Consider the following 115,343-nt stretch of genomic DNA (forward strand, 5'->3'; position numbering starts at 1 on the left):
TAAAAAAGGAGTAGCACCTAAGTCTTTAAATACTTGTCCTACTGACAACGGCCTCCAGGGAGTAAGTTTGGCTTTTCTTTTAATCAGTTATCGTCGATTGGATTTACTTAACAAATGGAGTAATGAAATTGAAGAAGCAGTTGATCTAAATGCGGGGCCCACATCTCCCTCTCACTCTAATGAGGGAGAGTCTGTAGGTTTGCAGTTATGCTTGAATAGAAGAATGGATTTATTTTCCAGGTTCGCTCAAAAAAACCCCAAAATCCTACAACTCGGTAAAACAGTTGCTAAAGGGTCTAATAAAGGTGTAAATATTGCCTATGCACTAGTTTGCCTGGGTCAATTCGACTTACTAAATCAACTTGTCAAGGATTCTGAGGGATTTATTGACTTAAATACTGAATATCATGGAAAAAAAGGAATGACTTTGGGCTGGATGTTGGCAGTTAGTTCACAAAAAGAGTTATTTCTCCATCTTTCCAAAAATCAAAAAGAAACCCTGAATTTAAACAAGGCACCTCTCTCTGGCCCAAATAAAGAAATTTCCCTTGCTTCATTACTCGCTGAATTGAAGATACTGGATCAATTTGCTGAGGAAACCACTCAACCTGTTTATTTAAATGCACTAACCATGGTAGGGAAAACATTATTACAATACCTCATAGCTAGCAGTCAATTTGAACTCATTGATACCATTATAGATACTTACCTGGAGCAGCCAAACGGTGGGGAACTGCTGATGGATGTTTTTAAAAAACATAGTGCATCAGACACCTCTTGTATTCGTCTTCATTTAGCGACGCGGTGCTACGAAAAGATTAAAGAATTATTAAACGAGAAAGAAGCATTGGGCAATCAATTAAATGCTGCTCTTCTAAGATATATTGATCCTTTTATAAAACACATACAAGCAATTTCACAAAACTTTCCTGATTATAAAGAAGCACAGTCGTTACAAGGTCATCTGTATTTAGTGTTAGCAAATGCTTATGAGGCGGATAACCGTATTAATTTACAGCCACTGCTTGCAGTCGATACACTTTATAGCAATGCACTGCAAGCATTTATGCGCGGAGAAAATAGCACCATGCTCGATCACCTATTTATGCAGCAGCAAGCCACAATTACCGCATTACGGGAGGAAAATAAGGAGCAGCAATCAACCATTGCGACATTGCGAAAGAGAAAAGAGGCCAATATGCAACAACATTTACCTACTGAGCAAACTTCTTTTTCTCTTCCCCCGTTTTCATTTTTTGACTCTATTTTTCAGTCTGCCAAAAGAAGAAGAGTAGAAGAAAATGAAACGTTTGAAAATCGACCCTGACCCCCTAAAGTAGCCCAGGGTGAAGTGGAATTTGGGTTGCGCTCTCTATTATCGCTCCACCCAGGCTATAGATAGTGCTTCATCAAGCCTGATGCGGGTCAAATGCATCTCTTACGGCATCTGCAAATAAATTACTGGCTAAAACCAGAATAAACATGAGAGCAAATGCCGACATCATCGGCCACCATACAATTGGCTCTCTAGCCAATTCTAAACGGGCGCCATTAATCATGTTGCCCCAGCTTATTGTCATGGGCGATACCCCCACCCCCACGTAAGAAAGTACCGCCTCAGCTAAAACAAGAAAACTAAAATCTAAAACCAGTGTGATAAGCACGATATGCATGACATTAGGCAATAAATGTTTTCGAATAATAGTTAAAGCATTGCTGCCTAAGGCTCGACCGGCTGTGACATAATCAATTTCTCTTAGTTTTAAAGTTTCTGCGCGCAGTAATCGGCACAAACTCGTCCAGCTCGTTACGCCAAGAATTAAACACAACGCCAATAAACGCGCGTCAGCGCTTTTAGCCAAGGTTGTAAACTGTTCAGGATGATTGGCAATGTAGGTTTGCATGGATAATACGGAGGCCGTAATTAATAAGACACCGGGAATTGAACTAAGCGTGGTATAGATATATTGAATAATATCATCTATTAAACCGCCAAAATAACCAGCACTGATACCGAAGATTAAAGCCAATGGCAACATAAAAAGTGTCGTTAAAATGCCTATCACAAGCCCCGTACGAATACTTTTCACGGTATAATAAAAGATATCCTGCCCAATTTTTCCAGTTCCCAAAATATGAAAATGGCGCGACAACCAATAGCTGGCAAATAGGATGAAGAAACAAATAAAGCTGGTAAGCAAAACACTCAAGCCGGATTTACCAGGTATTACTTGCCGTGTTTTTGTCAAAAACCATTGGCTTGCTATCATCATTAGCCAAAGTAAGCCGCTAAGAAATACAGCAACTAGTAATGCCTCAGCCAGAACTACAGAAATAACTTGATGCTTGTCCTGATTATTCTTTACTGTTTGCGACACATAATCCAAGCGAGGATAAATTTGTTTTAACCTATCATTGACCAAAACTGTTTCCACACTATAAAGATTCAGTGCCAGAGGGGCCGAATAAGTTTTCTCGTAGACAACTCCAAGTGGCGCCAGTATTTTGTCTAAAATAGAATCATTTTGACCTAATGGCACATTCCCATTACCAGAATGTAAATGAATTGAATCGAGTACCCCAATGATTAGAAAAAATAAAAGCACAACACCTGCGCTCATTGCCAATGGTTTGTTACCAATACGCTTAAATGCAACCCGAATGTGTTTTTTGCGTAAGCTAAACAGAGTGATGATCAAACTGACGAGCAATACAGCAAGAAAACATTTGTCGGTCCATAAGAGCTCCATGTTAGCTAAACCTCACCCGTGGGTCGACCAGCGTGTAGGAAATGTCAGTCAATACCAAACCAACGATATAAAGAACAGAGCCTAAAAATACCATTGCTCTTACAATAGCAAAATCCTGCTGTTGAATGGCATCTATAATATAACTTCCCAATCCCGGTACACCAAAAAAAGATTCCAAAACCAAACTTCCCATAAAGAGTGAGGGAATTAAAACCACAATTCCAGTGAGAATGGGTAACATGGCATTCTTGAGCACATGGCGAAACAATACCTTCGCTTCAGACAATCCCTTCGCTCTGGCAGTTTTTACGTAATCCCGATTCATCTCCTCTAAAAATAGGCTACGATACCAACGGGAACCTGCTCCCAAACCAGCAATGACCGCAACAAGCACTGGTAATATAATGAACTTAATACTGTCCAAACCACTGTCATAGCCAGAAATAGGTACTAACCGTAACACTTTACCAAAGAGATATTGTCCACCAATAATGTAAAACAAACTGGAAATAGACATGAGAATGATGCATAAAACCACACCGCTGATATCAAGATAGGTCGTACGAAAGAAGGCCATCGCCATGGCAAATATAATGTTTGCTATCATGCCTAAAATCAGCACGGGAAGGGCAATGGCAAGACTTGGCCACATCCTGTGAGAGATATCATAACTGATATCCCGACCTGCATCGGATACACCAAAATCAAAAGCAAACAATTTCAAGGATTTTTGAAAGAAAAGGGTTTGCGTAATTTTTTTCAGACTTGTTTCATCAACGTTATAAAATAAGGGTAAATCATAACCATGTTGTACCTTCCATTGTTGAATGACTTGAGGCTTTACGTGTTTTTCCCCAAGCTGCATACGTGCCATATCATCAGGAGAGTTAACCATAAAAAATAGCGCAAAAGTAATGATATTAATTCCTAATAAAATGGGAATTGCATAGAGGATTCGACGGAATAAATATTGAATCATAATATTCTCGGGACACTACGCCGTTCTTTTTTGTAATAGGCAAAAAGTAAAGGTAATAGTAACAAAATAACCATCAATACTAACAGACCGACCGGCCAAAGCACGGGCTTGTTCCATCGTTCACGCAACTGATTGCGTTGCTCTACATCAATGGCCATGTATTTTAACCCGCTGGTACCAATGGTATTGGGTTTGGTGGGAGAAACCCATTGCTGACTTAATATCAAACTTTGAGTATTGATTCCCCACGCCCAGGGCGCATCGTGTCTTACCATTCCTACCATAGTATCAATTATTTTTTGACGCTCAGCATCATTGCTGCGGTTTTTCATTAATTCAAATAACCTGTCAAAGCGCGGATTTTTATAATTCGCAGCATTTTCTCCATTGTGGCTGACTTTGCTATTGGGGCCATAAAGCATGAACAAAAAGTTTTCAGGATCAGGATAATCAGCATGCCATCCCCAGCTGAAAATTTGCGCATTCCCACTTCGCATTTTATCCTGAAATCGGTTGTATTGCGTTGCACGAATGTTTAAATCAATTCCTATGCTGGCAAATTGCTTACGCATCCAATCAAGCATCGCTTTATCGTCAGGCCCACCAGAAATAGGCGCATCATAGTGTAAAATGAGTGGCCGGTGGGTTTTTGGATCAATGCCATTAGGGTAGCCTGCTTCACGCATAAAACGTTTGGCATCTTCAATAGGACGGCGTTTGGGTTTATTCTCTTCCCAGAGATAAACATAGGGATTAATACCCTCCTTTCCTTCTTTATAACCAAAAATTCCGGGAGGAATCGGGCCTTGTGCCGCTTTACCACGACCATTATAAAAAATCGCAATGTATTCATCATAATTAACCGCAATAGAAATGGCTAAACGAAGTTTACGTGCCCTTTCGCTGGTTCCTCCTACCACGGAATCCAGCATATTAAATCCTAAGTAAAAAATAGTAGGATCCGTCGTTTGTACCAAACGTATTTTTTTCTTCCGCATCGCTGGCGTTAATGTAGGCTCACCTGCAGAATTAATTTGAATGGCCTGATCAAAGCTGTCGGCACTAATGCCGGATAAATCATAATAGCCTTGCAAAAATTTGTTCCATCGGGGAATGGATTCTTTTTCCAGAATAAACACCGCTTCATTAATTAGAGGAAGTTTCTCACCAGCATGTTGTAAAAAGCCTTCTTTTTCATCCGCTACAGAACCATGGGTGGGAAAAAAATCATCACGGAAATTGGGATTTCTGCTTAAAACCATGCGACGATTTGGATTATTTTCAGTAAGCATGAAAGGCCCAGTACCTATGGGATACCAATCAAAACTTAAATTTTTATCATCCATGCCGGGTTGGGAGTAAAATTTATCGGCCTCCCAAGGTATTGGCGCAAAAAAAGGCATCGCCAACCAAAACATAAATTGTGGATACAGATTGTTTATGGTGATTTCAAAAGTATAATCATCAATTTTATGAAGGCCTTTCATGGGATATTTTCTTAAATCCACAAAACCTCCTCGAGGTAAATGCTTACCAAAATCACGAAAACCTTCAATATGCTCACTCATTAACCCATAAATTGGAGAGTTAACGGAAGGACTTGCCAAGCGTTTGATTTGATAAAGATAATCATCTGCAATTAATTCACGCGTCCCCGTATGCTTAAAATCAGACAATTTGTTAATATCATGGTCTTCAAGATAATCGGCATCAAGATTAAAATATAAATGGTCTCCTTGCTGATTTTTAGCCAGCGCTGGATGAGGTTGAAAATAGATACCTGGTTTAATGTGAATGGTATAGACAGAAAAGGCAATATCCGCTGGATTGGGATTAAGTAAAGGTTGCCGGTTCTTATCAAGAAAGCGCACTTCAGGCATTGAGGTAGCGATTAAAGGTATCAATTTATAGGGTCTTATAAAATAGTCGTACTGTAAAAGGGGTTCATAGATCTGCGCAGTAAACTGGTATTCATTACTGGAGTACGACTTCGCAGGATCAAGTGTTTTCGGTTGTTCGGCAAAAGAGGAATAATAGATTTTTGCCAAAGCATCATCATCTGGATAAGGATTATTTAAAACCCAGTTACCGGCCCAAGAGAAGCCCGTACTTAGCAGTAAAATAACCATTATCCTTAATCTGCCAAGTACTTCCAAAGCAAAATTCCTGAAATTTAAAATCATTATGATGGAAGTCCGTGCCTTTTTAGTCAAGTGAGCAAAGCAAGAAATTCATCTTCATTCAGTACCCTAACACCCAACTCCAGCGCTTTATCCAGTTTAGAGCCCGCTTCCGTTCCTGCAATGACAAAGTCAGTTTTACGAGAAACACTGCCAGAAACCTTAGCCCCGACTGTTATAAGACGAGCCTTTGCCTCTTCTCGCCCCATGCTGTTCAACGTACCCGTAAGAACCAGCGTTTTACCAAAAAATGGATGCTGCTCATCAACAGGCTTATATTCTTCCTGAGGCCAATGCACTCCATAAGCCAATAGTTTATCAATAACCTCACCATTGTGAGTCTGCGCAAAAAAGTGCACCACATGGTGGGCGCAGACTGGCCCAATATCCTTCAACCCCATTAACTGTTCAACAGAAGCAGCCTTTAAGGAGTCAATATCCGGAAACGCCGTAGCCAGAACTCGCGCACTGACCTCACCTACTTCTCGTATACCTAGCGCGTATAAGAAGCGGGGAAACGTGGTATTTTTACTTTTTTCCAGGGCTTCGAGTAAATTCTCTGCGGATTTTTTACCCATTCGAGGAAGATTTGCCAGTGTTTCCAAATCTAAGGTATAGAGATCAGCAACATCTTTCACTAAATTTTCCTCAACCAGCAACTCGATAATTCCGGCCCCCAAACCATCAATAGCCATGGCTTTTCTTGAGGCAAAATGCCAAAGCATACGTTTTAGTTGAGCGCTGCAAAACAAGCCACCGGTACAGCGTGCAACCGCTTCACCTTCTTCACGGATAACATCTGCCCCACATACAGGACAATGAGCAGGTAAATGAATGAGGTGTGTTTCTGAGGGACGTCGTTCTACTACCACGGAAACCACCTCAGGGATTACATCGCCAGCACGACGGACAATAACCGTGTCACCAATACGTATATCCTTGCGCTGAATTTCATCCATATTATGCAGCGTGGCATTGCTAACGGTTACACCAGCCACGCTGATCGGTTTTAAACGGGCAACGGGTGTTAAGGCGCCCGTACGCCCCACTTGAAAGTCAACCGCTAACAGCTCTGTTATTTCCTCACTGGCGGGAAACTTATGAGCGCAGGCAAAACGAGGAGCACGCGCGACAAATCCTAGTTCACGCTGCAATTTGATACTGTCTATTTTATAAACCACGCCATCAATTTCATAAGGTAAATCCAGTCGACGCTTTAACATGGCATTGTAGTAGTCAAGGCACCCCTGCAAACCTGTTGCTTTCTGAGTTTCGCTGGATACTCTAAACCCCCAGCGCTTAAGCAGTTCGAGTTGAGCAAATTGACTATCTGGTAATTCAAAATTTTCACAGGCACCAATGCCATAGTAGTAAATAGCCAAGGGGCGAGAAGCCGTAATTGCCGCATTCAACTGCCGTAAACTTCCTGCAGCAGCATTACGTGGATTAGCAAAAACCTTCTCGCCAGTCATTCTGGCCTTTGCATTATAAGCTTCGAAACCAGCTTTCGGCATGTAGACCTCTCCTCGAATTTCAACCAAATCAGGGGGGGGTCTGCCAAAATTTTTAAGGGGACAGCAGCAATTGTTTTGATATTATTGGTGATGTTTTCACCCACTGCACCATCACCACGAGTGGCAGCATACGCTAAAAAGCCTTCTTTATAGGTTAAGTTAACTGCAAGACCATCAAGTTTCGGCTCACAGGTAAAAAGTAAATGGTTTACAGAAGCTTCCAATCTGTCAGCGACTCGTTTCATAAACGCTTGTAACTCTTCGGTGGTAAATACGTTTGCCAGAGACAACATCGGCTTGATGTGCACTACCTCTTCAAAAGCACCCGAAGGGCTAATACCTACGCGTTGTGTTGGTGAGTCAGGAGTAATGTATTGAGGAAACTCATTTTCAAGGCACTGCAACTCTTTAAAGCAGCGGTCATATTCGCTATCAGGAACTAAAGGAGCATCCAAAACATAGTAGTGATAATCATAAAGTCGAATGCGCTCTCGTAATTCACTAATTTCTTTTAAAATGCTATCTTGACTCATCAAGCAAATTCTCTGAATAAAAAGAGAAGTTTAGCATTTTCTCATTAATTGCAAATCCTAATTTTATTACTTCAGAAATAAAAAAATGATTTTAAGAAAAAACCCTTAAGGCAAGATCTACTAACAATAAAAGCTACCATTATTCTAAAAAAATAGGTAGCTTCCACGTCATTCTGAAAATAGCTGGCAGCCTCCACGTTATCCTGAAAATAACTGGTAGCTTCCACGTCATCTTGAAAATAACTGGCAACCTCCACGTCCTCTTGAAAATAACTGGTAGCTTCCACGTCATCTTGAAAATAACTGGCAACCTCCACGTCATCTTGAAAATAACTGGCAGCCTCCACGTCATCTTGAAAATAACTGGCAGCCTCCACGTTATCCTGAAAATAACTGGTAGCTTCCACGTCATCTTGAAAATAACTGGCAACCTCCACGTCATCTTGAAAATAACTGGCAGCCTCCACGTCATCTTGAAAATAACTGGCAGCCTCCACGTCATCCTGAAAGCGGCAGAGCCGCTTGAAGGATCTTAATCAAGAGGTATACTATTCTACACAGAACGCTAGTTCTCACCTACAGTCCATACCAAACAGGAAGTTATTATGTATACAGAGTCTTACGTTTATCTTTTAACCAATAAGCATCTCAACGTTTTATACACTCGCGTAACTAATAATTTAATACGCCGCATTTATGAGCATAGGAATAAGCTGGTACGAGGCTTTACTCAAAAGTACAATGTGGATCGCTTAGTCTACTATGAGGCTTGCGAAAATATCATTGTTGCTATTGCGAGAGAAAAACAGATTAAAGGATGGTCTCGAAAGAAGAAGGATGCCTTGATTAGTGTAGCTAATCCTCAATGGGAGGACTTGTATAGGTCATTATATTGAGTTGTGCCACTGTCAGGGATCCTTCAAGCAGCTGCGCTGCTTTCAGGATGACGTTCAGGACAGACTCCCCAAAACACGTCATTCTGAAAGCAGCACAGCTGCTTGAAGAATTACCTCAGGCACCAGGCTCCTCAAGCACGTCGTCCCGAAAGCAGCGCAGCTGCTTGAAGAATTACGTCAGGCACCAGGCTCCTCAAGCACGTCATTCTGAAAGCAGCACAGCTGCTTGAAGAATCACGTCAGGCAACAGGCTCTCCAAGAGGAGCTTCCGCCACCACTTGCCGGACAAAGCAAGTGTATGTTATAGATATTGCTTGGGTTTTAGACAAGGACAAAACAAATGGACTTACGACGTTTTCTTGCCTGCCTTTTTTTATTGATTGGTACTCTCCTTAGTTTCTCTTCTTTTGCTGAAAATATTGGTATTGCCTTCATCCACGGCACGAATGATCACCGTGAAGATGCTGATGGCGGGTATTGGAAAAGGGCTTTCATTGATGCTGTAGCCAATGCCTTACCTAACTATGAAAACCATATTGTAGTTGCTTGTGATTTTAGTCGTTACATGTGGCACGAGGATGCCGCAGGTTGTGTAACTAACCAACTGCTGAATTTCATTAAAAATAAACAAATCACCAAATTGATCATTTATACTCATTCAAACGGCTCCAATATTATGCGCTGGATTTTATCCAATCCCAGCTATGATGCTCGTTACGCAGCGATAGGTAAAAAAATAAACCAGATTATTGCCATCGCGCCATCAAGTGGTGGGACACCCTTAGCAGATTTGGTCATTGATGGCCAGAGTTTCGAGTCAAAAGTGGGTTGGTTATTGGGCTATAAAAATGATTCTGTTAAACAGCAGCGCATAGGTGATATGGCAATCTACAATGCTGAACTCTTGTTTGGCACAAGCGGTCGTCCCTCTATTCCTGTGCCCTTTCGTGTCATCATTGGTACAGATGTAACCGCCTCTCCTCTAGCAAAAGCTAGCTATTGCAATGGCTATCTCCTTAACACTGGATTGAAAATTACACAAATTTACCTTGATCATTGTTCAGATGGTTTTCTAAATTGTCGCTCACAGGCAGCAGCCGGAAAGATATGGTTTTATGATTGGCAAAAAACAAAAGATCAAACGCCTTTGAGTCACAACCAAAGCAGACACTCATGCTTCGGTTTTGAAAACATTATTCGTACAGACTTAATTGCTCAAGGAGCGTTGCAATGAAATCACCTCATTTAATTTTTTTGGCAACTACGACATGGTTTACGCCATTATTTGCAATCACTCTGCCTACTCAACCTGTTGTCCCTTATGAGTGCGCTCAATGCGAAAACTTATCTCACGAGGACTTAAATTCCAGTTGGGTCACTGAGGATGAGCCGTTAAGAGATAATGTGATGCATCAGCAAATCAGTCGACAATATCGAATTAAAGCCACAGCTCGGCAACTAAACGAAGGTATTACTATTCATACACAAGCACCTGGTGCTGTCATTCAAATAGCGAAGGTAAATGCCACATCCCCATCTCCTGTCAATTTTTACCTTAAGAGCAGCCAGGGCAAGCAATTTACTCTAGCGGAAGCATCACAGTTGTTTTCACAAAACGACGCACTAAAAAACACTGCACTGGCGGGACAATTACTTGCCTTGCAATTAAAACCAGAATTAGGCTCAGGAAGATTTATTTTAAGCAGCAATGGTCGCTTAAGTGAGAATGATGGTCCCTTCATTATTCATATTTACGACAGAAATGCTCCCACTTATTTAAGTGTAGAATCCGATAAAGCAAGGTATCATTATGGAGATAAATTAAACATAACCATCCACTTAAGTGACGATGAATTAAACTATCCTATTGATGAAATTAATGCTTCACTAATTAGTCCAGACGGAGAAATTACTAATATAAGCCTTGAACAAGTTGCTGATAATCTATATCAAGCGCAAGTGGATTTACAATCCAACAAAAACTCGCAAGGGGAAAATTGGTATATTACTGTTGAAACATCCACGCTTCTGGGTGAGCAAACGATTATTCGGCAGGCTCATACCGCGTTTTCCTATGTCATTCCTTCGGCCACAATTTACAAAATCAAACCAATACCGAATAAACCCTTGTCTTTTTCAGCCAAGGTGGAAGTAGCTACAGGTAGTCGCTATGCGATAGAGGCTGTTCTTTTTGGCAGTGACACTCAAGGGAAAATTCATCCAATTACCGCTGTACAGTCTGCAGCTTGGTTGTCTCCAGGCAAACATGCCATTAATTTTTCATTTGATTCTGAATTAAAAACTGATTATAAAGCGCCTTATTATTTGGGTTATCTTCATCTAATAGATTTTGGTCAGTTGAAGCCAGTGTATGAATATAATACACCCATTGAATTAACAACTTTAGGATAACATGGCGTTTCTTACTTCATTTTCACTTCTGGAGAGCATGGCCTTAGCGCTTGTTCTCCAGGTTTTTCTTGGACTTTGGATCCTTTGGCGTCAAGCAAAACAATGCACACTTTCGGAAGCTCAAGCTGAAAAAATTCAACAGGGATTTATAACCCAACTTCATCAGGTGCATCTCGATTTACAACAAACCTTCCAAACCAGTCAACATCACATTCATGAAAAAATAACTCAGGGTCAACTGGCAAGTCAGCAACTCATTAGCGAAATAGTCCAGCGTCAAATGGCGGATGTTCGTGAACAAATGAACCATAGCTTTAAGCAGCATGCCAGCGCTTTAACCTCCCATTTGCAATCGCTGACTGAAGAGATACGTAATCATTTACACAGCCTGACTCAACAAGTGAACCATAAACTTACCGAGGGATTTGAAAAAACCTCGTCTACCTTCACGGATGTAGTCAGACGGCTAACCATTATTGATGAAGCCCAGAAAAAAATTACTGAACTATCAACGCATGTGGTTAGCTTGCAAGATGTGCTAGTCGACAAGCGCGCTCGCGGAGCCTTTGGTGAAGTGCAGCTAGCGACTTTGATTGCTAATGTTTTGCCGAGCACCCATTATCGGATGCAACACACTCTAAGTAATCAAAAAAGAGCAGACTGTATTTTATTTTTACCAGATCCAACAGGTAATGTGGTCATTGATGCTAAATTTCCTCTGGAAACCTATCAAAAGTTGATGAACACTGATAATGCCTCCGCAGAAAGAAAATCACTGCAGCAACAATTCCGTCAAGATCTACAAAAACATATTAAGGACATCGCTGAGAAATACATTATTCCTAACGAAACAGCCGATGGTGCAGTAATGTTTATTCCGGCAGAAGCCATTTTTGCAGAAATTCATGCCAATTATCCTGAGATTGTAACGCTTTCCCAACGTTTAAAAGTGTGGCTAGTTTCCCCAAGCACATTAATGGCCGTATTAACCACTGCAAAGGCCGTGTTGAAAGATGATGAAACACGCAAACATGTTCATATTATTCAAAAACACTTACAAGCGCTGGCTGCTGACTTTCAACGCTTTGAAAAACGTATGGATAAATTATCCAAACATATTGACTTGGCGCATCAAGACGCGTCTGAGGTTAATACTTCCGCCAAAAAGATAACACAACGTTTTCATAAAATTGAAGCAGTGGATTTGGATTTACAGGAATTAGCAGGCGTTGTCCCATCCTTGGAAGAAAATTAATTACATTTCAACCATCATAAATTGCAATTATAACTGTATTAATTACTAGCTTTATTTTCTTTACTTCCTCTGATTATTCTCTTTATCATTAATCAATGTTCTACAATAATCATCAAGACTATCAATCAAGGATACCCTATGAAACAATTACCTCCAAATCAAGACTCTAAAAAAAGACTTTATCGTTCACGTCGCGACAAAATGATTGCAGGTGTGTGCGGTGGATTGGCTAATTATTTTAATATGGATCCCACAGTAATGAGATTAATTTTTATCCTACTTCTCTTACTTGGTGGCTCTGCTATTTTAGTGTATTTAATCATGTGGCTCGTGGTGCCCTTGGAGCCTGTGGTTGATTGAGAGACGTTAAAATTCTGCTGAGATCCTTCAAGCAGCTTCGCTGCTTTCAGGATGACGAGGTAAAAATGCCCAAAACGCCCAGCATGTCATCCTGAAAACGCCCAGCATGTCATCCTGAAAACGCCCAGCATGTCATCCTGAAAACGCCCAGCATGTCATCCTGAAAACGCCCAGCATGTCATCCTGAAAACGCCCAGCATGTCATCCTGAAAAACGCCCAGCACGTCATCCTGGAAACGCCCAGCACGTCATCCTGAAAAACGCCCAGCACGTCATCCTGAAAACGCCCAGCATGTCATCCTGAAAACGCCCAGCATGTCATCCTGAAAACGCCCAGCATGTCATCCTGGAAACGCCCAGCACGTCATCCTGAAAAACGCCCAGCACGTCATCCTGGAAACGCCCAGCACGTCATCCTGGAAACGGCCCAGCACGTCATCCTGGAAACGCCCAGCACGTCATCCTGGAAACGCCCAGCACGTCATCCTGAAAACTCCCAGCATGTCATCCTGGAAACGCCCAGCATGTCGTCCTGAAAACGCCCAGCATGTCGTCCTAAAAACGCCCAGCATGTCATCCTGAAAACGCCCAGCATGTCATCCTGAAAACGCCCAGCACGTCATCCTGGAAACGCCCAGCACGTCATCCTGAAAGCGACAGAGTCGCTTGAAGGATCTGCTGAATGTGGCACTAGAGTTTTTCTCTGTAAATTCTTGTCCAATATTTTGTCACAAAAAGGCTCAGACACTCAGATAAGCATTTGTTTACCCTTAATATGTAGAGCTTCTTTTTGTTGCCAGCTATGTTATTCTTAATAAAAAATCACTTGTTGGAATAAACCATGCGGTTATTGTGTAGTCTGCTTATTGCTATTGCCTGTTGTATAGTTACTCCCTCATTAATCGGTGGGGCAAGGGTAAAAATGATCTGCGATAATTCCACTACCTATATACCTGATTGTGATAAAATGAACTGTTGCGGCAACATGGGCGGCATTAATTATTGTGATACCTCCGCTGGTCGTTATGTCTGTTCGAATGGTTACTATTCCTCTTGCTATTGCACTCGACATGCTGTGATGGATTTACAAAAAATTCAAGGTTGCTGTCTGTGGCAAGGCGGCGTTTTGAAAGTGGATGATGCGACTGGTGTTATTGTCTGCAACAATGGCGGTATTTCTGAAATATGCAGCATACAAGCCCTAACGCAGCCAGTTTCCTTATGGTAAAGAATTAGCTTTTTATCATTATAATAAACAATGGTCTGGACAAGTGTGGTCACAGACCTCATAATTGCCCTTTTTAAAACCAGAGCCCATGACGCCACTTATAGAAATTAAACAACTTTATAAGTCTTATAATTCATCGCCAATTCTCGATAATGTCACTTTATCCGTTTTTAATGGAGAGTTTTTAACATTGCTGGGACCATCGGGCTGTGGCAAGACCACTTTATTACGATTGATATCCGGCTTTGAACAACCCACTGCGGGACATATCTATATCAATGGTCAATGTGTTAATGCCCTGCCCCCACAGAAGCGGGATGTCCATACCGTCTTTCAAAGTTATGCCCTCTTTCCTCATTTGTCAGTCTATGAAAACGTAGCGTTTGCTTTGCGTTGCAGAGGTGTTAACGAGAAAGAAATTAAAGTAAGGGTTCAAGAGTCCCTGCGTCTTGTGCAGCTGGGGCCATTCGCAGCTCGTAATATTAAACAATTGAGTGGTGGGCAACAGCAACGTGTGGCTATCGCGCGAGCTATTATTAACCGCCCACAAGTTTTATTGCTAGATGAGCCTCTAAGCTCTTTAGATTATCGCTTGCGCAAAGACATGCAGTCTGAGTTAAAGCAACTCCAAAAGACACTCAATATGACGTTTATCTTTGTCACTCATGATCAAGAAGAAGCGCTTTCCATGTCTGATCGTATCGTGATTTTTAATCATGGCCATATTGAACAAATTGGCACGCCCAGGGAGGTATATGAAACGCCTAAAAATATTTATGTGGCGCAGTTTATAGGTGAAACCAATATTTTTGATATTGAAGTGATAGAAGCCTCTGAACACAGCTTGCTAACTACCATTGAATCGATGCCTTTGCATTGTAAAAACACCAATAATTACAAACCAGGAGATAAATTGCATTTAATCGTTCGACCTGAGGATATTCGCGTCTGGAGTCTGTCAGAAGTCGAAGATACCAATGACATGATACCGGGTAAAATTATCGATATTATTTATAAAGGTTCGACAGTGGATTTAAAAGTTGAATTGGCTTCCGGTAAAATTATTAATGCTTCTGAGTTTTTTGATGAAGATGATGATAAATTAGAATACTCACCGAATGAAACCGTCTGGGTGCACTGGCTCACTGGCTGGGAAGTTTTATTGCCACGCTCTTAACTAGTTAAGCTGTTAAAGTGCAATCCCTTATACCATTAACGATGAATAGTAATGAAGACATTTATTTTTGAAAATTTTACTGCTCAATTAGCTCGGATACAGTCATGAAAGTTCGCTCACTTTCAATTTATTTCATCTATACTTGGCTAATTATTTTTTGCCTCGTACCGCTTAGTTTGGTATTAATAGCGAGTTTTCTATCCAAAGACAGTGTGCATTTGGTCTCCACACCCTTTACTTGGGACAACTACTCTACCTTGCTAACACCCACATTTATGAAAATTTTTTTTCGTTCTCTATGGATAGCATTATTAACTACCGGAGGATGTCTGCTGTTGGCCTATCCTTTTAGTTACTTGTTAGTCAAATCCAGGCATCAATCTTTATTATTGCTGTTAATTATTATTCCATTCTGGACAAGTTCATTGGTACGAACCTATTCTCTAATTGCCATTCTAAAGGCAAAAGGGGTACTAAATTCTATTTTGCTAAAACTGCACCTGATTGATAGCCCGCTTTCATTGCTCTATACCAACTTTGCCGTCATTACCGGCTTAATTTATAACTTGTTTCCTTTTATGGTATTACCAATTTTTACCAACATGGAGCGTTTTGACTTCAGGCTGATTGAAGCAGCAAAAGATTTAGGGGCGAGTAAACGTAATCTATTTTTTCGCGTTTTTTTACCGAATACGGCGAGCGGTATCGCTGCCGGCTGTCTATTGGTGCTGCTCCCTGCAATGACACTATTCTATATTCCTAATGTCTTAGGCGGTGCCCGCTCTATTTTGCTGGGCAATTTAATTCAAGATCAATTCCTTGTTTTAAGTAATTGGCCACAAGGCGCTGCAACCAGTGTCATTTTAACGACCCTTTTGTTATTTTTGTTAGTTCTATTTCGACGTCAAAATAAGGAGGATTTGCGGTGAAAACCTTTTCGCAAAAATTCTTTCTTTTTTGATTTATTCGCTGCTTTATTTGCCAATTTTGGTGCTCGTCGTTTATTCCGTCAATGATGCGAAATTTTCCCTACAGTGGCATGGTTTTTCAATGCGCTGGTATAACGAGCTTTTCCAAGATCGAGGCTTATGGACTTCGTTTGCCCACTCAGTCATTTTAGGCTTAAGCGCTTCAACCATTGCTACCACAATAGGCTTGCTTACCTGTGTAAACTTGTTTCTTTTTCGTAGCCACCACCAACGTTCACTAAATGCCTTGCTGCTGCTTTTAATCATTATTCCGGATCTGGTGTTAGGGGTGGCTCTCCTTATATTTTTCAACGCTAGCAATATTCCTTTGGGATTTTTTAGTTTGTTAATTGCCCACATTACCTTCTGTATACCTTTTGTTGTATTAACTATTAACAGTCGGATTCATACGTTAGATCCCAACGTCTATTTTAGTGCGCTTGACTTGGGGGCTTCACGCTTTGCCGCGCTAACCAAAATTTTATTACCCTTGCTATGGCCTGCCGTATTAAGTGCTTTTTTGCTGTGTTTTACCCTTTCTTTTGATGATGTCATTATTAGCTATTTTGTAGCAGGCCCTGATTTTAACATTTTGCCATTAACCATTTACTCCTTAGTACGGGCTGGAGTGACACCCGAATTGAATGCCTTATGCACTATTACCATTTTGGTATCCATGGTTTTGGTCATTATTTCACACCGTTTATCAGGTAAATCACCATGAATCGCATCCTTCTACTCTTCGCTTTATTGCTTGCTGCAACTTCGCTCTGGGCGCAGCGGGTTGTGAATGTCTACGTATGGGGAGGAGAAATCCCTAAGAAAGTTGTTCAGCAATTTGAGCAAGAGACAGGGATTCGCGTTAACTTCTCGGCCTATGACAGCAATGAAACGATGTATGCCAAGTTAAAGGCAAGTAGCAACAGTATTTATGATGTTATCCTGCCCTCTGCCTATTTTGTTGAGCGTATGCAAAAACAGGGGATGCTAACGCGTCTGGAAGCACAGAAACTGCCTAATTTAAGCAATTTGGCTGAAAATTTTACCAATACTGATTACGATCCGGGAAATCACTACAGCGTACCCATTATTTGGGGGGCTACCGGTATTTTTTATAATAAAAGCTATGTAACGAATCCACCAAAAACCTGGCAAGAACTTTGGCAAAGACGCTGGCGAAGACAGTTAATGTTATTGGATGACCCTCGTGAAATTTTTGCGATTGCGTTAATGAGTTTGGGCTTTGATCCCAACGATACCAACCCTGTTCATATTGATAAAGCATTCCATCATTTGCTACAACTCGTTCCCAATATAAAACTTTTTGCAAGTGATAGTATCCAGGCGATCATGATTGATGAAGATGCGATAGCTGGGTCTTCCTGGAATGGAGATGCGTTTAAAGCTCATGTAGAAAATAATAAAATTGCCTTTAATTATCCTCAAGATGGATTTGTCATCTGGGTTGATTGCCTTGCCATTCCCACTAATCCCCCGCATCTGGAGGAGGCTTATGAATTTATCAATTTTATTTTAAGACCCGATGTGGGTGTGAAAATTGCCCTCATAGAAGGCCATGCCATTACCAATGCAAAAAGCAAAGCACTTCTACCTGATTCCTTCAGTAAAAACCCTATCGTCTATCCTTCTCCAGATGTTTTAAACAGGGGCCATTTTCAACGCGATGTGGGCGAGGAAACACTGGCTCTTTATAGTCAATATTGGCAGCAATTGAAGTTAGCATTTTAACCACTTTATTCTACAATTAGATAATAATTGCTCCCAGGGGTACTCTGTATGCCTAAAGCTAAAGATTTCAAGGTAGCGGTTTTTATCTCAAAACACATTAAACCTGATCTTAGTGAATTATCGCAATACGCTCAGCTTTCAAATCCAACGACGTTGGAAAATAAAATGGTAATTGATATAAAACTCCTCAATAAACAAAGGAGCACTATAAAAAACTCCGATGCTATTTTGATCATGAGTGACTCCCATTTTGCGTTGGGAAATTTTGTAGACCAGCACCTAGAAGAATTTATGGATAAACCCAAACCCATCTTATTGGTCCTACCAGAGGATAATTCAAATTATGAAGAAATAAAAAATTTAGCAGAAAAGTTTAATAAAGTTTAATAAAGAAAAGGGGTTCAATATTCAGATAAGCTTTGCCTCCGATCAGAAAACAACATCACAATGGTTTATTAAGAACAAAATTAATTTTACACCTATTACTCTCAATTATAAGCAAACAGCAATAATAATTTTCATCTTTTCAAGGCATCTATTAATAATATCAAAAAAGAGGAATTTAAATTTTTACAACCAAAAAATTACGAGCTAACAGGCGACGAACTAAAGCGTCAAATTCTAAAGGATATTAAATTAGAAATTGAAGATACTTACGATAAGCAATCTTTCAGGGAGCTTTATGCCAAAATTAAAAATTCACCTGAGTATAGAATAATAACAACTGGCCAGGGTATGGCTACCAAAATTTTAGGGTTAGAAACTGACTCCCACAAAACCCTAATGACAATGATAAAAACCCGTGCAGAAGATTTTGGCATTGATAATCTTGATAAACAGATGGAGAGACCATTAGAGTCCCCTTCGTTAAAATAATTGCGGTGCACAGATAGCCGTCATTCTGAACCGCCTAGCCCCTCAGGGGCAAACATCAGGAAAGACTTACGTTAATCCGGAACGAAAATCTTCTGGCATCATGGAGATGTCTCACTCCGTTCGACATGACGTATGTCATGGGGAGCAAAGCGAAGAATCTCCAGAAAATGAAATGCGCAGGAGGTTCTTCATGCAGTTTATACCGCATTTCAGGATGATGACATCCGCTCCACTGTTGATGGTTCAAGCCCTTCATCCAAGTGCTCTAGCGTTTTAACAAAATCAATCAGCCGTTCTATTTCGTTTTTTTGAAGCGTGCCCTGTTCCAATTTAAATTGATAATGATTTAACGCCGCATAGGATTGCTGACAAAAGATTTTCATTTCCTCATCACTCGATGAATGGATATATAAATTACTTATCAAATCCAGCGCCTTAGCGATTAAATCGTTTATTTTTTGTCCTGGATGTGGGGAAAAAAACATAGAATTAGGTTGTACCCGAAGAGATTGATCATCTTTACAAGTCTTTTTTACTGGATCTCCTCTAAAATTAGTTTTATAAAAATTCAATAGTATTGTGTCATGATCATCACGCGTGTGAGAAATGAGTGGGCGATGAATAACTGTAGGTTTAATCGTGTTAGACTTGGTATCATATCCTTGGCGCGCCTAATAAGATATACATAAGCGTTATCACAAAATTCATGCAGACGTTTCATCGCTTCAGGCAGATTAGTGATGAATAACTTAATCATTGAAGTATCAAATGCACTTTGATTTCCTTTTTTAAAGCCTTCCATATCCCTTCCCTCAACAAATTTGTACACCAAGGGATTGGTATGAGCGTCCGGAAATTGGTTAAAACCGGTAGCTAGTAAACTTAACATCTCATGATAAGTGAAAATAAATCGCTGCTTATATTCGTTGGCTGCTAAAAATAGAGGGCTACTTTTTTCATCAAGACCTATAAAAATGACATTCCATCCTTGAGCAATTCCTTCTGGATGCTTTTCTAAATAATCGATATCTCCTTTAATATAAAAACCAGAGCCAACGTACTTTTCGGGCGTATTTTTCAAATTACCAATGTCAATATCCTTATTACTTTAGTGTCATGAAAAAATAAAGCGGTGTAAAGTCATACCAATCGCCAGTCCACAGACTACCCATGCTGCCAACTCGAAGACGATTTAAATTATGACTGTCATTGGATTTAGGTCCAAATATCATATCAAAGACCTTCTCTCCTTTTTTATCGCCATAAAGTAATTTAAAAAAATCCAGTAATGTTAATTAGTTTGCAATTTGTATCGATGCAGAACACTCTAATGAAGTGCGAGAAAATAATAACTCCATAAGCGTTTGTGAGGGATTAAAATTACCCTCCTGAATTACATAGGAATCATAAATATGTAGTCGAGCATAGACAGGCGTGTCTTTTTGACTACCATAAAAATCGACAGGTGCTAAACCTAGCATCGTTGTTAAAGAGCTACTTTCTTTCTTTGGAGTTAATAGTTGGTTAACAAAATGATAAGTATCCGTTCTATAAAAGACGCTTCCATTAAAAAAGGCATTACAGACCTTATGCATATTGAGAACATTTCTGAGTCGTAACCAATCCGCAATAAGTAGATCATCGATTTGAGAATGTTGTTGAAAATCTTCAACAATTTTTTGCTTAACTTATTTAAAATTATTTTTGTAAGTTGGAGTAATTCACTTACGGTACCTTGATAAATTAAGTTTGCTATCGGTCATTATAATTGAAAAATTTATAAAAAATTGTTCAATTATAAAACACAGTCCTGGCGAATAGGTATGGGCAGATTTACCTAGAGCAGCACACCCTGCTAAGTTGGCTTCTAGTCACAGACTTTACTGACTTTTATTTTTCTGAAACTCAAGGCCCTCGCCAAAACAGATTGCCATAAACAGTAAAAAGAAATAACCAGAACCGGAATAAAGAAGCAAGGAGTCTGATAGATTGCCTATCATAAATGGGATTAACATCGCAAAAGCAATCACCTTCATTTTATCCAGACGCAGGCAGGCCTGAAAAAGGCTAATAAAAAAGAATAGCAATGCCGCAATCCCTAATAAACCAAATTCGGCAGCAGTCAACCAGTACTGGCTGTGAGGCTCTGTTAATTTCCAACTCCAGAATGGAACGGGATTCTCTTTAGCAAAATAATAGGTAAAACTGCCAGTGCCATTGCCCGTTACAGGATGTCGATTAAATAACTGATGTGCATAATCATGAAACTGTAAACGTAATCCGATATCGGTATCTTTCTGGTTGTGCTGGTAACTTTGTATCTGCTGGATAACACCATCCACACGCCCTTTCATTACCGGACTTGCCAAATAACTGGAGATAAATATTGTTAAAACTAAACCTATTCCTGCTATTGCTTGACGCCAGGTGCATAACTGTAAGATTAGAATACCCATTAACAATAGGTAAATAACATAGCCTGTCCTGCCCCCGCTTACAAAAAGAACTTGATAACTAAAGAGTAATGCCAATAATACATAGCCTAGACGTGAAGGTCCTTGCTGCCAATAAGCAAATAGCCAAGCTAAATATGCAGCAAAAGCCACCATGAAACCCGTCATAATATGATTACGAAACACATGATCCGGATCAAAATGAAATGATTGCAAGAAGCCATGGTACTTCAACACAGATAATGAACAGGTAATGACTATGGCTAACAAGAATGCATGTAAGCCCAATTGTCTCGTTTTAGCGTTTTGAAATCCCGCCACCAGAAAAGGGAGATAAAGTAATTTACTGTATTTTTCAATCATAAATTTTTTATCACTAAGACTTGCAGGACTCCAAAAACAGGCAAGAAAGGCGATTAGAAACAGCAAAATAGCTGCTTTACCCCAGTGGGTTGTAAAAAGTGCCAAGGCATCCTTACATAAAGCGGGTGTGAATAATATTGCTGCTAAAGCGAGGGGTAAAAGAATACTTTTAGCAGTTGAACTCAAAGGTAAGACCAATAGTGTGGTCCCTAAAAGGATTGAAACCCAGGTCTGCATAGGAAATCTTTGCGAAAAGCTAAGTAAAGTTTCCATCTCAATTGTCTCTCACTATATTGGGTAGGTGATCCACTCTTGTATCACGATAAAGCTGCTTAATGCCGCGATAAAATGTGCCCTGGGCATTTAGAGCTGCCAATAAAAAGCCTGCCTTGCCATCCAAAAATCCTCGTTGTAAAAAATAGCAACGAAAAAACATCCAGAGAGTACCCAGAAGAATTTTTATAAAACCGGGCGAACGCTGCTGTTCGATGCGAATTTTGGCACTGTAAGAGGAGTATTTATTAACCTTATAAAGCGCATGACTGACATCTTGAAAAGAATGATGTTGAATTGCCAGTTTTAGGCGCCCTATTCTAGCAGTAGAGGGCAATATTATCTTCTCATGCACTATATCATCACTGTAGTGAGCGCCAGCGCGTTTGAAAAGTCGAATGTGTCTTTTAGGGCTAGATGAAAAACGGAGTAGCTTTCCGTAAAACTTCATGCAAATAGGAATACGATAAGCCTCTGCTTCATTGCCTTTTATTGCTTTTTTAATCGCCTCCCGTAATTCACTGCCTATTGATTCATCCGCATCCAGATTTAAAACCCAATCCCCCGTAGCGTAAGATAAAGCACGCTGTTTTTGAATGCCATAGCCTTGCCAATCGGTACAATAAACGTGATGTGTGAACTCTTTGGCAATAGCAACCGTGTTGTCAGTACTCCCTGAATCAAGCACAATTATTTCGTCTGCCCATTGTACTGATTCCAGACAACGCCTAATATTTGCTTCTTCATCCTTGGCAATAATGATGACACTTAGCATGTAATAACCAATTTAATATAATTTCGTTATTTTACCTCAGAACAACCCTCATGTCTGCAGCAGAAATGAGTGGCAATGACGTGGTAATCCTGCAAAACAGAGGGAGAAGAAAATAGTATTAAAATTTATAACTATGCTATAGTTTAGATACAAGGTGTAAACACTTATTTATATCCTGCCAAATATTGTAATCACATTATACCTTCTTAATGGCATCTATGATGCGCCTTTATCACTTTTTATCGAGAATTATAATGTTTAATTACACTGCAAGATTGTATTTTGATAACTCTGAAATAACAACCTGTTCTGGGAACAATTTGGAGTCTCTTTTTATCTGGATGTTAACCCAAGTTCAAGGAAAATTTGGGAACTTACATGGCCAAATTACTAATAACAAAACACAAGCAATAGAAAAAAAATTTAGAACCTGCTCTTATGATTAGTTGCTGTGAATAAATGCGCCCTAAGACGCATTTATTCACTTAACAGTTAGAATACCCCTTCGCGGTGATCATGGCTGTCAAAATGCAGTTTGCCATCTTTTACTTTTAAAGTCACATGCCCACCATTGGCCAATTTACCGAAAAGTAATTCATCCGCCAGTGGCTTTTTGACATTCTCTTGAATTAATCTTGCCATCGGACGAGCACCCATTGCTTTATCATAGCCGTGTTCAATCAGCCAATCGCGAGCTGCTTGATCAACTTTAAAGGTGACGCCTTTATTACTTAACTGCTCATCCAGTTCCATAATAAATTTATCGACCACCAAACCAATCGTTGTTGTATCCAACGGTGCAAAATTAATAATGGCATCCAGTCTGTTTCTAAATTCAGGACTGAATTGGCGTTTAAGAACTTCCAATCCATCATTGCTGTTATCTTGCAAGGCAAAGCCTATGGAGTTCCTGCTAATTTCACTCGCTCCTGCGTTAGAAGTCATAACCAAAATGACATGTCTAAAATCAGCCTGGCGTCCATTAGTATCAGTTAATGTGCCATGATCCATGATTTGCAGTAGCAAATTAAACACATCAGGGTGAGCTTTTTCAATTTCATCCAATAAAAGTACTGCATGAGGATTCTTAGTCACCGCCTCGGTTAATAAGCCTCCTTGATCATAGCCTACATAGCCTGGAGGAGCACCTATTAAACGGGATACTGTGTGTTTTTCCATGTATTCAGACATGTCAAAACGTAACAGTTCAATGCCTAATACATTGGCAAGCTGTTTGGTAACTTCTGTTTTACCCACTCCCGTAGGCCCTGCAAACAAGAAGCAGCCTACTGGTTTTTGTGGTTCTCGTAAACCAGAACGTGCAAGCTTGATAGCAGAAGCAAGGGCTGTAATTGCATCATCTTGGCCATAAACCAATAGTTTTAAGTCGCGCTCCAGGTTACGCAGCGTATCTTTATCCCTTGCTGATACTTTTTTAACAGGAATTCGTGCAATTTTAGCCACCACACTTTCGATTTCTGCCACACTAATAATTTTTTTACGTTTAGTCGCAGTTAACAGGTTTTGATAGGCACCAGCCTCATCGACCACATCAATGGCCTTATCTGGCAAAAAGCGATCATTAATATATTTTGCTGATAGCTCTGCTGCAGCCTTTAGAGAAGGAATGGAGAACTTAACCCCATGATGTTCTTCCAAACGCCCTTTCAAGCCTTTAAGAATCTCAAATGTTTCGTCAATGCTTGGCTCTTTAATATCAATTTTCTGGAAACGTCTAGCAAGCGCTCTGTCCTTTTCAAAAATACCACGGTACTCCTGGTAAGTCGTTGAGCCGATGCATTTCAATTCTCCATTGGCAAGCAATGGTTTAATAAGATTTGAAGCATCCATCACACCACCTGAAGCAGCCCCTGCCCCAATAATAGTATGAATTTCATCAATAAAAAGCACAGCACCATCTTGTTGAGACAGTTGTTTCAAAACTGCTTTTAAACGTTTTTCAAAATCACCACGATATTTGGTACCAGCTAATAGAGCACCCAAGTCAAGTGAGTACACGACACAATTATGAATGGCTTCTGGAACCTCTCCATCAACGATGCGTCGAGCCAGTCCTTCAGCAATGGCTGTTTTACCAACACCTGCTTCGCCTACAAGTAATGGATTGTTTTTACGGCGTCGGCATAAGACCTGTATAGTACGTTGAATTTCTTCATGACGACCGATTAATGGATCAATCTTACCAAGCCGCGCACGCTTGTTAAGATTCATACAATAACTCTCCAATGGTGATTCATTGACTTCACCACCCAGAGCCTCTTCATCCATTGAATTCATATTCTCCGTCATATCATTATGATATTTAGACACACCGTGCGAAATGTAATTAATAACATCCAGACGAGTAATATTCTCTCGACGCAAGAAATAGACAGCCTGACTTTCCTGTTCGCTAAAAATAGCGGCCAGCACGTTAGCCCCTGTCACTTCAGTCTTGCCTGCTGATTGCACATGAAACACAGCACGTTGTAAAACACGTTGGAACCCAAGGGTTGGCTGGGTCTCCCTATCTAGTTCATCTTCAGGAATTCTGGGAGTAGTTTCATCAATGAATTCAACCAAGTCCCGACGCAATGCATCTATATTTGCATCGCAAGCTTGTAACACATTGCCTGCAGCCGGATTATCAAGCAGCGATAATAATAAATGCTCAACAGTCATGAATTCATGACGCTTCTCCTTTGCTTCCTTAAAGGCCAGATTTAAGGTGAATTCAAGTTCTTTGTTTAACATTGCCGTTGCTCCTCTCTCCAGCCAACTACCAATTTATTCTGGTTCCATGGTACATAACAGAGGATGTTGATTACTTCTTGCATGATCATTAACCAAAGCAACCTTTGTTTCTGCTATGTCCCTTGTAAATACACCACAAATACCTTTCCCCACAATATGAACCTGTAACATCACCTGGGTTGCTACCTCTTCATTTAAATGGAAAAACCGCTTTAACACTTCTACTACAAATTCCATAGGCGTGTAATCGTCATTAAGCAGGATAACCTTATACTTTCTAGGCTGTTTAATCTCGGGTAAAACTTCTGATTCAGCCTTCTTTCGTTCAACTACTTCCTCTAAAGACCATCCACTCATAACATACACCCTTTATTAATTTTATAGACTTCTAAAGCATTTTTGGCCAGTAAAAATTGATTTAATTTCTTTAAAAAATTAAACCTTGCGATAATCAATAACAGCTTGATTAGATTGGACTCAAAATTAGCTTTTGTTACTGGTTACTTACAATCATCAGAGATCATCTAAAATTGCGATTGGGAAAATTAATAGTCTTATGTCCCGCAGCTTGTCCCTGAGAAATCCTCACAAATTATCCTGCTCTACGTACCGCGCGTTATGCGCGGGGTGTAGGCAGAAGTGTGATAAAAGGCAGGGACAAACCGCAGTACATCAGTATTTAGCAGGATCATAAAACGCTATGTCAATAGACCCTATGAAATGTCTTTAGGACACGCCATCACAAGACCATTTATTTTTAAAGTATAGCTTACATGTGCTTGATTATTTCTTCAGCAAAACCAGAACTACTAACGCAGGTTGCCCCCTCCATTAAACGCTCAAAGTCGTAGGTTACTGTTTTGGCTTCAATAGCACCCTCAACACCTTTAATAATATAGTCCGCAGCTTCAATCCAGCCTAAATGACGCAGCATCATTTCTGCCGATAAAATTAGCGAACCAGGGTTCACTTTATTTTGGCCTGCATATTTTGGAGCAGTACCATGAGTGGCTTCAAACACCGCCACTTTATCCCCTATGTTGGCACCAGGGGCAATACCAATTCCACCCACCTGGGCAGCAAGTGCATCAGAAACATAATCACCATTTAGATTTAGGGTAGCTATGACACTATAATCTTCAGGACGTAATAAAATTTGTTGCAGAAAAGCATCAGCAATAACGTCTTTGATAATGATGGGGCTTCCTGTTTTAGGATTAGTCAATTGCAGCCATGGACCGCCTTGATATTCTGTTGCCCCAAAGCTTTCTCGCGCTACTTCATAACCCCAGTCTTTAAAGGCACCCTCAGTAAATTTCATAATGTTTCCTTTATGTACCAGGGTGACTGAGTCGCGATCATTATCGATAGCATACTGAATAGCAGCTCTAACTAATCGTGTAGTACCTTGCTTGGAGACCGGTTTAACGCCTATACCGCAATGCTCTGGAAAACGGATTTTCTTAACACCCATTTCTTTTTGTAGAAAATCAATCACTTTCCTGGCATCTGCAGAATCCGCTTGCCACTCAATACCGGCATAAATGTCTTCAGAATTTTCACGGAAAATTACCATATCCGTCTTCCATGGTTCTTTTACAGGACTTGGAGTACCTGAAAAATAACGAACTGGGCGCAGACAGGTATAAAGATCGAGTTCTTGACGAATAGCGACGTTTAGAGAACGAATGCCCCCACCAACGGGTGTGGTCAGAGGACCTTTAATGGCTACAACATATTGTTTTAATGCTTCTAGTGTTTCATTAGGCAGCCATTGATCAGCACCATAAACCTTCGTTGCTTTCTCTCCAGCGTAGACCTCCATCCATAAAATTTTTCTTTCATTCCCATAGGCTTTTGCTACAGCAGCATCCACTACCTTAATCATAGGCGGAGTAACATCAACGCCAATGCCATCTCCTTCAATGAAAGGGATAATTGGAAACTCAGGAACGTTTAAAGACAAATCAGCAGAAACTGTAATGGCTTCTCCCTGAGCAGGAACGCGAATTTTTTCGAATGTCATAGGCAACTCCGTCGGATTGAAAGTTAGCTATCATAGCATGTGAAAACCCTTTGTCCCAAATGCGTTTCGCTGCATAATAAACCTTTTTCAATCTTTATAAAAACCGTGAGTGATATTTTATTATTTAACAAACCTTTCGGCGTCGTAAGCCAGTTTACAGGAGAAGAGCGCGATAAAACCCTGGCCGATTATATTCATCTACCCAATTTTTATGCTGCTGGCCGCTTGGATAAAAATAGCGAAGGCTTACTGTTATTAACAAACGATGGCAGGTTGCAACACCGGCTCACTGATCCAAAATTTCGTAAAGAGAAATATTATTGGGTGCAAGTGGAAGGTATTCCCCAGGACAAAGACCTTGCACCTCTTCGACAAGGTTTAGCAGTTAGGCAAATCCGGTATTTACCCGCAAAAGTCCGTATGATTAATGAGCCTGATCTATGGCAACGAGAGCCCCCTGTTCGTTTTCGCAAAAGCATTCCTACCAGCTGGTTAGAAATTATTTTGCAAGAAGGAAAGAATCACCAGATTCGTAAAATGACCGCCGCAATTGGCTTTCCAACGCTAAGACTTGTGCGCCATCGCATTGCCAACTGGTCTTTGGAAGATTTGCAACCTGGAGACTATAAAAGAATCTGTGTTGATTTTCGCGAATTAAAATAACAACAACCTAACCTATTTTAATTTTCCTTCTTTATTTACAGCGCTTAAGTCAACCAGGTTTCATTTAGAAATTAAAATCCCTTTGTCGTATATAAGTAGTTATAGTTAATGAAATTTATTCACTTCGGCTGATTGTAATTCTTCCTCTTCTACAAGAGGGAGGAGGTGTTCCTTTATAAAGCCAATCCGATGTGCCAATGAACCTTTACTATTTTGCAGGGGAATACAGCTTAATAGATGTAAGAGATCTTTAATATTATTGATCGCTTTATCTCGGCCTATTTCTTCAATTATTAGTGACAGCTCTACCACATGGTGTCGCCGCCAGTGGCCATGGAACAAGCGAGAAACGCTTAAATTTGATTTTGTATAATCGTCAAGAAGCGCTCTCGCTTTTGCGAGCGGATCAGTATGGCTCTCACATATTTTTGTATAAGACGCTGGATAAATAAAAGAGGGAGCCTCCTCTTGTATCTTTGCATCACTGTATACTTTTCCTCGTGCAACAATTGCTTGCACAGTTTTCGAAACGACTGTCCCTTGTTTTTCTAATTTGTCTTCTTTTGACTGATTTGCAAGAGAAGCTTTATTGACCGCATTTAAATGCTGTTTTACTACGCGTAACAGGTCTCGAAAGGTGGGCACAGGTGTTAATTGATATTTTTTTGCCTTTTCGCAACAATAATTAAAAGCCTTGACCAGCCTATTTACTGTAGACGCTTGCAGCCCTTTCTCTGCTAAAATAGCTTCCATTTCTTCCTCAGGATAAGAGACCATCGTCGCTTTAATCATACGGCGCGATAACGCATTCCCTGTTTGTAAACGTCCACCCATGCTTGCTGGATTTTGTGTTCCAATAATTAAAAAGCCAGGGTTTGCAGGACGTTTTCCTTCGGGTGTTTTTCCCATTAAAAGCGCATTTAAAAGACGCTCCATCATGGGAGAACTGTTTATCTCATCCACCACCACAACAGCACCTTCATCAAATGCCTTTAAGAAAAGATTTTTTTTATCCTCAAATTGCATGCTGACGGGCATGCGGTAAAATATTTTTTCTCGCGGTTTTTCTGCTTTAAAAGTAGGGTCAAACTGTACTTCCTGATAACCATTTTGAATTAAAACAGCAGTAACAAGTTCACTTTTGCCCGCACCAGGCTCGCCTTCAATAAGAAAGCCATTGATACCGCCATACTTTTGCGCCGCATTTTTTCCTTCTCTTCGTAACAAACGTAATTGCAATAACTCATTCAATTGTTGATAGATTGCCTGGCGTGATGCAGTGACTAAAAATGAAGATTTTTTATTAGCACTGACCGCTTCCAATGTCTGCTTTATGAAGGGTTCGTAAGGTTTAAACCGTTCTTCAAATTTACTTTGCTTTTCTTTAGGACATAAGGTTTGCCCTATTACATACGCGTAATGTTCCGCCAGTTCTGCTACCTCAAGTTCAGGGTGTTTTTTATGCGCTGTCAACACAAGCAGTGCCATCATCTGAAGCTCACGGGGCGAAATTAACACTTCGTCACGGGAATGCTTACAGAGATAGCTGTAAACGGAAAGAATTGGCTCGGCGATATCAAGAACTTCCAGTTCCAAATCAGTCTGAGTAAAAACTGGTTTAAGTATTTTTTCATAAATAAATTCTTGCGGCATAACCTCAAAAAGAACCGCATTGCCATGGCGTATAAAAAATTGGGATAATTGTCGCTCCCCACCATAATTTAAAGGATTACCCGCAAACACCACCTTGTGTTTGTCTGTTAAGGGGTAATAGGTTCCATCGATCAGAATGCCTGGAGGATTAGCAAATAATCCCTCAAATTCACTCCAGTCGCGATTTTCAATATTAGCCTCATCAATAAATATTATTTTTTCAAGGTCAGAGGGGTCGGTAGCCCAGGATAAAATTTGTGATTCACCCTGAAACAACTTTCGCTGTTCATTGCACAAGTGCTCTTCTACAAAGGTAGATTTTCCAACAGCAGTTAATCCTGTCAAAAAAGCATACGGTGCACGCTCGAGCACTTTATTTACCGCTTCAAGACGCTTCTGTATAAAGGCTTCAGCCTTTTCCTTACTTTGGTGGGGCTTAAAACTACCCAGCTTTATTTTATGATTCAAGCGATACATGCCTTCCCAGGCCCCGTCTGTGGACTGTTCAGGATGAATACAATGATAATCAAGTCTGGCTTTAAGTTGACTTAAAGGTTCCTTCTCCAATTGTTCTTTAGTCAACACGTCATCAATTACTTCTGGCGTTAAAAGCGCAACGGGTAATAGTTGCATATAGCGTTCCAGACACGCTTTTTTCTCTTTCACGCTTACTTCATGAGACATTGGCCTTAAATATTGAAAAGCCTGACAGTCGTCACTTACCATAACCAAATGACCCTGTGGCTGTTGCGATTTTTGTCTTTCAAGGAGCAGTGGTGCTAATGCGTCAGCCAATTCTTTTGAAAATTTTCCTTTTAAGATTACTTTCTTGTTATCGGACAGTGCCGTGAGCAGCGCCTGCCTCCTTTGTGTAAACTCAAAATGCAGAGTATCCTCATTTAATAACCCTTTCGTCGCTATCAACAAATCAGCAGATTGACACTCGCTGATATCAATAACTTGCCAATCGCCTTCCCGATTCAATTGGTCCACGCTACTGTCAACATCTGTACTTTGAATAATCGAGGTGTGGGCAACATGGCCCGTCCATAACTTGGGCTCTTCAATGACTTCAGGAGAAAGATTGTCAGATAATTGTTGCGGTATAGTTATCCCTGGTGCCTTATGACAAATAATTTTAACCTGATGTTTTCGGCAGGTGGTTAAAAATAACGCCCATTCATCTTCTGACAGGTTTGAGGTTAAATTAATTTCTAGAATTTTTCCGGTATTCGATTCTAAAATACCTGGAAAAAGCTCGAGCGTTTTAGCGTGGTTGTCACAATAGTATTGGGTAAAAAACTGATTCAATTGAGTGGGATTCAACACTATAGCATCTGGTTTAATGTCTCGCTCGAAATAAATACCAGTTCTTAAAGTCTCCCAATCATAACCTTCACTTTTAACCAGTCTTAAAGTCGGAGGAATGGCTATACAACGCCCTGCATGATTGATTTTGCCGTGTAATTTTGCATGTTGCCAAAAACGAACAAATTTTTCATCTTCCCAAGGAGCGTTTTGCAGCTCAATGACTTTGCCTGAGGCCAATGCAGCAACAAGCTCTCCTTCTTCAAAATAAAGATTATCTTTCTGAAGAACCCACCGTCCCAAAAGCCTTTCTTCCCAATCTGCTAGATGATAAAGATTTATCGTTACTACCTCACTATCGCTTGTCTTTTCAGGGACAACTAACTGAGGTGTAGCCTTGAGCAAGGACTGTGATTCCAATGGACAAGTTTCAACTTTGTCAAATCGCGAGTAAAAATCTTCACCACGATAAGCCGCTGGTTTAGTGGGATTGATTAAACCAACTACTTTGGTCGACTCTGGTAACAAGGTACCATCGGCCTTTCTGACATCATCCAATAAACTGTTAAAGCGAATGATGTCTGCTGCAGTAAAATTGGCATAGTTAACCAATAAAACAGGCGATTGATGCGGGTCTTGATGGGCATTAAGAAAATCATAAAGGGGGCCTCCTGGTCCTTTCTTCACGACACCTTTTAGTCCTTGCCGTTCAACAAATGCTGCTGAGCAAATTAAATCATTGGGAGAATCAATATAAAAAACAGGACGAGAACTATGCCTGGCGTAGGCCTGAAGAGAAAGTTGCAATGCTTCAAGAGAAGCGTCATCAGCAATTTCAATCAAATGTTTGCCAATCTCATTGCGTTGAAAAATATGCTGACAATAATGCGTCACAGAGGTAAACTGCGGCTTTCCCTTATTCCAGGTTTCAAGCTGTTTGATAAAAATTAATTCTTCTTCCGATTGCAATGTTGGCTTATAAGGGTCATGAAGCGCCAGGTTTGCCTCATAGCCCCCTAAATCGCAGGAATGCCAATGACCATTTACATTGACTTCAACATAGGCATGACACCCATTGGTAACAATCCGTACTGGAATTTCCGGATAATGCGCTTCAAGATAGGCTTTAAACGCAACACTACGATGGCGACACGCCCCACTTCTTTGGGTTAAAATATAGTGCAAATAGTCTTGTCCACTGGGCTCTTTGGTATCAATTTCAAGTGTTTCCTCGCCAAACTCTTGAAAATTTTGCACGATTTTTTTTAATTCATCAGGAAGTTGAGGTCGGACAGAAGGAACCTGCAATAAAAAATCAAGTTCTATTTTTTTATTTCCCTTAGTGGAACGAATGTAGTATTGGTTATCGCGTAATGAATACTGTATTTCAATGTCGTCACCAGAAGGATCAACATGAAAATGAGTCATGCGTTCTTGTGCTGATAGAGAAGAAATACTTTGCCATTCTTCCGTTAGTGTTAAGGCTTGTTTCCCGTAAAAACGGGACGCTTCAGGCTCCTTAGGTAATGTTTTTGCCAAAGAAAAAACATCATGAGAGCATTTCTCTATCTCAACAGGCTTCAGATCAAGATCCCCTGTCTTGTTTAGAATAAAGGCATTTTGTATCTTGCAAGGCGAGGAGGTGATCTCTAAATCGTTGAAAACATACTGACGGTACAAACTTACATCAGGTATAGGAAGCGATGAATCAACAGGATAAAAAATACGCTCAACATTATAATTGGGCTTGTTTAAGCCTTTACTTGTATCAGCATCAATAGCACAGCGAGCATTGGCCTGAGAATAATGGGTAGTACCTGCACTTTTCTCTGGTTTTAGTTGAGACTTTCTTAATACCGCTTCAGGTAAGGCGCCATGTTCTGCATACTGGCCTAACTTGCGAGTTCTTAACAACTCATCAAGAGCCCTATGTTCGTATAATGAGTAATCAATCTGTAATGATTTTAAATTAGGTGCAGCATTTACAAGTCTGATAATTTCATCGTGGGTAATATTGCCCTCACTAATAATAAGGGACTCAAGTGCAAAGAATTGACCTGAGTCAATTAAAAAAGACCAATCTGTATGAATGTCCCAGGCTTCTAATGATTTAAGAGATCCTGCCTTTGGCCAAATATCTGGCATTACATAAGGACCATTATTGAATAATTCTAATTTTTCCAAATAGGCAAGTTCTATGGGCCCTAAATCATGTGGGAGTTGCCGTATATCCAAAGATAATTCTTTAAGATTTGGCGCTTTTAAAAGAAGCTGGTTGAACTGTTCTCTGGTAAGTATAGCTTCCTGCAAATCAAGCGATTGAAGTTTGGGAAATACCGTCTGCTCATCCAACTTAAAATCTGCCTGGCAGTGAGATAACTTTAAGTGACGAAGATTAGAAGCAGTAGCCAGTAATTTAACAAGATTTTCTGTTGATATCTTGCAACTAGTTAAAGATAAGTCGATAAGATTCGGCAACTCCAGCTCAGGCGCTAAATTTTGCTCAATTACCATATCTCTAAGGGTTAACTGAGTTAAGTGCTTATTGAGTAACAAATAGTTTAAGCTTCCTTCGGATAAATCTACTTTAGTAAGGCTTAAATTTTGCAGATTGGATAACTCTACCTCATCAACTGAAAATGACGAGGTATTTAAAAGAGTAAGGGTGGTTATATTAGGCGCACTCAGCAGTAAATTTCTAATAGACTCACCATCAAGCGGAGAATTGTGTAGGGTAAGTTCTTTTAAGACGCTTAAATTACATTGAGCTATTTTTCCCTCCTGAAGCCCACGACACCCCCAAAGCTTTAAGTATTGAAGATTATTGGAAAGTGACAGAACGTGATTTAAATCATGTGCTGTTGACTTATCAGCAATTAAGAACACGGTCGATAGCTTTGTAATGTCTGTATTTTTTAATACAAAACCTTCATAAGCTATTTGTCCCTTCTCTTTAAAACCACTTAAACTAGCCTCTCGGGATAAAAGTAATTTTTCGTAAGCATATTGAAGCATCGCTTCAGGAAAATGCGCTTGTAATTCCTGGAGCATTTCAAGCGCTGAGTTTGAAAACTCATCAACTACAATAACTTGTATGGGCGGAGTTACATCTTTTAATGTTGCAATGACATTTAATAAACTCTCTTTATTAATTTGACTGAGACGAATTGCTTTCAGAGTTTCCTGATTATCTGGATATAACAGGGATTGCAATTGAAAATTATCCAGAATCAAAAAATTATTTTTATCAAAATGCTGTTGTTCAGCTCTTTTTAAAATTTGATGGATGCGATGAGGCAGTATTTGATAACTATTGGGCTTGATAAGCAAATTGTCTAAATCCTCTTGATTCAGAAGGACAATATTTCCTTGATGCCAAATATACAGCTCAAAGCCATCACTCATGAGCTCGTTAAGCTTTTTTATTACCTCTTGCAGTCTTTCCTCTGACCATTTGCTCATACTCCAATCAGCAAAAAGGAGCTGTTTCTTTTGCAATCGAGCAGATGATTGCGTTAGGCGCCAATAGGGCTGATTTCTAAGAAGACGATTCAAGTCAGGTTGCCCAATCGGTGCATAACTGTACTCAGTTGCTGTTTGTTGCGCAAGGTTGTAAAAGCTAATGGGATACTGCCGCTCTTTAAACATAATAAATCAAGACAATTTGTATAACTTATAAAATTTTAGATTATTTTATATATTTTATGTGTGTATTTAGATCAAAAATTACCAGTAGAACTATGAGCGTCAAACGTGACTATACTAATTAAAATGACTGTTAGAGGTCTCTTACTATGTTTATGGAAATCTCTATAAAGCGAAAGACAGACTTTCCCTTTAAGCTGATTAATAAAATCGAAAAACGCATTAAAAATCTAACCCAAGAATGTATTCTTAAGGAAGGAGTTGTTGTTCAGTTAAATTTTCAGGAAGATAATATAAGAGGTGAGGATGCTATAAAGGGTATTGATAATAAAGAAACATTGTTTCTTTTTGAAACTTGCTTGAATTCTATGCTCCGGCATCACAACCTCGAACTCAAGCATTTCCTGGAATTTAATACTAACTCACTACAACAATTGGATTCTTCAATGGTCAAATTATTACTTGGGGATCCTAACGTGGTTGAACTTCTATCCGATAATTGCTTTCAGCAATTACTTACTTTTAGTGAAGAAGTTGCCGAATTTGCTGTTCAGCAAAAACACCTTGGTGAACGTTTAAATCACTTAAACACCAATCAAAACCAACAGACTTTTCCCAGCTCCTGTGCTGCAAGAGCTATTTTATTAATGATGTACCATACTGGCCATATTAGTGAACAGGACTGTACCCCTGTCAAGGAATTTGAAATTTATAAATCAATCTGGACAACCCCTGGCGGAATCGCCGATCCAGCGAAGCTGATGTCCTTTCTGGAAAACCATAAACTCAATGTCATTAGCATTGTCCTCGAGGATCGTGCAGCCGAGACTTTAAAAAATGTTCAAGAAAAAGACCCTACGCTGGTTGCCCCTTATGGAATATTCAAAAATCGGAGTAAAAAGTTACAGAGTATTCCAACCTCAGAAAAATATACCTTCCCTGCTAACTCAACCGCGCTTGTGATGGTAAGTAGCAAGGATGTGTCAGGTGGTCATCTGGTTTTCTGTCGTTCTAATAAAGACGGAGAGATTACTATGGTTGATCCATCGTCTGGTGAGACCAGTACCCACAAAAATTTTCATGAATTTATGAAGAATAATGATAATCTGGGAGTGCATTTTCAATTTTCATGATAATGAATGAACTTAGTCTGTGTAGGTTGCTTGATCCCTCTATTGAAAATTATGCATGGCTTGTGTTGGGTCGAAAATGAACCCCACTTACGATTTTGTTTATATTAGTGACTATATACTGTTTTAGCTCTTAACGTGTCGTCAGCCAACAACCTTACCCAAGGCCACAAAATCATACTGATTGCAGCACTACCAACTGACATTAGGAAGTCCATGCGATAGCCTAAAAAAAGCTCCATAACCAAGATTAACATTTGATAAAGAAGGCAGAAAAAACCAATTAAAGCCATTTGTTGCCCCATGGAGAAAAAATAGAAACGGCGCGCCTTGTTACTGGCAAGCCAGGTAGTTACAGATAATGCAAAGGCATGCTCACCAAGCACTGTTGCCAATAACACATCCAGAATTAAGCCAATAATCAAAAGCGTGATCATATTGAAATAATTTGGCAGAAAAAACTGCAAATATAAAACCAGCATTAATATCCAGGGTGGTCTTAAGCCAGTGAGTGAATCTGGCAAGGGTAGAATAGTTAACGCAAGAGAGATAAGAACTGCAACCAATAAGCGTAAATATAAATTCATGCCGTCTCTCCCAGCACATTTAAACGCTCATTAATCTGAGCGGTTAATGCAGCTTGCTCTTTATCGGGCCAAATGAGCAAAACGAGTCGAGTTCTGTTTAATAAAGCGATAGGACTCACATTGACTTTTATAAACGCTTCGCCTGGAATATTTTTTACAGATTCAACACGACCAACAGGATAGCCTTCAGGGTATAGACGGCCCATGCCGGAAGTTACCAGTAAGTCTCCCTTACTAATCGATGAAGTTTTTGGCAAATTAATCAGGGACAGTTGACTCATATTATTTGTACCCACCAAAATAGCGCGTTCACCAGTGCGATTATTGCGTACGGGCACAGCACTTTTGGAATCTGAGATTAATAGAACGGTGCTGGTCATTGAACCAACATCGATAATCTGCCCCATTACCCCTTTGGCATCGAGAACAGGCTGGCCTACGTAAACACCATCACGTTTGCCTTTGTTTAGCACAACTAGCTGACGTGAACTACTAGTATCCACGGCAAGGATCTGTGCTGCCATTGCCTGCATTTTAGCCTTGGAAGAAGTTAACAACAGTTCTCTAAGCTGCGAATTTTCTTCTTTAATCACAATTAGCTTCTGCAACTCCGCTTCAAGTAGAGTCTGTTGGTAGCGCAGCTGCATATTTTCATTAATTAATGCTTTCTTTGCACTGACCAAGGACTGAACCCAACCGATAACTCGAACAGGATAATCAACTGCATATTGCAGAGGCGAAATAAGTAACGCAAAACCACTACGTACATTCTTCAAATAGCTGTAATGATAATCGGAGAACATGAGTAAAAAAGAAAAAGCGGAAGCAAACACGAAGCCAAACGCTTGGTGTTTGCCCTTTTTAGCAAAAATCCTGCTTTTAGGATTATTCTGTTGAGAGGAAATCACCACCACGAAGATCCATGGTTTCTAATGCCTTACCACCACCACGCGCTACGCAGGTTAAAGGATCTTCTGCAACCAGCACGGGCAGGCCTGTTTCTTCCATTAATAAAGTATCCATGTTCTTCAGTAGGGCACCACCACCTGTTAACACCATACCACGCTCTGCAATATCTGCAGCAAGTTCTGGTGGGGCTAATTCCAAAGCCGCCCTAACTGCACCAACAATTCCTGAAAGTGGCTCTTGCAATGCTTCAAGAATTTCGGCACTGGTTAAAGTAAAGCTACGGGGCACACCTTCCGCTAAATTTCTACCTCTAACTTCAATTTCAAAAAGATCACGACTGGGGAAAGCGGAACCAATTTCATGTTTAATACGTTCAGCAGTTGTTTCACCAATTAAGGTACCGTAGTTACGACGAACATAAGAAACAATAGCATCATCAAACTTATCACCACCAATACGTACAGATTGATGATAAACAATACCACTTAAGGAAATAATGGCTACTTCTGTAGTACCACCACCGATATCCACTACCATTGAACCACTGGCTTCTTCTACAGGCATTCCAGAACCCAAAGCTGCGGCCATGGGCTCCTCTATTAAAAATACTTCACGTGCTCCAGCACCCATCGCTGACTCGCGAATGGCACGCCGTTCAACCTGTGTTGAACCGCAAGGTACACAAACCAGTACCCGTGGACTTGGTCGCAAGAAGCGATTTTCATGAACTTTATGGATAAAGTGTTGCAGCATTTTTTCTGTAACAAAGAAATCAGCAATTACGCCATCTTTCATTGGTCGAATAGCGTTAATATTACCAGGTGTCCTACCCAGCATACGCTTGGCTTCAAGACCAACAGCAGCAACTCGTTTCTGACCTGATTCATTACGGAGAGCTACAACGGATGGTTCGTTTAAAACTATCCCTTTGTCCCTGACGTAAATTAATGTATTTGCCGTTCCCAAATCAATCGATAAATCATTGGAAAAAACACCCCGCAATTTCCTAAACATGTGCAACACTACCTCATTCTTTTTTTGGCAACACTTTACCTTATATTTGAATAAAAATCGACAGATCTTAATTAAGATTTTTTGACCTCGTTTAAGAAACTATTGAAGTGACTTTATAATTAGTCTTTTAAAGCAATTAGTGCAATCTTGTTATAGATGGAACTGAATTCCACGCATAAAGCGTGGAATGTAGACATTGTTTTGATAGCACGACTGATTTTTCAGCTGCAGAATAAATTTGCAAAAATAAAAAACAATTTTACCGATGATTTCATTTAAAATAATGGCGGTTAACTCCGCCACTATGCCATAAAATTGTTTTCAGAAAACCTAGTCAAGTGTAAAAACTTCTTGAAGCTGAGACAAATTGTTCTTTACAAATTGTTTTCCTAATCCTTTCACTTGAGACAATTCTTCAATTGTTTTAAAGCCATGATGTTCTTCACGATAACGAACAATGGATTCTGCACGTTTTTTGCCAATTCCTTTTACGGATTTTGCAAGTGTAGCCACATCAGCTTTATTTAAATTAATTTTACCTTGAGAAGTTTTTGTTTTTGTATAGGTAGGACTAACAGCTTCCATTTTGGCATGAAGAGGAAGAGAGACGATACAAAGTGATAATACAGCAGCAAATAAATTTGCTTTCATTACTATTCTCCTTAATTGTTGGACTAAAATGGGACTAGCATTTTCCAAAAAAACTTATCCCGCTTCCCTTCTTGCTTACCTGCAAGAAGGTGAGGAAGTATCGCAATATTTTGTTTAGCTGTCGAGTGTTATCTGTTTAGAATGTGAATATAGTACGTATGAAACGCAAGCTGTTAATTTTTCTACCATTTCCAAATGTAAAAATTCATTAGGTCCATGCGCATTGGAATGTGGACCCAAGACTCCTGTAATCATAAATTGAGCATCGGGAAATTTCTCTCCCAACATTCCCATAAAAGGAATAGTTCCTCCTTCTCCGATATAAGCCGCGGGTTTTTTATAGAATATCATGGAGGCATCATTAGCAGCCTCTTCCAACCACAGAGCCATTTTAGGAGCATTCCAGCCCACAGCACCATCCTGAATATGAAAAGCGACCTTCGCCTGATAAGGCGGCTCTTCCGTTAACACTCGCTGCAGGGCTGCAGCGGCTTTCTCCGGACAAACCAAAGGAGGAAGACGCATTGATAATTTTAGAGAGGTTTTTGGTCGCAGCACATTTCCGGCATCACTAATCAGAGGCAAACCTGTAGCACCAGTTACTGCGAGCGCAGGACGCCAGGTACGATTTAAAAGAAGCTGTTGCTTGTCTTTAGTAACAGGCTCTACTCCAGGATGGAAAGGTAAACTGGTATAGATTGTTTCGCCAAGAATTTCCGCACAGGCCGCTGCTTGCTGTATTCGCTCTGGCGGAATATCACAAAATAACTCCTTTAATTTAATTTCACCGCTTATTTCATCTTCAATACGACTTATTAATTGTTTCGCGACGCGAAAACTGTCAGCCACCATCCCGCTGGCATATCCTGAATGGATCCCTTCAGTCAGTAACTCAACGGATAACTCACCAATTACATTTCCACGCAAAGAGGTAGTCATCCACAGCTGCTCATAATTGCCTGCCCCGGAATCCAGACAAATCACCAGAGAAGGTTCACCAATTTTTTCTTTTAAGGCATCGATATAAAAAGGTAAATCATAGCTGCCACTCTCTTCGCAAGCTTCAATAATTAACACATAACGAGCATGAGGTAATCCCTGCTCTTGTAAAGCCCGTATGGCAGTCAGGGAAGCATAGGCTGCATAACCATCGTCGGCCCCCCCACGTCCATAAAGGCGACCCTCTTTAATGACAGGCTTCCAGGGATCCAGCCCTTCTTGCCATCCAGTCATCTCCGGTTGTTTGTCCAAATGCCCATAAAGCAATACGGTCTCATTCAGTTGTCCTGGAACTTCCATAAATAACAAAGGCGTTCGAGCAGGTAAACGCACAATTTCCAGGGTCATGCCAGTGGGTGAATGGGTTTTGCACCAATGGGCCACATGAGCAACAGCCTGTTCCATGAATCCATTTTCTTGCCACTGTTGATCAAAATGCGGTGATTTATTGGGAATCTTGATATAGTCACAAAGACTTGGAAGGATAGTTTCTTGCCACTGCCTACTTATATAGTCATACAATCTCTGGGGATTCAACATGCATCTGCTCCTTGATCAATGCAATAATTTTTAAGGCCGCTGACTCCACATGAAGCGCCTTAATCTTTGCAACTATTTCTTCTTTATGTTGATTAACGTCGTTAATAGCCATTAAAAGAGAGTGACTTGTTAATGCTTCTTCTTCAACAACGACACTAATTCCCTGCTCTTTAAAATAGTTTGCATTCTGTATTTGATCACCTCTGCTGACTTTGGCAGAGAGAGGTATTAAAACATGCGGTTTGCCTAAAGCAAGAATTTCACACAAAGCATTTGCCCCGGCACGTGAAATAACTAAATCACTGGCAGCAAATAAATCAGCCAGTTCTTCATTCGCATACTCAAACTGGCAATACCCTTCTTTGTTGAGTAAGGCATCATCAATTTTTCCTTTACCGCAGAGGTGAATAATTTGAAAATGCTCGCATATAGCCGATAAAGTTTCTCTTAGTGTGCGGTTTAATAACACCGAACCCAAACTTCCACCCATCACCAGAATACAAGGTTTTTCCGTAGTAAAACCGCAGAGAGATAACCCTTTCTTTTTAGAACCATTGAATAACTGCGAACGTATTGGCGTTCCAGTAACTTCAACCTTTTGTTGTTTCTTAAAATGTTTTTTTGCCGCTGCAAATGTAACGCATATTTTGTCAACAAAGGGAAAACTTAATCGATTGGCAAGCCCGGGAGTCATATCCGACTCATGAGCGATCACAGGAATTCGGTGTAACCAGGCTGCGACAACAACCGGAAATGCAACAAAACCGCCTTTTGAAAATACAATCTCCGTCTTTAACTTTCGCAGTAAGTAATAAGCTTGACCAATACCCCACAAGATTTTTAAAGGATCTGAAAAATTTTGCCAACTGAAGTAGCGCCTTAATTTACCACTACTTATTGCATGATAAGGAATGTCTAAAACACCTATCATATTCTTTTCTACACCCTCTTCCGAGCCAATGTAGTCAATTTGCCAATTATTTTTTTGTAGAATTTCAATTAATGCTAGGTTGGGTGTTACATGACCTGCTGTACCACCACCGGTAAACACTATTCGCGGACTCATTTAACTTCCCTAACCAATAAACTTAAATCGATTGCTCGAACTGATTTGGTGATGGAACCAACTGAAATATAGTCAACTCCTGTTGCAGCTACACTATTTATGTTAGTTAAATCAATTCCACCCGATGCCTCTAACTCACAACGCCCCTGATTCATTTCTACTGCTTCCACAAGCATAGCATTGCTAAAATTATCAAGCAAAATACGATCAGGTTCTGCTGTCAGCGCTTCCTCAAGCTCCTTCAAGGTTTCAACCTCAACTTCAATGAAAAAATCTTTATGCTTTTGCTTGGCCAGCGCAATTGCGTTGGCAATTGAACCACAAGATTTAATATGATTTTCTTTAATTAAAACGGCATCATATAGGCCCATACGATGATTAACGCCACCTGCACAGGCCACTGCATATTTTTGAGCCATGCGTAAACCCGGAAGGGTCTTGCGAGTATCCAATAATCGCGTCTTAGTACCCTTAAGCTGAAGTAAATAGTGATAGGTTTGAGTCGCTGTAGCCGATAAGGTTTGTAAGAAATTCAGCGCTGTTCGTTCAGCTGTTAAGATGGCAGCAGCTGACCCTGTCATCTTGCACAAGGTCGCTGGTTTGTCGAGCCACTCTCCTTCTCTCACCAACCAATGCACGTTTATATCAGGATTAATTTCGGTAAAAATAGCCTCAACCCAGGGGATACCACAAACCAACATTGGTTCTCGCGAAATAATCTCAACATCTGCTATTAAATGCGGCAATAACAGATCTGCACTAATATCCCCTGAGCCCACATCTTCGGCTAAAGCTCGCCTGACATCCTCCAACATTTGAGTTTCATTTATGATCATGTTTATCCCGATGATTTTTAGCATACCTTGATTTAAGTAATGGGGGAGCAAGAAATGTTGTTACAACAACCATTAAAATCACAGCGGCAAAAAGCTGATCAGAAATCACTCCAAGTGTACGACCAATTGACGCAAACACCAAACCAACTTCCCCTCGAGGTAACATGCCTATGCCAATTAATAAGCGATCATCTTTCTTACTACCACCCAAACCACTTATTAATTTACCTACAATGGCAGCGATTATAAGGCCCGCAGACATAAATAAAACAGACCAATCAGCAAAGGTTTCAAGTTTCACTTGAATACCAATTAAAATAAAAAATAAAGGAGCAAGGATTGATTCAAGCGGACCAACCAGACTTTTAATGCTACGAGACTCCTGATAGTGATCGCCGTTTTTAGACGTGAAAAATCCATCGTGAAGAATTAATCCGGCTGCAAAAGCTCCAATAATAGCTGCAAGATCAACCAAAGTAGCTAACCACGCCAAAATCATTACAAAAATAAATGAAGCAAGTAATTTTACTTCCCAGAACTCAAGGAAATGATCAAAGAAAGCAACTACTTTACGTAAAATAAATGGACCAACTGTTAATGCTACTGCGAAAAACATTAGGGCAGAAAGAACAATACGAACAACAACTGAGAAATCAACAGCATCATTGATTACCAATGAACTTACTATCGCTAAAATGATTAGTCCTAAAATGTCATCAATCATCGCTGCACCGAGAATAGTTCGCGCTTCCCGAGTTCGTAATTTTTTCATTTCTGCAAGCACACGCGCAGTGATGCCCACACTTGTTGCTGATAACGTTGCTGCTACAAACAAATCAACTTTATAGGAGGCAGTTGGGAGTATAATATGAGCAATGATAAAGCCTAAAAAAATAGGTGCCAAAACACCAAGCACTGCCACTTGAATTGACTCGCGACCCGTATGTTTTAACTCCTCCATCGAGCTTTCCAGACCCACCATAAATAACAAAAAAATAACACCGTAACGCGAGAAAACATCCAATACATAACCTATTTTTATCAAGTCAAGCCCCTGAGGACCAATTAGAGCATCCAAAATTTGTTGGGAATAGACAGGATTTCTGATGTTGGCTGCAACAGCTTGTGGCAGGGCCTCTCCTCTTAAAATGGATCCCATAATGTTAAAAATTTCAGGACCTTCCCGCAAAATTACCATTAAATCTGAACCCAAGTAATAACTGAGATTGCCTAATAGCACCCCCATTAACAATTCCCCAAGTACACCGGGTTGCCCCAAGCACCGCGCCAAATAACGACCGACCAGTGCAAAAAATAAAATCAGCGTCACCCACAGTAAAATGGGAGCAATTGGATCATGATGAGCATCTTTTTGCACGCTTGCATGCAATAAAGCAGGATATGATCCTGCGAATACCATCAACAGATAGAAATAACGCTTCATTTATGGCCCGCAAGGAAGAGGCAGGTTTCCAGCACCGAATCAGGATTAAGTGAGACACTATCAATCCCTTCTTTCATTAGCCATTGGGCAAAATCCTGATGATCAGAAGGACCTTGACCACAAATTCCCACATATTTTCCTGCTTTTTTGCAGGTAGAGATAGCCATATGCAATAAAGCCTTGACTGCGGGATCTCGTTCATCAAATTGTGAAGCCACCAACCCCGAGTCCCTATCCAGGCCAAGAGTCAGCTGGGTTAAATCATTGGAGCCAATAGAAAAGCCATCAAAATATTCCAGAAAATCACTGGCCAATAGCGCATTTGAAGGGAGTTCACACATCATGATAATACGTAAATCAGCCTTACCTCGTTCAAGACCATGCTTTTTTAGTACCTCAATGACCTCTTTTGCTTCAGTCACCGTTCTTACAAACGGAATCATCACTTCAACATTACTAAGACCCATGTCTTCACGAACCCGGCGAACGGCTTGGCATTCAAGTGCAAAACATTCGGCAAAATCAGCTGAGACGTAGCGTGAGGCACCACGAAAGCCAATCATGGGATTTTCTTCGTGTGGCTCATAAAGCTGCCCACCTGTTAAATTGGCATATTCATTAGATTTGAAATCAGAAAGCCTGACGATAACCGGTTTGGGGTAAAAAGCAGCTGCAATCGTGGCAATTCCCTCTTTTAGCCGCTCAACATAATATTCTACTGGAGAAGCATAAGCCGCTGTCTTCTCATCGATATACTCTTTCAGCTTTTTATCTTCAAGTTTGTCATAATCTAATAAGGCCTTTGGATGGATCCCTATAGTGTTTGAAATTAAAAATTCTAATCGTGCAAGCCCTACCCCAGCATTGGGAATCGACTGAAAAGCAAATGCACGTTCTGGATTCCCTACATTAAGCATCACTTTAAGCGGCAGTTCAGGCATGGTATCTACATCAAGGCTAACCTGTTCGAACGGGAGTAATCCTTGGTAAACATAGCCGGTATCGCCTTCGGCACAACTCACCGTTACTTCAGTCTCATCTTTTATAGTTTTGGTAGCATCACCGCACCCTACAACGGCGGGAATTCCCAATTCACGAGCAATAATAGCAGCATGACAAGTTCTACCACCACGATTGGTTACAATTGCCGAAGCACGCTTCATTATCGGTTCCCAATCGGGATCTGTCATATCAGAAATTAAAACATCACCTGGCTCAACACGATGCATTTCACTAATGTCGGTAATAATTTTTGCGCGGCCCTGCCCTATTTTTTGACCTATACTACGCCCTTCAGCAAGCACTTTCCCTTTGGCTTGCAAACTATAGCGCTCCAGCACCTGAGTATTTGCACGACTTTTTACAGTTTCTGGTCGAGCCTGGAGAATATACAACTTACCATCTTTACCATCCTTGGCCCATTCTATATCCATCGGACGCCCATAATGTTGCTCAATAATAAGGGCATGGCGGGCCAACTGTTCAATTTCTTCCGTTGTCAGGGAAAATAGACGGCGCAGTGAAGGTTCAACCTCCGTCGTGGTGACATTTTTATCAGCATCTGAACCCTCTGCATAAATCATTTTCATGGCTTTACTGCCTAGAATACGACGAATCACAGCAGGTTTCCCTGCTCGCAGGCTGGGCTTATGTACATAAAATTCATCAGGATTAACAGCACCCTGCACTACCATTTCTCCAAGTCCGTAAGAGGAAGTTATAAAAACCACCTCATTAAAACCTGATTCTGTATCCATAGTGAACATGACACCACTTACAGCCAAATCACTGCGAATCATTTGTTGAATACCCACCGACAAGGCAACATGATTGTGAGCAAAGCCGTGATGAACGCGATAGGCAATGGCACGATCATTAAATAAAGAGGCAAAAACTTGTTTAATGGCAGTAAAAATGGCGTCTATGCCACGCACATTAAGATAGGTTTCTTGTTGACCGGCAAACGAAGCATCGGGCAAATCTTCGGCAGTTGCTGAGGAGCGAACAGCAACACTAAAATCGTTATGGCCAATGCGTTTAATTAAATCATCGTAGGAGGCACGAACAGCCTTTTCAAATGCTTCGGAGAAAGGGGCAGCTAGTATCATCTGGCGAATTCGTTTGCCAACAGTCGTTAACGCTGTAATGTCTTCTGTATCCAATGAAGACAGCATGTCATAAATTTTTTGGTCCAGTTTGTTTTGACCGAGAAACTCACGAAAAGAATCAGCCGTAGTAGCAAATCCAGTGGGTACAAGAACACCAGCCGAAGATAGATGACCTATCATTTCTCCTAATGACGCATTTTTACCACCCACTTGCTCCAGATCACGCATGCCTAAATGCTTAAAATCGATTGTATGTACGCTGACTGCCATAACCCTATCCCCTACTCCTTAAAATGCCCATCATTCTACTTAAAATAGAGGATGATGTGAATGAAAGTATGTGAGAATACTATTGATAGGTATATCTGAGTACTATCGGAGTATAGACTACTGAAATTAGAACCTGTTATAAGATACCCTTACCGCATCTCTATTAGAGGATTAAGCTTGGCCTTTTTTGATTGCTTTGTTAACATAAAGCGCTTTTTTTGAAAAAGGATTCCGATTTATGTTGCGAACTCTCAACAAGGCCAGTGGCTATATTGCAGGCGCTATATTATATCCACTAAATTCGCTGTTTATTAATTGTCTTATAGCTACCGCAACAGTTTCAATAGCAATGTTGATTTTGATAGGTTTACCCATTCATCAGGCCTCAGTTGCTTATAATACAGCTACAGAAAGAAAATTTATTTCCGCCATCCTAGCAGGAGTTAACATAGCCGCCTTGGTACTCATAGCAGTGCCATTCATAACTGGTGTAACACTTGTCCTTGAAGGTTTTATAACTTTATATGATCTTGTTAAGAGTATGCGTTTGGGTGCAAAAGAAGGCTATGAAAATGGATTATTTAATCATGTCCTTAAGCAGGCATTCGGCCGAGTGCTTATCTTTAGCACGCTGTCACGCATACTTGCTGACACTTTGAAACCGAATGAATTAAGTACTAGAGAATTGGCATTACTGCAAGAGAACGTTGAAATTGAAAATACCGAGTACAATATCGTTGATGCGAACCAGTTATTAAGTGAAGAAGAACTTGATAGGGCAAAAACGATTCCAGAACTTAAGGAAATTGCCAAAGCCTATCAAGATTTACTTACGCGCTTAAAAAATCTTGATGAGGCCATTAAAAATAGACCACAGATTATAGCTCAGAATATCGGCCACTCTAAAGCTAATCTCGAGAGGCTTGCTATTTACGTTAAAGAGCAGCATGAGAGTGACTTTGAAGCTTTTTCTAAACGCGTCGATGAATTTCTTCTCCATCTAGACCTTTCCGACAGCAATTTTGCACGTCCAGGAGAGCAAGAGGATCTGAATTCCTTTGAGTTTAATTTGGTAAACCTTCTCATTGCTGAGACATCGTCTAAGGATTTGGAAAAAGCATACGCTTGGTTCAATTGTATTGAGCCTAGAAGGTTCAGCAAAATTGTAGAAATGATTAGAGCCAATCATCTTGATGAGGTTACCGATGAAATTCTGCTCTTACCTATTGAAAATCCTTCCTTGATAATAAAACTCTATCAAGCTGAATCTGGAAAATGGCGACCGATTCCCAATAGAACACAAATTATTGATTTAGCTCACCATGAAGCATGGCTCAAAGCGCATAACAGTCATCCTCTTACCAGAGAACCAATGAATGCCGCTATAAATCATGTGGTAAATGAGAAGGCATACGAAACAATTTATCGTATATTCCCTTATGAGGGTTTAAATAGCAGCTATGAGCTTAAGGCACTGATTGTACAGATTCGTAACTCACTCAGTGCCATAAGCAACCAATCCACAACACATTCTGATGTTCTTAAAACTACTTCAAAAAATAGGGAATCCACTTCTCATGGTTTTCCAGACGTCCTATATACCATGGCTAATCGATTTTTTGGTGCGTTTTCAACTTCAGTACCAGCCCCCGAGCCCACTACAGAACAGGAGCAAAATCTCAACAGAAATGATTCAGCAACCTGTTCTCAAAAATGGTATTAAATTATATTTAGTATCAGTTTTAATTCACATCTGGCGCTGCATCTAATATTATATGCGCTTTACGATTGTGACGATGTATACCATGAGCCTATCTCCTTTAAATGCTATTGGACCGATTGATGGTCGTTATTTAAAAAAGACGACTGTGCTGAGCCCCTATTTTAGTGAATTTGCCCTCACCTACTATCGACTCATGGTTGAGATTCGTTGGCTTGAGGCCCTGGCTGCCAATAAGGCCATCACTGAAGTGCCGCAATTAGACAATGCAGCAAAAGTTTATCTGGCGGAGATTTTAGTCAATTTTAATGAGGCTGAAGCAGAAAAGGTTAAGGAGTACGAGAAGAAAACCAATCACGATGTTAAGGCCGTTGAATATTATTTGCAGGAAAAACTGGAGCAATTCGAAAGCTTGCGAAAATATACTCCCTTTATCCATTTTGCCTGTACCTCAGAGGACATTAATAATTTGGCGTATGCCTTGATGGTGAAAGAAGCTATCGCTCAGGTCATTCAACCTACCCTGGCTGAAATTATGGGCAGTATTACCATGCTTGGAAAACAGCATGCTGACATCGCCATGTTATCGAGAACTCATGGGCAACCGGCAACGCCTACAACCGTAGGAAAAGAATTAGTTAATTTTGTCGCGCGATTAAAGCGACCACAACAACAACTGGCAGAAGTCCTCATTCCTGCCAAGTGCAACGGTGCTGTTGGTAATTATAATGCCCATATCGTGGCTTATCCGGATGTCAACTGGCGAAAACACTGTGCAAATTTTGTCAGTTCCCTGGGACTCTCCTTTAGTGCCTATACAACGCAGATTGAACCTCATGATGGGCTTGCGGAAGTCTCCCATATCATGATTCGTATTAATAACATTTTGCTGGATTATACCCGAGACATCTGGACCTACATTTCGTTAAACTATTTCAAGCAAAAAACCGTAGCGGATGAAGTTGGCTCATCCACCATGCCGCATAAGGTTAATCCAATCGATTTCGAAAATGCAGAGGGTAATCTTGGCTTGGCCAACGCTCTTTTCAATCATTTTGCCAATAAGCTTACCCAATCGCGACTGCAACGCGACTTATCTGACTCTACCGTGTTAAGAAATATAGGGGTCGCTTTTGCTTATACCCTGATTGCCTTTCAAGCGATTGCCAAAGGCAATGACAAACTTCAAATTAATAAAGCAGCTTTAAGAGCCGATTTGGATTCTAATTGGGAAGTCTTAGCCGAAGCTATTCAAACGGTAATGAGGCGCTATAATTTACCTAATGCCTATGAGCAATTAAAAAATTTAACTCGTGGACAGGGAATTGAGAAGGACAATTTAAAACAGTTTATTAAATCACTTGCCATTCCAGAAGATGTTAAAAAGCAATTACTGGATTTAACACCAGAAAAATACACCGGTTTGGCAGCGCAACTGGTAAAAGCATTTTCATGAGTCAATTATCACAACAGGGGCATGCGCTAGAGTTTGATGTTTTAGTATTAGGTACAGGATTGGCGGGACTCAACTACTGCCTTCAGTTACTAAAATTGCAGCCGCATGTAAAAATTGCCCTGATTAGCAAAGCTGAAAGTTCTGAATGCAATAGCCGTTATGCTCAAGGGGGGATTGCTGCCGCTGTGGCTAAGGGTGACTCCCTCGAATCTCATATTGCAGATACCTTGCGAGCAGGAGATGGTTTATGCTACCAGTCGGCTGTTGAATTTATCATTCGCCAAGCTCCTCAGGCCATTGAAGATTTAATTAACTATCAGGTTAATTTTACCCGCCAGTCTGATGGCGATTTTGCCCTCGCCCAGGAAGGTGGCCATTCCCATCGACGTATTTTTAATAGTGGCGACCAAACGGGCCTCACTGTAACGCAGGCTTTACTGGAAATTACTAAACAGCACCCTCAGATTCATTTTTTTGAGCATCATGTGGCTGTTAATCTGATTACTCATTATCACCCTCATCGGACTGATATTCAAGGCGAAGTACTTGGCGCTTATATTCTGGATTGCCAGCAAAATCGTATTCATACGTTTGCAGCACGCTGTGTGATTCTTGCCACCGGTGGGGCTGGTAAAACTTATCGTTACACCACAAATCCCATGATAGCAACCGGTGACGGCGTTGCAATGGCTTATCGCGCCGGTGCCCGTGTGGGCAATATGGAATTTTATCAATTTCATCCTACATTACTGCACCATCACTCACTCAATAATTTTTTAATTTCTGAGGCAGTGCGCGGTGAAGGGGCTTTATTAAAAAATCCAGAGACTCATGATCGGTTTATGAAACGTTACGCACCGGAGGCAATGGAGCTTGCCACTCGGGATGTGGTTGCCCGCTCTATTTTTAGTGAGATAGAACAGGGGCAGCATGGATTTGTTTATTTAGATATTACCCATCAACCTAAAGCATTTCTTAAAAAACGCTTTCCTCAAATCTATAATACCCTGCTATCAATTGGTATAGATATGAGCCAGGATATGATACCTGTTGTTCCTGCAGCACATTATCAATGTGGTGGCGTATTGACCGATGTTGATGGGCGTACTGATTTAAAGCGTTTGTATGCGATTGGAGAAGTTGCCTTTACCGGCTTGCATGGGGCAAATCGATTAGCCAGTAATTCCTTGTTAGAAGCGCTGGTAATGGCCAGCAATGCAGCCCGATGCACCCTGAAAGATATTACAACCCCATCTAAAACAACGGACAACATTGCCGACTGGAGTTCACCCGGTGAAGTGAATCCAAGACGAGCCAGTCAGATTAATGCCCATTGGCGAGGGCTTCGCGGAGAAATGACCTCCTATGCAGGCATCGTGCGCACTGAAGCAGGATTAGAAGATCTACTACAATTAATCATGAAACGTAAAAAAATTATTGAGGAATATTATTGGAAACATTGTATCACTCGTGATTTTATTGAACTACGTAATATCGTGCTCAATGCGGAATTGATTGTTCGGGCAGCACTGTCAAGAAGGGAATCCCGTGGGGGTCATTATCGCGAAGATTTTCCTCACAAAAATACCAAAGCCGAGGAAAGTATTGCCAGACTAACTTCGCCGCAAAATGCTTTTATTTAATTTGAGGTACCTGGATGTTTGAAAGCCATTCCACTTTTCAACCTGAAAAAACATTAATGCGCGTTACCAATGACATGACAATTTGTCAAAGTGATTATCCACTGGATTGGTATCAGGAAGACTTTATCCCTTATGCTGAGGAATATCTTGCTCTACCAGATCGCAAATTAACTACAGTTCTATCCTGGATGACACCTTATGTAAAAAAGGCACAAAATCATTTTGGTGATAAACTTCTCTTGCTCGCCCATTACTACATGGGTGGTGACATTGTACGACTGGTAGAACAATTCGGGGGACAAATTGGTGATTCTTATCAATTAGCACTGATGGCGGCTAATCACCCTGAGAAATCTGTCATTATTGAGTCGGCTGTCCATTTTATGGCGGAATCCATTGCTATTTTGGCCAACCCACATCAACAAGTTTACATTACCAATCCCAAGTCAGGGTGTACCATGGAAATTTTAGCCAAAGATTTTATGGTGGAGCCTGCTTTTTTAGATCTTAATGAACGATATGGTGCTGAAAATATCTTGCCAGTTTGCTACATGAATACCTCGGGCCGCGTCAAAGCCATGACTGGTGCTCAGGGAGGTGCAGTATGTACCAGTTCCAATGTTAAAAAAATATTCGAATGGGCTCGTCAACAACATAAAAAAATCCTATTTATTCCTGATCGCCATATGGGGGAAAACATTGCCTATTGGTTGGGCATTAAAAATCTTGCTTATTGGCCAGGCGGCACAGCCGGGGCTCAATATTCTCTACTTGCCCAAGATAACAAAACACTAGCACAGTTTGATGAGGCGGAGTTAATTTTATTTTCCAGCGAGTGTGCCGTTCATACACACTATCAGCCTTATATGTGTGAGTATTGGCATAATCTGGGATATACGACAGTCGTGCATCCTGAATGCCGCAATGAGGTCATTCGTGTTGCAGAGCATGCAGGTTCAACCGCTTTTATCTGGGATTATGTCGTCAATGATAGGGCTGGAAGTAAGAAATATGCCATTGGTACAGAAAATCATATGGTGGAAAACGTGAAGCAGCATTGTAAAGCTCTTGGCATTGACGTGGTCAATTTAGCCGAAGCACCTAAAAAAGATCATGAAAAAGGCATGGGATGCGGTTGTGCTACCATGTCACGTAATGATCCTCCCCATTTAGTGGCGTTACTCGATCTTTTGCGTCAGGGAAAAACTATGAGTTATAACGAGGTAAAAGCTGGCGATTTAGTCAATGAATTTACTGGCTCTCGTCAGCGTCTAAAGGAAAAAGATCAACAATGGGTTATTAAAAATGCAAAAAAAGCATTGGAAATGATGATAACAATTACTGAAAATCGCTTGTAAACCTACATGGATTAAATAGGAGTTTTGCCAATGGAAGATGAATATCATTCAATTTATGAAGTGCCAATAGAAACAATGGAGGGTGCTCGAGCTGACTTAAAACCTTACCAACATCAGGTCATGCTCATTGTGAATGTTGCCAGTCGCTGTGGTTTTACCCCGCAATATGCTGAATTGGAGGCACTGCAGAGAGATTATCAGCAAAGAGGATTTAGTGTCTTAGGATTTCCTTGCAATCAATTTTTTCATCAGGAGCCAGGCAGTCATCAGGAAATCAAAGCATTTGCAGACAGTTGTTATAACATTTCTTTTCCCTTATTTGCCAAAATTAATGTAAAAGGTCCAAAGCAGGCCCCTCTTTACGATTACCTTTCCAAAAACATTCAAAAAAAACCTTTGAAATTTGTCCCCTGGAATTTTACAAAATTTCTGGTGGATACTCAGGGAAATGTATTAAAGCAATATTTACCAATGGCTTCTTTTAAAAAAATCCGTCAGGATATTGAGGCTTTATTGCCCCAATAATCTATTGCAGAAAATTGTGACACCAGGCACAGTAATTCCTCTCTGGTGAGAATTTTCAAATATTTGATGAGCTTATAAAAGTTGATTTAATTTGGGATGTTAAGTTTCAGCTAAGATAAAGCTGCTATAATTTTTCATTATTAAAGCAGATAGGTTAATAAATATGCATTACTCGGATACTTATACCCTCCTCAAAAAAATGAAGAACAAACCACTTGCGGCTGATTTTAAGAAAAAACTAAAAGAGTTAGAAACACGGGCCAATAATCCCAGTTTTATTAATTACCTAAAAGAAAAACAACACGATCCACACCCAGATATTTTCGCGTTGCGTAAAAAGTATGATTTGATGCAGTTGCAAAAAGTAGTTGAAGGGATTGAGCATATAACAACAGCAATTCAAGAAGCTAGTAAGAATCCAGTCAATGCAGCTGATCGTAAAACTCTCAGTGAGATCCAAACGGTTCTAAAAGATATTAAAAAGACGGCTAGCAATCATAAATCGAATTATGACATTTATGTAAATTATGACCATTATTATGAATTGGCCAAAAAATTTGCCACGCACTATATTCCCTTTAATCAGTCTAATGATCCATTCAAAGGACCAGATTTTGCGGGCTATTGCTGGGGGCATACTCACCAATATGGAAAACTCGTATCAAAAGGGTTGCTTGACAATTTGTCGGAAGCCTCCAATAAGCAAGTCTATAGAGATTATAAACGGAATTGGACCATTACAGACATTCTTTTTAGACGAATAGGCTGGTATTTCCGTGTCAGTCTTGAACAGCAAATGCGCTCAGCGATTTGGAATGCTTTAAAAGATCTGGATGATAAATCCACGTTTAATTTTAATTTCCTTATTGGTAACGGTTTTCATTCCACCAGTTTGAGAATGGTAGGGAAGGGTATTGAGTATTATGAAAATAATTATGGTGTGGTCAAATTTGATACTCGTGAAGCGGCTGTTAATTTTATAACAGGCCATCTACTTCATGAAGCTGAAAACAGCACCCTCAATTTTATTACCGTTTACAAGCTTCCTTATTCAAATGATCCGAAGCAAGATATGTTTACCGACTTAACGATAGCCCAGGTGGCTAAAGAACAAAAGTCAGTTGAATCAGAAGAAACCGTTGGACATTCTCCTGAATTGAAGAGTGCAATTAAGGCTTTGCAGTCTTATACGGACACCTTGGAAAGGCAGAATGTGAAAGGAAAAATCAAAGCAAACGAACTTCAGCATTTAGTGAAGGAGTTGAACGCTTTGCCAGCGAATGCAGTTAAACAACGCGTGGATGGTATTCTTGCCACCAAAGAGCACAGCCTTATGCTAAACAGAGGGACAGGATTTCATTTCTTTGCCTCAGGTTTCAAAAGCCATAGTACTACAGAAAGTTTATTGCAAGAAATTTCAAGGGCCGCAGGTACCCCTTCCATAACCCTTGAGCTGAAATAAGTGTGTCGATGTGTTATCCTAAACTCACAGTAATGCCGCCCACAAAACTATGGTGAAATAGATTTGGATTATTGCCAAACTGCTTATAAAACTCTAAATCTATAGCTATTCTTGAGGTAAGCATATAAAGCAAACCATAGTCAACTACGGTAGCACTGGCTTCATGAGGGCCAGTTTTGGATAGACTATACAGTTCAGCATACAGATTAAGGTTTTCTGTAGGGCTATAGCTCACCAATATATCAGGTATAAACGAGGTATAACGCTCCCCTCCCGCAAGCGTTGAAGTAGTAACAGAGGCAACCTCAAGCATTCCTGTCAGGCTCCATTGCTCATTTAAGTTGTAAGTAACAATAGGAGTTAATGCTGTCCCCAAGTCTGCGCTGCCATAGGCAGCACTTCCACCTGGAGTAATTAAGAGGGCATTTCCTGTAATAATCCAGTTTTGACTATAAACCAATGCATGTTTTAGATTCAACTTGAAAGAACTATACCCTGATATAGTTGCTTCACCCCAATTATAGTTAGGGAGAATAAATCCAACTTCTGTATTTCCTGGTAAGCCTATACGAAATTCACCCTGAGGAGAGTTTTGTTGCCAGCCAGGCTGAAATGCCTCGTATTGATAACCTCCCTCTAAAAAAGCTGTTTTAAAAGGAAGCACACAAGGACTATAGGCTAAACCTCCTCGATTGGTTGCGGCTAAAACAAACGAGCCGGAGGTACAAGGATTGTCATTGCTCTGCGCGAAACTGTTTGTCAGACTTGCAAGCAGAATAAGTAAAACATTCGCTAAATTTCTTTGTAATTTTTTTGACATCCGTTTCACCTACTGCTCATTAATTTTCCAAAATAGCCTAAGTTGTTAATTTTTATTACGCAGTACGAAACTTCTCTTGGCCCATAGCATTAGCTGTTATAAAAAGACAATCATTAAATGACTGCGCACAAACAAATCCTCCTAATGTCTCAATCCAGTTGTAATCATTACGAGCGGGAATCTTAACATTAACTGGCCACCAAATTGAGTAGAATCCTGTTGAATTCTTATAAGTGCATACCACACCTCGACCTATGCCAGCAACCATAATATTCGCCCGGCTGAAGCGAGTTGTAGCATCAGCTTGAACGCGATTAGGAGAAAACGGATTCTCAATCCAGGGCTTTGGGATAATACCCCATTTCAGTGAGCTATTATCAGGATCAGGACAATTCGCCGCTTTGCAGTTCAAAGTAACTAGAAGAGCGATCGATACTAAAATTTTAGCCATTACTTTTTTCATGCTTTTACCCCTTTTTGAATTGATCTATAAAATTTTCCTCTTGTGCACTTAAACCAATAGTTTTCTGTATGCCGTATAATCGATATTTCCTAAATAATTTTAAACTTTCCCATTGTAACAAACCATTTCTTTGTTATAATGGCCGCCTATGCCGGGGTGGCGGAATTGGTAGACGCGCCGGATTCAAAATCCGGTGGTGGTGACACCGTGTGGGTTCGAGTCCCACCCTCGGTACCATTAGACGCATAATTTTACCTACAGTTAATCTCGCAAATCACGATACGCCCTAATATCATCCCATCGATATTAGCGATATCATATCTAATGAACTACTCTTACTGCTTCTCTTTTCGCAAAGTTAATTTCATTATCAAGTTTGGTTTGTTCTTTGATCATAAAGAGAAAGGGAACAAAACCTAAAGCAAGAACAAAAGATAATTGATACAATCCTATCCAGCCAAGCCACATTTGCAATATTGCAGCAAGCGGACCTGAAAAAATTCGCGGTAAAGTAGAAACAGCCACCAGAATTGAAAATTGGGTTCCAGTAAAAGACTTATTAACCAAACGCATAAATAAAGCTACCAACGCGGTTGACCCCAATCCCGCTGCAAAATTATCACAAACAACTGCTGTGGCAAATAACCCTAAATTCTTACCCACAATTGCTAATAAGATAAATAGAATATTAGTTGCCGCTTGCACTAAACCAAAGAGGAGCAAGGCATTAAAAAGCGAACAGCGCAACAGAATAACTCCTGCTGCTAACCCTCCCAAGAGAATAGAGCTAATGCCTATCATTTTATTAACATAACCAATGGTATCCAAAGAAAAACCAACTCCTTGGATTAAAAAAGGCATGACGATTCCACTTGTTGTAGCTGTAAAAGCTTCACCCAGCTTGTAGAATAAAATAAAAAATAGTAAAGGAATAATCCCGCGTCGAGTTAATAAATCCTTAACTGGTGCAATAAAGGCATTAACAAAGCTGGTATTGCCCGCCGTTTTTTGCGAAGGTTCTGCACTCCACAGCGTTGCAAAAATGCCAATGAACATGAAGCATCCTATAAGGCGGTAAGTAAATGCCCACCCCAGATGTTTGGCAATAACCAAAGCTAATCCTCCTGCAATAAGGAGAGCGAGACGATAGCCAAAAACAGCCATGGAGGCACCTAAACCATGCTCAACGGGAGATAAGTATTCCACACGATGTGCATCGATAGCCACATCCTGTGTGGCTGAAAAACATGCCAATAAAAAAGCTAAGACAGCCATTATTTCAGGAGAGGTTCGCGGTGATAACCAGGCAAGGGCATTAAAACCAATTAATAAACCCAGCTGCATAATTAACATCCAGCTTCTTCTTCTACCGATGGGTAAAAGTGAGTAGCGATCTAACAATGGCCCCCAGGCAATGCGATAAGCATAGGGTAAGCTAATCAAACTTAACATGCCTGTTGCTAATACAGACATGCCAACATCTGCATACCAGGCTTGCAAGGTCCCAGTAATTAAAGCAAGCGGTAGTCCTGAGGAAAATCCTAACAAAAAAATAATTAGCAATCGTTTATTCATAGAATACTCAGCTGTAAATGCTATTGATTAAATTCTTAATGTTACTTACTGAACCAATTTGAATAAGGATTAATTAAGCTAAATTTATGAAGGGTATGAAAAAATAGCAGAAACAAGCAAGATTAAGAATCCAAAGTGCTCCTGACCAGAGCCAGGAGCCTAACTCTTTAAGCGTCAGATTTTTTTACAGAAATTAAATGGATTTTGAAAATTAAAGTCTCATTTGGACCGATGGGGCCACCAACACTGCGGGGACCATAGGCCAAATCAGCGGGAACATAAACTTCCCAAGTTGAACCAGCAGGCATTAATTGTAAAGCCTCAGTCCATCCAGGAATAACCTGTGATACTTTGAAAGTTGCAGGTTTGCCAGTTCTGTCAGTGCTATCAAAAACCTGACCATCAATTAATTTACCCGTGTATTCAACAGTAACGGTATCTTCTTTAGAAGGTTTGGCACCATCTCCTTTCTGAAGAATCTTGTATTGTAAACCACTGGGTAGACTAACTACGCCATCTTTCGCTTTATTTTGATTTAAAAAGGCTTCACCTTTTGCTTTATTCTCTTCAGCTTTTTTATTGAATTCAGCATTACGTTTAGCCATTAAATCTTTTTGAAATTTATTCAATACATCTTTCATTTGCTGTTCAGTCAGCAGCAGTTGCCCACCAGTCATACCGTCTTGCAAACCTTTAGCCATCGCTGCCGGATTAATATCAATACCCTGCTTTTTAAAATTTTTACCTAAATCAGCACCAATACTGTAAGACAGCTTATCCATGTCACTATTTAATGATGTTGCAGGTGTGGCAGATGTTGCAGGTGTAGTAGTCGTTGTTGATGCATCAGCGGCAACAATTGCCGTTGACATTGTCAAACCTATGACAGCTGCAGCAACCAGTCTCATCTTCATAAACAATTCCCCTTTTGTCTTTTGGTTCAGAATAGAACGTGCAAAAATGCCCAATCATTCTGCCTAAAATTAATTAAAATTACTAGGGGCTGTTGATAATTCGTATTAAAACCCGCGCCACGTCCTTGTTGCGACCATGAATGTCTGGATAAACCACGGCACTCGACAAGAGAGCTCCAATTATCAACAGCCCCCGCGTAAATTCCCTTTAAGACTGGTAATTTTCAACTATTCTTTAGTATGAAGCCATATTTATATTGTTTACAGGCAAGTTTCCTTCTAAAATTGACATAATTTAAATCACTGAGTCCCTAAAATGAGTATTAGTTTGTTTGACTTGTTTTCCATAGGTATAGGCCCATCAAGTTCTCATACGGTTGGCCCCATGCTTGCAGCTAATGCTTTTTTGGATTTACTCATTAAAGAAAAAAAATTCGATGACACAGAACGTGTAAAAATTGAACTTTATGGCTCATTAGCACTGACTGGCAAAGGTCATGGTACTGATAAAGCAATTCTCAATGGTTTAGAAGGTAAAGCGCCTGAAACAGTTACTCCCGAAAGTATGGTTCCTCGAATGCAGGAAATCATTGCTTCGAAATCACTTTCTCTGGCGGGTGAGAAAGCTATTCCTTTTATAGAAAATACTGATTTTTTATTTTTGCAGAAGGAATTACTACCGAAGCATAGCAACGGTATGCGCTTTACAGCCTACGATAAAGCAGGCTCTACACTACTGGCACAAGTGTATTATTCAATAGGTGGTGGCTTCATTACAACAGAAGAAGCGTTTGACAATGCTGTAAGTGAAAATAGTCCTCCTCCCTACCCCTTTAAAACCGCTCGCCAACTCTTGGCGTTATGTCGCGAAAACAAGATGACTATTGCTGAATTAATGATGGCTAATGAATTAACATGGCGAACTACTGAACAAATTCACGCCGGTATTCTAGCCATTGCCAACGTCATGGATGAGTGTATTGAAAATGGTTGCAAACATTCGGGTAACTTGCCTGGAGGCTTAAATCTTAAACGAAGAGCGCCCGATTTATATAAAAAATTAATTGAACATAAAGGCATACCCAGTGTTTTTGAGCAATCTGACATTATGAACAAACTTAATTTATTCGCCATGGCAGTCAACGAAGAAAATGCCGCTGGCGGTCGCATTGTTACCGCACCGACCAACGGTGCTGCCGGTATTATTCCCGCTGTTCTTCGCTATTGTCAGGAAGCACATGATCGCTGGAATAAAGAAGATATTTATACTTATTTTTTAACCGCCGCCGCCATTGGCATTCTGTATAAAGAAGGTGCTTCGATTTCTGGTGCTGAAGTCGGTTGTCAGGGTGAGGTTGGTGTCGCATCCTCAATGGCTGCGGCAGGTCTTACCGCAGTATTGGGCGGAACAATCGATCAAATTGAAAACGCCGCTGAAATTGCAATGGAGCATCATTTAGGAATGACTTGTGATCCGGTATTGGGATTGGTGCAAATTCCCTGTATTGAGCGCAACGCCATGGGTGCAGTAAAGGCTGTGAATGCGTCTCGTATGGCTTTAATAGGTGATGGGCAACATCAAATTTCGCTGGATAAGGTAATTCGAACCATGAGAGAGACCGGTAAGGACATGCAAAGTATTTATAAAGAAACCTCCATGGGTGGATTAGCAGTTAACCATCCTGAGTGCTGATTTAGCCGGCATTACGCTCCGTAGGGCACTGGTTGTCACTAAAGTGTCAACCAGACTACAGCGACGGTTATGCTTTTTGCAATGCTCTCATTTTAAAAGAGCAGTAGTGATGCACGAGTAGCAAGACCACCACTAAAAACCACATCCCTAGTAGAACATCGATATAAGCCTTAAGAGGATTTGCGCTAAGATAGCCCATAGCAATGACAGCTATCGTAGCGCTGGACATATTGATAAAGCTCATCATTGCGGAACCATTCGCCTTATCATTAATCGCCGTTGAAGCCAGTATGGATCCACCGGAAAATAAGAGTCCTCCGAAAATATAAAAACTCATCGTGCTAGAAAAGAACCAACCTGGTGACGACGCGTGAAGCAGTAGCATTATTATAAGGCTGATGATGCCAGCTAAACTGCCAGTGAGTCCCATAACAACTACCTTTCCTGCTGAGAAATAATTTACCAGCCTCTTAGCCCATAATCCTCCTATTAACATCCCAAACATATTAAGAAGATTCCAATAGCCATAATCAATTATCCTGAGGTGTAAGACGTCATTGGCTATTTGCGGTCCTGCTGCAGAGAAACAATAGCCCATGGCCGAACAGAAACCGATGACCAGCGAAAATACAATTAATCTGCCAGAGGAAATGGCTTGATAATAATTGGTCAGTATGTTACGCCAGTGAATTGCCTGCGCCTTTGTTAAAGTTTCGCGAAACACACACGTCCCCCACAACATAATAATGCCATGCACCAGCAACACTAAAAAACAGAAAGACCATTGCCAATATTCAGCTAAAATACTGCCCAAAGCCACTGCCAAACCAATACCAATGGTGAAGGATAGAATACTATAAGCCATGGCCGTTGCTCGTTGCGATTCATGTAACCATTCATTGATAAGCATGTAGGTGCATGCTAAACCACTGGCAGCCCCTAAGGCGCTCACCAGGCGTCCAATAATTAACAACAGGAAACTGGATTGCTCCAATCCGAAAAGACAAAGCAAAAGACCAAAAAGATTAATGCTTAATCCGATGCGTAAAGCACCGAGCCGTCCCCAACGATTAGCTAAAGGACCATAAATGAGTTGTCCTATGACATAGCCTAACAGGAAAGCAGAAACTAACCATTCCACGTCTCCCTTGGCCAGACCAAACTGCAATTGGATTTGAGGCAATCCTGGTGTAATGATGGCTGCTGAAAAGGAAGCAATTGAAATGTAATTCAATAACCATGTGATGCGAAATTTAGAAATCATCATTACCTCATATCCACGCTTTAATGAGGTCATTTTAGTTTATGAAATTTATTTAATAAAGACAGAATTTTGTTAACAATAGTTAACAAATAGTTAATAATAAATTAGATAATCACTATTTCATAAGCAAGTTTTGCCTTGGTCTTGTAAAATTGATCGCTTACAGCATACCCTACTACACAGGCAAGCTGTTGATTAATATACACTAAAGGAATACGATTGCGCAGCCAGGGAGGAACTTGCCATTCCTGGAACAATTTTTTCAGTGTTTTGGTTTGACCATGCCAATTTAATGTTTCTCCACCCTGACGAAACCGTACTTCAATCGTACTTTTAGGTGGAACAGCTAATCCCTTGCTGGTGATATGGGCCTGCAGAGTACCTAAATCCGGCCCTAAATCCAGAGGCTCAGGAAAGGAAGTCCATGACACTGGCGAGAGAGGGCCACTTACCTCTCTTACGAGATACAAGGTATTTTGATAGCGTCTGACGCAATTATCCTCCCAGCTAACTTCGGGATTTGCATCGGGTTTCGCCTGAATGACTTCAGAGATTAATCGTTCAAAAGTTACTGTAGGTGGCAATTTCACTTGATTACCCTTTAGCCAAACTCGCAATACATTAGCTAATCGAGTCTGATTTAACGTAAAAAGGCTCTCAAGCGATAAGTGAGTCGATGTTTTCTCAAGGTCGGGGCAATCAATTTTAGCCAAATCATCAAGATTTTCTTGAGCTTGTCGACAATGCTTACTCGTACGCACAAGATTATTAACGACTTGTGGCCAGCGAGAAGCAAGTACAGGTATAACTTGATGCCTTAAAAAATTACGAGAAAAAGCTATATTTTCATTACTCTCATCATTAATCCACTGCAATTGATGAGCACTGGCATACTCTTCCAGAATAGCACGTGAAACAGATAAGAAGGGACGCAGCAACTCCCCTCGAGAAAATCTCTTTTTTGAGGACATACCCGCTAAACCATCAATGCCTGTTCCTCTTAAAAGGTGCAACAGCAGGGTCTCAGCCTGATCGTTTAAATGATGCCCAAGAATGAGGCAATCCTTGTTGTCGATTAAATTACTAAATACAGTATACCTTGCCCGTCGCGCAGCCTCTTCAATATTTGCGTCACGCTTAAAATCCACCTGCCTTACAATAAACGGTATGCCAAGCTTGCTACAAAATTCCTGACAATGCTGCTGCCATTGTTGTGCATTGGGGCTAAGACCATGATTGACATGCACTGCGGTAAGTTTTGATGAGAGTTGCGGATTGGTTGATAGCGAATGAAGAAGAACAGTGGAGTCCAAACCCCCACTGTAGCCAATAAACAGATGGTTATACCGTAGTAAACAATTTAAAAATGCGGTATCAAGTAGTCCCTTAGTCACATGCCCCCATTGCCATAAATTTCTCATACCGTTGTTGTAACAGATCAGTGAGCGGAAAAGTTTTTAGGGTGCGTAACTCCTCAATCAAGGCTTCTTTTAATCGCTTACACATTTCCTCAACATTACGGTGAGCACCCCCAAGAGGCTCAGGAATCACTTCATCGACCAATCCTGACGCCACAATCCGATCAGCAGTAATGCCCATTGCGCGCGCTGCTTCACTTGCCTTTGCAGCATCCTTCCAAAGAATGGAAGCACAACCTTCCGGTGAAATAACGGAATATATTCCATATTGAAGCATTAAAACTCTGTCTCCTACCCCAATAGCCAGAGCCCCACCTGAACCTGCCTCACCAGTTACCGTACAAATTACGATGGTTTTTAACTTGGCCATTTCCAATAGATTTCTTGCAATCGCCTCAGACTGATTGCGCTCTTCTGCCCCGATACCAGGATAAGCGCCAGCAGTATCAATAAAAGTAAAAATCGGCAATTGGAATTTTTCTGCCAGCTTCATTAATCGCAATGCTTTACGATATTCCTCAGGACGAGCCATTCCAAAATTTCGATACACTTTTTCTTTGGTTTTTTTGCCTTTTTGATGACCTAACACCATAACAGGCTCACCATTTAATCGAGCTAATCCACCGATAATAGCCGGCGCAGAGGAGTAATGCCTATCACCATGCAATTCCTGAAAATCGGTAAAAATATTTTCAATATAGTCCGTGGTCTGAGGACGCAGCGGATGACGGGCCATTTGCGCAATTTGCCACGGTTCCAGATTTGAAAAAATATTGGCGGTTAATTCCTCACACTTTGCTTCAAGACGGGCAATTTCTTCACTCAGATTGACTTCATTATCGTTGCCAACCATGCGTAATGCTTGAATTTTTTGATTTAGCTCTTCAATCGGTTGTTCAAAATCTAAAAATTGTCGACTCATTGGTTACTCATTTTACGAATTTATCTTCATGCGTTATGATACCCGTAACTGCTTTTTGACGCCACCGTTCTACGTACGATACGGGAACAAAAGTTGTATTTTTGCCTAATTTTAGATCAAAAAAAGTGAGAAAAATAAATTGGCTTAACCTATAGTTTCTACGCGCCAGGCCTAAAATAGAACACTCGTGAGGCCAAGGAGTCGGAGAGAGATGTCGAGATCCCTGGATTGCGCGAACAAGTCTGCATTGTTGCAGATTTTGCTAACCCCTTAACTCATATCAGGAGAGTTTTTCTCGATGTCTTTATTTTTGCCAATGACTGCTGACGACTGTAGCCTGCGACAGGATCGGATTGATATTTGGGAATTTTCTCTAGAAAATTTGCCTGATTGGGCCATGTCCATAATTGATGAAGAAGAACGTCATCGTGCGCAGCGTTTTCATTTTCCCCATCATCAGCGTCGTTTTGCTGTCTCCCATGCCATGCTGCGGGCTATTCTTGGACGTTATCTTAAGCATCCCCCCTCGGAATTGCTATTTACCTATGGTTCCCATGGTAAACCAAGTGTTAAGAGCCTCTGTAATCTGGAGTTTAATTTAACGCATTCTGGTGAATTGGCACTTCTGGCAATAGGACAACAATTTCCTTTAGGTATCGATATTGAATTTTTTTCAGCCCGTCCTTACCTTGGATTGGCAAAAACGGTATTTTCCGCCTTAGAGGTGGCTCAGCTTTCGGCACTTCCTCCGTGGATGCAACCTTTAGGTTTTTTTCATGTTTGGTCGCAAAAAGAAGCATTAATTAAAGCTTGTGGATTAGGACTTTCCTATCCCACGAAAAATTTTGAGGTCACTGTAATTCCTCCTGCAAAAACCAGTGTGGAAGACATCCTGCATCGAAAGAACTGGCAAATGATTTCATTTATGCCCAAAATCCGTTGTAATGCAGCCTTATGTTGTGACATCAATATTCAGCATATCCGTTACATTTGTGTTCATCCTCTGGAGTTCTTTAATTAATTTTATTTTTACCTGTTACGTGATACATTAGTGCATTTTTAGAGCAACAAAATAGTATGCCCCGCATCAACTCTTCCACAATAGCACGCATCCCCGAAGAAAAAAGGCATTTCATGGGATTTTATCCTGATGTCTTGCTTTATCTAGATGATGAAAAAGAGTATCAAGCAGAAATTTTACGTTTGGCCGCAGCCAGGTACCTCTATACCGATGGTTTTGATATAAGACCGGCCAGCTTCTTAAGGTATGCCTTTGAAACCTTTAAAGGTTGGCTGGGGCTGGGTAATCATTGTCAGCAAGAAAAGATACAGCTGGGCTTGCTCAAGTTTGCCTACTATGGGTATCTCAAAGGGTTTTCTCAAGAGCGATTATCTCTATTGCCCTTTCAGCAAATTTCAGCATCACTTTTTACCTACTTATGTGCACCGCGAACTAATCAAATCACTGAAATACTTCAGAATAGCTTAATACGCTTTTATGTCAGTCATGTACAACCGCATGTGGCCACTGAGGGAGAACCTCTCATTTCTTCGGACACCTACAGCTTTGGAAGAACCTGGGCAAATTTGGCCTGTTGGACAGAAATTCCTAAACTGGATCCTCAGAATAACGCCTTAATTGCTGAAACAGCACAACAATTAAAAAATCATCCCTCACGCTATGTATTTCTACAAAATAGTCAATATGCCTTAGCCGTTGCTACCCTGTGGCTTGAGGAAATTAAATCTTCCAGACGCTCCTATCGAGTTACAAACTTTATAAGGAAACTCTTTAATTTATCAAAAGATGCCAAAGAGATAGTCGAGAAAGCACTCCATTTTGCACCTGACATTCACAAGCAGGATAAAAATTTTTTCATAAATTTTTATTTAGAAAAAAAAGATTTTGATGCTGCCTTTAATTTAATTGAAACGCTTGAGGATATTTCTGAGGCAATAACTTTGTTAACTACTCAGTTTTCAAAGGCACAACTTTTAAAATACATTAAAAAAGATTCTTCTTTAGCCATTGCTCTTTCTAGACACTATTTGGCTGAAGATACAGATGAGCTGGACATTATTCGATTTGCTGCCCAGTTTAATTCAAATCTGGAGAAAGAATTCACTGCTCAGGGTTTTTTATTGTTAGTAGCCGAAAAACGTTATAAGGAAGCTTACCAGCTCTACATCAATGCTGAGAAAAACAGCGCATTTTTTATTGCGGACATTGAAAAGCTTGCCGAATATTTTGAAACACAAAGTATTGCAAAAGAGAAGGAAGCAAAGCTCTTCAAAAAGCAAAAAAACTGGGAGCAGGTTAAAAGTCTAGCGCTTGAGGGAATAGAATTCATAAAAATGGCGTTATTATTGGATAATAGAGAGAGACGCCAGGAACTGCGGGCAATTCACCGATGTTTATATGCTGAGGCATTAATTGAAAATGACAGCAACCATGCTGTTGAAAATTGTAACATTGGCGATATTAATAAGTCTATCAATCTCCTGAGAAAATGTTATTTCACAAATTCAATGCAACAAAAAACACATCTATTCCTTTTAGCCAAAGGATTAATGCGACAAATAGACTATCAAATTCATTCTCTATTACCTTTTTCTTATGAAATCCATTACCATTTTGAGCAGTACACGAAGGAGCATAGTACAGCGATTAATAATGTAACTGTACGATTAAAAGAATTAATTGCGCTACTTGAGAAAACTAACGATGAAAAATTAAAAGTAATTTTAGGTAAAGCTTATTTCCTACTGGGTGACACTATTAAATTTTTTGGCTTATCTGAAAATTTTCATCCTTATTTTGAAGCAGCAATGAAAACAGTGCCAACTAATCCTTTTTATGTATTACGCTGCAGTGAAATTACAGAATCAGAAAAAGAAAGAGCAAGATTACAAGAAAAAGGAGTACCCTTATTAAAGGATTTAAACTATACCGTCTATGATTATGATCATTGGGATTGCCAACGTTGGTGGAAAGATAAAATTCCTGAAGCAACACCTATTGCTGATATTCATCAGTTAGGGATAGTGCAGAAATCCGGGTGGGGTATAAACCTCAGTTAACTGCTCAATTTATGGAATAAGATGCGGTAGTCTTAAATTTTGTTTATGATTTATTGAGAGTCACTTAATAAGGATATGGTTATGGGAACAGTGCTATTAGAAGAGCCACGTGAGTTAAAACGCAATTGGGGCTGGTTGTTAACCTTGGGGATATTGTTCGTTATTTTGGGGGGACTTGGCTTAGGCATGGTAGTGGGTCTAACCTTAGTCAGCATGCTTTTTTTAGGTATTTTATTAATTATCGGTGGCTTTTTACAAATCGTGGATGTCTTTAAGGCTCGTCGATGGAAAGCAGTAGCCTGGCACGCCTTTATTGCTATTCTCTACCTCATTGGCGGCGCACTGATTATCTATGATCCATTTCTTGCTTCCGCATTAATAACCGCCCTGTTAGCGACAGTGCTGATTATTATTGGCTTAAGTCGTTTTATTATGGCTATTACGCTTAAAGACTCTAAAGGCTGGGGTTGGCTATTATTAGCAGGTATTATTGCAATAGCACTGGGTGTTATGATTTTAATGCATTGGCCTTTAAGCGGATTATGGATCATTGGATTATTTATTGCCGTTGAATTAATTGTTGATGGCTGGACTTACATTTTTCTTGCATTATCAATGCGTCGTGCTTAATGCATTACTTCTGACAGGGTCGAGATCACTCGACCCTCATTATTCTGCAAATACAACATGAGTGTATAATAGCTCCTCGTTATTATTTTTAAATTTTTCCTATGAAACAATTAAGTCCCATACAGTTAGAATTGATAAAGTTACTGGCCGATGGAGCCTGCTATAGCGGAAATTTTCTGGGCGAGCAGCTTGGTATTTCCCGCACTGCTGTATGGAAACATATTCGCCAACTGATTGATTTTGGGGTACCGATTAAACGCCTACCGCAGCAAGGGTATCAATTAATAGTTCCTATGCTGTTACTGAATGCTCAAACTATCCTGGAACAGCTTAATTCCAGAGGTTTTAAAAAATCAATTAATTTTCATTTATTTTCTACAGTTAACTCAACCAATCAATTTCTAAAAAATTTACCAAGTAGCTCACAATTAGAGATTTGCTGCGCTGAAATGCAAACTCAAGGCCGAGGGCGTTTTGGACGTCACTGGATTTCTCCTTTTGGTGAGAATATTTATTGCTCAAGTCGTTGGGAAGTAAATTGTGATTTGTCTCAACTATCTGGTTTAAGTTTAATTGTAGGATTAGCAATTTTAATGAGCTTAAAAGATAGCGGGATTCATGAGGAAGTATTACTAAAATGGCCAAATGATCTCTTATGGCAAGATAAAAAATTATGTGGAATTTTGATAGAAATCATTGCTGAAACGCATGGGAATTCGCAAGTCATCATTGGCATTGGCCTGAATGTTAATACAGCAACACAAATGCATCCTTTACCAGAAAAACCTTGGTGTTCATTGTTTGAGATTACGAGGCAACATTACGATCGCAATACACTTCTAGCAAATTTACTCTTTCAATTACAGCGGTATGTAGAAAAATTCTTAAAGTTGGGCTTTCCAGGTTTTATTGATGAGTGGCGAAAGGTTGATTATTTATATGGAAAATTAATTACAGTGATGCAGCCGACCGGTGTGCTACAGGGAATTGCTGATGGCGTAAGTGAGTTTGGACAGTTAAATTTAATTGATAAAAGGGGTAAGCGCTATTCTTTATCTTCTGGTGATACATCTTTGAGTCGAAGTCGTTAGAAGTGTATTATCACAGCACTAAGCGTAATTTACGAAGCCAAATCTTCATTGTTTAAAAGATTTTTATAATCATTTATGACAAGATCACCGAATGCCCCACTATCAAATTCTCTAATCGCTCTGGCTTTGGCATTTTTCGCCATCTTTTGACGTAATTCAGGATTCGATGCTAAGGTTTTCAATGCGACTGTCAGCTGTTCAACATTTTTTGGCTCAACTAAAAGACCAGTTTCTCCATCAACAATAGCATCTGTAAGACCATAAATTTTTGTGCCAATCGCAGGAACTTCCATTGCTGCTGCTTCAATTACAACTGTCCCAAATCCTTCACGATAGCTTGGTAAACATAAAATATCTGCAATTGCCATAAATTTTTCAGGTTGAGGACAAAAACCAACAAAAATGACATTCTTTTTACAATGTTTTTGAGCATGCATTCTAGCTTTTTGTTCAATATCCTGTTCAAAAGGCCCCACAATTAAAAGTACAGCATCGACGTTGTTTTCGAGTAGTTGACCAAAGGATTCAATTAATTCAAAAATACCTTTGTCTCTAGTAACCCTACCTACAAACAATACAACAAGCTGATCTTTCTTAATATTGAGAGAGTCGCAGACAGCTTTTTTATCAACTTCAGAAAAGTTACTCTGACTAAATCGCGATAAGTTTACTCCTGCTAGTGATCCTTTCCCCAATACAGAAATCTTTTTTTCATGAATGACTTTATTCTTGATTAAGTAATCTTGTTGACTAGGACTATCAGCATAGCAATGGGTGTTTAATCTACTAATTACCTTATCGCAAAACTTTAATATTGCTCGTTTTATTCCGCTTGCAGTAGCCCAGGTTTGTCCTGTAAAAGTATGTAAACGAATTGGAGTACCTGTTAACTTTGCTGCAATTGCACAAAGCAACCCTGCTTTAGGTGTATTAGAATGCACAATATCAAATTTTTTTACATGAAAAAGCATTACTAATTTAATCAAAGTTTTTAAGTCAGAAATTATGCTGATTTCTCGTGCAATTTTCACATGTTCGTATTGGCAGTTACAAATAGGTTGTATGGAATGATGTAAATCACCGGGACTTGTAATAATGGTAACTTCAGCTCCGGTATTAGCAATAGCTTCTACTTGAGTACGCAATAAGGTATAAACAAACAATGGAACAGTAGAAACTCTCGCTATCCGCGCTGATTCAATTTTTTTAGCCATTATTCTTCATCTCTGCAAAGCATGGTACTTGAGCTAACAATAAAAAATTAAAAACCTTATTATAAATTGATCTCTCTTGTTGCTCTATAAAAAATTATAAAACTTGTACTTTTACTGAAAAATACAGTAATGAGCATAGAAAAATAAGACAATCCCAACCAATACGAATAGGATATTTACGGACGATTAATCCTAACAATACTGCGCCTGCAATGGAAAGATACAACCATCCTGTCAAAAGATAACGATCAGAATATGGACCAAAACCCAATAAGAAGAAAGGTAGAATTAACACCCAGTAGATTTTTAATAGCTCGCGAAAAACTGCTCTATCATCAATCGCTAGAAAATATTTGTTTAGAATATGAAACATGACCCCCATGGTAATTGTAAATAATGCAAAATCATAACGGACTCCAGTTAGGTAATGAGTACCAGGAGAGGAGGTGGCCGCGTAATTAACAATTTTTGAATATAGGTCAAAACCAGAAATTGTAGAGAGCAGATAGATCAATTTAATTGAACTTCCACTAAAATAACAGATACTAGCTGTTAGAACAGTACCAAGAATAATTCTGTACGGTAAAACGACTAATGGCGAAAATATAATCATCATAAGCGTTACTTTATGAAAGCCAAACGCCAGTACTGCTACTGGAATGAGACTCCATAGACGGGCTCTGGTTGTCAGAGTTATATAAAAAATAAACAACGCTAGAATAGCAGTCCCTTGCCTAATAACATTAACCATACCTGCGAAAAAAAAGGGTGAAATAAATAAGAACGTCGCTACTAGAAAAAATAATCGGTATCCATCAATTTTTCCTTCTAATAGATTTGATAATTTTCTAACTAAGAAAATAATTAAAATTATATTAATAAGCGCTATTGCAGATAGGTAGAGTTGGAAGGGTGCTGAAAAAATAGAAAAGAGATATAAAATTCCCTTGAAACAATATTCTAATGGCCACAATAATAAATAATTATGGCTTAGCTCGTGATAAAAGAACAAGTAATTACAAGTATCGCTACCAACCTCTTTTGCCCTAAAACCAACTACAAAAGTTAAAAATAATATTACCGGCAGTAAAGCAAAAAATAGTTGTAATGTCCTAAATCTGATTTTCAAATACTTCTCCGTCCCTCACTGGAAATACTATTTATTTGGCATGTAAGTGTATTCAGTAATCTTTGGTGTGATTAGAAGAGAGCTAAAGTTTCGCAAAATTATCAAGATACATCCGAGAATAAAACCAAATCCTATGGAAAAAACAAGAAAAATTTTACTTTTGTAACGTATATATGTTTCCGATACCTCGATAGGACCACTGCTTCTTGCAAAAACTGCGTTTGTAAAATCCGGTGTGTATTGAGGGGGTCGTTTTGCTCTTACGAGTTCTAACCGTGTTAATCCAGGAACAAAGTAAGCATCGGGAGCGCGCTTAATTTTGTTCAGTTCATCAAATAATTGCTGTACTTTTCGCTTTCCTGCCTTATAAAATAGTGAATCTGCGTTAAACTCTAGTTGAGCAGACTTTATTTTTTCTAGTTGTTGAGCAATTTGTTTTTTTCGCTCATTACTAGCAGCCATGTGAAACAACGCAATTCTCCTCTCCAGCCTTTCAAAGGCTACTGTGGGATAGTGGAGTTGCCTTTGAATACTAGCATTTAATTTCGCTTGGACTTTAGCACGCACCCTATTAATTAATTGATTTGTAATTGATAAAGCGGCTTCAGGACTATAAGCATTAACAATAACACTAAACCTATCAATATCATTTCTGTATACTTCAATTGAGATTGGCATCTTCTCTTTGTCATGCTTATTTTGGCTTGCTAATTCTTTTAAAAAGTCTCGTTTAGTAGATTCAGCCATAAGAATGCCTAGAAACATTCTATACACCTCTTCCGTCTTAAAAATCGGAAAGTTGAATTTATAATTTTTCTTTATAAAGGTTGATAAATGATTGTTAAGACTGAATAAATCATTATTAATAGGTGGCGTTAATATTAAGTGTGCCTGATAAACATTCTTAATTTGTTGTGATCCGAAAAAAGTGCATAATGTAACCATTAGTGTCAGGCTTAAAATAAACCATTTCCCGCTCCATAATGCCTGGAGCACTTTTATTAAATCTATCTCGCTATTCTCAATGACCGAATGTGTATTCATAACAATTTTCCTAACACCATTTGGCAGTAAGCCTCCATTATTGTTCTGATCCCTCAAATTTTTTAGCAGTTGCGTTGCCTTCACTCGTAATGCCGTCTCGAATTAGTACTTTTTTAAGTGTTAAAAATAATATTTTAATATCCAGCCAAAAAGTTTGATTATCAACATACCAAACATCCAACTTAAATTTATCTTCCCATTTTAAAGCATTACGTCCACTCACCTGAGCCAGCCCCGTAATTCCAGGCTTTACTTCGTGACGTCTTCTTTGCTCCGAATTATAAAGTGGAAGATATTCAACCAATAACGGCCGAGGACCAACTAAACTCATTTGCCCCATCAATACATTCCATAGTTGAGGTAACTCATCAAGACTGGTTGATCTTAGAAAGCGCCCCAAACGCGTGAGTCGTTGCTCATCAGGCAGCAATTCCCCCTGAACATTAGTAGCGTCTTTCATCGTACGAAATTTAATAATTTTAAAGATTTTACTATGTTGACCTGGTCTACTCTGATAAAAGAATATGGGTGTCCCTAAATTATAACGAATTAAGAATCCAATTATTAAAATTAGTGGGGACATTATTAACAACACTGCGCCAGAAAATAAAATATCAAAAATACGTTTAACCAAAATCTTCTCTTTTTCTATTATTCGCTTTGAAAAGGTACAAAATTTAAAATAATTACCTCTACTCTAAGCAGCTCACAAGCTTGTCCGGTATTTATTGCCAGAGATGCCAACACGCGAGTTAAAGAGTATTATTATAACGTTTCCAGAGAAGTTGACAAACATCTCTCAAGTACCAGAGCAAGTCGTATGGCTAGGATAGTAAAATTTCTTTAAGACCACAATTTGTTATATAACAGTCATTTTTATTAACAGTGAGAAAAATTAAATCATAATTCTACAATCAGTTATCCCATTTCTAAGATTGGCAGGAATAGCAAGACTCATCTTTTTAGGTTTTGGTAAATTTAATCCCTCCATTAAGGCAATATACTCTTCGCAGGAATTAACTTGTAATCGGGGATTGAAACGTTTCTCTTCGCCAATCGTACTTACTGTCATCCCATTATAATCATGAGCAGGGTATACAAAAGTAGATTCAGGTAAACTGAGCAAGCGACTTAAGCTTTCATATTGAGCCTTGGCAGAGCCTCCTTGAATATCAGTACGACCCGTTCCTCGAATTAATAAAGTATCCCCTGTAAATAATTTATTATCCACCAAAAAACAGTAAGAATCATCAGTATGACCTGGTGTATACATTGTCTTTAGGATAAAACTGTTGAAATCAATTACCTCATTATCTGAAAATTTAAATGATACAAACTCTGCCTTAGTTTGTATTCCCATGCCAATTTGACAACTCGTTAATTGATTCAATTCACCTGTACCAGTAATATGATCGGCGTGCAAATGAGTATCCATGGTAATTACTAATTTTAATTCTAGCTGATGAATTAGCTGGAGATAACGATTTACATGCTCTTTCACAGGATCTATTAGAACAGCTTCCTTACTGACTTCACAGGCTAAAAGATAGGTATAAGTGCAGGATTCACAATCAAATAATTGACGAAAAAGCATAGGAGTCCTTCTTATATTAGTTGTACTGTGGCAATAACTTATGGTCGATATCACTTAAATTTTTAGCAATCAAATCCTTTGCAGAAAGCTGCACCTCCCCTTCGCAAGGCCAGGCAATAGATAATGCTGGATCTTGATAACTAATTGCCAACTCAAATTCCGGGTAGTAATAATCCGTACATTTATAGAAGAAATCAGCCGAAGGGCTCAGGACATAAAAGCCATGGGCAAAACCTTTGGGTATCCAAAGTTGCCGTCGATTTTCAGCAGAAAGAATTGCGCTAACCCACTGGCCAAAAGTTGGTGAACCTAGTCGAACATCCACTGCCACATCAAAGACCTCCCCCGCGAGTACTGAAATTAACTTTCCCTGAGTATGCTGACTTTGGAAATGCAATCCCCGCAGAACTCCTTGCCGTGAGCGCGAAAGGTTATCCTGTACAAAGCTATCGTTAATTCCCAGCATTTCCTGATAGCGTATCAGCTGAAAAGACTCGTAAAAAAAACCTCTTTCATCCCCATAAATTTGAGGCTCAATTATTTTAATTTCATCAATTTTGGTATTGAGTACTTTCATTGTTCCCTCAACTCAGGCTATCTTTAATTTGCAAATAACAGGTCAATTTCAGACAATAAATTTTTACCTGCCTGACCATCTAACCTTCCCCATACATCACTTTTCTCAATTTGAGCCATTTTAATTTCTTCATAAAACTCAATTTGATTCGCTAATTTTTCCAGCGTTAAAACAAATTCATTTTTATCAAATATAGTGAGAACACCCTTTAAATTATCATAATCATCATATCGATAACGATAAAGATCATAATTGATTACTGGCACACCACATGTAATAGCCATACGAATAGTAGCGGAACCAACAGCGATAAAGATAGCACTTAAAGGAATAACTTCTGCAATATCGCCATAAAATATTTTTACAGGATATGTGTTAATAAATTCAACACTGGATGGATTAGTTCTTGGGTGCAAATTAATCACAATATGATATTGAGTACTGTATTCTGATAGTTCTTTCATAATGAAACGAACTGTTTCTTCAAAATCCCTAAATTCAATAAATTCTTTTCGGCTGCTGCATTGATCAGGAGGTAAAGCACACAAAATCATCGGCTTGTCTTCATTAAAATGAAGCGATTGATACAATTGTCTACGAAAAGCTGCTGCTTGTTGTACTCTCGAGTACAACTCATCATTGCAGAGAGCGCCAGTAGCACGTAAATGCCTTCCATCAATTCCTGCTGTGAGATAATATTCTTTCATGGCATCACTTTCTAATGCTAAAAAATCAATATCACCACTGTTTAATAACCAGGGATTTTCCGGGGTTATATTCAACATTTCATGAATCAATACAATTTCTACAGGTAAAAGTAATGATCTTCCTTTATAAACGTGAACCCAATGTGGGAAGGCATTCGCGCAGAATTTGTTGTACATTTTAGTTAGTGAGCGGCCAGGATCATTATAAAAAGCCTCAGACCATTCCAACGTATTTGCGATTGTAAATGGAACAATAATAGACGGAATGTTGCTTTTTCTACCCAAATATACAAAAATTTGGGTAAAATAAAAAAGGTTATGCTCAGGAAAAACCATTAGTTTTACATTATGCTTTAACAGCACTTTTGGTATTGAGTGATAATACTCATAAGCAGAACGTGAAATAGTTGGTAATAACTGGGGAATGTTATTCCATATAAATCGATAGCAACCTAGAAGATATTTCGATATTTTTTTCGTAGAGCGTATAGAAGGTTGAGAATTATTCTCACTAGCTCTCTCCCATTTTTCCTGAAGTTTCAACTCCTCGTTTGCTGCCTTTTTATCAAATCTAGGCAAAACATCGAACAATCTCTTTATTGGACTTATAAATCTAAATAAATATTTAACAATTTCTAAAAAGGCTAGAAATTTTCTTATGCCGAATCGAAGAATTCTTAACCATAACTTTTGTTTAGGTGTAATTTGATTTTTTGCAAAAAAAGGAACAATCGCTATCCCTTCTGATTCACAAACAGCGATATCTCTTTTAACTCCATCGTATCCTGCATTAAAAAAAATAATGGGCTCATAACCACTATGCGATTTCAGTAGGCGAGCTACTCTAATTATTTCTTTAAAATGGGTGGCAATATGAACAAATAATAGTGTATTTTTAGGTGTGGTTATCACAACAATAAATCGTCCTTAATTGCTATTTAATCGTTTCTTCAAACAGAGACTCCGCTGGTTTCTTACTTTCGCTTCCGCTCTCGGAAGTAACCTCCCACGCCAACCTAGGACGCAACATGCCCTCAGGCCAAGAGCCTTCCCAGTTGGAACGAACACCAATGGGTAAATGATCGTCAATAATCTTCAAAGACAGACAATTTATTTTGACAATGCCGGGTTCTGTTCTTTCTGCCTCTATAATATAAATTGAAACATTAAATTGACCTTCATTCAAAAATTCTTTAGGAATGGTAACCTCTTCATAACACGGCCCTGATTGGCGTTCTATATTATTTGAAATTAAATATTGATTATCGATACAGGAAAATAATTTTGTACCATCCGCTGATGTGAGATCGACCCTAACATTAAATTTCGCCAGTTTATTCAATACATCAAGTTTAAGTTGTAGCTTTATATCTTCATTAACAGTAAATTTAGCCTGTGTCGTGCGCTCCTCAGTCATTAATCGACAAGACAATAGCTTAACTACATTAGGTATTTGTGGTGAATCTAGTTCATTCCAGATTTGTTCGGCACAAAGACTACATTTCGCTGATAATTCTTCATTTTTCTCAGGAAGCACTGGGACAGGTGTTAATTCTTCAGCAATAGGGACAGGAGTATTGATCAAGTTACTTTCTGCTAATTTCGACTCATTATTAATAATAATATCTTTAATACTAATTATCTTGCCATGAGAAACTTCGATCGTTTTTTTACAAATAGACTCAATCGCTTTCATGTCATGACTTACAAAGATCACCGAACGGCCATCATTGGCTACTTCTAACATCTTTTCTTTGCATTTTTTCTGAAAATCTGCATCCCCTACCGCTAAGACCTCATCAATTAACAGAATTTCTGATTCAAGAAATGCTGCAACAGAAAAGGCCAGACGCATATACATTCCAGATGAATAGCGTTTTACTGGTGTATCTATTTGCGCGCCTAACTCAGAAAATTCCAGAATATCTTTAAAACGAGTATTTATTTGTTTTCTTGTTAAACCATTAATAGCGGCATTTAAATAAATATTTTCTCTCCCTGTTAATTCTGGATGAAACCCCGTACCTACTTCCAATAAACTAATTAGATGTCCCCTGTAACGAAATTCACCATAAGTAGGAGAGGTAATACGAGATAAAATCTTTAAAAGAGTACTTTTTCCAGAGCCATTTTGCCCTATAAGGCCTACTCTTTCTCCAGGCTTTATTTCAAGATTGATATCTTTTAACGCCCAGAAAAATCCTGGGGGTAGTCCTTCCGTTTGTGCGTCTGAGACCACAGCTTTTTCAGACTTGTTGGAAACTTCTTCATTTAATGGAGATTGTCCCTTTGTCTTTCTAATAATAGTCTTAACTTTCTTCGACAATTGTTCATAGATTGTGCCATGCTGCGTAGCACCAGCACCTAATCGGTACACTTTACTTAAATTATCGACTTTTAATATCCAGTTCATAATGCGTCTACTATAGATTGTTCATGTTTTCTGAAAAAAGTGAAGCCCATCACAAAAATCAAAATGGCCGCTGAAAATCCAAAGACAAATTGCTCAGGGTTCGGCCAACTTCCTTTTAACGCATCCCGATAAGCACAAATAATCATACTCATTGGATTAAACTCATACCACAAACGCAACCAAGGTGGGGCAGCTGAAATAGGATATAAAACGGGGTTAGCAAAATAATAGAATTGTAATGCGAGAGGAATAAATAATTTAATATCTCGATAACGAGCGCTAAATGGAGCCAAAAGTAATCCTAAACCCATGGCATACATGCATTGGATGAGCAACAGAAGTGGGAAAAGGATAAATAGATGATAATTGAAAAGACCGTAGATTAAAGAGCAAAGTACGATGAGTCCAAATCCGATTAAATAATCAATTGCGGCGGACAAGGTATATGTTCCACTGAGTAGAAGCCTAGGAAAATAAATCTTATTAACTAAACCTGCGTTCCCTTCCACTGCGCCCATACTTAAGTTAATCATTGCCATGAATGCATACCAGGGAATGATGGCTACGAGATAAAACAATAAATAAGGTAAACCATCTGTCGGGATTTTAATCATAAAACCAAAAACAAAGGTAAATACACCGACGGTAATAAGTGGGGATAATATTAGCCATCCAAAACCTAGTACAGTTTGTGAATAGCGAACTTTAATATCTCGAGCTGTAAACACCCAAAGAAGCATTCGATACTGCCAAAGATCCTTAAGATATGTTTTTAAGGGTTGAATATCACCAGCTTTAATGACTGTTTCCTTTAGCACCTTTTCTTCACTCATATGATAAATCCTAGAATATCTTTGATGACATCAAAATCCCTTTCAACCATGAATGACTCCTATTTCACTTGAGCATAAAAAATAAAAGCTTTCAAAAGTACTGGACTCTTCAACAACATGGATTCCTTGAGAAACTCTTTGCCACTTTTAGTTCGATGTATTGTATGGTTTTAAATTTTTAATCACAAGTCTAAAATTTATTAAAAAAATTTATACCAACCTCTGTTGTTAACATTTTTTACCTGTTGATTTTATAGGATATAAATCAGGGAAGGGTCTCTTCCTTTGTTTCAACTAATTTTTCAACCAGTGCCCAGTCAAGTGTGGTATCCACATCAATTCCCTCACTGGGTTTATCGATAAGCAGTGCTCTGGTAGGCGAACTGTAGAATGATTTATTCGTGATTATTTGTTCTGTACTCGCTATATAAATTGAACCATTGAGCTTGTAGAGTGGAGACAGTTCTGCGGATTGCAAATGATTGTTAAAAATTTCACTTGAGCATAAATTGCCATTTGCATCAATTGTTGTATACCAGGAGGGTTTCATCATAACGCTATTCACAGACACTACGCTATGACCTGAAGCAATATGCATTTCAACAGCTTGCTTTATCGTTTCTGGCTTACGAAAAGGAGAAGTTGGCTGAAGTAATAACACGCTATCAAAATAAATATCAATGGTCTGATAGCGCTCAAGCATATCTATAACTGCATCAATCACATTCGATGAATCCTCAGCTAAATTTTCTGGTCTTAACCAAGGCACACTGGCACCATAATGTGAAGAAATGCCTGCAATTTCCTGTGAATCAGTCGAAACTACAATTTGGTCACAGCAAGCGGCTTTTTGCGCTGCAATGATGGTATATGCAATTAAGGGTTTACCAGCAAGCAATCTCACATTTTTGCCCGGTAACCTTTTTGATCCTGCTCTTGCCGGTATAAACGCTAAAATTTTCACGTATTACATTCCATTTTAAAATAATAAAATAAAAGCTTGAGACTTTACTTAATTTGTCTAAGTAGTCGCTACAGTACTTCCACTAAACATTAAATTATTTTTTTCTGTACAACGCCCTGGATTGGTCGCCAATCCTCGTTGATAATTGATAATTGTATTGTTGTAAAAAACATTTTCTTTTTCTCCAACTACCCAAGCTGCAATAGACTCAAAGGGTGTCGAATTAAAGTTTGTAAAGACATTGCTATAAACTTGACAAGAGTTTGTACCACTTAAAATAAGCACCCCCACATACTCTAACCTGTAATTTAATTTAGACGTTGGCACGTTTGTAGCGGATATAACATTATTAGATATTCTACAACCAGCATAATCCCGAATGTTAATGCCAACCAGATAAAAATCTTTATCTTCTTTCGGATAATAAAAATCCATATCAGTAATATGATTACCCGTAACTTCAATATTTTTCCCAGAAAGATTTATAGCAATATCTTTCGTATCTTTAAACGTATTATTAAGAATGCGAATGTTTTCAACATCTGAGCCAGTAATAGCAAACCAAAATCCTTTGAAATAACCATTTTTAATTGTCACATTATTACGTGAGCCGAGTTTAACACCAAAGTTTCTTGTGCTAGGTAAAGGATCAGATAAGGTCTTTTCATTAAGATCAACAATAACTGAGTCAGCGTTAATCTCTATTGGGCCAGTCATATCTTTCGTTAAAAAATAACATCCTGGCTTTGAAATCGTGTTTTCTAATAAAGGTTGACATCCTGGCAATACTTTCCACTTTAGAATCATTGTTAAGATAGAAACTAATAAAAATAAGAAAATAAATAAAAAATACAGCTGATTACGTTTCATCTTCATTAAAAAATTTCTCTGACGACTCTTCAATCCTTTTCAGGCATCCTAACAAATAAATCAATTCATCACAAATTACAGATATTATTGTATTTTCAATACATTGAGTACTAAAATAGAACACCAATTCTATCAGTGGATTTAAATATTAAGCTCAGCTAAAATGCATTTCAAACTTTCTGATTTTCTTTCAAATCATGACAAAAATAATAATTATTGGTGCCGGTCAGTTAGGCAGTAGACATTTGCAGTCCCTTAATCTGCTGAATGAGGAAGTTGATATTACAGTTATCGATCCGAATATTAGCTCGTTGGAGACTGCACGCTCCAGGTTTGAAGCAACCATAAAAAATATAAATCACCGTATCAATTATCAAAAAGAAATAAGTCTTCATGGCGATATTGATGTGGCTATAGTCGCAAGTACTGCCCAAAGCAGAAGAACAATTGTTGAAAAATTATTTAACCAATCTGCTTCTGTTAATCATTTGGTTCTTGAGAAGTTACTGTTTACGCAAGAGCAAGACTACTACGCTATCTCTCATTTGCTAGCTAAATATCCCACTAAAACCTGGGTTAATTGCACCATGCGAATGATGCCCTACTATCAAAATCTACCTAATTTATTTCATAAACAAGTTATTCAATACCATGTAACGGGTAGTCAATATGGCTTAATTACTAATGCCATCCATTACCTGGATCATTTAGCATATATTACCGGCGTAAATCGCTTTGAATTAGATACGCGCTATTTAGATAAGCAAATAATTGAGAGTAAAAGACCAGGCTATTATGAAGTCACGGGGACTCTTATCGCACGATTTGAAAACGGTAGTCTGGCATTCTTATATAGTGACAAGGCAGGGATGGCACCCATTCAAATTGAAATTTTTAATGAAAAGTACCGCATTATTTCCAGAGAATGGGAACAGCAAGCTTGGCAAACAAGTCTTAATAATGATTGGAAATGGGAAGAGGTGGAAGCAGCTATTCCTTATCAAAGTACTTTGACTGCTGAATTAGTTGATTCTTTAATCCAACATAACCAGTGCTCTCTTACCGACTATGAAACATCGATGCAAATCCACTTGCAGTTGTTAAATCCGCTGAGGTCGTTCTTAGCTGAATGTGGTTTTCAGAGTGAGGTTAGCTACCCCTTTACTTAAACCTAGACCTTTGAGTCCTGAACAGTAGTGAATATGTCAACTTACTCTTTGATAAGTATTGATCATATAAATCAATTAATACCTGCGCTTGCAGCCCTAAGGCATTTTAATGCGCGGAGGAATGTCTTAGGCAAGCATATCCTTATCTTTACCAAACCACATCTACATTTCAGCGCCACAACCATTGCCCACCTCAATACCTTATTACAGAAGGAAACTTCCTACACCCTTATTTTGGGAAGTACTTTATTTAAAAATACTAAAGTAATAAACAATATTCCCGTTATTTTTCGCGCTAAATTTTTATACAAAAAATTGAAAAACTATCCCCTCACTGAAATTTTTTTCTCGCATGATATTAGTAGTGATTTTTGGAATCAAACCCTAATGCATGCCTTTCCTAAGGCAACAAGAGTTTGCTATGGTGACGCACTTGGATTAGTGTATAGCCACCACCATTTTACACAATTAATGTACAGACTTAAGCAGAGCAATAAAATTATATTGACTAATATATTGGCGCGTTTAAAGCGAAAATTTTTTTACCCAAGTAAGAAAAAGCAATTACTAGCACATCAGGCTATTTTAACGATCCCTTGCGATCCCGGAAATGATTTTTTAACACAATGTGAACTTTCCATAATTAGTCAGCAGGAACTTCGAGACTGCGTAAAGAATTTAGCGGATGCCTTACCTGACTTTAAAACGCATTTGAAAGAACTTACTCTTCAAAGTGCTGTACCATGTTTTCTTCTTATGCCGAGTAATTTTACAGAATCAAAATTAACCACACTAGAAAATGAAATCGCCCTTTACCAGGAAATTTTAAATACTCATACCCCAAAAGGGAGCCAAATTATTATCAAACCTCATCCAGCTCATAATCCCATTTTTTTACAAGCGATTATTGAAGTCTTAAAAAAGAATTATGAAATTTATTTAGTTGATAATCAGTACCATCACTTACCAATAGAGCTGGCAGAAAGTTTAATTCAAGGGTGTGAAGTATTATCAGTCTCCTACTCTTCTATTTCTATTCCTTATATTTATAATAAACCAGTGAAGCACGTGCTGACTCAAGAAATGATAGATAAATATTTCTCCAGAGAAAAAAAATATTGGTTTACCGAAAGCAATAATCTTTATCTAAGGATGATTACAGCTCTCCAAGATTGGGATCAAAAAAATGTCTTATCAATATAATGATAGCCCCTGTAATCCAATTAATATTGCCGTTGTAATTGTCAATTACAACTCCTCAGAGTACCTTTTAAAAGCCATGCAAGCGCTCGCGAAGCAGAATTTTAAACCTTCTCAAGTGATTATCTTGGATAATGCCAGCAGTACTCCGCTGCCAGAAGAAATTAAGAGGTTAGAGCTACCCCTAAAAATAGTGATGTCACCTATTAATTTAGGTTTTGCTGCTGGCAACAATAAGGCAATGAAATACCTTGCCCCTCAAATCAATTGGATAGCTCTTCTTAATCCAGATGCTTATCCTCATGCGGACTGGCTCTTAGAAATAGTGAAAACTATCCACAGATACCCTGAATATGCCTTTATGGGATCTAAATTAATCTGTGAAAAAGAACCTCATCTTTTAGATGGGACAGGTGATGTCTATCATATTAGTGGGAAAGCCTGGCGGAAGAATCACCGCAAGCCGCTGACCAATGATCAAAATGAAATAAAGGAAATATTTTCTCCCTGTGCGGCAGCTGCAGTTTATCGGCGTGATGCCATTATGGCGGTACAAGGTTTTGATGAAAATTTTTTCTGTTACTATGAAGACATTGATCTTGCCTTTCGCTTAAGACTTTTAGGATATAAGGGCTGTTATGTTCCTAAATCTGTTGCAGACCATACTGGTTCTGCAACGACTCAAAGACATAGTAACTTTTATACCTATCATGGACATCGAAATCTAGTATGGACTTATTTCAAAAATATGCCCTTGCTTCTTCTGATTATGACACTTCCCCTTCATCTTCTCTTAAACATTACAACCCTTTTTTTATTTACCGTCAGAGGACAGACTGTAACCATTTTTAAATCTAAAAAGGATGCAGTAAAAGGGCTTAAAACAATATTGAAACAAAGACGTGCTATTCAACGCTCTAGAACACTCTCAACAAGAGATCTTTTAAAAATCCTAGAAAAAGGTTTGCCATGGTAGAACAAGTTACAGTAATAATTGTTAATTATAATTCTGGTGAAATGCTTACTCGCTGTATTGCAAAAATACTAGAAAGTACACGGCCCGTTAAAATTCTTGTGTCTGATAATGCCTCTACTGATAACAGCCTACAATTTTTAGAAGAAAATTTTAAAAATCATCCAGCGATTCATGTGCACCGCAATAGGAAAAACTTTGGCTTTTCAACAGCAAATAACGCAGTTTATCCTTTAGTCACGACACCGTTTATTCTTTACCTCAATCCCGATTGTTTTCTAGAAAAAGACACTATCGAACATTTTTTAAAACTCATGAATGAGTATCCAGGTGCTGGAATGGCTGGGTGTCTGGTAACTAACATGGATGGTACAGAACAAACAGGTTGTAGAGGATTAACCCCTACTCCCAGACGTATTATTAACCAATTGTTTAAATTATTTAAATTATTTCCTCGCAACCCTAAATTTGCTGGTTATTTACTCTCAGATCAGCCTCTACCGAATGCACCTACGCCAGTTGAACTTATTTCTGGTTCCTGTATGTTCGTTAGAAAGCAAGCCATTGATGAGATCGGTTTGTTAGATGAAAATTATTTCCTTTACTGTGAAGATTACGATTGGTTTTATCGATTTACTCAAAGTCAGTGGAAATTACTTTTTACTCCCAACACAAAAGTCGCTCATATTAAAAGTTTCAGTGCTCAACAAATTCCATTTAGGGTCTTGCTTTACAAAGCAAGAGGCATGTGGCGGTATCACGATAAATTTTTTAAAACAAACTCACATCAACTAAGTACTCTCTTGATTAGAGCAGGAATTATCTTGAGACTGATTGCTTTGGGTAGCATTTTATTCTCGAAAAGAGTTTTTATTTCAGTAAGCCGTAGAAGACAAATTCACTAACTCTATTTAGCCTCGGCTGTGTAAGCTGCATCTACTACAAGGAACAGCTTCTGCTTCTAAGGCTGTCTATTTTATATCTGAAGAAGATATAATTTTTTGATTTTTTGATAAAAAATAAACAAGTTTAAATCAGCCGATTTCTTGCTTTAGTGATTTTCCAGCATTATAATCCAGATCCTCTTTATCCTATTTGATGAATTCATAGTGATAGACAATAAAAGGATTTTTGCTTTCATTCCCTTGCGTGGTGGTAGCAAATCAATAATTAATAAAAATCTGGCTTTATTAGGTGAGAAACCATTATTAGCCTGGCCAATTGAAGCAGCAAGTCAAGTTCCAGAAATAGATAAAATTATTGTCTCTACGGATAGTCAAGATATTGCTGATGCCGCCAGACATTATGGTGCTGAAATTCAGGAGCGGCCAGATTACCTTGCCACCGATACAGCACTCGTTGCTGATGCAATTCGCTATTGCCGAAACGTTTTAAAAAGCCGTAATGAATTACCTGACTATATGATTTTGCTTGAGGCCACCTCACCTTTTCGAACCACAGAAATCATACAGCGATGTCTTCACCGCCTAGTGAATGAAAATCTGGATTCTATTGCCACGTTTCATGAAGCGGACATTAATCCTCACCGAACCTGGTCAATTAAAGATGGGTTTCCTGAGCCTTTTATTAAAGATGCTATTCCCTGGTTATCCAGGCAAAAGCTACCTAAAGCCTATCAATTAAATGGTGTTGTGTACGCTTTTAATTTAAAAACTTTCCCTCATGAGGGTCCTAACGTTCTCTTTGGGAAAATGGGTGCAGAAATTCTTGACAGAAATTCTGCTATTGATATTGATACAAAAAGGGATTTGGTGATTGCAAATGTATTACTCAAAACCAGAGACAGCGCCGAAGTTATCTGAGCTTTTTTCGTTAAGAAGTAAAACTGCCCTGGTTATTGGAGGAGCAGGATTACTAGGTAGCGAAATCTCTTATGCATTCGCTGAGCTTGGTGCTCATCTCATCATCGCTAGTCGTGATATAAAAAAATGCGAGGCATTTACTTCATCTCTAAAAAATAACTACCCGCAGGGGCATTTTACCTCCTTAGCGATTGATATTTCAGAGCCTAAATCAATTGATCTTTGTCTACATTCAGTAGAAGAGTTCGTGCCAGAGGGTTTGGACATATTAGTCAATTGTGGCTGGTCAGGACGTAAAAATACTTTCGACTCAATTTCTGACGAGGATTGGAATCTAGATATAGAGGTCTGTTTAAATGGTGTTTTTAGGACTATAAAACGCAGCTACCCCTTATTGAAAAAACGACAAGGCAATATTCTTAATATTGCTTCAATGTATGGCCATGTTGCACCTGATTATCGTCTCTACGATAGTGAGCGTTTTGCTAATCCACCGAGTTATGGTGCTGCTAAAGCAGGTTTACTCCAGCTAACGAAATATCTAGCGAGTTTTTTATCGCCTGACAAGATAAGAGTTAATGCTATTAGCCCTGGCCCCTTTCCCTTTGAAAGTACGCAAAAGGAAAACCCTGATTTTATTCAGCGTCTCTGTAATAAAAATCCTTTAAATCGAATTGGGAAACCCTTTGAGTTAAAAGGAGCAGCCGTTCTTCTATGTTCCGATGCCGGATCTTACATCACTGGTCAAAATATTTGTGTAGACGGAGGCTGGGGGATATGGTAATGAAAGCAGGAATGCTGGGGTATAGCGAAGGAAATGGCCATCCCTTCTCTTTTTCGGCCATTATTAATGGTTATGAACCAGAAGCTTTTAAATCTGCCGGATGGCAAGTAATTCTCGATTACCTTGAAAAACAGCCTAAAGATGCTTTTGATTTTGACGACATTGAAGTTACTCATGCATGGACACAAGATTCAACGCTGACTAAAAAATTATGTTCGGCTAGCAAAATTTCTCATGCAGTAGAGAATTATACGGATATGTTGAACAAAGTGGATGTGGTTTTTATTGCAAGGGATGACTATCACACTCACTATCCCATGGCTAAACCTTTTCTGGAGCATGGCATTCCAGTATTTGTCGATAAGCCTCTAACTCTTGATAACAATGAGTTAAATTATTTTGAAAAATATCTACATAATGGGCTGCTGATGAGCACTTCCGGCATGAGATACGCCAAGGAATTAGATTCACTAAGACATGATCCCTCAGAACTTGGAGAACTGAAACTCATTGAAGGTGTCATTTTAAATAACCTGGAAAAATACGGCATTCACTTAATTGATGCCATTCATGGTCTTGAACTTAGCAAAATTAGTTCGATAATGCGCCTGCCTACTCCATTTGAAGCCTATACAATCACTCTTGAAAATAATGTAATCTTTAACTTATCTTGCTTAGGCGCCGTAGGTAAAACACTTCATCTTTCCTTCTATGGAACTAAAAATCATTTTCATTTTGATTTGCATGATAATTTCTCAGCCTTTAAACGTACATTACAGAACATGTTCACTATGGTGAAACAAAAATTGCCTGTTATACAACCTGAAGAAACTATCAACTGTATGAAACTAATCAACCAGGCAAAGTCACTTAAACCAATGGAAACGATTTCATTCAAATAAGGAGAATGTCTTGTTTGATCTAACTAATAAAACCGCGATCGTCACTGGCGGGGCGGGAATTTTGGGGCAAGGATTTTGTCGAGCATTAGCACAAGCAGGATGCCGCGTAGCTCTTCTTGATCTTTCTTATGAGCGCGCAGAACAGATTTGCCATACTATTCAAGAAGAAAATCCCAATGCAGAATTACTTCCCTTGCGTTGTGATGTTACTGACAAAGTAAATATTGAGGATATGGTAGATGTTGTTAAGAATCACTTTAATTCCATTGATATTTTATTAAATAATGCTGCCACCAAAACCGATGATTTGAAAAAATTTTTTGCCTCTTTTGAAGAATATGAGCTTGATACCTGGCAAAAAGTGATGTCTGTTAATTTAAATGGAATGTTCCTGGTTGCTCAAGCTGTTGGTAAAGAAATGGTAAGACAAAATAAAGGTGGTAGTATTATCCAAACCAGCTCCATTTATGGTGTGGTTGCGCCCGATCAGAGAATTTATGAAGGATCAGAGTTTTTAGGTGTTGAAATTAATACCCCCGCCGTCTATTCAGCCTCCAAGGGTGCCGTCTTAAGCCTCACAAAATATTTGGCTACTTATTGGGCTAAATACAATATTCGGGTTAATACATTAACACCAGGAGGAATTGAAAGCGGACAAAATAAAACCTTTGTTGATAACTACTCAAATAAGGTTCCTTTAGGTCGAATGGGCAAATTTCATGAACTTTTAGGTGCTCTTCTTTTTTTGGCATCGGATGCATCAACCTATGTCACAGGTCAAAATATTATTGTCGATGGTGGTTTTACTTGTTGGTAGCAAATGAATCGCTTAATTAAAAGAAAGAACAGCACAATATTCCAAGGCTTCATCATTGCAAATTTAACCTGCTCAAAATTACAAGTTTGGAATAGTGAGTAATTAGCAAGTTAAGGTTTTACTCGCTCTGTTACTAATCCACTGGATTTCAACTTCTTGGAATCGTCATTTTTGAGATTAAAATAACTTGTTTTAAAATACCCTCAACTGATTTTACTCTAATAAGTGTCTCAGCACCTTCTGTTCTCTCAGATGAACAGTTGCTTAAAGGAATAATAGAAATTGTTTCCTCTTTATCTCCATCAGGATCTCACATTGCCCCATACACTGAAATAATTCAACAGGGTTTTATAGACTCCCTTAGTGTTTTTAATATCATTGTTAATATTGAAAGGACTTTCAATGTTTCAATTGGCATAATGGATGCTACTATCGAAGATTTTCAAACTCCTCAATCCATTGCCCAATTAATAAAAAAATTAGTCAACGACAATAGCAGATCAAGCAATGTTAAACTTACTTTTATCACGTCCAAAAGATGAGATTGCTTTGGTTTACAAGCACAAAATCTTTCTGGTCAATGACATCTTTAACAAGGCAAAAGAAATTTGTGAAAAACTTTCCAGTTTTACTAGTTACATTAATCCAAGAATCTTAGTTCCAGTTGATAATCCAGCTCTTTTCTTGTCGGCACTAATCACTTGCTGGCAAATGCATTATTACCGTCATTCCTAAACGACAGGAAATGAATGATGCGTCCTCTAATACTTACGAAAAATATATTCCAAATGGAACTTTTCAAATAATCAATGATGAAAAATACAACATTTGGATTATAAAAAGGAAGCCATGGGGAATAGAAACGGATTTGGCACTGACCTCTGGGCTTTGTCATTTACTAATGGCTTGGGTTAAGGCTTCCCCTACACTATTTACGTCATGCAACTCTTGATGAAAAAAATTAGTTCTTTTTTCATAAGAATGCTGGCTATGGTGGTGCACCAATCCAAGCGTTTCGCCTGGTCGACGAAATTGAAAACAAATTTTCACCTAAACATCTTATGATATCTGGTGATTTTTAACACCCAACATGTTAACAAAAATTCAAAATAGATTCCCCGAGACAAAGATCCATAAAATTTATAGTCTAGCTGAAGTGAGTGGCCGTTTTTGTATTATGCCCAGTCATTTGATTAGTATAGAAGAAGCAGTTGGTATGCCGATGCCAGGTTTTAGTGTTGAAATTCGCAACGAAGCGGGAAACATTTGTAAGCACAATGAACAAAGTCTTATTTGCATACGCTCCAAATGAAGATAAAAAATTCTTTATATTTTATTATATTTGGGGGGTCGAGCGCTTACCATTCCATCAATGATGAACTGCTGGAAGCAGTATTATCTAAAAAATTAAATAAATCTGTGAAAGTATCATTGGTAAGTTATCCATCTATGTCACTACTGGAAACTTTGAGTTTAATATCAGTTCTACCCAAGCACAATAGGACAATTGTTTCATTATAGATACCTGGTCATTTTGAAAAATGACAGAAAATGCTTATCAACAAGTGATCTCCTCCCTATAAATAGATCCACGCTAAACTAGAATATCTGGCAAAATATGAATTAATAAAAAAGAGATATTTGCCATGAAACGGAGTAAATTTACATAAGAATAAATATTATTCGGTCTTAAGCAGGCGGAATTAGGAACGAGCGTCTCGGAGATTTGCCGAAAGCTTGGGATAAGCGAAGCGACATTCTATATCTGAAAGAAGAAATACGGAGGTCTTGGTGCATCGGAGCTTAGGAAGCTGCGTCAGCTGGAAGATGAAAACAAGCGCCTGAAACAGCTGGTTGCTGATTTAAGCCTGGATAAGCAGATGTTGCAGGATGTTCTGTCAAAAAAGCTTTAAAGTCACGTAAGAAGCGGGAATTGGCGGTTGTTCTTCAGGATAGTTATCGGGTAAGTATCCGCAGAAGCTGTGAAGTTTTAACGATTAGCCGTAGCGTATACCAATACCGCTCACGCCGTGGCGAAGATAGGGTCATAAGACACCGTATCAGGAGATAGCTGAAACACGGGTTCGTTATGGCTATCAACGTATTCATGTGCTTCTTAAGCGCGAAGGCTGGTTGATTAATCACCGTATTTTATTGTGAAGAAGGACTTAATCTTCGCAGGAATCGCCCTCGGCGACACGTGGCAGGTGCTCACCGAGAAGGGCGGCAACTGGCCTCTAGTTTGAATGAATGCTGGAGTATGGATTTTGTTTCTGATAACTTGTTCAACGGCAAGAGAATACGGGCATTAACTATAGTGGATAATTTTAGTCGTGAATGCCTTACCATTCATGTGGACAGGCCATCCGAGGTGAAGAGGTTGTGGGCGTTCTTGAGGGGCTTAGAGTGCTGGAAAACAAAAAGCCGAAATCCATACGCATTGACAATGGTCCTGAATATATTTCCAAGCTGTTTAAACAATGGACTGATAAAAATCAGATACAGCTGATTTTTATTCAACCAGGAAATCCTCAGCAGAATGCCTTTATTGAGTGCTATAATCGCACTGTTCGTTATGATTGGTTAAGCCAATATTGATTTGAATCGATTGCCGAAGTACAACATCATGCGACACAATGACTATGGATATACAACAATGAGCGGCCTAATACTGCTATCGGAGGGATTCCTCCAACGCAAAAACTGGCTCTAGTGGCCTAATCCTCTACTTTTAGCTTCGGTTAAAAATTGGGAGATTACCTTAGTGCCCAACAACATCAAGAATCGCTCGAATCAGGAACTACTCAAAAGATAATAGCAAAAGACCGATTAACATTAGCTGCTCAAAAAAAGGGAATAGAAATGGAAGCTTAGATTTTAGAAGTCCACTCCCCCTCATTAAATTGCTTAAAATTTAATGAGGGGGAGTGGACATATTTGATGTTTATTAAACGTCCGCACCCACTGTGGTTTTACGCTGAATATTTAAGTTAACTCCATTATTAGCGAGTAAATTCTTTTAAAATTTAATCCGTCTAGAAGCCCCCATCTCTCAGCCTGTGCTTTTTGTGATAAAGCAATTTTATGGTAATAGTCTTCATCAGTTATAAGCTTGTTAACAGTTTGCTGAAAAGCAGATGCTGTTTCAACGTTTAATACACCTGGGACGCCTTGGTAATCGCGTAATCTAAATTTATAAAAATCATAATTTATAACAGGCTTAGCTACTGCAATTGCCCATCTTATTGTACTCGAGTAGCAACTAATATAGATATCATGTTTAGGCAACTCACTGAGTATATAATCAGTACTTATCCTGACATTAAAATTTTTTAGAAGCTCCATGAACTCGCGTTGCACAGCAGGATGGACACTAAGTGTAATTGAAACATTTATTAGTTTAGTCAGCTCATCTAGAACCGATTTTGTTAACTCCTCATAAGTAGCATATTCACATAAATTAGCTCGCTCGGCATGATAGCTCGGAGGCCAGCAAATAAGAACAGATGTTTTTTCTTTATGGATCTTTTTAGAACTTAAAAAAGCTTCTTTGTATAATTTATTAGAATCAATTTCTGCTCTTAAATAATCACAATAGGGTGTACCAGTCAGGCACAACTTATTCTCAATTATTCCTTCATTTAAATAGTGATCATACATAGCTTGACTTTCTACAGTGATTTTAGTGGCGGCTCCACCGTGTACTGTCCATGGATTTTGAACTGATAGGTTTAATTCTTCCAAGGCTAAAATGAAATGTGGATTGAGTAATATAGACCCAGCAAATTTACCTGATTTAACCCAGTGGGGATAATATTCTTTGACTGCTTGACCTGCACCCTCTTTCTCAGAATATAACTCTTCAATTAGTTGCTTCTGAGCTAAGGCATTTTCAAGATCGTAATAACTACCATAGCCATAAGGTACATCCAATACTGGGATTTCAGCCTTAGTAGCAGCCTCAATTAAACATAAATTGGAAGATATTCCATCCTCCGGAACAATAAGAATCTTCGGTTGGTTTTTACGAATAATATAATTAGCTACATTTAGTAAATTATATTGAATTACATACAAGGCTTTAAACGTATTAAAGCACACATCAAAATCTTGATACTTTTGTTGGATATTTTCAAACGAAATTTGCTCTTCATTAATATAAGGAACCTCGTTTGCCTCGTCATCAATCACTAGATACTGATTGGTAAAATTAGGAATAAAGAATTTAATTTTATTTAATAAATTCTCATCATACGTTTGCATGATGAATAATATATTTTCTTGTTCAGCAATTAAATCCTTGGCAAGCATAGATAACACATGAACGTTTGTATAGGAAGAAATAAAAATCATTATTGGTTTTGCATTCTTCTTAGTCGAATTTATTATTTTTTTAATAAAATTTAGAGACATTCTATCGCTCTCTCCTTACTGTTCACATCAATAAATACTGAATTCGATGTCAAATGAAGAATATTTATACATTATGCTGCACCAATGGTCATATTGATTCACATGTGCAGACAATTACTCCAAGAAAGATGAATACACCATTATTTCAGTTCTAGCAGGACAAAGAAACCTATTTTTACTAGCATAAATCATTAAGCCAAATTAAGATCAATTATATTAATAATATTTTCTAAAGCCCTTTCCGCTGCATGTTGAGGATTTTCCAATTTTTTACTAGCAAACCAATAATTTTCTTGGTAATGCGCAGACAACATATTTTCTACTGTTTTGCCATCCGGCTTTTGTTCATCACAAATAAGAGCTAGATTTTTAGCCTTATAAGGCGACGCTTCAATCATGTTAAAATTATTTAAATGTTGCCGGATATCTGTTTTATAACATAATGCAACAGGGGTAATTAACGGGATGGAAGAAAAGAAATTGAGATAACAACTGTCATAAAGGCAATTCGAAAGAATACTGCTTACTACATCACAAAGTATTAATGAATATTCAACCTTATTGTGCTCATGCTTGATAATTTTTAATTGAGACTGTTTTAACAACCTTAGCGTACGTTGTGCTTGCTCTTGACTCTCACGAGGGTGTTGCCTGTATACAATGGTAACACCAGGATGTACTTGATAAAGAGTTTGTAAAAACTCAGCTAACGTTTCTTGATAGCCTACTAATTGATGTAAGGATTGTCCAAAAAGACCTACCACTATTTCTGAAGATGATACATTAATTTCTTCTCTTAATTGTTCTCGTAGTTTTAGCAGATCAAGAGTCTCATACCATGAGTGGCGTGGAGAACCAATAACAATCCCTTGGCAAGGATAGCGTTTTTCCGTTAAATTCTTAGCATCATCATCTAAACAAAAATAGTAATCAGCACATACTCCAAAAAAATCGTTTACCTCTCCCCAAAAATCTTGCATAACGATTGTTGGCATTTTATTTTTAGCCACCTTGATTAATGCTTCATCAATACCTGCATCGCCTGGTGTAGATAAACCACAAAGAATGATATCAGGTTGACTCTCATCAATAAGTTGCTGAGCATGCTTAATCAAAAAATTAGCATCTTCGTCATCTGCTGTTTTAGCAATAGCCTGAGGAATTAAATGATGAGGAATATTAAAATTAGCAAAATAACGAGATGCAGGAGGTTGTGTGTAGATATACATCTCACAATCAGAACGAGAAGAAATAGATTTAATAATCTCAATAATATTGATTGCTGCCCCTACATCCCTGGCTGTTATAAGAATTTTTCTCTTTATCATCACAATCAACCCTGTAAAATTTCTCGTAAGAGACCTTGATTTTTTTGTGCTAATTCAGCTAAATCTCGGAATTTAAACCATTCACCCTCATGAATTCTGTTACCTTCGATTTCACATAAAGTTAACACGCACAATGAACGCAACGCCAAAGTCAATGAAGCATAACTATCGCTTTTCTGAAATTGATAGGAGCCACCATTAGCTAAATAAGCTTTCATAAAAGTTCGACCAAGATTAAGAATTTCGTTTGGCGCAGAATGACATACGAATACCTGGCGCTCTAGAATATACGCTAATTCATAAACCAGGGGTAAATAACTGTATAGCACGTCCTCAAAATCAAAAAAATAGATAGAATCATTGACCAATAACATATTTCCTGGGTGCAAATCACCATGTAAAACCTGAGCACTTGCTCCTTGTGTGAAGTCTAAATCCCTGTTTTGAGCAAGTTTTTTAATGTAATCAGGAAAAGGACCAATCGCTAGTTTGCCTCGGGTTATATCCTCTCTAATCTCATTAAGCAGTGAAATTCGTCTTACCGTATTTGTTTGTATTTCCTCCTGCCAAGGATAGACTTTTAATGCACTATGTAATGCGGCAAGGGCTGTACCTAAACGATTTAATGATTCCGCAGTGGAAGGAATTCGTATACCCTCTAATAAAGAATAAATATAATAGTGATGTTTTAAATCAAGCGCAGCATTAACATTAACTTTTCTATCAAAGAGCCATGCAGCTATCTCTTCTGCCTGCTTATAGTGATCAACATGTCGCTCTTCCATTTCTTTGACAAAATATTTTTTTTTATTGCGATAATCATCAATCATGTAGAAATTAGAAGGCAAATCGTTGAATCTCACCTGATAGACAATGCCAAATAAATTCGTCAATTGCTGCAATTGATAGGACTGTTCTGGAGCTAGTGGATGATAGGCTGGCAAGCCAGGAAATAGAGTTTGCCAGCTGGGATTTTTAAGAATCATTTTTGAATATCATGCCACTGAATAGGAGTATTTGCAGTAATAGGTGCTATTACCTTATTCCCATTAATCAAATCCCAATGTTGAACAGGAACACCTAAACAAGGAAACGCAAAACGCACAGCATCCAGAGAAATTATATCTCCCGGGCGTAAATCTTTTTTTGCGACCACACATTGACGCTGCGAGCTGCCAATAACCCCTTTGATTGGGGTACGCAAGTTTCGCTCGGTATTTCCTAAGGCCAGCCAACAATCATAAACAGATTGCAATACTTGGGGTAATTCATCAATACCCATACTATGGGAAATATCTTGATCAAGTTCATCTGGGTATACGTATACTCCTTTTTCTAAAACAGAGGCACCAAGAGCTATTGAAACATAGAGCATATCCGTACCATTTCGATGATCGGATAAACCTACAGGTAAATTAAATGCTTGAGAATAAGTCTGTAACAATCTTAAATTATGAGCTTCCGGCAATGCAGGATGTCCATCAGGACTGTGTTGAATAATGATATCTTCACAACCCGCAAGTCTTGCTGTATTGACAGCATTAAATACCTCAGCAATTGTAGATCGTCCTGTATCAATCAATAGAGGCAACCCTTTTTCAGCGGCATAACGAATTAAAGGGATATGGACAATATTGGCAGAGGCAATTTTCAGAGCACAAGCCCCATGATCTGTCGCAAAATCTACAGCAGTAAAATCGTAAACTGATACAATAAAAGGCATTTGTGCCTGTCTTACCAGAGAAAACAATTTGCCATAATTCTCTAAAGACATTACCTTTCGCTCTATCAACTCGCGGTAATTTTCTTTCTTAACCTGGCCATCTTTATTGGTATAAGTTTCCAATAATTCACTCGGTAAGCATATTTCTGGGTCGTTTAAAATTTCTGTTTTAAGAATTACTGGTTGATAAGGCATCATAGAACGAGCTTTGATGATCATTTCGATCATATTCTTTGCTAGCTGATAATCTCCATTAAAATAGCTCCCTACTTCAGCTAAAAAAATCGGGGCATGGCTGGTGCCTACTTGATAGGGTCCAAGGTTGAATTGTCTTTTCACTTTAAGATCCTTAAAATAATTAAAGAGATATTTGTAACAGATAATGATCGACTAATAGCTTCAATCCATTTGTTAATTGCCTATTATTAAATTCTGTTTCTATCGTCCATGTACGAATAGGATCCTTTTTTTGTTTTAAGTCAAAGGGAATTTTAAAGGGATGGAAACTCAAACTTTGAGCGCGACTTCCTATATGTTCAACAATAGTTTCCTTGCTAAAAATGTTCCAACCTTTTTCCCAATTTCCTTTTTTACCTTGATGACGTTTTCGATGCTTAATCTCACAATCTACCCCGTATTCATTAAAGGGGGACAAAATATAAATTGAAGCATTCGAACGACAGGCTTTAAAAAGGTTATTAAAGAATACAGGCAACTCATCGTCATTAAAAATAGTTAAAACACCTACCACTGTCACCACATCAAATTGTTGTTCAAGTTCTATCGGGAGTTCTAAAATTGATGCTTTTAAAAATCTCTTCTCAGGTTGTAGTTCTCGACATTGATGTATTAAATCATCGAAAATATCTATCCCAGTGAATTGAAATTCAGGATAACATCTGGATAAGAAATAAATTAATTCTCCTGTCGCACAACCCACATCTAACAAATTAGATTTCTCACTTCGCTCTTCTTGTGACAAATAAAATTCAAGAAATTTAAAAATTTCTTTTGGCTCTTTAGACCAACCTTCGGTGATATAGTGGCTGAAGTTTTGATAATTAGCTGACATATTCCATATCCATAGGATTTATAGTTCTACTGGCCAACAACAGTTCACAAAGCAGTAAATCAACTTTTGAATCTACATCGACGCTATCCTCAGATTGCATCACGTAAGGAAGGCAAGGTAACTGGTAAAATTTTAGTTGCTTTAAAAAATCTTTAGTTTTCAGTGCATAGATAGCGCCATTTTGTCGATACACTGTTTCTAGTTCCTGCGTTCTTTTTTCAACATCTTCAGGGCTTGTATAAGGTTTGACTTCTCTACCTATTATTCTCATACATTTTCCTGGATGATGTTCTACTGGACAGACACTCATTACACTTTTCATCTCCGAAGACAGAAAATTTTGTAAGCATTCTTGCAAATGTTTGGCTGTTCTTAAGGGTGAAGTAGGCTGCAATAAAACGACATAATCTGGAAAATAATTATTCTCAATAAATAATTTCAAGGCATGCTCCACCACATATTCATTCGAAACTGTATCAGTCGCCAGTTCTATTGGCCGATTAATGACGTCAACACCCATTTTTTTTGCTAACTCACAGATTTCTTCATCATCACTTGTGACCACAGTCTCTGTGATGAGTGAACATTGCTTTGCAGCAATGATCGAATACGCTAATAAAGGTTTATTTGCTAGCGTCAAAATATTCTTGCGTGGTAGCCTTTTGGAGCCACCACGAGCAGGAATAACTGCTAATATTTTAGGCACGTAATCATTAATATCACTACTTTTCACAACCTTTCCTTGTAGAGTAAGGGTTACCGCACGCGATGTCTTAATATCCACTCACCATTGTGATAGGCCCAAAGATGAGGCGACCTAAAGTTATCAGTTAATCTATCGAAATACGCTTTATCCATTCTGATTTCCTCAAACTGCCTTGCTGCTATTGGCAATTTATTCTTATCGATACTGAGATAGTCAAAATTTTCTTTCTCAAAGCGTGCAGGATACTCTCCGTCGAAACGATTAACGAGGGCGACACCTTCCTCTCTAACTAGCTCACCATTTCGTATTTCTTGTGAGCTGTCATACGTCGCTCTACCGATTCCAAATTTAATAAATGTTGTGTAGTAATGAAGATCATCAATTTTATCATCGATACCGCTATATTTACTGTATGTACCCGCAGTACGCTCTGGAGAAGGAGTAAATCCACCATTATTAACGGCAAAGTAATAACATTCCTGTGGATGCCAAGGAAGATAGTAACCTAGATATTGAACTTCAATTTTCTTCGCAGCCAGCTGATCTGGATCAGGCGGAATATAAGGTTGTAATTCCACTTCGGTTAAACCAAACTCTTCTTTTAATTCCAGAGCTGAAATTCCTGAAAGATAAATTTCAGCTGAATTTTTGGTGGTAAAATAAGATAAATCTTTAGTAGCTTTATCATCTTCTTTCGCATTATTTCCATACTCAGCAGGATTCTCCCCATAAAATACTAGAGGAATATCTAAGCTTGCGGCCAATTTAGGAGGAAAATACATTTGTCCCAAAATAAAAGGCTGAAATGGATGATATAGATTTTCTAATGCTAAACGAGTCAATAATCGATGCACCTGTCCATTAGGCGTAAAAAGATAGTTATCAAATCCCGCATGAATCCATGCCTGGAAATTGTTCCATCCCCAAGAAGTATAAATATGAGGCGCCCAAGTCACAGTTAAAGGATTCATGTTGTATTCATATTTTAAAATATAAGCCGTATAGAAACTGTCTTTACCACCTGAACCTGGAATTAAACAGTCATAGTGACCTGTTTTGCTGCGGTATCTATCGCACAATTCTTTTAATTGCGTTTTGCGCTCATCCCAATTAATGTTTCTTTTCTTTTCTGCAATGCGACATGCTGAGCATATACCTTCTTCATCAAAATTGATGGTAGGTTTCTTCACATTGATGGTATGTTTGTACTCTTTTTCAGAATTAGGTTTCTGATTGCTATAAGTACATTTGGTACAAAATTCTACCTCAGAGGGTAATCCATAGAATGCTTCCTTAGTCGGAGTATCCAGTTTATATTTATCCAAATCGACTTTACCTGGATAGGTAATCATTGTAGCCTCCTTAAAAACGCCGCTGCTTACAGAAAATTTAATTTTAATATTCACTCTTGAAGAGGCACAAGACCATTAACAAAAATAAAGGTAGCTGTAGCCTTTCAATAAGCCAGTAAATACTCAACCACTAGCACTGCGACAAGTCAACATGCTTTGATTCAATCATGTTCACGAATTCTGGACTCTGCGGACAAGCCCGCAGAAGGGCAAATTGCCCCTCACTGGCCTGTAACAGAACATAGCTTATTCATCTACCACGCTTATCAAGAAATTACGTTAATTAGCTAAACCCCATAAATTTTATTAATTAGTCCCATTGTTTTTAAACTTTCCTTAATGGTAATGACCTGACTTTTTTCACCAAGTACTGCCTTACAAACCTCTTGGGCCTGGCGATAAAAACCTGCTTTAAATTGTTGATCTTTTATATCCATCTCTACCTCATGAGCGATTCTCTCATTAGCATTCTGGAAACATGCCTTCTCAAGTGGCTGCATGCTCCAACGGCGATACGCTGTACTAACTGCACAGGCCCAAGGACCCGGTCCCTGCCAAATACACTCATAAAGTGCTTTATCTCCACTATCAAATTCAATATAGCTAATCACCATTTGAGACTTTTCCTGCTGCCAGGGGGAAATTTGTTGAACATGAGTCACTTCACCTCGTGCAAAATATCTTATTAGATCGATGACGTGAATCGAGTTGGCATACATAAATTTTTGCACGACTTCTTCAGGATGATGACAACCTCTTGCCTCAGCAAAACTTTGCTGGTCTTGAATATGAATATAACGTTTGGCGTCATTATTTGCATTTAAATCACTAAGAATAGTTAAAGCACTTGAATAAAATCGACGGTTTAAAGCAACAAAAACCTGTCCTCTCGCTTGTAACGCTGCCTCAGCAATATCGTTTGCATCCCTTAAATCATAACCAGCGGGCTTTTCAAGTAAGACATTCCAATTGTGCTGGAAACAAGCCTTAGCAATAGAATTGGCCTGAAGCTCAGGAACTGCAACCACAACTAAATGAGCTGCACTTTTTTCGTATAAGTCCGCCACAGAATCTGTTACGCATGGAATATTAAATTCTTTTGCCATTTGTTCTGCAGTCGTCTTTGTCCGGCTAAACAGTCCTGTAACTTTAACACCATCAATTGCCTGGAAAGCTTTAATATGCTCCCTTCCCATCTTACCAGCACCAATTACAGCAACATTTAAACCATTCATTGATAATTACCTTATTACTATTATTTAAGAAGCTTTACGCCGGATTTTTTTCGTTTGCAGCAGCTCTTGCACAAGAGACTGAATTCGACCAGTAGAACCACCATCCATATAGCCCCACTCTAATTTTTCAGTTTCAAGATAAGTCTTTAAGGACAATAATTGTTCCGGCTCAGAAATCATTTGCGTAGCTTTTCTGAAATCATCTTTTGCGCAAACATTTAATACACCTTGGACATGTTTATAGTCTGAAAAATCATAATAAAAAATATCATAGTTAATCGTTGGAATACCACAAGAAATGGCCCAGCGTATAGTTGCAGAGGCAAAAGCAATATAGATATCAGACAATGCAACCAATCTTGCAGTATCAATATGAGTGACTAAAAAATTTTTCTTAGCAAACAGTTCTCCCAACTCCAAATAATTAGGATGAGGTCTAAAAATAATTTCATAATCGTTGCGAAGCTCACGCAGACAATTCCCAATAAAATCGACAGCCTCTTCAGCATCAGCAAAATCAAAACCAGGTGGAGTTCCACCAGTTAATTGATTAGGGAAGCCACCGATTAAGAGAAACGGTTTATCACTATTAATATTTAACTCATTGTATAGCTTCTTTCTTTCCTCAAATTTATTTAAAAGAAATGCTGCCAAATTATCATCATAGCAAGCACCTGTGATTTTCATCTTTGAGGGCGGAATGCCATTTTGTTTGTAATATTTGAGCATTTGCTCATTCTCGACAGCAATAATATTGGCGTAGGTACTATTCATCATCCAGGGGTTAGGAGGTGAACTTCGAGTAATTATATGACCAAGAACATGACCTGCGGGAAGTCTTAAAACAGCATGAGATTCATCTTTCATAACCCAAGAGGGAAACAAAGCGCCAATAATTCGATGGCTGAAATGCTCCTTTAAACTGAATTCAGGGCGAGTTTTTAGGGCTTGAAATGCCTCAGTTTGGTTAGCAATTGTATAGGGAATAATCATACTTGGAATACGCAGCTTATGGCCCGCCTTAATCAATAAAGGAGAAACGTAACCAACAATATCCTCGGGGAGAATAATTAGTTTAATATTATGAGCTTTTAAAATTTCTTTATACTGTTTTAAACTTTTTTTATATATTAAAGGCACGATAATTAGCTTCGAAGTTACTAAATTGTTAAATGATATAAACCTGTTTCTAAGAAAGGATATTAAGATTTTTTTAATAATTACCCGACATATGTTAATCAAGGCTATGCATTTTCTTTTAAAGTAGTGAACTACTCTCGCCTTTATAAGCGCTCTAATCAATCGCTTTTTTAATGAATTTATCTTTATAATTTCTACACTTTCAAATGTGCTGTCTGTTTGCTCACATTCCTGAGAGTTTTCTAAGCTTTGTACTCTCTTCTTGATCTTCTTTTCTTGTTTTTTTAGAAAATAAGCCGCTATTTTATGAATAGGTGTACTAATCACAACCTGAGGTTGCGAAAAAACAATTTTGCCATCAATTTCACGAGACTCTATGGATTGATCAATTTTCTCAATAACCAAATCATCATGAATTTGAGATCCTACTCCACAAAATAGAATGATACAGCGATGTCCATAATTTCTTAAACCTACAGCAGTACGCTGCATTTCCATAAAATCAGACAAACGTTGGGTGACGAAGAGAATGTTCGATGAGGATAGCACGGTGTCCGTCATGGCAATAAGGTTATTAAATCCATAAGTTGAGGCATATTTCCATATATTCACTCTGTTGTAAAGCTTATAAGTAATTAATATGAGCAGAATTAACTTTAATTCTGCTCACTAATAGACCCCTCCTAATCCCTTATAATCTGAAATTTCTTTTAAGAGAGTTCAGCTATCTGTTATGATGGAAATGATTTTTGAATTTGACCTTGTAAATCCCTGTTTAGGTCTGTTGACATTTCGCTAGCTTAAGTAGCAAAGCATTATTAGAGCCTGCTTGACTTAAGTTGTGAACATTGGAATATATAAAAAAGACAAGACATTCAGCCGAATAGTAAGGTCAATCAACTTAACAGGTAAAACTATTTAAAAGGCCGCTGATTTATCAATAACAATACCTAATCTATGAAAATTTTATTACTAGGGAGTACTGGGCAGGTCGGGATTGAGCTTATGGCTCAACTGGCAAACTCCACCCACAAAGTGTTGCCTGTATCGAGAAAGGAATGCGATTTATCCAAACCGGATTCCGTTAAGGGTATTTTGTCTCAGTTTAACGTTGATTTGGTCATTAACGCTGCCGCTTACACTGCAGTTGATATGGCCGAAGAAGAAAATCACCTTGCTTACCAAATCAATGGTTTTTCTGTTGGAGCGATAGCAAGTTACTGCCAATCACAAAATATTCCACTTATTCATTTCTCTACTGACTATGTCTTTGATGGCACCAAGGCAGAAGGTTATGTTGAGGACGATCTAACGTCCCCTATAAATACCTATGGCAATTCAAAATTACTGGGTGAACAACTTATTCAAGCTACTCTAGGTAAATACCTTATATTTAGAATAAGCTGGGTATTCAGCAAAAATAGTCAAAATTTTGTGAGAACAATATTACGTCTCGCAGCAACTAGGGAAGAAATAAAGATTGTTGCTGACCAGTGGGGATGTCCTACTGCTGCAAAAGATATTGCTCGAGTCATTGTAACTATCATCGATAAATTAAGTTGTGATACGTTTCAAGATTGGGGTATTTATCATTATGCCAGTTTTGACCCTACGAACTGGTATGAATTTGCTAATAGCTTTCTTAAACTTGCAAAAAATAAGGGGCATCATTTCTTGTTGAGTCGTCTTATTCCTATCGATACGGGAGGCTATCCGACTAAAGCCAAACGTCCTCAAAATTCTGTTCTTATTACTGATAAAATTGAGAGGGTTTTTAATATCTCTCGCGGATTCTGGGCTGACTATTTACCAGAAGTGATTGAAGAATTCGCAAATCAGGAGGCGAAAGAAACATGAGTTATCAATGTCGCAATCTTTTAGTTACTGGTGCTGCTGGCTTCATTGGCAGTAATTTTGTCCACATGATGAGCGAACGCTACTCCAGACTACGAATTATTAGTTTAGATAAATTAACTTATGCAGGAAATAAAGCAAATTTGGATAAAGTAAGAGAATTCGATAGTCACCTATTTATCGAAGGTGATATTGGAGATAAAGAACTTGTGACCAGTCTTCTCAACCAATATGAAATAGACACTATCGTTCATTTTGCCGCAGAATCACATGTCGATAATTCCATTAAAAATCCCTTGGTTTTTTTACAAACAAATGTTTTGGGCACCTTTACCTTGTTAGAAGCAGCACGTCATTATTGGCTTGATAAAAAACATTGGGATAACCATTCTTGTCGTTTCCATCATATTTCAACTGACGAAGTTTATGGTTCTTTAGATCATGATGAACCAGCTTTTACCGAAATGAATCGTTATCAGCCTAATTCACCTTATTCTGCCTCAAAAGCAAGCTCTGATCATTTAGTCAGGGCCTACTTTCATACTTATCAACTACCTGTTACCACTTCAAATTGCTCCAATAATTACGGCCCTTATCAACATAAAGAAAAATTAATTCCCACTGTAATTGATTGTTGTATTAATCAGCGTCCCATTCCTGTTTACGGGGATGGTTTGAATGCTCGTGATTGGCTTTTTGTTAAAGATCATTGTGATGCAATTGATCTCATTTTGCGAAAAGGACATGTAGGCGAGGTGTATAATATAGGGGGTAATAATGAGTTAGATAATTTAACGCTTATTAAGCACATTTGTCAGATTATGGACCAATTTCTGCCCCAAAAAGCACCTCATGAAAAATTGATTTCTTTTGTCCAGGATAGAAAGGGACATGATAAACGCTATGCGATTAATAATGAGAAAATTTATAAGGAATTAGGTTGGAGTCCAACAGGTAACTTTACCGAGCACTTAGTTGAAACGATTAAATTTTATTTAAATCAAAATCTGAAATTAAGAAATAGTGACTTAATGGCCTCGAGCTCTTAACATTAGGGACATCAGCCAAACTATTGAGTGGCATATTACAAATGCTAAATGAAAGGGAGATAAAATTTGGCGAAAATTTTGCTAACAGGTGCTACTGGATTTATAGGAATGAACTTAGTACCTCAACTACGAGCAATGGGACATGAAGTTAGGTGTGCAGTTTGGAAGCCTGCACCATGGCTTAAAGCTGAACAAGTAAAAATTAATAAAATCGAATCTCAAACTGATTGGAGTGCTCCACTCAAAGATATCGATTTTGTTATCCATCTAGCAGCGAAGGTACATGTACTCGAAGGAAAACATCAACAATCTACTTCCCTTGAGGAATATTGCCGAATCAATAGTATCGCAACCAAAGAGTTTGCAGAACAGGCTGCTCAACACCAAGTAAAGCGATTTATCTTTTTAAGCTCCATTAAAGTGATAGGAGAACGCACAGCTAAAGATGTCTTCTTTACAGAAGAATGCCAAGAAAATCCAGAGAATCCCTATGCCAAAAGTAAGTTACTTGCTGAACAGTATTTGCAAGATATCTGTCAAAAAACACCCATGGAAATCATTATTTTACGTCCACCCTTAGTTTATGGCCCAGGTGTAAAAGCTAATTTTCTCCGAATGATGATGCTGATAGCCAAAGGTTGGCCTTTACCTTTTGGGAGAGTTAATAATAAGCGAAGTTTTTTATATATCGATAACTTAATCTCTGCAATATGCACTGTCCTTTCTCATCCTGCGGCTGCAAACAAAACTTTTTTAGTGGCAGACAATGAAAATTGGTCATTATCTGAACTTTTAAGGATACTCTCTACTGAGATGAAGATTAAATCGCGTCTATTTCCCTTCCCTATTAAACTATTGACAGGAGTTTTTTCTCTTCTTGGCTTAAAGGGAATGAATACTCGTCTTTTAGATTCATTATTGGTGAGTAATAATAAAATTAAAACAGAACTTGGCTGGGAACCTCCAATCCGAGCGAATGAAGGAATACGACATACGGTTCAATGGTATCAAGATGAAAATAATTGCTAGCCTTTGCATGGTACTGCTATCAGCAACGTTTGTAAAACTATTCTGTTCTTTAGCTAATAACACCAGGTTGCTTGTACAACCCAATGAAAGAACTCTTCACGCTAAACCTACGGTTCGTGGATCAGGCATTGTATTTATTGGACTATGGTTATTAAGTGTTTCCTTTCTTGGTTTAGTGATAGACACTCCCTTTTCGCAACAAATGATGCTTATTCTTAGTGGATTACTACTAAGCGCAATAAGTTTTTTAGATGATTTAATGAATTTGTCTGTTAAAATTCGTTTGCTAGTACAAGCTTTAGTATCTTTTAGCCTTACTTTCTATTTATTCCCTCTTCCCTTAAATTTTTTACTCTTTACTGTTCCTGAGGGAATCGTTGCCTCAGTATTTGTAGTTGCTGCTTTTATTTGGGCTATCAACCATTTTAATTTTATGGATGGTTTAGATGGCTTTGCTGCTATTCAAGCCTTTTTCCTGCTTTCCATTTATAGTCTTATCTTTAACCATCATCAAGCTATTTTCTATGAGTATGTATGTTTGATGCTCGTAGCAAGTCTAGTTGGTTTTCTAATTTTTAATTTCCCTCCAGCCAAAGTTTTCATGGGCGATGTGGGAAGCGCCACATTAGGCCTATCTACTTTTTTAATGGGATTAGTAGCACAAAAATATTACAGTGTGCCCATTATTTATTGGTTTATGCTCAATGGTCTTTTTCTTTTCGATGCCACCATTACTCTTCTTCGTCGAATAGTTAATCGAGAAACTTGGTATGCGCCACATAAAAAACATGCTTATCAGAGAATTAAGCAATTGGGAGTTAACTCTGAGCTAATTCTTTCAGGGCAAGTGGTTATTAATGCGGTCATTGTTGGTTTAGTTGCCTGCATCTATTTTTACCCGCAATATACCTTAGCTATTGTAGCACTCGAGCTTGTGGGACTGTCTGGCATTTATGTTTTAATTGAGCGAGCTTATCCAATGACGTCCTTACAAAAGATAGCATGAAAGGTTGATAAGTCGTGCTTTTAATTCTTATGCGTTTATCTTTTTCTTTTTACCGTTAGCATTTATTTTTTTTATTTTCTACAATGCTATTACTCCTCCAGGAGCGTCATTGGCTATTTATTTATAGTCTCACTTATTTCTACAGCTATTGGAGTACAGCTTTTACACCTTTATTGCTGTTATCACTCAGCTTTAATTTTATCATCAGTGACTATCTGGAAAGGCGAAAATATTTATTGTATCTGGCACGGTGCGTCGTGGACTTTATACTATGGGGCGCCTTACATGGGATTTGTCTTCTTTGCTTACTTTTGGTCATGTAAGTGATTTTTTATATTATCAATTTTAGGAAAAAAACAATTGAACATGTATAAAAAATTTACGCTGTATTACTTACTCACTATTGTTTTGCTTTGTTCAGCTATTATTTCATTTAATTGGCTGGTCACCTTCGTTTGGCAAAGGCAATAGCCATTGAGTGGAAAAAACCAGAAACTATTGTTTTAGGCTCGTCTACCGCAGAAACTGGCTAGATCCGGCTTTTCCGGGTTGGAGTAACAAGAATATCTATAGTTTAGGTTTAAGTGGTGCAAATATTTACGAGGTCTTACGCTATTTACAACATACTCAAGCAAATCGTCCCCTTAGCGTGCTGTTTTGGTCGTTAACTTTTTCATGTTTAATGCTTATGTTAAAAATCGGGATGATTTTGATGAGTCTATTCTGAATGTAGATAAAGATGGCAAAAGTAAGACCTTTAAAATAAACAGCTTTTTTGCCACCTTATTGTCTTATGATGCATTAACAGCAAGTATTGCCACTGTTCAATCACAACATCAAAATAATGCTTTTTTAAGCAACGGACAACTCGTGCATGACTATCGCGAGGAACAAATTCGACAACGACGCGTATATAAAAATAACTTCCTTCATACTGAGCAGTTTAATCCACCGACCTTTTTTCCTGTCCCAATAAAAGAATATGCATTTATTGATCCTACACATCAAATTAATACTTTAGACTACATGCAACAGATTATTAACATTTGCACTAAGAATAAGACTGAACTCATTGTTATTTTAGCCCCAGAACATGTACGTCTTTTAGAAACTTATAAATTACTGGGTCTATGGCCCCGTTATGAGGAATGGCAGCAAGCCCTGCTTAATTTAATTCAGCAACACAATGACAATCACCCTCAACTACCCTATACACTCTGGGGTTTCAACAAGTTAAACCAATACACTACCGAAGTTTGCCGGCCAGTAATGACAGCAGAGTGATGATGAAATGGTTTTGGGATCCATATCACTTTAAAAATGAACTGGGAAATTTGATATTGGCAGTGATCCTTAATCAGTCTAATCAATCTGATATATCTAGTTTCTCAACAAAATTAGATCCAATAAATCTTTTGGCTGAATTGAAACAAAACTCAAGTGCTCTTAAACAGTGGGAAGAACATAATGTAGAACAAGTAATCGAGCTCAAACAAAATTTATTAAAAGAAATTAAAGTTGCCTCATAGTGGCTGCGCAAGACAGCCTTCTATAGTTAAAGAGCCTCAATCACTTCATGGTTATTTTCAAGAATGGTAATAAGGCATTGAATGACCCGATCAATATCGATGGTACTAAGATTTGAGCCAGAGGGTAAACATAATCCCTGATTAAAGAGATAATCAGAAACACTCAATGACTCCGTGTGAGGATAATATTTGGTACCAGCAAATAAAGGCTGTCTATGCATGGGCTTCCATGTGCGCCTTGCTTCAATTCGATATTGGCTCAAGTTTTTAATAACAGTGACTGGGTCTACAGAGCTTTGTTGAGCATCGATTAGCATCGTAGAAAGCCAATGGGTACTTCTTCCCTCTTTAATTTCTGGCATCATGCTCACAATTTTATGCTGTTGCAGTCCTTCCTTGTAATGATTATAAATTGCTATCCGTGAGGCAATTCTTTTTTCCAACACACGCAATTGCCCTCGACCTATTCCTGCCAGCACATTGCTCATGCGATAGTTATAACCAACCACACTGTGTTCATAGTGATAAGCTGGATCACGAGCTTGAGTCGACAAAAACCTTGCACGTTCAATTAGTGTTTCATCATTGGAAACCAGCATGCCTCCACCAGAGGTCGTAATAATTTTATTACCATTGAAGGAAAAAACACCCAGTTTACCAAAAGTACCACTGAATTTTTTGTTATAAGTTGCTCCTAATGATTCAGCTGCATCCTCAATAATTGGAACTTGATACTCGTCACACAATTTGCAAAGTTCTTTATAGTTGGCACTCTGCCCATATAAATTCACAATAATTACTGCTTTGGGAAGTTGCTTTGCTGCTGCGGCTTCTTTTAAGGCGCGTTGCAGAGCTTGCGGCGACATGTTCCAAGTTTCCGGTTCAGAATCAATAAAAACTGGAGTTGCACCTTGATAAAGCACTGGGTTTACTGTAGCTACAAAAGTAAAACTGGAGACAAATACCGTGTCACCAGCCTTGACATCAAGCAAGACTAGCGCTAGATGAATTGCAGCTGTACCAGAACTTAAAGCCACAGCAGCCTTAATATTTACATATTCAGCAACTTCTTGTTCAAACGCATCTACATTGGGTCCTAAAGGTGCTACCCAATTTGTGGTAAAGGCTTCTTGTACGTATTGTTGTTCATGTTCTCCAATATGAGGCGTGGATAAAAGAATGTTGGAAGATAATTCGCGGCGATGAATAAGACGAGTTGGTTTACCAGCTTTATCAACTAGAGGAATATGATTTAACTCGTACTCCTCCATTAAATGAAATGCCTCTTGAATACTACTTGACTGCGGAAGCGATTTTGATGATAACGAGGGCAATTCCGATAACGTTGTCTCCAGGGTACAGCCTTTTAGCAATAATCGCCGAAGATCACCATCGGTAACTGTTCTAATCAAACAGTTATTATCATCCACTAAAAGTACAACACCTTGTGCGGTTTCATCTAATTTCTCAAGAGTTTGTTTTAGCGTATAATTCTTTTTAACAAATAGTGTTTCTATATTAAACATAATAACCCTTCATCCTGCAGGAACGCCTTTAACCACACTGTTTTCTTCCACATTTCGGGTCACAACTGCACCCGCACCAACAGTAGCCCCATTTCCTATTTTAATTCCCGGGAGAATTACAGCTCCCGCACCAATCAATACTCCTGCTCCTATTAACACATTGCCTCCTAGCGTGCTATTGGGCGCAATATGAGAATATGAACCAATTTTTACATCATGATCCACAATAGCACCGTGATTGACAATACTACCTTCACCAATATTACTTCCTGGAGCTAAAATTGCTTTTGCTGCGATAAAAGATCCACCAGCTATTTCGGCAGTTCTAGAAATAATGGCTGCTGGATGAATTATCGTCAATAGTGCAGCATCTTTTGATAAGTCGCGGTAAATTTTTTCACGAATCACATTGTTTCCAATCGCCACATGAACATTAGCAGTGATCTTTGATAAAGGACCTGTAGCATTAATTTTATAACCAGCCATGATTCTATCTGCTAATACAGGATTATCATCGCATAGGGTGATCGTGTACTGCTCTGAACTTAGTTCAAGTGCATCAAGTACTACTTTGCTATGGCCACCAGCACCTATTATTGTTAATCGTTTAGTACGCATTGCATTTATTCAAAATATCTGGGTTTAAAGAAATAGTTCTTAATAATTCACAACATCGCTCAGCTGTTCGACCATCACCATAAAAATTATTGAACGTATTTTTTTTTGCCGGTAAAACCTGATGAAGTCCTGATAGAATAGAAGGAATATCAGTTCCTACATCAATTACATTATCACCCCTTTCTCTGAATTGCTGACGACTACCTACGTTAATCACTATAAGATTATAAGAGGCAGCCTCAATGATTCCACTACTGGAATTTCCAAGCATTACATCCGCATTAGCCAAGCAATCTAAATAGCTTTGTCGAAGCATGTGCTTAATCACACGAACATCCTCATGATTCTTATATTTTTCCAGAATTTCACGAATAAAATGTCCACCAGCATCAGAATTAGGTTCAAGTATTAGGATTTGTAGTTTCATTTGTAGCGCCGCAAGAATAATATTTTCAAATTGAAATCGAATTTCATTATATTCTTGAACTACAGGATGAAATATCAATAAAGCAAATGGTCTGCTGGGATCAAGACCATATTGCTTACAACACTGCTCTCGATTGCAAGGATTATAAGTAACAATTTCATCCAATCCAGGAGCACCAACCAAAAAAATAGAGTTTTCTCTCTCGCCCATTTTCACCAGACGTTCATAAGCAGCTTTGGTAGCAACAAAATGATAATGAGCTAATTTTGAAATAGCATGTCGAATCATTTCATCAACTGTACCAGAACGCTCTCCACCATGAAGATGTACAACAGGAATATTTAAATGAACGGCAGCCAAGGCACCGGCTAACATCTCCCCTCTGTCCCCTAATAATAGGACAATATCCGGTTTCTGTTGCTCAAATAATTCAGTCATCGCAATAATTTCAAAACCAATAGATTTCGCCATAGTAGCGTGAACTGCTGTATTTACATCAACAGGAATCTGAGCACATATTTTAAAACCATCAGCAATAATTTCATTGACAGTACTGCCATACAAGGCAGAAAGATGCATACCTGTTACACAAATTGACAAATCGATATCAGGTGCTGCATTCAAACATTTTAATACGCTGCGCATTAATCCATAATCCGCACGGGTGCCCGATATATAACAAATTTTCCTTATCACAGCTCGATATGTTCCCATTGTAAGGTACTGCCAGCATTTAAATTAACTGTCAATCTTTTGCCGATTACCTCATGAAGTTTTGCAGGTTTAATACCTGTCCCTGGTCGGAGCAACACAAGATCATCTCTCGTCAACAATGCTCCCCGAGGCAACTCATGTTTTAAAGTGACGCTTCGTCGAACCAGATCACGAATAGGGAGTTCACTCTGCGTAGGCTGTTTGTCTCCATTACCCAATACAATTTCAGCATCTCGAATCATCTTAACCATCTCTGAAAATTCCTTTGGCATCATCGATGCGGTATGATCCGGCCCAGGTAAAGAATTATCCAGGGTAAAATGTTTTTCAATTACTTTTGCTCCGATAGCAACTGCCAAAGTAGGAACTAACACACCCAGAGTATGATCGGAATAACCTATAGGCAAATCAAATTCCCTGGCAAGCGTCTGCATAGCCATTAGATTCACATCACTATAAGCAGCTGGATAATTAGAAGTACAATGAAGCAAAACCAAATTGTCTTTTAAATCATTTTTATAAAATGGCTCAATGGTATCTATTGCTTCTTTGACCTCCAGCAAGTCACTCATGCCAGTAGACATAATAAGAGGTAAACCTGTTTTTGCAAGGTACTTTAGAAAAGGTAGATTGGTAATTTCGCCCGATGGAATTTTCAGACGACGTACACCTAACGAAATTAAAAAATCCACAGATTCTTCATCGAAACCTGTAGACATGAATTCAATACCCAGTGAATTTGCCAGTTGGGCGAGCGAGTGATGATCATCTTCAGAAATTTCTAGCGCCTTAAGCATCTCATATTGACTAGAGTGCGCTGCATTTTTCTTCTGGTATTGTGCCTGTTCTGCTGTTTTATTAACTAAATGATCTGCTTTAAATGTTTGGAATTTCACAGCATTCGCACCAGTTTCCTTTGCTGCGTGAATTAACTCCTTTGCTAAATGGACATCACCATTATGGTTGACCCCAGCTTCAGCAATTACAAAACAACTCATGTTATTACCTCTTCTTCCTTAGATTCCATTAATTTTTCAGCTAATATCCAATCCAGTGATGTATCTATATCAATCGCTTCATGAGGATTTTCAATGAGCAGGGCTTTAGTAGGCTGGCTATAGAAACTATTATGTTTGAGTATCTGCTTCACTGTCGCCAAATAAATTGAGCCATTGAGCTGATAAAATTTGGCAGAAGCTAAATCATTTTCATACTCAGACATAATTCGACTTGAAATTAAATTGCCCTCTTCATCAACTGTTCTAAACCAGGCAGGCTTTATCGTAGGTGTACTGACAGAAACCACGCTCTCACCAGTTTGTTTATGAAGCTTAACTGCCTCCTTTATAAATGAACTAGATCGAAAGGGAGATGTAGGTTGTAACAAAAGGACGCTATCGAAATCTTTTTTTCCTGACTGGCAACGCTTAATTGTATCAATCACTGTATGAATAACATCAGATAAATCATGTGCTAAATTTGCTGATCGTAACCAGGGAACTGATGCACCATAGTGTAAAGCAACTTCAGCGATATCATGACAATCCGTAGAAACAAGAATTTCACTACAAACATTTGCTTTCTGTGCTGCAATAATACTGTATGCAATCAATGGCATTCCTGCCAGAGATTTTATATTCTTGCCGGGCAATCTCTTAGAGCCAGAACGAGCTGGAATGATTGCTAAAATTTTCATGGATTCATCCTAGAGTTTCATAAATTGCTGGATTATCCTTAACCCAATTTCACCACTTTTTTCAGGATGAAATTGACAGCCATAAATATTCTCATGTTGAATCACTGCACTAATAGGTTGTCCATTATAAAAAGTATCAGCGACTCGGGCAGTTGGAGAGTCTGGAACAACCATATAAGAGTGAACAAAATAAACAGACGAAGCTTGAGGCAAATCGCATAAAATCGTATGAGACCAAGAAGGACCATGTTCAGTTGGGTGTAATTCGTTCCAACCAATATGCGGAATCTTATGAGGCGTGCCATCCAGTCCCTGCTGTGGTATAGAAACTACATTCCCTTTTATTAAATCTAAACCAGCATGAGTACCAAATTCACTACTGGTTGTCATAAGCATTTGCATCCCTAAACAAATCCCTAAAAGAGGTTTCCCTTGATGAGTAAAACTTTCAATCGCTTCAATAAAGCCACGCTCACGTAACCCCTGCACCCCGTCAGCAAAAGCCCCTACTCCGGGTAAAATTAATCTTTTGGCAGATAAGATATCTTCAGTGGTCTGGGCGAATTGAACGTGTATATTAAAATGATCAAATGCTCTAGCAACACTAAGTAAGTTGCCAACACCATAATCTATAATGGAAACTGAGCTCATAACCTTCTCACATGAATATTATTGTCCAATGCCATCTTTCTTACTTCTGCAAGAGTGTTCCTTTTGTAATGAAGCAAATCAGCCATAGCAATAGCATCTGCGTGCCCCAAGTGAACTGCAGAAAGCAAATCCTCTGGTTTCCCCATACCACCACTTGCTATGACAGGAATCGTTACAGCATCAGAAACTGCACGGATTAATTCAATATCAAACCCTTTACGAGTTCCTTCCTGATCTATAGAGGTTAACAATATTTCACCTGCCCCAAATTCTTGTCCATTTCTTGCCCAATCAACAACATCCATTCCTGTATGCTCTCGACCATTGTCTGTCATTACTTCCCAGCGACCATTAGACAAACGCTTCGCTTCAATAGATAGGACCATACATTGTGAACCAAATCGACGTGAAATTTCCGTAATCAGCAGCGGATTTTTAGTAGCAGCTGTATTTACTGCCACTTTGTCCGCGCCACATCGCAGTAGCTGTTTTACATCATCCACACTGCGAATACCACCACCCACAGTAATAGGGATAAAAACATTTTCAGCTGTTTTTTTGACTATGTCAGACAAGTTATTACGACCGTATAAACTTGCGACTGTATCCATATAAATAAGTTCATCGGCGCCACCAGTATAATATGACATGGCAAACTCATTTGGATTTCCTAAAACCCTTAATCCTTCCAGGTGAACTCCTTTGATTAAGTTAGGCCCTTTGATATCCAAACGCGCTATCAAGCGGACATTACTCATCAAATCTTCTCCAAATAATCAGCTTCTGTTGTAGTGAGATTTGTTACTTGATGACGCAGTTCCCAACGACCATTTTCATATTTCCATAGATGTGGAGAGCGGAATGTATCTGCAAGTGCCATAAAATAAGCTCTATCCATAATGGGTTGTTCGAACATTTTAGCTGCAACAGGATATTCTTTGGGAGGGATACTTAAATAGTTAAAAATTTCCTCAGCAAACCTTTCCGGAAACTCCGTGTCAAATCGTTTAACGAGAGCGACACCTTCCTCGCGAGTGATATCACCAGAACGAATTTCCTGGGAAGCATCGTAGGTCGCCCGGCCAATACCGAATTTTGTTAAGGTAGTAAAATAATGAAAATCGTCAATTTTGTCATCAATACTGTTATATTTACTATAAGTGCCGGGTGTTCTCTCTGGGGATGCTTCAAACCCCCCATGTTCAACTGCATAATAATAACAGCTTTGGGGATGCCATTTTAAATAATATCCAAGATAATGCACTTCTACTTCCTTTTCTTCTAATTGTGCAGGATCAGCTGGAATATACGCATCCAAATCTGTACCAGTCAACCCAAAACTATTTTTTAAATCTTCGACAGAAGTTCCACCTAAAAATATTTTACTTTTATCTTCTGCAGTAAAATAACGCCAGTCTCTTTTAGCTGATTCGTTATCGACAATAGGATTGCCGTACTCAGCTTCGTTTTCACCATAAATAACCAGTTTAATATTATGAAGCAGAGCCATTTTTGGAGCATAGGCTTTTTGGCCAATCATAAAAGGTTGGAATGGATGAAACAAATTTTCTACGGCTAACCGTGTTAGTAGCCGATGCACACGACCATTCGGGGTAAATAAGTGATTATCAAAACCAGCATGAATCCAGGACTGAAAATTACGCCACCCCCATGAGGTATACATGTGAGGAGCCCAAGTAACCGTTAAAGGATTCATTCCATACTTATATTTTAAAATATGGGCTGCATAAAAACTATCCTTGCCTCCGGATCCAGGAACCACACAATCATAAGAACCATTCTTGCTTCTATAGCGATCACATAATTCTTTTAATTGTTGCTCTCTTTCCGTCCAGTTAATTATTTTTCTCTTGCGCTCTGCGGCTTTGCAAGCATCACAAATACCTTGCTCATTAAAGTGAATCGTTGTTTTTGCTGATCCCTTTTTGTGCTCATATTCAACAGCAGAGTTAGGTCTTTGATTTGATATAACGCAGCTTTTACAAAACTCTACCTTCCTGGGCAAACCATATTTAGTATCCAATTCGTCAGGGCTTTGCATAAAATTATTAAGCTCGATTGGCCGGGGATATAAAATTCTGTCCATTGCTGTCACCCTTAATTTAAAACTTACGATGTAAGATGCGTACTGTATCATAACCTCCCTACCTCATAAAATAAATTTTAAAACAATAAGAAATTAAACGGCTAATATTTACTCTATCTTTTCATGGAGTTATTATTGAGCTGGCAATCAACCCACCACTATACGCAGTAGATAGTGTCTGTAGTGTCCTATTCATCAACGTGAAAAAAGAGTAGTCGCATAATACCAATAATTAGATATACTATTTGAATGTTAATTAATTGGAAATTTAGGTGTCGCTAAAGGCCATGTATGATCAAATTGCGGCCAATTATGCTACCGCGGATCGATTTGGCTCAATAAGCCAAAGTCATCGTGCCGCGATAGCGCAAATTAAACGGGAGCATTTAGGGTTAAGATCTCATTATAAAGTACTGGATTTCGGTGTCGGTAATGGAGTTTTCCTGAAAAAGCTCAAAGAAATTATGCCCGAGGCAGATTTTACGGGTATTGATATTTCACCTGAAATGTTATCTCTTGCGCGCCGCGCTTTACCTTTAACAACAATTGAGGCTAGTGCCACTGAAGCGAGCAATTATCTTCCCCATCACAGCCAAGATTTGGTATTAGCTCATTTTATTAATGCCTATATTCCTATCCACACATTATTTAATGAAGCCGATTTGCTAACACGAGCAAATGGTTATTTCTCTCTCATTACCACAACCTACGAATCATTTCCTGTGGCTCAACATTACCTAGCTAATTTTATTGCCCGAGGAACGTTGTTGAGCACT

100 protein-coding genes, 1 tRNA gene and 3 pseudogenes (2 of these 104 running past the window's edge) are annotated in these 115,343 nt (G+C 38.8%); 44 read left to right on the plus strand and 60 right to left on the minus strand.

Going from position 1 to position 115,343, the window contains the following annotated elements; translation table 11 throughout:
• A protein-coding gene (locus clem_RS08800; RefSeq protein ID WP_094091211.1) for a hypothetical protein crosses the window boundary here: on the plus strand, window positions 1-1,327 show its 3' portion. The gene continues 533 nt to the left of window position 1, outside the view; only the last 1,327 of its 1,860 coding nucleotides appear in the window; its start codon lies off the left edge, out of view; the stop codon is at window positions 1,325-1,327.
• Window positions 1,328-1,409: 82 nt separating this feature from the next.
• Here clem_RS08800 and clem_RS08805 read toward each other — a convergent pair whose 3' ends face one another.
• The 5 genes and pseudogenes from clem_RS08805 to clem_RS08825 all read right to left on the minus strand — a co-directional run bounded on the left by clem_RS08805 (window position 1,410) and on the right by clem_RS08825 (window position 8,453).
• Window positions 1,410-2,750, minus strand: coding sequence for an ABC transporter permease (locus clem_RS08805; RefSeq protein ID WP_094091212.1), 1,341 nt, complete (start codon window positions 2,748-2,750; stop codon window positions 1,410-1,412).
• A 1-nt stretch (window position 2,751) separates the two neighbouring features.
• On the minus strand, window positions 2,752-3,729 hold the full coding sequence (locus clem_RS08810) for an ABC transporter permease (RefSeq protein ID WP_094091213.1): 978 nt from the start codon (window positions 3,727-3,729) through the stop codon (window positions 2,752-2,754).
• Complete coding sequence (locus clem_RS08815; protein ID WP_094092321.1) at window positions 3,726-5,858, minus strand: ABC transporter substrate-binding protein; 2,133 nt, start codon at window positions 5,856-5,858, stop codon at window positions 3,726-3,728. Before clem_RS08815 ends, clem_RS08810 begins: the two co-directional genes overlap by 4 nt.
• An 80-nt stretch (window positions 5,859-5,938) precedes the next feature.
• Window positions 5,939-7,956: pseudogene (gene ligA / locus clem_RS08820) on the minus strand (NAD-dependent DNA ligase LigA).
• A gap of 71 nt (window positions 7,957-8,027) precedes the next feature.
• Window positions 8,028-8,453 carry a hypothetical protein gene (locus clem_RS08825; protein ID WP_094091214.1) on the minus strand — a complete coding sequence of 142 codons (426 nt, stop codon included), beginning with the start codon at window positions 8,451-8,453 and terminating at the stop codon, window positions 8,028-8,030.
• A gap of 108 nt (window positions 8,454-8,561) precedes the next feature.
• Here clem_RS08825 and clem_RS08830 point away from each other — a divergent pair, with 108 nt between their 5' ends.
• From clem_RS08830 to clem_RS08890, 12 genes and pseudogenes are all read left to right on the plus strand, one after another.
• Window positions 8,562-8,852, plus strand: a complete 291-nt coding sequence (locus clem_RS08830; protein ID WP_094091215.1) for a GIY-YIG nuclease family protein — start codon at window positions 8,562-8,564, stop codon at window positions 8,850-8,852.
• Between the two features lie 340 nt (window positions 8,853-9,192).
• Window positions 9,193-10,086, plus strand: a complete 894-nt coding sequence (locus clem_RS08835; protein ID WP_094091216.1) for a hypothetical protein — start codon at window positions 9,193-9,195, stop codon at window positions 10,084-10,086.
• On the plus strand, window positions 10,083-11,264 hold the full coding sequence (locus clem_RS08840; protein WP_094091217.1) for a DUF4785 domain-containing protein: 1,182 nt from the start codon (window positions 10,083-10,085) through the stop codon (window positions 11,262-11,264). The genes clem_RS08835 and clem_RS08840 overlap by 4 nt, the downstream gene beginning before the upstream one ends.
• Before the next feature lies 1 nt (window position 11,265).
• Window positions 11,266-12,519, plus strand: coding sequence for a DNA recombination protein RmuC (locus clem_RS08845; RefSeq protein ID WP_094091218.1), 1,254 nt, complete (start codon window positions 11,266-11,268; stop codon window positions 12,517-12,519).
• A 138-nt stretch (window positions 12,520-12,657) separates the two neighbouring features.
• Window positions 12,658-12,879, plus strand: coding sequence for a PspC domain-containing protein (locus clem_RS08850; RefSeq protein WP_094091219.1), 222 nt, complete (start codon window positions 12,658-12,660; stop codon window positions 12,877-12,879).
• 922 nt (window positions 12,880-13,801) lie between these two features.
• A complete protein-coding gene (locus clem_RS08860) occupies window positions 13,802-14,107 on the plus strand; it encodes a neurogenic locus notch (protein WP_232505614.1) in 306 nt (101 codons plus the stop codon).
• 88 nt (window positions 14,108-14,195) lie between these two features.
• Window positions 14,196-15,284: a spermidine/putrescine ABC transporter ATP-binding protein PotA gene (gene potA / locus clem_RS08865; protein WP_094091222.1), complete on the plus strand. Its 1,089-nt coding sequence runs from the start codon at window positions 14,196-14,198 to the stop codon at window positions 15,282-15,284.
• Window positions 15,285-15,388: 104 nt separating this feature from the next.
• Window positions 15,389-16,213, plus strand: a complete 825-nt coding sequence (locus clem_RS08870) for an ABC transporter permease (RefSeq protein ID WP_094091223.1) — start codon at window positions 15,389-15,391, stop codon at window positions 16,211-16,213.
• A pseudogene (locus clem_RS08875) lies at window positions 16,210-16,976 on the plus strand (ABC transporter permease subunit). The gene clem_RS08870 and the pseudogene clem_RS08875 overlap by 4 nt, the downstream one beginning before the upstream one ends.
• Window positions 16,973-18,001 (plus strand): ABC transporter substrate-binding protein, encoded by a 1,029-nt coding sequence (locus clem_RS08880; protein WP_094091224.1) that lies wholly within the window; start codon window positions 16,973-16,975, stop codon window positions 17,999-18,001. Before clem_RS08875 ends, clem_RS08880 begins: the two are co-directional and overlap by 4 nt.
• 48 nt (window positions 18,002-18,049) lie before the next feature.
• Complete coding sequence (locus tag clem_RS08885) at window positions 18,050-18,388, plus strand: hypothetical protein (RefSeq protein WP_094091225.1); 339 nt, start codon at window positions 18,050-18,052, stop codon at window positions 18,386-18,388.
• 159 nt (window positions 18,389-18,547) lie between these two features.
• Complete coding sequence (locus clem_RS08890) at window positions 18,548-18,877, plus strand: hypothetical protein (RefSeq protein WP_232505615.1); 330 nt, start codon at window positions 18,548-18,550, stop codon at window positions 18,875-18,877.
• Between the two features lie 209 nt (window positions 18,878-19,086).
• On the opposite strand, the gene clem_RS08895 is transcribed toward clem_RS08890, so the two are convergent.
• The 9 genes from clem_RS08895 to icd all read right to left on the minus strand — a co-directional run bounded on the left by clem_RS08895 (window position 19,087) and on the right by icd (window position 27,521).
• Window positions 19,087-19,449 (minus strand): hypothetical protein, encoded by a 363-nt coding sequence (locus tag clem_RS08895; protein ID WP_094091227.1) that lies wholly within the window; start codon window positions 19,447-19,449, stop codon window positions 19,087-19,089.
• Entirely contained in the window at window positions 19,446-19,958 is a 513-nt protein-coding gene (locus clem_RS08900) for a hypothetical protein (RefSeq protein ID WP_094091228.1), read from the minus strand. The genes clem_RS08895 and clem_RS08900 overlap by 4 nt, the downstream gene beginning before the upstream one ends.
• A 22-nt stretch (window positions 19,959-19,980) precedes the next feature.
• The gene (locus clem_RS15315; RefSeq protein ID WP_269766783.1) at window positions 19,981-20,109 is read right to left on the minus strand and encodes a hypothetical protein; all 129 of its coding nucleotides are present in this window, start codon (window positions 20,107-20,109) and stop codon (window positions 19,981-19,983) included.
• 63 nt (window positions 20,110-20,172) lie between these two features.
• Window positions 20,173-20,472, minus strand: a complete 300-nt coding sequence (locus clem_RS08905; RefSeq protein WP_094091229.1) for a hypothetical protein — start codon at window positions 20,470-20,472, stop codon at window positions 20,173-20,175.
• A gap of 285 nt (window positions 20,473-20,757) precedes the next feature.
• The gene (locus clem_RS08910; protein WP_157698213.1) at window positions 20,758-21,930 is read right to left on the minus strand and encodes an O-antigen ligase family protein; all 1,173 of its coding nucleotides are present in this window, start codon (window positions 21,928-21,930) and stop codon (window positions 20,758-20,760) included.
• A gap of 37 nt (window positions 21,931-21,967) precedes the next feature.
• Window positions 21,968-22,741, minus strand: coding sequence for a glycosyltransferase family 2 protein (locus clem_RS08915; protein WP_094091231.1), 774 nt, complete (start codon window positions 22,739-22,741; stop codon window positions 21,968-21,970).
• Between the two features lie 492 nt (window positions 22,742-23,233).
• Window positions 23,234-25,495 (minus strand): ATP-dependent Clp protease ATP-binding subunit ClpA, encoded by a 2,262-nt coding sequence (gene clpA / locus clem_RS08925; protein WP_094091233.1) that lies wholly within the window; start codon window positions 25,493-25,495, stop codon window positions 23,234-23,236.
• A gap of 33 nt (window positions 25,496-25,528) precedes the next feature.
• Window positions 25,529-25,852 carry an ATP-dependent Clp protease adapter ClpS gene (clpS, locus tag clem_RS08930; protein WP_094091234.1) on the minus strand — a complete coding sequence of 108 codons (324 nt, stop codon included), beginning with the start codon at window positions 25,850-25,852 and terminating at the stop codon, window positions 25,529-25,531.
• A 412-nt stretch (window positions 25,853-26,264) separates the two neighbouring features.
• Entirely contained in the window at window positions 26,265-27,521 is a 1,257-nt protein-coding gene (gene icd / locus clem_RS08935) for an NADP-dependent isocitrate dehydrogenase (protein WP_094091235.1), read from the minus strand.
• 105 nt (window positions 27,522-27,626) lie between these two features.
• Here icd and clem_RS08940 point away from each other — a divergent pair, with 105 nt between their 5' ends.
• A complete protein-coding gene (locus clem_RS08940) occupies window positions 27,627-28,184 on the plus strand; it encodes a pseudouridine synthase (RefSeq protein WP_094092323.1) in 558 nt (185 codons plus the stop codon).
• Between the two features lie 105 nt (window positions 28,185-28,289).
• Here the strand turns inward: clem_RS08940 and clem_RS08945 are convergent, their stop codons facing one another.
• On the minus strand, window positions 28,290-34,793 hold the full coding sequence (locus clem_RS08945) for a DUF5617 domain-containing protein (RefSeq protein WP_094091236.1): 6,504 nt from the start codon (window positions 34,791-34,793) through the stop codon (window positions 28,290-28,292).
• A 146-nt stretch (window positions 34,794-34,939) separates the two neighbouring features.
• Between clem_RS08945 and clem_RS08950 the strand changes: the two genes are divergently transcribed.
• Window positions 34,940-35,923 carry a hypothetical protein gene (locus clem_RS08950; RefSeq protein ID WP_094091237.1) on the plus strand — a complete coding sequence of 328 codons (984 nt, stop codon included), beginning with the start codon at window positions 34,940-34,942 and terminating at the stop codon, window positions 35,921-35,923.
• Window positions 35,924-36,027: 104 nt separating this feature from the next.
• Here the strand turns inward: clem_RS08950 and mreD are convergent, their stop codons facing one another.
• The 9 genes from mreD to ppsA all read right to left on the minus strand — a co-directional run bounded on the left by mreD (window position 36,028) and on the right by ppsA (window position 46,344).
• Window positions 36,028-36,507: a rod shape-determining protein MreD gene (mreD, locus tag clem_RS08955; RefSeq protein ID WP_094091238.1), complete on the minus strand. Its 480-nt coding sequence runs from the start codon at window positions 36,505-36,507 to the stop codon at window positions 36,028-36,030.
• Window positions 36,504-37,415: a rod shape-determining protein MreC gene (gene mreC / locus clem_RS08960; protein WP_094092324.1), complete on the minus strand. Its 912-nt coding sequence runs from the start codon at window positions 37,413-37,415 to the stop codon at window positions 36,504-36,506. The genes mreD and mreC overlap by 4 nt, the downstream gene beginning before the upstream one ends.
• A complete protein-coding gene (locus clem_RS08965) occupies window positions 37,393-38,430 on the minus strand; it encodes a rod shape-determining protein (protein WP_025385468.1) in 1,038 nt (345 codons plus the stop codon). The genes mreC and clem_RS08965 overlap by 23 nt, the downstream gene beginning before the upstream one ends.
• Before the next feature lie 330 nt (window positions 38,431-38,760).
• Complete coding sequence (locus tag clem_RS08970) at window positions 38,761-39,081, minus strand: ComEA family DNA-binding protein (protein WP_094091239.1); 321 nt, start codon at window positions 39,079-39,081, stop codon at window positions 38,761-38,763.
• Window positions 39,082-39,195: 114 nt separating this feature from the next.
• Window positions 39,196-40,620: a M20 family metallopeptidase gene (locus clem_RS08975; protein ID WP_094091240.1), complete on the minus strand. Its 1,425-nt coding sequence runs from the start codon at window positions 40,618-40,620 to the stop codon at window positions 39,196-39,198.
• Window positions 40,595-41,686, minus strand: a complete 1,092-nt coding sequence (locus clem_RS08980; RefSeq protein ID WP_094091241.1) for an undecaprenyldiphospho-muramoylpentapeptide beta-N-acetylglucosaminyltransferase — start codon at window positions 41,684-41,686, stop codon at window positions 40,595-40,597. The genes clem_RS08975 and clem_RS08980 overlap by 26 nt, the downstream gene beginning before the upstream one ends.
• Window positions 41,683-42,522, minus strand: a complete 840-nt coding sequence (gene nadC, locus clem_RS08985; protein WP_094091242.1) for a carboxylating nicotinate-nucleotide diphosphorylase — start codon at window positions 42,520-42,522, stop codon at window positions 41,683-41,685. Before nadC ends, clem_RS08980 begins: the two co-directional genes overlap by 4 nt.
• Window positions 42,509-43,966, minus strand: coding sequence for a cation:proton antiporter (locus clem_RS08990; protein WP_094091243.1), 1,458 nt, complete (start codon window positions 43,964-43,966; stop codon window positions 42,509-42,511). The genes nadC and clem_RS08990 overlap by 14 nt, the downstream gene beginning before the upstream one ends.
• The gene (gene ppsA / locus clem_RS08995) at window positions 43,963-46,344 is read right to left on the minus strand and encodes a phosphoenolpyruvate synthase (RefSeq protein WP_094091244.1); all 2,382 of its coding nucleotides are present in this window, start codon (window positions 46,342-46,344) and stop codon (window positions 43,963-43,965) included. Before ppsA ends, clem_RS08990 begins: the two co-directional genes overlap by 4 nt.
• A gap of 238 nt (window positions 46,345-46,582) precedes the next feature.
• Between ppsA and clem_RS09000 the strand changes: the two genes are divergently transcribed.
• The 6 genes from clem_RS09000 to clem_RS09025 all read left to right on the plus strand — a co-directional run bounded on the left by clem_RS09000 (window position 46,583) and on the right by clem_RS09025 (window position 54,508).
• The gene (locus tag clem_RS09000; RefSeq protein WP_094091245.1) at window positions 46,583-48,067 is read left to right on the plus strand and encodes a hypothetical protein; all 1,485 of its coding nucleotides are present in this window, start codon (window positions 46,583-46,585) and stop codon (window positions 48,065-48,067) included.
• An 82-nt stretch (window positions 48,068-48,149) separates the two neighbouring features.
• On the plus strand, window positions 48,150-49,520 hold the full coding sequence (gene purB / locus clem_RS09005; RefSeq protein ID WP_094092325.1) for an adenylosuccinate lyase: 1,371 nt from the start codon (window positions 48,150-48,152) through the stop codon (window positions 49,518-49,520).
• Window positions 49,517-51,163, plus strand: a complete 1,647-nt coding sequence (nadB, locus tag clem_RS09010; RefSeq protein ID WP_094091246.1) for an L-aspartate oxidase — start codon at window positions 49,517-49,519, stop codon at window positions 51,161-51,163. The genes purB and nadB overlap by 4 nt, the downstream gene beginning before the upstream one ends.
• 14 nt (window positions 51,164-51,177) lie before the next feature.
• Window positions 51,178-52,521: a quinolinate synthase NadA gene (nadA, locus tag clem_RS09015; RefSeq protein WP_094091247.1), complete on the plus strand. Its 1,344-nt coding sequence runs from the start codon at window positions 51,178-51,180 to the stop codon at window positions 52,519-52,521.
• A gap of 30 nt (window positions 52,522-52,551) precedes the next feature.
• Complete coding sequence (locus clem_RS09020) at window positions 52,552-53,046, plus strand: glutathione peroxidase (protein WP_094091248.1); 495 nt, start codon at window positions 52,552-52,554, stop codon at window positions 53,044-53,046.
• Window positions 53,047-53,245: 199 nt separating this feature from the next.
• Entirely contained in the window at window positions 53,246-54,508 is a 1,263-nt protein-coding gene (locus clem_RS09025; RefSeq protein WP_232505443.1) for a hypothetical protein, read from the plus strand.
• Between the two features lie 13 nt (window positions 54,509-54,521).
• Here the strand turns inward: clem_RS09025 and clem_RS09030 are convergent, their stop codons facing one another.
• Both clem_RS09030 and clem_RS09035 read right to left on the minus strand, forming a co-directional pair.
• Window positions 54,522-55,328 (minus strand): transporter, encoded by an 807-nt coding sequence (locus tag clem_RS09030; protein WP_094091250.1) that lies wholly within the window; start codon window positions 55,326-55,328, stop codon window positions 54,522-54,524.
• Between the two features lie 55 nt (window positions 55,329-55,383).
• Window positions 55,384-55,791: a DUF3757 domain-containing protein gene (locus tag clem_RS09035; protein WP_094091251.1), complete on the minus strand. Its 408-nt coding sequence runs from the start codon at window positions 55,789-55,791 to the stop codon at window positions 55,384-55,386.
• A gap of 150 nt (window positions 55,792-55,941) precedes the next feature.
• On the opposite strand from clem_RS09035, the gene clem_RS09040 reads away from it, so the two are divergent.
• Window positions 55,942-56,028, plus strand: a tRNA-Leu gene (locus clem_RS09040).
• 84 nt (window positions 56,029-56,112) lie between these two features.
• Here clem_RS09040 and clem_RS09045 read toward each other — a convergent pair.
• Window positions 56,113-57,366, minus strand: coding sequence for an AmpG family muropeptide MFS transporter (locus tag clem_RS09045; protein ID WP_094091252.1), 1,254 nt, complete (start codon window positions 57,364-57,366; stop codon window positions 56,113-56,115).
• Window positions 57,367-57,533: 167 nt separating this feature from the next.
• Window positions 57,534-58,280 carry an FKBP-type peptidyl-prolyl cis-trans isomerase N-terminal domain-containing protein gene (locus clem_RS09050; RefSeq protein ID WP_198333094.1) on the minus strand — a complete coding sequence of 249 codons (747 nt, stop codon included), beginning with the start codon at window positions 58,278-58,280 and terminating at the stop codon, window positions 57,534-57,536.
• A 316-nt stretch (window positions 58,281-58,596) separates the two neighbouring features.
• On the opposite strand from clem_RS09050, the gene clem_RS09055 reads away from it, so the two are divergent.
• Window positions 58,597-59,973 (plus strand): L-serine ammonia-lyase, encoded by a 1,377-nt coding sequence (locus clem_RS09055; protein WP_094091253.1) that lies wholly within the window; start codon window positions 58,597-58,599, stop codon window positions 59,971-59,973.
• A 67-nt stretch (window positions 59,974-60,040) separates the two neighbouring features.
• On the opposite strand, the gene clem_RS09060 is transcribed toward clem_RS09055, so the two are convergent.
• The 3 genes from clem_RS09060 to clem_RS09070 form a co-directional block, all read right to left on the minus strand.
• A complete protein-coding gene (locus tag clem_RS09060) occupies window positions 60,041-61,240 on the minus strand; it encodes an MFS transporter (RefSeq protein WP_332460216.1) in 1,200 nt (399 codons plus the stop codon).
• A 101-nt stretch (window positions 61,241-61,341) separates the two neighbouring features.
• Entirely contained in the window at window positions 61,342-62,631 is a 1,290-nt protein-coding gene (tilS, locus tag clem_RS09065) for a tRNA lysidine(34) synthetase TilS (protein WP_198333096.1), read from the minus strand.
• Window positions 62,624-63,577 carry an acetyl-CoA carboxylase carboxyltransferase subunit alpha gene (locus clem_RS09070; RefSeq protein WP_094091256.1) on the minus strand — a complete coding sequence of 318 codons (954 nt, stop codon included), beginning with the start codon at window positions 63,575-63,577 and terminating at the stop codon, window positions 62,624-62,626. Before clem_RS09070 ends, tilS begins: the two co-directional genes overlap by 8 nt.
• Window positions 63,578-63,875: 298 nt before the next feature.
• Here clem_RS09070 and clem_RS09075 point away from each other — a divergent pair, with 298 nt between their 5' ends.
• The 4 genes from clem_RS09075 (at window position 63,876) to clem_RS09090 (ending at window position 68,379) form a co-directional block, all read left to right on the plus strand.
• Complete coding sequence (locus clem_RS09075; protein ID WP_094091257.1) at window positions 63,876-64,598, plus strand: 4'-phosphopantetheinyl transferase family protein; 723 nt, start codon at window positions 63,876-63,878, stop codon at window positions 64,596-64,598.
• 56 nt (window positions 64,599-64,654) lie between these two features.
• Window positions 64,655-66,658, plus strand: coding sequence for a hypothetical protein (locus clem_RS09080; protein ID WP_157698214.1), 2,004 nt, complete (start codon window positions 64,655-64,657; stop codon window positions 66,656-66,658).
• Between the two features lie 81 nt (window positions 66,659-66,739).
• Entirely contained in the window at window positions 66,740-67,288 is a 549-nt protein-coding gene (locus clem_RS09085) for an HdeD family acid-resistance protein (protein WP_094091259.1), read from the plus strand.
• Window positions 67,289-67,389: 101 nt separating this feature from the next.
• A complete protein-coding gene (locus clem_RS09090) occupies window positions 67,390-68,379 on the plus strand; it encodes a biotin--[acetyl-CoA-carboxylase] ligase (RefSeq protein ID WP_094091260.1) in 990 nt (329 codons plus the stop codon).
• A gap of 29 nt (window positions 68,380-68,408) precedes the next feature.
• Here clem_RS09090 and clem_RS09095 read toward each other — a convergent pair whose 3' ends face one another.
• From clem_RS09095 to clem_RS09145, 11 genes are all read right to left on the minus strand, one after another.
• Window positions 68,409-69,593, minus strand: coding sequence for a glycosyltransferase family 4 protein (locus tag clem_RS09095; protein WP_094091261.1), 1,185 nt, complete (start codon window positions 69,591-69,593; stop codon window positions 68,409-68,411).
• A gap of 94 nt (window positions 69,594-69,687) precedes the next feature.
• Window positions 69,688-70,722: an EpsG family protein gene (locus tag clem_RS09100; protein ID WP_094091262.1), complete on the minus strand. Its 1,035-nt coding sequence runs from the start codon at window positions 70,720-70,722 to the stop codon at window positions 69,688-69,690.
• A 27-nt stretch (window positions 70,723-70,749) separates the two neighbouring features.
• On the minus strand, window positions 70,750-71,766 hold the full coding sequence (locus tag clem_RS09105; protein WP_094091263.1) for a Wzz/FepE/Etk N-terminal domain-containing protein: 1,017 nt from the start codon (window positions 71,764-71,766) through the stop codon (window positions 70,750-70,752).
• Between the two features lie 37 nt (window positions 71,767-71,803).
• Entirely contained in the window at window positions 71,804-72,400 is a 597-nt protein-coding gene (locus tag clem_RS09110; RefSeq protein WP_094091264.1) for a sugar transferase, read from the minus strand.
• Window positions 72,401-72,661: 261 nt separating this feature from the next.
• Complete coding sequence (locus clem_RS09115; RefSeq protein ID WP_094091265.1) at window positions 72,662-73,360, minus strand: MBL fold metallo-hydrolase; 699 nt, start codon at window positions 73,358-73,360, stop codon at window positions 72,662-72,664.
• Between the two features lie 16 nt (window positions 73,361-73,376).
• On the minus strand, window positions 73,377-73,937 hold the full coding sequence (rfbC, locus tag clem_RS09120) for a dTDP-4-dehydrorhamnose 3,5-epimerase (RefSeq protein ID WP_094091266.1): 561 nt from the start codon (window positions 73,935-73,937) through the stop codon (window positions 73,377-73,379).
• Window positions 73,938-73,960: 23 nt separating this feature from the next.
• Window positions 73,961-75,556 (minus strand): hypothetical protein, encoded by a 1,596-nt coding sequence (locus clem_RS09125; RefSeq protein ID WP_232505444.1) that lies wholly within the window; start codon window positions 75,554-75,556, stop codon window positions 73,961-73,963.
• Window positions 75,557-75,578: 22 nt separating this feature from the next.
• Window positions 75,579-77,057, minus strand: coding sequence for an ABC transporter ATP-binding protein (locus tag clem_RS09130; protein WP_094091268.1), 1,479 nt, complete (start codon window positions 77,055-77,057; stop codon window positions 75,579-75,581).
• Window positions 77,054-77,890: an ABC transporter permease gene (locus tag clem_RS09135; RefSeq protein WP_094091269.1), complete on the minus strand. Its 837-nt coding sequence runs from the start codon at window positions 77,888-77,890 to the stop codon at window positions 77,054-77,056. Before clem_RS09135 ends, clem_RS09130 begins: the two co-directional genes overlap by 4 nt.
• 265 nt (window positions 77,891-78,155) lie before the next feature.
• Window positions 78,156-78,854, minus strand: coding sequence for an acylneuraminate cytidylyltransferase family protein (locus clem_RS09140; protein WP_094091270.1), 699 nt, complete (start codon window positions 78,852-78,854; stop codon window positions 78,156-78,158).
• A gap of 57 nt (window positions 78,855-78,911) precedes the next feature.
• Window positions 78,912-79,730 (minus strand): right-handed parallel beta-helix repeat-containing protein, encoded by an 819-nt coding sequence (locus clem_RS09145; RefSeq protein ID WP_094091271.1) that lies wholly within the window; start codon window positions 79,728-79,730, stop codon window positions 78,912-78,914.
• A 191-nt stretch (window positions 79,731-79,921) separates the two neighbouring features.
• Between clem_RS09145 and clem_RS09150 the strand changes: the two genes are divergently transcribed.
• From clem_RS09150 to clem_RS15420, 9 genes are all read left to right on the plus strand, one after another.
• The gene (locus clem_RS09150; RefSeq protein WP_094091272.1) at window positions 79,922-80,893 is read left to right on the plus strand and encodes a Gfo/Idh/MocA family oxidoreductase; all 972 of its coding nucleotides are present in this window, start codon (window positions 79,922-79,924) and stop codon (window positions 80,891-80,893) included.
• Window positions 80,894-80,926: 33 nt separating this feature from the next.
• Window positions 80,927-82,096: a polysialyltransferase family glycosyltransferase gene (locus tag clem_RS09155; RefSeq protein WP_094091273.1), complete on the plus strand. Its 1,170-nt coding sequence runs from the start codon at window positions 80,927-80,929 to the stop codon at window positions 82,094-82,096.
• The gene (locus clem_RS09160; RefSeq protein ID WP_094091274.1) at window positions 82,080-83,069 is read left to right on the plus strand and encodes a glycosyltransferase family 2 protein; all 990 of its coding nucleotides are present in this window, start codon (window positions 82,080-82,082) and stop codon (window positions 83,067-83,069) included. Before clem_RS09155 ends, clem_RS09160 begins: the two co-directional genes overlap by 17 nt.
• Window positions 83,063-83,971 (plus strand): glycosyltransferase family 2 protein, encoded by a 909-nt coding sequence (locus clem_RS09165; RefSeq protein ID WP_094091275.1) that lies wholly within the window; start codon window positions 83,063-83,065, stop codon window positions 83,969-83,971. The genes clem_RS09160 and clem_RS09165 overlap by 7 nt, the downstream gene beginning before the upstream one ends.
• Before the next feature lie 204 nt (window positions 83,972-84,175).
• On the plus strand, window positions 84,176-84,889 hold the full coding sequence (locus tag clem_RS09170; protein WP_094091276.1) for an acylneuraminate cytidylyltransferase family protein: 714 nt from the start codon (window positions 84,176-84,178) through the stop codon (window positions 84,887-84,889).
• The gene (locus tag clem_RS09175) at window positions 84,849-85,673 is read left to right on the plus strand and encodes an SDR family oxidoreductase (RefSeq protein ID WP_094091277.1); all 825 of its coding nucleotides are present in this window, start codon (window positions 84,849-84,851) and stop codon (window positions 85,671-85,673) included. Before clem_RS09170 ends, clem_RS09175 begins: the two co-directional genes overlap by 41 nt.
• Complete coding sequence (locus tag clem_RS09180) at window positions 85,673-86,575, plus strand: Gfo/Idh/MocA family oxidoreductase (RefSeq protein WP_157698215.1); 903 nt, start codon at window positions 85,673-85,675, stop codon at window positions 86,573-86,575. Before clem_RS09175 ends, clem_RS09180 begins: the two co-directional genes overlap by 1 nt.
• Before the next feature lie 10 nt (window positions 86,576-86,585).
• Window positions 86,586-87,392: an SDR family oxidoreductase gene (locus tag clem_RS09185; protein WP_094091279.1), complete on the plus strand. Its 807-nt coding sequence runs from the start codon at window positions 86,586-86,588 to the stop codon at window positions 87,390-87,392.
• Window positions 87,393-87,652: 260 nt separating this feature from the next.
• Window positions 87,653-87,934 carry an acyl carrier protein gene (locus tag clem_RS15420; RefSeq protein ID WP_157698216.1) on the plus strand — a complete coding sequence of 94 codons (282 nt, stop codon included), beginning with the start codon at window positions 87,653-87,655 and terminating at the stop codon, window positions 87,932-87,934.
• 349 nt (window positions 87,935-88,283) lie between these two features.
• Here clem_RS15420 and clem_RS14845 read toward each other — a convergent pair whose 3' ends face one another.
• Window positions 88,284-88,442 carry a hypothetical protein gene (locus tag clem_RS14845; protein WP_157698217.1) on the minus strand — a complete coding sequence of 53 codons (159 nt, stop codon included), beginning with the start codon at window positions 88,440-88,442 and terminating at the stop codon, window positions 88,284-88,286.
• A 626-nt stretch (window positions 88,443-89,068) separates the two neighbouring features.
• On the opposite strand from clem_RS14845, the pseudogene clem_RS09200 reads away from it, so the two are divergent.
• Window positions 89,069-90,113, plus strand: a pseudogene (locus clem_RS09200) (IS3 family transposase).
• Window positions 90,114-90,377: 264 nt separating this feature from the next.
• Here clem_RS09200 and clem_RS09205 read toward each other — a convergent pair.
• The 9 genes from clem_RS09205 to clem_RS09245 all read right to left on the minus strand — a co-directional run bounded on the left by clem_RS09205 (window position 90,378) and on the right by clem_RS09245 (window position 100,973).
• Window positions 90,378-91,805 carry a hypothetical protein gene (locus clem_RS09205; protein ID WP_094091282.1) on the minus strand — a complete coding sequence of 476 codons (1,428 nt, stop codon included), beginning with the start codon at window positions 91,803-91,805 and terminating at the stop codon, window positions 90,378-90,380.
• Window positions 91,806-91,996: 191 nt separating this feature from the next.
• Entirely contained in the window at window positions 91,997-93,133 is a 1,137-nt protein-coding gene (locus clem_RS09210; protein ID WP_094091283.1) for a hypothetical protein, read from the minus strand.
• A gap of 5 nt (window positions 93,134-93,138) precedes the next feature.
• Window positions 93,139-94,119 (minus strand): phosphotransferase, encoded by a 981-nt coding sequence (locus clem_RS09215; protein WP_094091284.1) that lies wholly within the window; start codon window positions 94,117-94,119, stop codon window positions 93,139-93,141.
• On the minus strand, window positions 94,116-95,195 hold the full coding sequence (locus clem_RS09220; protein ID WP_094091285.1) for an N-acetylneuraminate synthase family protein: 1,080 nt from the start codon (window positions 95,193-95,195) through the stop codon (window positions 94,116-94,118). The genes clem_RS09215 and clem_RS09220 overlap by 4 nt, the downstream gene beginning before the upstream one ends.
• A gap of 19 nt (window positions 95,196-95,214) precedes the next feature.
• A complete protein-coding gene (locus clem_RS09225; protein ID WP_094091286.1) occupies window positions 95,215-95,928 on the minus strand; it encodes a class I SAM-dependent methyltransferase in 714 nt (237 codons plus the stop codon).
• Window positions 95,918-96,661, minus strand: a complete 744-nt coding sequence (locus tag clem_RS09230; protein WP_157698218.1) for an acylneuraminate cytidylyltransferase family protein — start codon at window positions 96,659-96,661, stop codon at window positions 95,918-95,920. The genes clem_RS09225 and clem_RS09230 overlap by 11 nt, the downstream gene beginning before the upstream one ends.
• A gap of 23 nt (window positions 96,662-96,684) precedes the next feature.
• Window positions 96,685-97,986 (minus strand): N-acetyl sugar amidotransferase, encoded by a 1,302-nt coding sequence (locus clem_RS09235; protein ID WP_094091288.1) that lies wholly within the window; start codon window positions 97,984-97,986, stop codon window positions 96,685-96,687.
• A gap of 287 nt (window positions 97,987-98,273) precedes the next feature.
• On the minus strand, window positions 98,274-99,221 hold the full coding sequence (locus tag clem_RS09240) for a Gfo/Idh/MocA family protein (protein ID WP_094091289.1): 948 nt from the start codon (window positions 99,219-99,221) through the stop codon (window positions 98,274-98,276).
• Window positions 99,222-99,245: 24 nt separating this feature from the next.
• Window positions 99,246-100,973: a hypothetical protein gene (locus tag clem_RS09245; RefSeq protein WP_157698219.1), complete on the minus strand. Its 1,728-nt coding sequence runs from the start codon at window positions 100,971-100,973 to the stop codon at window positions 99,246-99,248.
• A 345-nt stretch (window positions 100,974-101,318) separates the two neighbouring features.
• Between clem_RS09245 and rfbD the strand changes: the two genes are divergently transcribed.
• The 6 genes from rfbD to clem_RS09275 all read left to right on the plus strand — a co-directional run bounded on the left by rfbD (window position 101,319) and on the right by clem_RS09275 (window position 106,828).
• Window positions 101,319-102,218 carry a dTDP-4-dehydrorhamnose reductase gene (rfbD, locus tag clem_RS09250; protein WP_094091291.1) on the plus strand — a complete coding sequence of 300 codons (900 nt, stop codon included), beginning with the start codon at window positions 101,319-101,321 and terminating at the stop codon, window positions 102,216-102,218.
• Window positions 102,215-103,264: a dTDP-glucose 4,6-dehydratase gene (gene rfbB / locus clem_RS09255; RefSeq protein ID WP_094091292.1), complete on the plus strand. Its 1,050-nt coding sequence runs from the start codon at window positions 102,215-102,217 to the stop codon at window positions 103,262-103,264. Before rfbD ends, rfbB begins: the two co-directional genes overlap by 4 nt.
• Window positions 103,265-103,330: 66 nt before the next feature.
• A complete protein-coding gene (locus clem_RS09260; protein ID WP_094091293.1) occupies window positions 103,331-104,293 on the plus strand; it encodes an NAD-dependent epimerase/dehydratase family protein in 963 nt (320 codons plus the stop codon).
• Window positions 104,277-105,299, plus strand: a complete 1,023-nt coding sequence (locus tag clem_RS09265; RefSeq protein WP_094091294.1) for an MraY family glycosyltransferase — start codon at window positions 104,277-104,279, stop codon at window positions 105,297-105,299. Before clem_RS09260 ends, clem_RS09265 begins: the two co-directional genes overlap by 17 nt.
• A gap of 675 nt (window positions 105,300-105,974) precedes the next feature.
• On the plus strand, window positions 105,975-106,583 hold the full coding sequence (locus tag clem_RS09270; RefSeq protein WP_094091295.1) for a hypothetical protein: 609 nt from the start codon (window positions 105,975-105,977) through the stop codon (window positions 106,581-106,583).
• The gene (locus tag clem_RS09275) at window positions 106,583-106,828 is read left to right on the plus strand and encodes a hypothetical protein (RefSeq protein WP_157698220.1); all 246 of its coding nucleotides are present in this window, start codon (window positions 106,583-106,585) and stop codon (window positions 106,826-106,828) included. The genes clem_RS09270 and clem_RS09275 overlap by 1 nt, the downstream gene beginning before the upstream one ends.
• Window positions 106,829-106,854: 26 nt before the next feature.
• Here clem_RS09275 and clem_RS09280 read toward each other — a convergent pair whose 3' ends face one another.
• Genes clem_RS09280 through clem_RS09315 form a run of 8 tightly spaced genes read right to left on the minus strand, consistent with a single transcriptional unit; the run spans window position 106,855 to window position 114,522 of the window.
• Window positions 106,855-108,354, minus strand: a complete 1,500-nt coding sequence (locus clem_RS09280; protein WP_094091297.1) for an aminotransferase class I/II-fold pyridoxal phosphate-dependent enzyme — start codon at window positions 108,352-108,354, stop codon at window positions 106,855-106,857.
• A 9-nt stretch (window positions 108,355-108,363) separates the two neighbouring features.
• The gene (locus tag clem_RS09285) at window positions 108,364-108,972 is read right to left on the minus strand and encodes an acetyltransferase (protein ID WP_094091298.1); all 609 of its coding nucleotides are present in this window, start codon (window positions 108,970-108,972) and stop codon (window positions 108,364-108,366) included.
• Complete coding sequence (neuC, locus tag clem_RS09290) at window positions 108,962-110,044, minus strand: UDP-N-acetylglucosamine 2-epimerase (protein WP_232505445.1); 1,083 nt, start codon at window positions 110,042-110,044, stop codon at window positions 108,962-108,964. Before neuC ends, clem_RS09285 begins: the two co-directional genes overlap by 11 nt.
• Before the next feature lie 47 nt (window positions 110,045-110,091).
• On the minus strand, window positions 110,092-111,111 hold the full coding sequence (neuB, locus tag clem_RS09295; RefSeq protein WP_094091299.1) for an N-acetylneuraminate synthase: 1,020 nt from the start codon (window positions 111,109-111,111) through the stop codon (window positions 110,092-110,094).
• Window positions 111,108-111,809, minus strand: coding sequence for an acylneuraminate cytidylyltransferase family protein (locus clem_RS09300; RefSeq protein WP_094091300.1), 702 nt, complete (start codon window positions 111,807-111,809; stop codon window positions 111,108-111,110). Before clem_RS09300 ends, neuB begins: the two co-directional genes overlap by 4 nt.
• A 9-nt stretch (window positions 111,810-111,818) precedes the next feature.
• Complete coding sequence (gene hisH / locus clem_RS09305; RefSeq protein ID WP_094091301.1) at window positions 111,819-112,460, minus strand: imidazole glycerol phosphate synthase subunit HisH; 642 nt, start codon at window positions 112,458-112,460, stop codon at window positions 111,819-111,821.
• Entirely contained in the window at window positions 112,457-113,218 is a 762-nt protein-coding gene (gene hisF, locus clem_RS09310) for an imidazole glycerol phosphate synthase subunit HisF (RefSeq protein WP_198333100.1), read from the minus strand. The genes hisH and hisF overlap by 4 nt, the downstream gene beginning before the upstream one ends.
• Window positions 113,218-114,522, minus strand: coding sequence for an N-acetyl sugar amidotransferase (locus clem_RS09315; RefSeq protein WP_408606894.1), 1,305 nt, complete (start codon window positions 114,520-114,522; stop codon window positions 113,218-113,220). Before clem_RS09315 ends, hisF begins: the two co-directional genes overlap by 1 nt.
• Before the next feature lie 317 nt (window positions 114,523-114,839).
• Between clem_RS09315 and clem_RS09320 the strand changes: the two genes are divergently transcribed.
• Window positions 114,840-115,343, plus strand: partial view of a class I SAM-dependent methyltransferase gene (locus clem_RS09320; RefSeq protein WP_094091303.1) — the 5' portion only. Its footprint extends 315 nt past the window's final position; only the first 504 of its 819 coding nucleotides appear in the window; its start codon is at window positions 114,840-114,842; its stop codon lies off the right edge, out of view.

The organism is Legionella clemsonensis (genome assembly GCF_002240035.1).
Lineage (GTDB): Bacteria > Pseudomonadota > Gammaproteobacteria > Legionellales > Legionellaceae > Tatlockia > Tatlockia clemsonensis.

Excerpts from the sequence above, each read along its gene's own strand:
- purB (WP_094092325.1), top strand. The coding sequence starts at position 48,150 with ATGAGCCTATCTCCTTTAAATGCTATTGGACCGATTGATGGTCGTTAT.
- clem_RS08980 (WP_094091241.1), bottom strand. The coding sequence starts at position 41,686 with ATGAGTCCGCGAATAGTGTTTACCGGTGGTGGTACAGCAGGTCATGTA.
- icd (WP_094091235.1), bottom strand. The coding sequence starts at position 27,521 with ATGACATTCGAAAAAATTCGCGTTCCTGCTCAGGGAGAAGCCATTACA.
- clem_RS08970 (WP_094091239.1), bottom strand. The coding sequence starts at position 39,081 with ATGAAAGCAAATTTATTTGCTGCTGTATTATCACTTTGTATCGTCTCT.
- clem_RS09085 (WP_094091259.1), top strand. The coding sequence starts at position 66,740 with ATGGGAACAGTGCTATTAGAAGAGCCACGTGAGTTAAAACGCAATTGG.
- clem_RS09000 (WP_094091245.1), top strand. The coding sequence starts at position 46,583 with ATGTTGCGAACTCTCAACAAGGCCAGTGGCTATATTGCAGGCGCTATA.
- clem_RS08885 (WP_094091225.1), top strand. The coding sequence starts at position 18,050 with ATGCCTAAAGCTAAAGATTTCAAGGTAGCGGTTTTTATCTCAAAACAC.
- clem_RS08975 (WP_094091240.1), bottom strand. The coding sequence starts at position 40,620 with ATGTTGAATCCCCAGAGATTGTATGACTATATAAGTAGGCAGTGGCAA.
- clem_RS09280 (WP_094091297.1), bottom strand. The coding sequence starts at position 108,354 with ATGTTTAATATAGAAACACTATTTGTTAAAAAGAATTATACGCTAAAA.
- clem_RS09205 (WP_094091282.1), bottom strand. The coding sequence starts at position 91,805 with ATGTCTCTAAATTTTATTAAAAAAATAATAAATTCGACTAAGAAGAAT.
- clem_RS09165 (WP_094091275.1), top strand. The coding sequence starts at position 83,063 with ATGGTAGAACAAGTTACAGTAATAATTGTTAATTATAATTCTGGTGAA.
- clem_RS15315 (WP_269766783.1), bottom strand. The coding sequence starts at position 20,109 with ATGATATTTGGACCTAAATCCAATGACAGTCATAATTTAAATCGTCTT.
- clem_RS09240 (WP_094091289.1), bottom strand. The coding sequence starts at position 99,221 with ATGAATGGTTTAAATGTTGCTGTAATTGGTGCTGGTAAGATGGGAAGG.
- clem_RS09025 (WP_232505443.1), top strand. The coding sequence starts at position 53,246 with ATGAAGAACAAACCACTTGCGGCTGATTTTAAGAAAAAACTAAAAGAG.
- clpA (WP_094091233.1), bottom strand. The coding sequence starts at position 25,495 with ATGTTAAACAAAGAACTTGAATTCACCTTAAATCTGGCCTTTAAGGAA.
- clem_RS08845 (WP_094091218.1), top strand. The coding sequence starts at position 11,266 with ATGGCGTTTCTTACTTCATTTTCACTTCTGGAGAGCATGGCCTTAGCG.
- nadA (WP_094091247.1), top strand. The coding sequence starts at position 51,178 with ATGTTTGAAAGCCATTCCACTTTTCAACCTGAAAAAACATTAATGCGC.
- clem_RS09315 (WP_408606894.1), bottom strand. The coding sequence starts at position 114,522 with ATGCAAAGCCCTGACGAATTGGATACTAAATATGGTTTGCCCAGGAAG.
- nadB (WP_094091246.1), top strand. The coding sequence starts at position 49,517 with ATGAGTCAATTATCACAACAGGGGCATGCGCTAGAGTTTGATGTTTTA.
- clem_RS08945 (WP_094091236.1), bottom strand. The coding sequence starts at position 34,793 with ATGTTTAAAGAGCGGCAGTATCCCATTAGCTTTTACAACCTTGCGCAA.
- clem_RS08950 (WP_094091237.1), top strand. The coding sequence starts at position 34,940 with ATGTTTATGGAAATCTCTATAAAGCGAAAGACAGACTTTCCCTTTAAG.
- clem_RS08990 (WP_094091243.1), bottom strand. The coding sequence starts at position 43,966 with ATGAAGCGTTATTTCTATCTGTTGATGGTATTCGCAGGATCATATCCT.
- clem_RS09080 (WP_157698214.1), top strand. The coding sequence starts at position 64,655 with ATGCCCCGCATCAACTCTTCCACAATAGCACGCATCCCCGAAGAAAAA.
- clem_RS09215 (WP_094091284.1), bottom strand. The coding sequence starts at position 94,119 with ATGATTCTTAAAAATCCCAGCTGGCAAACTCTATTTCCTGGCTTGCCA.
- clem_RS09175 (WP_094091277.1), top strand. The coding sequence starts at position 84,849 with ATGTATTACTCAAAACCAGAGACAGCGCCGAAGTTATCTGAGCTTTTT.
- clem_RS09130 (WP_094091268.1), bottom strand. The coding sequence starts at position 77,057 with ATGAACTGGATATTAAAAGTCGATAATTTAAGTAAAGTGTACCGATTA.
- clem_RS08905 (WP_094091229.1), bottom strand. The coding sequence starts at position 20,472 with ATGCATAAGGTCTGTAATGCCTTTTTTAATGGAAGCGTCTTTTATAGA.
- clem_RS09275 (WP_157698220.1), top strand. The coding sequence starts at position 106,583 with ATGATGAAATGGTTTTGGGATCCATATCACTTTAAAAATGAACTGGGA.
- clem_RS08805 (WP_094091212.1), bottom strand. The coding sequence starts at position 2,750 with ATGGAGCTCTTATGGACCGACAAATGTTTTCTTGCTGTATTGCTCGTC.
- clem_RS08835 (WP_094091216.1), top strand. The coding sequence starts at position 9,193 with ATGGACTTACGACGTTTTCTTGCCTGCCTTTTTTTATTGATTGGTACT.
- neuC (WP_232505445.1), bottom strand. The coding sequence starts at position 110,044 with ATGCGCAGCGTATTAAAATGTTTGAATGCAGCACCTGATATCGATTTG.
- clem_RS08850 (WP_094091219.1), top strand. The coding sequence starts at position 12,658 with ATGAAACAATTACCTCCAAATCAAGACTCTAAAAAAAGACTTTATCGT.
- clem_RS08965 (WP_025385468.1), bottom strand. The coding sequence starts at position 38,430 with ATGTTTAGGAAATTGCGGGGTGTTTTTTCCAATGATTTATCGATTGAT.
- clem_RS08915 (WP_094091231.1), bottom strand. The coding sequence starts at position 22,741 with ATGCTAAGTGTCATCATTATTGCCAAGGATGAAGAAGCAAATATTAGG.
- clem_RS09180 (WP_157698215.1), top strand. The coding sequence starts at position 85,673 with ATGAAAGCAGGAATGCTGGGGTATAGCGAAGGAAATGGCCATCCCTTC.
- rfbB (WP_094091292.1), top strand. The coding sequence starts at position 102,215 with ATGAGTTATCAATGTCGCAATCTTTTAGTTACTGGTGCTGCTGGCTTC.
- clem_RS09225 (WP_094091286.1), bottom strand. The coding sequence starts at position 95,928 with ATGTCAGCTAATTATCAAAACTTCAGCCACTATATCACCGAAGGTTGG.
- mreD (WP_094091238.1), bottom strand. The coding sequence starts at position 36,507 with ATGAATTTATATTTACGCTTATTGGTTGCAGTTCTTATCTCTCTTGCG.
- clem_RS09045 (WP_094091252.1), bottom strand. The coding sequence starts at position 57,366 with ATGAATAAACGATTGCTAATTATTTTTTTGTTAGGATTTTCCTCAGGA.
- hisF (WP_198333100.1), bottom strand. The coding sequence starts at position 113,218 with ATGAGTAATGTCCGCTTGATAGCGCGTTTGGATATCAAAGGGCCTAAC.
- clem_RS08860 (WP_232505614.1), top strand. The coding sequence starts at position 13,802 with ATGATCTGCGATAATTCCACTACCTATATACCTGATTGTGATAAAATG.
- clpS (WP_094091234.1), bottom strand. The coding sequence starts at position 25,852 with ATGAGTGGATGGTCTTTAGAGGAAGTAGTTGAACGAAAGAAGGCTGAA.
- clem_RS09075 (WP_094091257.1), top strand. The coding sequence starts at position 63,876 with ATGTCTTTATTTTTGCCAATGACTGCTGACGACTGTAGCCTGCGACAG.
- rfbC (WP_094091266.1), bottom strand. The coding sequence starts at position 73,937 with ATGAAAGTACTCAATACCAAAATTGATGAAATTAAAATAATTGAGCCT.
- clem_RS09095 (WP_094091261.1), bottom strand. The coding sequence starts at position 69,593 with ATGGCTAAAAAAATTGAATCAGCGCGGATAGCGAGAGTTTCTACTGTT.
- clem_RS08815 (WP_094092321.1), bottom strand. The coding sequence starts at position 5,858 with ATGGTTATTTTACTGCTAAGTACGGGCTTCTCTTGGGCCGGTAACTGG.
- clem_RS09135 (WP_094091269.1), bottom strand. The coding sequence starts at position 77,890 with ATGAGTGAAGAAAAGGTGCTAAAGGAAACAGTCATTAAAGCTGGTGAT.
- clem_RS08830 (WP_094091215.1), top strand. The coding sequence starts at position 8,562 with ATGTATACAGAGTCTTACGTTTATCTTTTAACCAATAAGCATCTCAAC.
- clem_RS09270 (WP_094091295.1), top strand. The coding sequence starts at position 105,975 with ATGTTTAATGCTTATGTTAAAAATCGGGATGATTTTGATGAGTCTATT.
- hisH (WP_094091301.1), bottom strand. The coding sequence starts at position 112,460 with ATGAGCTCAGTTTCCATTATAGATTATGGTGTTGGCAACTTACTTAGT.
- clem_RS09035 (WP_094091251.1), bottom strand. The coding sequence starts at position 55,791 with ATGAAAAAAGTAATGGCTAAAATTTTAGTATCGATCGCTCTTCTAGTT.
- clem_RS09160 (WP_094091274.1), top strand. The coding sequence starts at position 82,080 with ATGTCTTATCAATATAATGATAGCCCCTGTAATCCAATTAATATTGCC.
- clem_RS08910 (WP_157698213.1), bottom strand. The coding sequence starts at position 21,930 with ATGCAGACCTGGGTTTCAATCCTTTTAGGGACCACACTATTGGTCTTA.
- neuB (WP_094091299.1), bottom strand. The coding sequence starts at position 111,111 with ATGAGTTGTTTTGTAATTGCTGAAGCTGGGGTCAACCATAATGGTGAT.
- potA (WP_094091222.1), top strand. The coding sequence starts at position 14,196 with ATGACGCCACTTATAGAAATTAAACAACTTTATAAGTCTTATAATTCA.
- nadC (WP_094091242.1), bottom strand. The coding sequence starts at position 42,522 with ATGATCATAAATGAAACTCAAATGTTGGAGGATGTCAGGCGAGCTTTA.
- clem_RS09105 (WP_094091263.1), bottom strand. The coding sequence starts at position 71,766 with ATGAATACACATTCGGTCATTGAGAATAGCGAGATAGATTTAATAAAA.
- clem_RS08880 (WP_094091224.1), top strand. The coding sequence starts at position 16,973 with ATGAATCGCATCCTTCTACTCTTCGCTTTATTGCTTGCTGCAACTTCG.
- clem_RS09145 (WP_094091271.1), bottom strand. The coding sequence starts at position 79,730 with ATGAAGATGAAACGTAATCAGCTGTATTTTTTATTTATTTTCTTATTT.
- clem_RS09300 (WP_094091300.1), bottom strand. The coding sequence starts at position 111,809 with ATGAAAATTTTAGCAATCATTCCAGCTCGTTCTGGCTCTAAGAGATTG.
- clem_RS09060 (WP_332460216.1), bottom strand. The coding sequence starts at position 61,240 with ATGATGATTTCTAAATTTCGCATCACATGGTTATTGAATTACATTTCA.
- clem_RS08840 (WP_094091217.1), top strand. The coding sequence starts at position 10,083 with ATGAAATCACCTCATTTAATTTTTTTGGCAACTACGACATGGTTTACG.
- clem_RS09055 (WP_094091253.1), top strand. The coding sequence starts at position 58,597 with ATGAGTATTAGTTTGTTTGACTTGTTTTCCATAGGTATAGGCCCATCA.
- ppsA (WP_094091244.1), bottom strand. The coding sequence starts at position 46,344 with ATGGCAGTCAGCGTACATACAATCGATTTTAAGCATTTAGGCATGCGT.
- clem_RS09265 (WP_094091294.1), top strand. The coding sequence starts at position 104,277 with ATGAAAATAATTGCTAGCCTTTGCATGGTACTGCTATCAGCAACGTTT.
- clem_RS09155 (WP_094091273.1), top strand. The coding sequence starts at position 80,927 with ATGTCAACTTACTCTTTGATAAGTATTGATCATATAAATCAATTAATA.
- clem_RS09050 (WP_198333094.1), bottom strand. The coding sequence starts at position 58,280 with ATGAAGATGAGACTGGTTGCTGCAGCTGTCATAGGTTTGACAATGTCA.
- clem_RS09070 (WP_094091256.1), bottom strand. The coding sequence starts at position 63,577 with ATGAGTCGACAATTTTTAGATTTTGAACAACCGATTGAAGAGCTAAAT.
- clem_RS09235 (WP_094091288.1), bottom strand. The coding sequence starts at position 97,986 with ATGATTACCTATCCAGGTAAAGTCGATTTGGATAAATATAAACTGGAT.
- clem_RS09115 (WP_094091265.1), bottom strand. The coding sequence starts at position 73,360 with ATGCTTTTTCGTCAATTATTTGATTGTGAATCCTGCACTTATACCTAT.
- clem_RS08870 (WP_094091223.1), top strand. The coding sequence starts at position 15,389 with ATGAAAGTTCGCTCACTTTCAATTTATTTCATCTATACTTGGCTAATT.
- clem_RS08810 (WP_094091213.1), bottom strand. The coding sequence starts at position 3,729 with ATGATTCAATATTTATTCCGTCGAATCCTCTATGCAATTCCCATTTTA.
- rfbD (WP_094091291.1), top strand. The coding sequence starts at position 101,319 with ATGAAAATTTTATTACTAGGGAGTACTGGGCAGGTCGGGATTGAGCTT.
- clem_RS09020 (WP_094091248.1), top strand. The coding sequence starts at position 52,552 with ATGGAAGATGAATATCATTCAATTTATGAAGTGCCAATAGAAACAATG.
- clem_RS09150 (WP_094091272.1), top strand. The coding sequence starts at position 79,922 with ATGACAAAAATAATAATTATTGGTGCCGGTCAGTTAGGCAGTAGACAT.
- clem_RS09210 (WP_094091283.1), bottom strand. The coding sequence starts at position 93,133 with ATGATAAAGAGAAAAATTCTTATAACAGCCAGGGATGTAGGGGCAGCA.
- clem_RS09285 (WP_094091298.1), bottom strand. The coding sequence starts at position 108,972 with ATGCGTACTAAACGATTAACAATAATAGGTGCTGGTGGCCATAGCAAA.
- clem_RS09090 (WP_094091260.1), top strand. The coding sequence starts at position 67,390 with ATGAAACAATTAAGTCCCATACAGTTAGAATTGATAAAGTTACTGGCC.
- clem_RS09030 (WP_094091250.1), bottom strand. The coding sequence starts at position 55,328 with ATGTCAAAAAAATTACAAAGAAATTTAGCGAATGTTTTACTTATTCTG.